100 protein-coding genes and 2 rRNA genes (2 of these 102 running past the window's edge) are annotated in these 114,030 nt (G+C 72.0%); 48 read left to right on the top strand and 54 right to left on the bottom strand.

Annotation, left to right across the window (positions count from 1 at the left end; all coding sequences use genetic code 11):
• Nucleotides 1–475: the 3' portion of an MHYT domain-containing protein gene (locus ACQPXG_RS20595; protein ID WP_433469315.1), read on the top strand. Its footprint begins 347 nt before the window's first position; 475 of the gene's 822 nt are visible here — the last part of the coding sequence; its start codon lies off the left edge, out of view; the stop codon is at nt 473–475.
• Between the two features lie 127 nt (nt 476–602).
• Here the strand turns inward: ACQPXG_RS20595 and ACQPXG_RS20590 are convergent, their stop codons facing one another.
• The 4 genes from ACQPXG_RS20590 to ACQPXG_RS20575 form a co-directional block, all read right to left on the bottom strand.
• Nucleotides 603–1,730: a glycoside hydrolase family 5 protein gene (locus ACQPXG_RS20590; RefSeq protein WP_433469314.1), complete on the bottom strand. Its 1,128-nt coding sequence runs from the start codon at nt 1,728–1,730 to the stop codon at nt 603–605.
• Between the two features lie 225 nt (nt 1,731–1,955).
• On the bottom strand, nt 1,956–2,366 hold the full coding sequence (locus ACQPXG_RS20585; protein ID WP_433469313.1) for a VOC family protein: 411 nt from the start codon (nt 2,364–2,366) through the stop codon (nt 1,956–1,958).
• A 5-nt stretch (nt 2,367–2,371) separates the two neighbouring features.
• Nucleotides 2,372–2,836 carry a helix-turn-helix transcriptional regulator gene (locus ACQPXG_RS20580; protein ID WP_433469312.1) on the bottom strand — a complete coding sequence of 155 codons (465 nt, stop codon included), beginning with the start codon at nt 2,834–2,836 and terminating at the stop codon, nt 2,372–2,374.
• Nucleotides 2,837–2,911: 75 nt separating this feature from the next.
• Entirely contained in the window at nt 2,912–3,538 is a 627-nt protein-coding gene (locus ACQPXG_RS20575) for a glyoxalase (RefSeq protein ID WP_433469311.1), read from the bottom strand.
• Between the two features lie 332 nt (nt 3,539–3,870).
• On the opposite strand from ACQPXG_RS20575, the gene ACQPXG_RS20570 reads away from it, so the two are divergent.
• On the top strand, nt 3,871–4,482 hold the full coding sequence (locus ACQPXG_RS20570; protein WP_433469310.1) for a 3'-5' exoribonuclease domain-containing protein: 612 nt from the start codon (nt 3,871–3,873) through the stop codon (nt 4,480–4,482).
• A 713-nt stretch (nt 4,483–5,195) separates the two neighbouring features.
• Nucleotides 5,196–5,624, top strand: a complete 429-nt coding sequence (locus tag ACQPXG_RS20565; RefSeq protein WP_433469309.1) for a hypothetical protein — start codon at nt 5,196–5,198, stop codon at nt 5,622–5,624.
• A 144-nt stretch (nt 5,625–5,768) separates the two neighbouring features.
• On the opposite strand, the gene ACQPXG_RS20560 is transcribed toward ACQPXG_RS20565, so the two are convergent.
• Entirely contained in the window at nt 5,769–6,917 is a 1,149-nt protein-coding gene (locus tag ACQPXG_RS20560; protein WP_433469308.1) for a substrate-binding domain-containing protein, read from the bottom strand.
• Between the two features lie 376 nt (nt 6,918–7,293).
• Here ACQPXG_RS20560 and ACQPXG_RS20555 point away from each other — a divergent pair, with 376 nt between their 5' ends.
• Genes ACQPXG_RS20555 through ACQPXG_RS20540 form a run of 4 tightly spaced genes read left to right on the top strand, consistent with a single transcriptional unit; the run spans nt 7,294 to nt 11,271 of the window.
• Nucleotides 7,294–9,753: an ATP-binding protein gene (locus ACQPXG_RS20555; protein WP_433469307.1), complete on the top strand. Its 2,460-nt coding sequence runs from the start codon at nt 7,294–7,296 to the stop codon at nt 9,751–9,753.
• Between the two features lie 4 nt (nt 9,754–9,757).
• Entirely contained in the window at nt 9,758–10,210 is a 453-nt protein-coding gene (locus ACQPXG_RS20550) for a roadblock/LC7 domain-containing protein (RefSeq protein WP_433469306.1), read from the top strand.
• Between the two features lie 46 nt (nt 10,211–10,256).
• Nucleotides 10,257–10,682 (top strand): DUF742 domain-containing protein, encoded by a 426-nt coding sequence (locus ACQPXG_RS20545; RefSeq protein ID WP_433469305.1) that lies wholly within the window; start codon nt 10,257–10,259, stop codon nt 10,680–10,682.
• Nucleotides 10,657–11,271 (top strand): GTP-binding protein, encoded by a 615-nt coding sequence (locus tag ACQPXG_RS20540; protein WP_433469304.1) that lies wholly within the window; start codon nt 10,657–10,659, stop codon nt 11,269–11,271. The genes ACQPXG_RS20545 and ACQPXG_RS20540 overlap by 26 nt, the downstream gene beginning before the upstream one ends.
• A 25-nt stretch (nt 11,272–11,296) precedes the next feature.
• Here the strand turns inward: ACQPXG_RS20540 and ACQPXG_RS20535 are convergent, their stop codons facing one another.
• Together ACQPXG_RS20535 and panD are read right to left on the bottom strand one after the other, a co-directional pair.
• Entirely contained in the window at nt 11,297–12,871 is a 1,575-nt protein-coding gene (locus ACQPXG_RS20535) for a (2,3-dihydroxybenzoyl)adenylate synthase (protein WP_433469303.1), read from the bottom strand.
• Between the two features lie 8 nt (nt 12,872–12,879).
• Nucleotides 12,880–13,281: an aspartate 1-decarboxylase gene (gene panD, locus ACQPXG_RS20530; RefSeq protein ID WP_433470017.1), complete on the bottom strand. Its 402-nt coding sequence runs from the start codon at nt 13,279–13,281 to the stop codon at nt 12,880–12,882.
• Between the two features lie 78 nt (nt 13,282–13,359).
• On the opposite strand from panD, the gene entS reads away from it, so the two are divergent.
• On the top strand, nt 13,360–14,607 hold the full coding sequence (gene entS / locus ACQPXG_RS20525; RefSeq protein WP_433469302.1) for an enterobactin transporter EntS: 1,248 nt from the start codon (nt 13,360–13,362) through the stop codon (nt 14,605–14,607).
• Nucleotides 14,608–14,611: 4 nt separating this feature from the next.
• Here the strand turns inward: entS and ACQPXG_RS20520 are convergent, their stop codons facing one another.
• From ACQPXG_RS20520 to ACQPXG_RS20510, 3 genes are read right to left on the bottom strand one after another with little or no spacing between them, the layout of a single operon-like run.
• Nucleotides 14,612–17,986, bottom strand: a complete 3,375-nt coding sequence (locus ACQPXG_RS20520; protein ID WP_433469301.1) for an amino acid adenylation domain-containing protein — start codon at nt 17,984–17,986, stop codon at nt 14,612–14,614.
• Nucleotides 17,987–18,038: 52 nt separating this feature from the next.
• On the bottom strand, nt 18,039–19,055 hold the full coding sequence (locus ACQPXG_RS20515; protein ID WP_433469300.1) for a FecCD family ABC transporter permease: 1,017 nt from the start codon (nt 19,053–19,055) through the stop codon (nt 18,039–18,041).
• Nucleotides 19,052–20,011: a FecCD family ABC transporter permease gene (locus ACQPXG_RS20510; protein WP_433469299.1), complete on the bottom strand. Its 960-nt coding sequence runs from the start codon at nt 20,009–20,011 to the stop codon at nt 19,052–19,054. Before ACQPXG_RS20510 ends, ACQPXG_RS20515 begins: the two co-directional genes overlap by 4 nt.
• Nucleotides 20,012–20,225: 214 nt before the next feature.
• Here ACQPXG_RS20510 and ACQPXG_RS20505 point away from each other — a divergent pair, with 214 nt between their 5' ends.
• The 3 genes from ACQPXG_RS20505 to ACQPXG_RS20495 are packed head-to-tail and all read left to right on the top strand — an operon-like array spanning nt 20,226 to nt 23,438.
• The gene (locus ACQPXG_RS20505) at nt 20,226–20,903 is read left to right on the top strand and encodes a TetR/AcrR family transcriptional regulator (RefSeq protein WP_433469298.1); all 678 of its coding nucleotides are present in this window, start codon (nt 20,226–20,228) and stop codon (nt 20,901–20,903) included.
• Nucleotides 20,896–21,798, top strand: a complete 903-nt coding sequence (locus tag ACQPXG_RS20500; RefSeq protein WP_433469297.1) for an ABC transporter ATP-binding protein — start codon at nt 20,896–20,898, stop codon at nt 21,796–21,798. The genes ACQPXG_RS20505 and ACQPXG_RS20500 overlap by 8 nt, the downstream gene beginning before the upstream one ends.
• Nucleotides 21,795–23,438: an ABC transporter permease gene (locus ACQPXG_RS20495; RefSeq protein ID WP_433469296.1), complete on the top strand. Its 1,644-nt coding sequence runs from the start codon at nt 21,795–21,797 to the stop codon at nt 23,436–23,438. Before ACQPXG_RS20500 ends, ACQPXG_RS20495 begins: the two co-directional genes overlap by 4 nt.
• A 5-nt stretch (nt 23,439–23,443) precedes the next feature.
• On the opposite strand, the gene ACQPXG_RS20490 is transcribed toward ACQPXG_RS20495, so the two are convergent.
• The 9 genes from ACQPXG_RS20490 to ACQPXG_RS20450 form a co-directional block, all read right to left on the bottom strand.
• On the bottom strand, nt 23,444–23,590 hold the full coding sequence (locus tag ACQPXG_RS20490; RefSeq protein WP_433469295.1) for a hypothetical protein: 147 nt from the start codon (nt 23,588–23,590) through the stop codon (nt 23,444–23,446).
• A gap of 74 nt (nt 23,591–23,664) precedes the next feature.
• Nucleotides 23,665–24,684, bottom strand: a complete 1,020-nt coding sequence (locus tag ACQPXG_RS20485; protein ID WP_433469294.1) for a Rieske 2Fe-2S domain-containing protein — start codon at nt 24,682–24,684, stop codon at nt 23,665–23,667.
• 110 nt (nt 24,685–24,794) lie between these two features.
• The gene (locus tag ACQPXG_RS20480) at nt 24,795–25,589 is read right to left on the bottom strand and encodes an IclR family transcriptional regulator (RefSeq protein ID WP_433469293.1); all 795 of its coding nucleotides are present in this window, start codon (nt 25,587–25,589) and stop codon (nt 24,795–24,797) included.
• On the bottom strand, nt 25,586–27,088 hold the full coding sequence (locus ACQPXG_RS20475; RefSeq protein WP_433469292.1) for an acyl-CoA synthetase: 1,503 nt from the start codon (nt 27,086–27,088) through the stop codon (nt 25,586–25,588). The genes ACQPXG_RS20480 and ACQPXG_RS20475 overlap by 4 nt, the downstream gene beginning before the upstream one ends.
• A gap of 83 nt (nt 27,089–27,171) precedes the next feature.
• A complete protein-coding gene (locus tag ACQPXG_RS20470; protein WP_433469291.1) occupies nt 27,172–28,215 on the bottom strand; it encodes a branched-chain amino acid ABC transporter permease in 1,044 nt (347 codons plus the stop codon).
• Entirely contained in the window at nt 28,212–29,075 is an 864-nt protein-coding gene (locus ACQPXG_RS20465; RefSeq protein WP_433469290.1) for a branched-chain amino acid ABC transporter permease, read from the bottom strand. Before ACQPXG_RS20465 ends, ACQPXG_RS20470 begins: the two co-directional genes overlap by 4 nt.
• Nucleotides 29,072–29,860, bottom strand: a complete 789-nt coding sequence (locus tag ACQPXG_RS20460; RefSeq protein ID WP_433469289.1) for an ABC transporter ATP-binding protein — start codon at nt 29,858–29,860, stop codon at nt 29,072–29,074. The genes ACQPXG_RS20465 and ACQPXG_RS20460 overlap by 4 nt, the downstream gene beginning before the upstream one ends.
• The gene (locus ACQPXG_RS20455) at nt 29,857–30,636 is read right to left on the bottom strand and encodes an ABC transporter ATP-binding protein (RefSeq protein WP_433469288.1); all 780 of its coding nucleotides are present in this window, start codon (nt 30,634–30,636) and stop codon (nt 29,857–29,859) included. Before ACQPXG_RS20455 ends, ACQPXG_RS20460 begins: the two co-directional genes overlap by 4 nt.
• Nucleotides 30,633–31,826 (bottom strand): ABC transporter substrate-binding protein, encoded by a 1,194-nt coding sequence (locus ACQPXG_RS20450; protein WP_433469287.1) that lies wholly within the window; start codon nt 31,824–31,826, stop codon nt 30,633–30,635. The genes ACQPXG_RS20455 and ACQPXG_RS20450 overlap by 4 nt, the downstream gene beginning before the upstream one ends.
• 138 nt (nt 31,827–31,964) lie before the next feature.
• On the opposite strand from ACQPXG_RS20450, the gene ACQPXG_RS20445 reads away from it, so the two are divergent.
• From ACQPXG_RS20445 to ACQPXG_RS20430, 4 genes are all read left to right on the top strand, one after another.
• Nucleotides 31,965–32,816: a PaaX family transcriptional regulator gene (locus tag ACQPXG_RS20445; protein ID WP_433469286.1), complete on the top strand. Its 852-nt coding sequence runs from the start codon at nt 31,965–31,967 to the stop codon at nt 32,814–32,816.
• 123 nt (nt 32,817–32,939) lie between these two features.
• Complete coding sequence (locus ACQPXG_RS20440; protein ID WP_433469285.1) at nt 32,940–33,335, top strand: STAS domain-containing protein; 396 nt, start codon at nt 32,940–32,942, stop codon at nt 33,333–33,335.
• A 98-nt stretch (nt 33,336–33,433) separates the two neighbouring features.
• A complete protein-coding gene (locus ACQPXG_RS20435) occupies nt 33,434–34,063 on the top strand; it encodes a TetR/AcrR family transcriptional regulator (protein WP_433469284.1) in 630 nt (209 codons plus the stop codon).
• 235 nt (nt 34,064–34,298) lie between these two features.
• The gene (locus ACQPXG_RS20430; protein WP_433469283.1) at nt 34,299–36,542 is read left to right on the top strand and encodes an NACHT domain-containing protein; all 2,244 of its coding nucleotides are present in this window, start codon (nt 34,299–34,301) and stop codon (nt 36,540–36,542) included.
• Here ACQPXG_RS20430 and ACQPXG_RS20425 read toward each other — a convergent pair.
• From ACQPXG_RS20425 to ACQPXG_RS20410, 4 genes are all read right to left on the bottom strand, one after another.
• Nucleotides 36,472–37,275: an inositol monophosphatase family protein gene (locus tag ACQPXG_RS20425; RefSeq protein ID WP_433469282.1), complete on the bottom strand. Its 804-nt coding sequence runs from the start codon at nt 37,273–37,275 to the stop codon at nt 36,472–36,474. The genes ACQPXG_RS20430 and ACQPXG_RS20425 overlap by 71 nt on opposite strands.
• 68 nt (nt 37,276–37,343) lie before the next feature.
• Complete coding sequence (locus tag ACQPXG_RS20420) at nt 37,344–39,113, bottom strand: sensor histidine kinase (RefSeq protein ID WP_433469281.1); 1,770 nt, start codon at nt 39,111–39,113, stop codon at nt 37,344–37,346.
• Nucleotides 39,114–39,404: 291 nt separating this feature from the next.
• Nucleotides 39,405–40,079, bottom strand: a complete 675-nt coding sequence (locus ACQPXG_RS20415; RefSeq protein ID WP_433469280.1) for a response regulator transcription factor — start codon at nt 40,077–40,079, stop codon at nt 39,405–39,407.
• A complete protein-coding gene (locus ACQPXG_RS20410; RefSeq protein ID WP_433469279.1) occupies nt 40,070–41,881 on the bottom strand; it encodes a sensor histidine kinase in 1,812 nt (603 codons plus the stop codon). The genes ACQPXG_RS20415 and ACQPXG_RS20410 overlap by 10 nt, the downstream gene beginning before the upstream one ends.
• Before the next feature lie 328 nt (nt 41,882–42,209).
• Here ACQPXG_RS20410 and ACQPXG_RS20405 point away from each other — a divergent pair, with 328 nt between their 5' ends.
• Nucleotides 42,210–43,046: a hypothetical protein gene (locus tag ACQPXG_RS20405; RefSeq protein ID WP_433469278.1), complete on the top strand. Its 837-nt coding sequence runs from the start codon at nt 42,210–42,212 to the stop codon at nt 43,044–43,046.
• A 13-nt stretch (nt 43,047–43,059) separates the two neighbouring features.
• On the opposite strand, the gene ACQPXG_RS20400 is transcribed toward ACQPXG_RS20405, so the two are convergent.
• The 4 genes from ACQPXG_RS20400 to ACQPXG_RS20385 all read right to left on the bottom strand — a co-directional run bounded on the left by ACQPXG_RS20400 (nt 43,060) and on the right by ACQPXG_RS20385 (nt 49,283).
• Entirely contained in the window at nt 43,060–43,866 is an 807-nt protein-coding gene (locus ACQPXG_RS20400) for an SAM-dependent methyltransferase (RefSeq protein ID WP_433469277.1), read from the bottom strand.
• Between the two features lie 80 nt (nt 43,867–43,946).
• The gene (gene dinB / locus ACQPXG_RS20395; RefSeq protein WP_433469276.1) at nt 43,947–45,122 is read right to left on the bottom strand and encodes a DNA polymerase IV; all 1,176 of its coding nucleotides are present in this window, start codon (nt 45,120–45,122) and stop codon (nt 43,947–43,949) included.
• Nucleotides 45,123–45,206: 84 nt separating this feature from the next.
• Nucleotides 45,207–48,131, bottom strand: coding sequence for a glycoside hydrolase family 48 protein (locus ACQPXG_RS20390; RefSeq protein WP_433469275.1), 2,925 nt, complete (start codon nt 48,129–48,131; stop codon nt 45,207–45,209).
• A gap of 114 nt (nt 48,132–48,245) precedes the next feature.
• Nucleotides 48,246–49,283 (bottom strand): LacI family DNA-binding transcriptional regulator, encoded by a 1,038-nt coding sequence (locus tag ACQPXG_RS20385; protein WP_433469274.1) that lies wholly within the window; start codon nt 49,281–49,283, stop codon nt 48,246–48,248.
• Between the two features lie 363 nt (nt 49,284–49,646).
• Here ACQPXG_RS20385 and ACQPXG_RS20380 point away from each other — a divergent pair, with 363 nt between their 5' ends.
• Nucleotides 49,647–50,798 (top strand): RNA-guided endonuclease InsQ/TnpB family protein, encoded by a 1,152-nt coding sequence (locus tag ACQPXG_RS20380; RefSeq protein ID WP_433470016.1) that lies wholly within the window; start codon nt 49,647–49,649, stop codon nt 50,796–50,798.
• 278 nt (nt 50,799–51,076) lie between these two features.
• Complete coding sequence (locus tag ACQPXG_RS20375; protein ID WP_433469273.1) at nt 51,077–52,792, top strand: glycoside hydrolase family 6 protein; 1,716 nt, start codon at nt 51,077–51,079, stop codon at nt 52,790–52,792.
• Nucleotides 52,793–52,924: 132 nt separating this feature from the next.
• On the opposite strand, the gene ACQPXG_RS20370 is transcribed toward ACQPXG_RS20375, so the two are convergent.
• Together ACQPXG_RS20370 and ACQPXG_RS20365 are read right to left on the bottom strand one after the other, a co-directional pair.
• Complete coding sequence (locus tag ACQPXG_RS20370; RefSeq protein WP_433469272.1) at nt 52,925–53,980, bottom strand: lytic polysaccharide monooxygenase auxiliary activity family 9 protein; 1,056 nt, start codon at nt 53,978–53,980, stop codon at nt 52,925–52,927.
• Between the two features lie 85 nt (nt 53,981–54,065).
• On the bottom strand, nt 54,066–55,046 hold the full coding sequence (locus tag ACQPXG_RS20365; protein WP_433469271.1) for a LysR family transcriptional regulator: 981 nt from the start codon (nt 55,044–55,046) through the stop codon (nt 54,066–54,068).
• A 94-nt stretch (nt 55,047–55,140) separates the two neighbouring features.
• Here ACQPXG_RS20365 and ACQPXG_RS20360 point away from each other — a divergent pair, with 94 nt between their 5' ends.
• From ACQPXG_RS20360 to ACQPXG_RS20350, 3 genes are read left to right on the top strand one after another with little or no spacing between them, the layout of a single operon-like run.
• Entirely contained in the window at nt 55,141–56,484 is a 1,344-nt protein-coding gene (locus tag ACQPXG_RS20360; protein ID WP_433469270.1) for a CitMHS family transporter, read from the top strand.
• Nucleotides 56,485–56,504: 20 nt separating this feature from the next.
• The gene (locus ACQPXG_RS20355) at nt 56,505–57,842 is read left to right on the top strand and encodes an acyclic terpene utilization AtuA family protein (protein ID WP_433469269.1); all 1,338 of its coding nucleotides are present in this window, start codon (nt 56,505–56,507) and stop codon (nt 57,840–57,842) included.
• Nucleotides 57,823–58,155, top strand: coding sequence for an AtuA-related protein (locus ACQPXG_RS20350; RefSeq protein WP_433469268.1), 333 nt, complete (start codon nt 57,823–57,825; stop codon nt 58,153–58,155). The genes ACQPXG_RS20355 and ACQPXG_RS20350 overlap by 20 nt, the downstream gene beginning before the upstream one ends.
• Here ACQPXG_RS20350 and ACQPXG_RS20345 read toward each other — a convergent pair.
• The 3 genes from ACQPXG_RS20345 to ACQPXG_RS20335 are packed head-to-tail and all read right to left on the bottom strand — an operon-like array spanning nt 58,130 to nt 61,247.
• Complete coding sequence (locus ACQPXG_RS20345) at nt 58,130–58,960, bottom strand: carbohydrate ABC transporter permease (RefSeq protein ID WP_433469267.1); 831 nt, start codon at nt 58,958–58,960, stop codon at nt 58,130–58,132. The two genes, ACQPXG_RS20350 and ACQPXG_RS20345, sit on opposite strands and share 26 nt — an antisense overlap.
• Nucleotides 58,957–59,949 (bottom strand): carbohydrate ABC transporter permease, encoded by a 993-nt coding sequence (locus tag ACQPXG_RS20340; RefSeq protein ID WP_433469266.1) that lies wholly within the window; start codon nt 59,947–59,949, stop codon nt 58,957–58,959. Before ACQPXG_RS20340 ends, ACQPXG_RS20345 begins: the two co-directional genes overlap by 4 nt.
• Nucleotides 59,946–61,247 (bottom strand): extracellular solute-binding protein, encoded by a 1,302-nt coding sequence (locus tag ACQPXG_RS20335; RefSeq protein ID WP_433469265.1) that lies wholly within the window; start codon nt 61,245–61,247, stop codon nt 59,946–59,948. The genes ACQPXG_RS20340 and ACQPXG_RS20335 overlap by 4 nt, the downstream gene beginning before the upstream one ends.
• A gap of 269 nt (nt 61,248–61,516) precedes the next feature.
• Between ACQPXG_RS20335 and ACQPXG_RS20330 the strand changes: the two genes are divergently transcribed.
• The 3 genes from ACQPXG_RS20330 to ACQPXG_RS20320 are packed head-to-tail and all read left to right on the top strand — an operon-like array spanning nt 61,517 to nt 66,440.
• Nucleotides 61,517–62,551, top strand: coding sequence for a LacI family DNA-binding transcriptional regulator (locus ACQPXG_RS20330; protein WP_433470015.1), 1,035 nt, complete (start codon nt 61,517–61,519; stop codon nt 62,549–62,551).
• Nucleotides 62,548–64,920 (top strand): beta-glucosidase family protein, encoded by a 2,373-nt coding sequence (locus tag ACQPXG_RS20325; RefSeq protein WP_433469264.1) that lies wholly within the window; start codon nt 62,548–62,550, stop codon nt 64,918–64,920. Before ACQPXG_RS20330 ends, ACQPXG_RS20325 begins: the two co-directional genes overlap by 4 nt.
• Complete coding sequence (locus ACQPXG_RS20320) at nt 64,917–66,440, top strand: glycoside hydrolase family 43 protein (RefSeq protein WP_433469263.1); 1,524 nt, start codon at nt 64,917–64,919, stop codon at nt 66,438–66,440. Before ACQPXG_RS20325 ends, ACQPXG_RS20320 begins: the two co-directional genes overlap by 4 nt.
• Here the strand turns inward: ACQPXG_RS20320 and ACQPXG_RS20315 are convergent.
• The gene (locus ACQPXG_RS20315) at nt 66,437–67,642 is read right to left on the bottom strand and encodes an ROK family protein (RefSeq protein ID WP_433469262.1); all 1,206 of its coding nucleotides are present in this window, start codon (nt 67,640–67,642) and stop codon (nt 66,437–66,439) included. The genes ACQPXG_RS20320 and ACQPXG_RS20315 overlap by 4 nt on opposite strands.
• A gap of 90 nt (nt 67,643–67,732) precedes the next feature.
• Between ACQPXG_RS20315 and xylB the strand changes: the two genes are divergently transcribed.
• Nucleotides 67,733–69,115, top strand: coding sequence for a xylulokinase (gene xylB / locus ACQPXG_RS20310; protein ID WP_433469261.1), 1,383 nt, complete (start codon nt 67,733–67,735; stop codon nt 69,113–69,115).
• 11 nt (nt 69,116–69,126) lie between these two features.
• On the top strand, nt 69,127–70,290 hold the full coding sequence (xylA, locus tag ACQPXG_RS20305) for a xylose isomerase (protein WP_433469260.1): 1,164 nt from the start codon (nt 69,127–69,129) through the stop codon (nt 70,288–70,290).
• A gap of 180 nt (nt 70,291–70,470) precedes the next feature.
• Here xylA and ACQPXG_RS20300 read toward each other — a convergent pair whose 3' ends face one another.
• The 4 genes from ACQPXG_RS20300 to ACQPXG_RS20285 form a co-directional block, all read right to left on the bottom strand.
• On the bottom strand, nt 70,471–71,694 hold the full coding sequence (locus ACQPXG_RS20300; RefSeq protein WP_433469259.1) for an ABC transporter permease: 1,224 nt from the start codon (nt 71,692–71,694) through the stop codon (nt 70,471–70,473).
• A 73-nt stretch (nt 71,695–71,767) separates the two neighbouring features.
• Nucleotides 71,768–72,397 carry an ABC transporter ATP-binding protein gene (locus tag ACQPXG_RS20295; RefSeq protein ID WP_433470014.1) on the bottom strand — a complete coding sequence of 210 codons (630 nt, stop codon included), beginning with the start codon at nt 72,395–72,397 and terminating at the stop codon, nt 71,768–71,770.
• A 110-nt stretch (nt 72,398–72,507) separates the two neighbouring features.
• The gene (locus ACQPXG_RS20290; RefSeq protein ID WP_433469258.1) at nt 72,508–73,536 is read right to left on the bottom strand and encodes an efflux RND transporter periplasmic adaptor subunit; all 1,029 of its coding nucleotides are present in this window, start codon (nt 73,534–73,536) and stop codon (nt 72,508–72,510) included.
• A 14-nt stretch (nt 73,537–73,550) separates the two neighbouring features.
• The gene (locus tag ACQPXG_RS20285) at nt 73,551–74,099 is read right to left on the bottom strand and encodes a hypothetical protein (RefSeq protein ID WP_433469257.1); all 549 of its coding nucleotides are present in this window, start codon (nt 74,097–74,099) and stop codon (nt 73,551–73,553) included.
• 176 nt (nt 74,100–74,275) lie between these two features.
• On the opposite strand from ACQPXG_RS20285, the gene ACQPXG_RS20280 reads away from it, so the two are divergent.
• Genes ACQPXG_RS20280 through ACQPXG_RS20270 form a run of 3 tightly spaced genes read left to right on the top strand, consistent with a single transcriptional unit; the run spans nt 74,276 to nt 76,763 of the window.
• On the top strand, nt 74,276–74,932 hold the full coding sequence (locus ACQPXG_RS20280; protein ID WP_433469256.1) for a response regulator transcription factor: 657 nt from the start codon (nt 74,276–74,278) through the stop codon (nt 74,930–74,932).
• Nucleotides 74,929–76,257 (top strand): sensor histidine kinase, encoded by a 1,329-nt coding sequence (locus tag ACQPXG_RS20275; protein ID WP_433469255.1) that lies wholly within the window; start codon nt 74,929–74,931, stop codon nt 76,255–76,257. The genes ACQPXG_RS20280 and ACQPXG_RS20275 overlap by 4 nt, the downstream gene beginning before the upstream one ends.
• Complete coding sequence (locus tag ACQPXG_RS20270; RefSeq protein WP_433469254.1) at nt 76,254–76,763, top strand: mycothiol transferase; 510 nt, start codon at nt 76,254–76,256, stop codon at nt 76,761–76,763. Before ACQPXG_RS20275 ends, ACQPXG_RS20270 begins: the two co-directional genes overlap by 4 nt.
• On the opposite strand, the gene ACQPXG_RS20265 is transcribed toward ACQPXG_RS20270, so the two are convergent.
• The 5 genes from ACQPXG_RS20265 to ACQPXG_RS20245 form a co-directional block, all read right to left on the bottom strand.
• Complete coding sequence (locus tag ACQPXG_RS20265) at nt 76,733–78,067, bottom strand: glycosyltransferase family 4 protein (RefSeq protein ID WP_433469253.1); 1,335 nt, start codon at nt 78,065–78,067, stop codon at nt 76,733–76,735. The two genes, ACQPXG_RS20270 and ACQPXG_RS20265, sit on opposite strands and share 31 nt — an antisense overlap.
• A gap of 60 nt (nt 78,068–78,127) precedes the next feature.
• Nucleotides 78,128–79,321, bottom strand: coding sequence for an Ig-like domain-containing protein (locus ACQPXG_RS20260; RefSeq protein WP_433469252.1), 1,194 nt, complete (start codon nt 79,319–79,321; stop codon nt 78,128–78,130).
• 194 nt (nt 79,322–79,515) lie between these two features.
• The gene (locus ACQPXG_RS20255) at nt 79,516–80,667 is read right to left on the bottom strand and encodes an Ig-like domain-containing protein (RefSeq protein ID WP_433469251.1); all 1,152 of its coding nucleotides are present in this window, start codon (nt 80,665–80,667) and stop codon (nt 79,516–79,518) included.
• Nucleotides 80,668–80,860: 193 nt separating this feature from the next.
• The gene (locus ACQPXG_RS20250) at nt 80,861–81,646 is read right to left on the bottom strand and encodes a VC0807 family protein (RefSeq protein ID WP_433469250.1); all 786 of its coding nucleotides are present in this window, start codon (nt 81,644–81,646) and stop codon (nt 80,861–80,863) included.
• 239 nt (nt 81,647–81,885) lie between these two features.
• Nucleotides 81,886–82,812: a LysR family transcriptional regulator gene (locus ACQPXG_RS20245; protein WP_433469249.1), complete on the bottom strand. Its 927-nt coding sequence runs from the start codon at nt 82,810–82,812 to the stop codon at nt 81,886–81,888.
• A 145-nt stretch (nt 82,813–82,957) separates the two neighbouring features.
• On the opposite strand from ACQPXG_RS20245, the gene ACQPXG_RS20240 reads away from it, so the two are divergent.
• From ACQPXG_RS20240 to ACQPXG_RS20205, 8 genes are all read left to right on the top strand, one after another.
• Nucleotides 82,958–84,295 carry a pyridoxal phosphate-dependent aminotransferase gene (locus ACQPXG_RS20240; RefSeq protein WP_433469248.1) on the top strand — a complete coding sequence of 446 codons (1,338 nt, stop codon included), beginning with the start codon at nt 82,958–82,960 and terminating at the stop codon, nt 84,293–84,295.
• A gap of 282 nt (nt 84,296–84,577) precedes the next feature.
• Nucleotides 84,578–85,150, top strand: a complete 573-nt coding sequence (locus ACQPXG_RS20235) for a hypothetical protein (protein WP_433469247.1) — start codon at nt 84,578–84,580, stop codon at nt 85,148–85,150.
• Nucleotides 85,151–85,307: 157 nt separating this feature from the next.
• Nucleotides 85,308–85,865 carry a CGNR zinc finger domain-containing protein gene (locus tag ACQPXG_RS20230; protein ID WP_433469246.1) on the top strand — a complete coding sequence of 186 codons (558 nt, stop codon included), beginning with the start codon at nt 85,308–85,310 and terminating at the stop codon, nt 85,863–85,865.
• Nucleotides 85,866–86,045: 180 nt separating this feature from the next.
• Nucleotides 86,046–87,080 carry a GDP-mannose 4,6-dehydratase gene (locus ACQPXG_RS20225; RefSeq protein ID WP_433470013.1) on the top strand — a complete coding sequence of 345 codons (1,035 nt, stop codon included), beginning with the start codon at nt 86,046–86,048 and terminating at the stop codon, nt 87,078–87,080.
• A gap of 32 nt (nt 87,081–87,112) precedes the next feature.
• Nucleotides 87,113–87,376, top strand: coding sequence for a ubiquitin carboxyl-terminal hydrolase 14 (locus ACQPXG_RS20220; protein WP_433469245.1), 264 nt, complete (start codon nt 87,113–87,115; stop codon nt 87,374–87,376).
• Complete coding sequence (locus ACQPXG_RS20215) at nt 87,376–88,944, top strand: MFS transporter (protein ID WP_433469244.1); 1,569 nt, start codon at nt 87,376–87,378, stop codon at nt 88,942–88,944. The genes ACQPXG_RS20220 and ACQPXG_RS20215 overlap by 1 nt, the downstream gene beginning before the upstream one ends.
• Nucleotides 88,945–89,026: 82 nt before the next feature.
• Entirely contained in the window at nt 89,027–89,905 is an 879-nt protein-coding gene (locus ACQPXG_RS20210; protein WP_433469243.1) for a LysR family transcriptional regulator, read from the top strand.
• Nucleotides 89,906–90,041: 136 nt separating this feature from the next.
• Nucleotides 90,042–91,637 carry a Na+/H+ antiporter gene (locus tag ACQPXG_RS20205; RefSeq protein ID WP_433469242.1) on the top strand — a complete coding sequence of 532 codons (1,596 nt, stop codon included), beginning with the start codon at nt 90,042–90,044 and terminating at the stop codon, nt 91,635–91,637.
• 57 nt (nt 91,638–91,694) lie between these two features.
• On the opposite strand, the gene ACQPXG_RS20200 is transcribed toward ACQPXG_RS20205, so the two are convergent.
• Both ACQPXG_RS20200 and ACQPXG_RS20195 read right to left on the bottom strand, forming a co-directional pair.
• The gene (locus ACQPXG_RS20200) at nt 91,695–92,609 is read right to left on the bottom strand and encodes an Lrp/AsnC family transcriptional regulator (RefSeq protein WP_433469241.1); all 915 of its coding nucleotides are present in this window, start codon (nt 92,607–92,609) and stop codon (nt 91,695–91,697) included.
• A 75-nt stretch (nt 92,610–92,684) separates the two neighbouring features.
• A complete protein-coding gene (locus ACQPXG_RS20195) occupies nt 92,685–92,867 on the bottom strand; it encodes a hypothetical protein (protein WP_433469240.1) in 183 nt (60 codons plus the stop codon).
• Between the two features lie 463 nt (nt 92,868–93,330).
• Between ACQPXG_RS20195 and ACQPXG_RS20190 the strand changes: the two genes are divergently transcribed.
• The 6 genes from ACQPXG_RS20190 to ACQPXG_RS20165 all read left to right on the top strand — a co-directional run bounded on the left by ACQPXG_RS20190 (nt 93,331) and on the right by ACQPXG_RS20165 (nt 99,242).
• A complete protein-coding gene (locus ACQPXG_RS20190) occupies nt 93,331–94,767 on the top strand; it encodes a GuaB1 family IMP dehydrogenase-related protein (RefSeq protein ID WP_433469239.1) in 1,437 nt (478 codons plus the stop codon).
• Nucleotides 94,768–94,905: 138 nt separating this feature from the next.
• The gene (locus ACQPXG_RS20185; protein WP_433469238.1) at nt 94,906–95,535 is read left to right on the top strand and encodes a hypothetical protein; all 630 of its coding nucleotides are present in this window, start codon (nt 94,906–94,908) and stop codon (nt 95,533–95,535) included.
• Nucleotides 95,536–95,575: 40 nt separating this feature from the next.
• Entirely contained in the window at nt 95,576–97,045 is a 1,470-nt protein-coding gene (locus ACQPXG_RS20180) for an LCP family protein (protein ID WP_433469237.1), read from the top strand.
• Nucleotides 97,046–97,109: 64 nt separating this feature from the next.
• Nucleotides 97,110–97,547: a hypothetical protein gene (locus tag ACQPXG_RS20175; RefSeq protein ID WP_433469236.1), complete on the top strand. Its 438-nt coding sequence runs from the start codon at nt 97,110–97,112 to the stop codon at nt 97,545–97,547.
• Nucleotides 97,548–97,614: 67 nt separating this feature from the next.
• The gene (locus ACQPXG_RS20170; RefSeq protein ID WP_433469235.1) at nt 97,615–98,679 is read left to right on the top strand and encodes an enolase C-terminal domain-like protein; all 1,065 of its coding nucleotides are present in this window, start codon (nt 97,615–97,617) and stop codon (nt 98,677–98,679) included.
• Nucleotides 98,676–99,242, top strand: a complete 567-nt coding sequence (locus ACQPXG_RS20165) for an AAA family ATPase (protein WP_433469234.1) — start codon at nt 98,676–98,678, stop codon at nt 99,240–99,242. Before ACQPXG_RS20170 ends, ACQPXG_RS20165 begins: the two co-directional genes overlap by 4 nt.
• A 75-nt stretch (nt 99,243–99,317) precedes the next feature.
• On the opposite strand, the gene ACQPXG_RS20160 is transcribed toward ACQPXG_RS20165, so the two are convergent.
• The 6 genes from ACQPXG_RS20160 to ACQPXG_RS20135 all read right to left on the bottom strand — a co-directional run bounded on the left by ACQPXG_RS20160 (nt 99,318) and on the right by ACQPXG_RS20135 (nt 107,310).
• Entirely contained in the window at nt 99,318–99,512 is a 195-nt protein-coding gene (locus tag ACQPXG_RS20160) for a hypothetical protein (RefSeq protein ID WP_433469233.1), read from the bottom strand.
• Between the two features lie 124 nt (nt 99,513–99,636).
• Nucleotides 99,637–100,791: an RDD family protein gene (locus ACQPXG_RS20155; RefSeq protein ID WP_433469232.1), complete on the bottom strand. Its 1,155-nt coding sequence runs from the start codon at nt 100,789–100,791 to the stop codon at nt 99,637–99,639.
• A gap of 91 nt (nt 100,792–100,882) precedes the next feature.
• On the bottom strand, nt 100,883–102,037 hold the full coding sequence (locus tag ACQPXG_RS20150) for an acyl-CoA dehydrogenase family protein (RefSeq protein WP_433469231.1): 1,155 nt from the start codon (nt 102,035–102,037) through the stop codon (nt 100,883–100,885).
• The gene (locus ACQPXG_RS20145; RefSeq protein ID WP_433469230.1) at nt 102,034–103,995 is read right to left on the bottom strand and encodes a biotin carboxylase N-terminal domain-containing protein; all 1,962 of its coding nucleotides are present in this window, start codon (nt 103,993–103,995) and stop codon (nt 102,034–102,036) included. The genes ACQPXG_RS20150 and ACQPXG_RS20145 overlap by 4 nt, the downstream gene beginning before the upstream one ends.
• A gap of 7 nt (nt 103,996–104,002) precedes the next feature.
• Entirely contained in the window at nt 104,003–105,637 is a 1,635-nt protein-coding gene (locus ACQPXG_RS20140) for an acyl-CoA carboxylase subunit beta (RefSeq protein WP_433469229.1), read from the bottom strand.
• The gene (locus ACQPXG_RS20135) at nt 105,592–107,310 is read right to left on the bottom strand and encodes an acyclic terpene utilization AtuA family protein (protein WP_433469228.1); all 1,719 of its coding nucleotides are present in this window, start codon (nt 107,308–107,310) and stop codon (nt 105,592–105,594) included. Before ACQPXG_RS20135 ends, ACQPXG_RS20140 begins: the two co-directional genes overlap by 46 nt.
• A 101-nt stretch (nt 107,311–107,411) precedes the next feature.
• Between ACQPXG_RS20135 and ACQPXG_RS20130 the strand changes: the two genes are divergently transcribed.
• The gene (locus ACQPXG_RS20130) at nt 107,412–108,020 is read left to right on the top strand and encodes a TetR/AcrR family transcriptional regulator (protein WP_433469227.1); all 609 of its coding nucleotides are present in this window, start codon (nt 107,412–107,414) and stop codon (nt 108,018–108,020) included.
• A gap of 1 nt (nt 108,021) precedes the next feature.
• Here ACQPXG_RS20130 and ACQPXG_RS20125 read toward each other — a convergent pair whose 3' ends face one another.
• Entirely contained in the window at nt 108,022–108,411 is a 390-nt protein-coding gene (locus ACQPXG_RS20125; RefSeq protein WP_433470012.1) for a methyltransferase domain-containing protein, read from the bottom strand.
• Between the two features lie 4 nt (nt 108,412–108,415).
• On the bottom strand, nt 108,416–108,694 hold the full coding sequence (locus ACQPXG_RS20120; RefSeq protein WP_433469226.1) for a hypothetical protein: 279 nt from the start codon (nt 108,692–108,694) through the stop codon (nt 108,416–108,418).
• A 191-nt stretch (nt 108,695–108,885) separates the two neighbouring features.
• Between ACQPXG_RS20120 and ACQPXG_RS20115 the strand changes: the two genes are divergently transcribed.
• From ACQPXG_RS20115 to ACQPXG_RS20100, 4 genes are all read left to right on the top strand, one after another.
• Entirely contained in the window at nt 108,886–109,428 is a 543-nt protein-coding gene (locus tag ACQPXG_RS20115) for a DUF1707 SHOCT-like domain-containing protein (RefSeq protein ID WP_433469225.1), read from the top strand.
• Nucleotides 109,429–109,829: 401 nt separating this feature from the next.
• The gene (locus ACQPXG_RS20110) at nt 109,830–111,380 is read left to right on the top strand and encodes a phytoene desaturase family protein (RefSeq protein ID WP_433469224.1); all 1,551 of its coding nucleotides are present in this window, start codon (nt 109,830–109,832) and stop codon (nt 111,378–111,380) included.
• Nucleotides 111,377–112,156, top strand: a complete 780-nt coding sequence (locus tag ACQPXG_RS20105) for a fatty acid desaturase family protein (RefSeq protein WP_433469223.1) — start codon at nt 111,377–111,379, stop codon at nt 112,154–112,156. The genes ACQPXG_RS20110 and ACQPXG_RS20105 overlap by 4 nt, the downstream gene beginning before the upstream one ends.
• Before the next feature lie 5 nt (nt 112,157–112,161).
• Nucleotides 112,162–112,776 carry a TetR/AcrR family transcriptional regulator gene (locus tag ACQPXG_RS20100; protein WP_433469222.1) on the top strand — a complete coding sequence of 205 codons (615 nt, stop codon included), beginning with the start codon at nt 112,162–112,164 and terminating at the stop codon, nt 112,774–112,776.
• A gap of 42 nt (nt 112,777–112,818) precedes the next feature.
• On the opposite strand, the gene rrf is transcribed toward ACQPXG_RS20100, so the two are convergent.
• Nucleotides 112,819–112,935 (bottom strand): 5S ribosomal RNA (gene rrf, locus ACQPXG_RS20095).
• A 150-nt stretch (nt 112,936–113,085) separates the two neighbouring features.
• Nucleotides 113,086–114,030, bottom strand: a 23S ribosomal RNA gene (locus tag ACQPXG_RS20090) (it continues 2,170 nt past the right edge of the window).

Below are 114,030 nucleotides of genomic sequence, written 5' to 3'. Positions count from 1 at the left end.
CGTCGCCGCCATGCACTACACCGGCATGGCGGCGATGGAGGTCCAAGGATCGATTCACTACGACATGCGCATCGTCGCACTGTCCGTGGTCATCGCCGTCGTGGCCGCCACCGCCGCTCTGTGGGTGACCCGCGATGTCCGAAGCAAACTGGCGATGGCCGGCGCGATCCCGATCATGGCATTGGCCGTCAGCGGTATGCACTACACCGGCATGGCGGCCGCCGGCTTCACGATGGACCACAGCGCACCGACCCCGGCCGGCGCGGGCGTACTCTCCCTGACCTGGCCGCTGATCATCTGGATCGGCGGATGCCCCGTCATCACCCTGATGCTCATCGCCCTGGTGCCGACCGGGAAGGAAGCCCTCGAAGACAGGTACCACCAGGAGATCTTCGACCGGCTCTCACGCCAACGCCAAGCCGTCCAGCGCCCCCACCCTCGCCCAGGCCCCCCACACGGCATCGACCGCAATTGATCTTCGACACCCCGAACGGGTCTCGCGCGGACCGGGCATCCGGGCTCGACCTCCGCGCATAACGGCCCGGCCTCCACCCCGCGATGGGGTGGAGGCCGGTTCTTCTATCGGTGCCGTCCGTCCAGGGTCAGAGGAGGAGGTTCACCCAGGCGTTCCAGGCGTCGTTCTCATCGACCATGCTGAAAGTGCCGTCGTCGTAGTACTCCCACCAGGCGTAGCCGAGCCCCTTGGACTTGTAGAGGGCCACCTTGTCCCTGATGTAACCGTCGTGGCCGGCCGCGCCGGAACCGATGCCGAACTCACCGATCCAAAGCGGCATGCCGGCCTTGCTCGCCGTGTCCAACTGGACCTGGAGGTGGGCGGCGAGGTTGGCCTTGTCCGCCGTGTCGTAGCCGGTCGTGCCGTCCGACGGGTTGGGGCTGATGGCCACATCGTCGTCGCCGTAGCCGACACCGTCGTTGCCCGCGTAGTAGTCGTGCACCGACCAGATCAGGTTGCTGCGATCGGCCGGGGCGAGGGCTGCGAGATCCGCGTCCGGTACCCGTGCGTCGCCGTAGGTCGGTTCGACCATGATGGGCGTGGCGGAGTCCTTGGTACGGATCGCATTGATGATCTTGGTGTAGTCGGCCAGGACGCCTCTGTGGTCCACGGGCCAGCGGTACGGCTCGTTGACCGGGTCGTAGGCGGCGACCGTGTCGGCGAACTCGGTGCTGGCGCCGTAGCGGGTGGCGAGCTGCTGCAGGTAACCGAGCCCGTTGGCGGCCACCGCGCCCATGCCGTCCGTGGTCCGCGCCCATTCGGGCACGCGGGACTGCCCCTCGGGCTGCCCGTACAGGTGGACGCCGTCGAATACGACGTACAAGCCGGCGGCCTTGGCGCGGCGCAGCGCGGTGGTCAGCGTGGTGAACGCGTTCTCGTTCCACACGCCCTTGCTCGGCTCGAAGTCGTCCCAGAACAACACGAACCGCACGGAGGTGAACCCCTTGGCACTGATCGCCGTGTACGTCCCCTCGCCCCAGGTGTCGGTGCCGTCCGGGTCCCAGACGGGCTGCAGGTTGGGCCCCTTCAGCTGCTCGGGCCCTTGGCTGCCGACGAACGCCTGCTGGGGCGTGGCACGCAGCTTGCCGGCGGGCGCGGCTGCCGGGGTGGCCGAACGTTCGGCGGGAGCCTGGCGGGACACGGCGTATGCCGTCCCGGCCCCCAGGGTCCCGATCGTGAGGGTCGTCGCGGCGAGAAGGCGAACCAGGCGGCGCATGGAAGCATCCCTTCGATGATCTTCTAGAGAAAGATCATCGAGCCGGGCTCCCGTGCGCAGGTTCACCCGAAGATCGTTACCCGACCGTTGCCGCCGAGGGCCCCTGCCTCATCGCGATCTAGGACTGGCCGCGGGGCGGCGTCCCTGCAGGAGGCACCTTCAAGCCCCTCGTGCGCTCCGGCGGCTCGACGCGGCTTTGGAACTTCATCATCTGCTCCTGCGGGCTCAGCCCACTTCCTGGATGCGGACCAGGTTCCCCGCGGGGTCACGGAATGCGCAGTCGCGGATGCCGTACGGCTGGTCGGTCGGCTCCTGGACGACCTCGGCTCCGCCGGCCACCACCTTCTCGAATGTGCCGTTGAGATCGGTGGTGGCCAGCAGGATCCAGCCGTAGGTCCCCTTGGCCATCATCTCGGTGATGACACGGCGCTCCTCGTCGGTGATCCCCGGGTCGGCGAACGGCGGCGCCAGAAGGATGCACGTGCTGGGCTGGCCGGATGGGCCGACAGTGATCCAGCGCATCTTGCCCTGCCCGACGTCACTGCGGACCTCGAAGCCGAGGACGTCGCGGTAGAAGGCCAGGGACTCCTCCGGGTCGTCGTGCGGAAGGGCGCTGGTGTGAATGGTGATGTCCATGCTGGTCAGGCTAGCTGCGGCTCCGCGACCCGCGCTTCTCGATTCCTGACCGGTCTGGTCACCTGTTTGGCCACGCACGCCGGCGTCTCCGCCGCCTGCTGAGCCGTGCAGGCCCGATAGGCACTCGGCGACATGCCGACCAGCTCGGTGAAACGCGTGCTGAACGTGCCCAGGGACGAGCACCCGACTGCGAAACAGACATCGGTGACGCTGAGGTCGCCACGGCGAAGCAGCGCCATCGCCCGCTCGATGCGCCGCGTCATCAGATACGCGTACGGGGATTCGCCGTAGGCGAGCCGGAACTGGCGGCTGAGGTGCCCGGCCGACATGTTCGCACCGCGGGCGAGCGCCTCGACGTCCAACGGCTGCGCGTACTCCCGGTCCATCCGGTCCCGGACGCGCCGCAGCCGCGTCAGGTCGCTCCGGCGCTGTGCCTCGGCGCGTGCACGGCCCCACGAGGGGTGACACATGCGAGAACTCCTCTCATCGATGTTCGGCTGAGGCAGGCGCGCGCTCGGCCCGATCGGGGTGCCGAGCTGCACGGCTCAGAGCGAGGCGGTCGCCGCCGCGGTCTCCCACGCGAACCCGTCCGGGTCGGTGAAGGGCCCGGCATCGCTGCCGATCACAAGCCGGTGCGATCCGGTGCCGTCGGGAGAGACTCCGGCGTCCTTGGCCAGGGCCCGGCGCCCGTAGAGCGCCATCTTGACCGGACCGTCCGCGGAGTCGAACTCCACGTACTTGCGGCCGAAGCTCTTCGCCACCGTCAGGCCGTTGTCGACGTAGAACCGCTTGCTCTCGGCCACGTCCGCGACTCCCAGCAGGAGCACCATCTCGTCGATCTGCCGGGTGGCCGGGCCGGTGTCCTTCTTCGCCGACGTCGCGACCTTCCAGATCGTCCCGTCCGGCGCTTGGACGACCCCGCCGTAGCCCCAGAAGGACTTCGCGACCGGCTTCAGCGGCGACGCACCGGCATCGAGGGCGGCCTCGATGAGACCCTTGACGGTAGAGGGCTGGGACACCGTGAGCGACATCGTGAACCCGCGGAAGCCCGTCGTCGGTGCATCCGCGGCCCGCAGCCGCACCTGAGCGCCCAGGCCGAAAGCAGTGGCGTAGAACTGGCCGGCGGCCGTGGGGTCGGCCACCTCAAGGGTGACGAATTCGATGGAAGTCATGCCGATGAGGCTAGGAGCGCCCACACGACCAGCGCTTCTCGATTCCTGACCAGTCTGGCCAGCCGATCTGCCACACGACGGCGTCTTCCCGTGCCTGCCGACCCGATGAGCAAGGACGATGGCCCGGACCTGCCCGACCTTGGCGCACGCGTGCTCGACCGGCCTGCCCGTCTGAGCTAACCCGCGGTTTCGGGCCAACGACGAGAGGTAACGCCGAACAAGCGGTATCGAGAGCACCTCGAACATGTGGAAGGCTGTCATCGACTCGACGGGGCGACCGGCCCGCAGACGAGGTCGGCGGACTACCGAAGATGTCAGCGCAGGGAGCAACGGTGCCCAGACGTGAGGTCTACCTCTCAGCCGATATCGAGGCCGATGGGCCGATCCCCGGCCCGTACTCGATGCTCAGCTTTGGAATGGCCGTATGCGGCATCTTCGACGGGGCCGTGTTCACGCCGGCAGACCCGGCCGAGCGGACGTTCTACGCCGAACTGAAACCGATCAGCGATGACCACGTCCCCGAGGCGTTGGCAGTCAGCGGTCTTGACCGCGAAAAGCTCGCCGCCGACGGCCGCGACCCCGCTGAAGCAATGAACGCGGTGAGCCTGTGGGTCGACGAGATCGCCAAGTCCGATGGCGCGGCACCGGTTTTGGTGGCCTATCCCCTGGGCTTCGACTGGATGTGGCTGTACTGGTATTGGATGCGGTTCACCGACTCCGGCTCGCCGTTCGGGCACTCCCGCCACCTGGACCTCAAGACCCTGTACGCGACCAAGGCGAACGTTCAGGTCGTCCGCTCGACCAAGCGGCAAATGCCGGCCGAACTGCTGCCCGACCGCCCGCACACCCACAACGCGCTGGACGACGCGATCGAACAGGCAGAGCTCTTCCAAAACCTGGTCCACTGGACCGGCCGCCCTTCCACCCAGGGGGCGACCGAGTAACGCCGCTAAGCCACGGCTGATACGAGGTCTGCGGCCGCAGATGATCAGCTGACGCCACCCTCCGGGCCGGGCCCTGGGATGCCTTGCGAATTCCTCGGAAGCCAGCGCCTTCACAGGCCGGACGTCACGCACCGTCGGCGCCGCGTCGCAGACGATCGGCCATCCATGACCTCGCCCGCTGACTCGCATGAACAGGTCGCGGACGTTCGGACACCGAACGTGCAAATCCGGAACGTTCACGCTTACATGGACGGCGGCACCTCCGGAGGCGGGTCCCCGCACACCCACCGGATGCCTGTCCGGTATTTAACACAAAGGGCGATAAGTCCGCAGTGGGTTGGTTCCGGGCAACAGGATTCCGTTCCCCGGACGGAAAGGACCGAAGGCGTGGGCATCGAGCATCCCGGCGGGCCCGACAACGGCCCCGAGGCCGGCGACAAGCCCACCACGCAGGACAACAACCCGCCGCCCGACAAAATGTGGCCGCGTTCAGTGCGGCCACCTACCCATTTTTCGGTCATGGATCGCCATCTACTGCTCGCGCACGAAGGCCAGTCTCCGGGGCAATCGCCCACGAAGCAACGGCGATGGGCTAGCTGGATTCCTTCGGCGAGGCGAGGGGGTACTCGCCAACGACTCTTCGCGGGCATTTCAATCAGGCGTGGCAACCGTCCGCGGCCACAGCCCACGACGAAGGCCAAAGAGAGGATTTCGTGAAGGTCAGCGGCGATCAGGTGGCGGCAGTTCGGGCGATGCTCGCTCGGGACACGGAGGCGCATCAGCGGATCAGTGAGCGACTCGATCTGGCCAGCGAGCTAGCTCACGGTTTATTGATCACGGCTGCATTCTTTTTGGCCGCCGAGCGTAGGTTCACGGGTCGTGCCGCCTCAGATATCACGACCTTCGTGGCCGATCTGAGAACTCGGCCGGGACTCTCCGAAATAGTTAATGCCCGAATCGCTGAGCGGCTCCTGCTGGCCACCTTCACCGACGAAGAGATCAACGACATCAGCGGGGAAGGCCAGGCTGATCATTTCGGGGTCCTGCTTGTGGGGCTGACCGTCGATTTCTCGGACGCTGAACTGGACGGGCTCCTCAACGGTGCTCGCGAGTTGGCTGATGAGTGGCTGAGCGCCGATTGAACGCCGTAACCACGTCGGCGTCGAATGGTCGGGCGTCCTTCTTCTTTCGGCCATCGTGCGCGCGTCAGCGGGTCCTTGCTCGAATGCCGGGTCAGTGTGCGTTCGAGGTGCTGTCGCGGTTGCCTGGTGGGCGTTTGCGGGTGGTTATCTGCCCCAGATTTTGCGGTAGGTGGCGCGGTAGCCTTCGGCGTCCCAGGACAGGGCGCCGCCGCTGTTGGCGGCGGTCGTGATGTGGACGGGGGCGACGTAGCCGCTGGCGGGCTTGCCCGTGAAGGCGCGGTTGAACTCGTCGATGATCTGCCAGCCCTGTTCGGACAGCGGCTCGGGCACGGTGGCGGCCTGGAATCGCCTGCCGTTGATGCGCTGGAAGGCCGACGGGTCGCCGTCGCCGGCGCCGATGTTGAAGGGGGCGCCGGCACCCTGCTTGCCCGCGGCGCGCAGGGCTGGGGCGGCGTCACCGAAGTAGAGGTCGTTGATGGCCGCGGAGTAGGTCCACTTGTCGCCGAAGTGGGAGAGAAGCGAGGAGACCGCCTGGATGGTGCGGCTGTTGGAGTCGGAGATGGGGATGCGCTCGTAGCTCAGCAGCTTCACATCGGAGCAGGTGGCGAGCCCCGTTTTGATCAGGTCGGACTTCCTTTTCGCGAAGGGGATCGAGGCGTCGGTGAACAGAACGACGCCCGCACGGCCGTTGGATCGGGCGATGATCCAGTCGGCGCTGATCTTCGCGACGTCCTCGACCCTGGTGGTGATGTTGCTGAAGAGCTTCGGGTCCTTGCTGGGGCCGGGGCCGGGGACGGCGTGCCAGCCGATCAGCGGGATGCCGGCGGCGTTGGCCCGCCTGACCTGCGGGGCAGTGGACCGGGGGTCGAAGCCGCCGAGGACGATGCCGTCCGGTTTGAGGGCGATGGCCTTGGTGAAGGCGTCCTGGATGCCGGCGGGGGTGCCGCGGCCGTCGATGGTGCGGAGGTCCCAGCCGACCACCTTCGCGGCTTCCTGGGCGCCCTGGGCGACACCGGCGACGCCGGGGTTTGTCATGGTCTGGGCGATGTAGACGAGGGTCTTGCCGCGGACGGCTTTGGGCCCGGTGGTGGGACCGGTCCAAGGAGCGTTGACGTCTTCGGCCTTCTCAAGGGCCTGCTTCGCCTTGGCGAGGACCGTGGGGCAACCCGGTTCGGAGGATCCCGTGGCGGGCGACGCGGTCGTGTCCGGACCGTTCTCGCAGCCGGCGACGGCGGTGACGGCCACGGCCAGGAGTGCGGCGGACGTCAGCGCCGCCCTACGGGCAGGGTGCATTTCGGGCTCCTCGGGGGGTGAGGCCGCCGCGGCCTGGTGGGGGTTGAGCGACGCCGACGATCCAAGCGATGGCTCCGACAGATCGTCAAGGCGGTGGAGCATTCCAACCGCCGAAAACCGTGGCCGGTTGACAATCCACGAAGGATTCGTAATCAACTCTTGATGGGGCAGAACACCTGAACAGTTACATGAGGGACGGCGCAAACGGTAATCTGCGCAGCCTGCAACCTCGGTCCGGACACGTGGCGCACGATCCCGTTCGCCCGCATTCGGGTACGGGCTGCGACAGGGTCACCTTCCGCGCTCCGGTCGTCATCGGCGGTCCAGCAACAACGACGCCCGGTCGCCGCTCAAGAGCACAGCGAAGGAGGCCCGGGTGTCGGCGAGCACAGTGGAGCCGCGACTCGCGCTCCCCCCGTCCGGGCAGGAACACCCGACGCCGCGCCGGAGGGCGAGCGCGGTCCTCGACCGATGGCCGTTCCGGAGGAAGCTCAACGTCCTGGTGATCGTGCCCATCGTGATCGTCGGCGTCCTGCTCGGCGTCGGCGTCTACGGGCAGGCGCAGCGGGCCCGGGACGCCGGCCGGATCGCGGAGCTGGTCCGCGACAGCGAGCAGGTCGCGGGACTGATCAACGACATCCAGGCGGAACACTGGCAGGCGCTCCTGCTGTCCGTGCAGTACGAGTCGACCCGTCCCGGAGCCGACCTGCCCTCGACCGCCTCCTACCGCCGGGCGCAGCAGGACACCGACGCCCAGGTCGCCAGGGTGCGTTCCGCGTTCGGGTCGAGCCTGCCGGACGAGGAGGCGCAGGCGCTCAAGTACATCGACGGCCTCGCCATCCTGCGCGAGAAGCTCGCACGCGAGTACGTCCCCGCGGCCAACATCGACCCCGCGTACGCCTCCGCGGTCGACTACCTGATCGACGGGATCGGGCTCGGCCGCTTCTCGGGCACCTCGTCGTCCTCGGCCGTCGAGCTGCTCGACGCGGTCCTGCGCGCCGACGCCGCGCACGCGGCCTTCGAGAGCAGCGTGTTCTCCGCCCAGACCCGGGACGCCAACGCCATCACCGAGTTCACCCGCGCGGTCGGCGCCCACAGGCTCTACGACGACCAGTCGGCCCGGTTCGGGCGGATCGCCGCTCCGGACCAGGTCCTGCGCCTGGACGGCATCAGGCGCAGTGCCGAGCAGAACGGCATCGCGTCCCAGTTCGCGGAGCTCCAGATCGATCCGAGTTCCCTGCAGGGCCAGACGCCGCAGCAGCTGCGCAAGGTGATCGCCACCGGAACGCGGCAGGCCGAGGCCCGGCTGGGCATCACGCGGTCGCTGATCGCGCAGATCGCCGCGCAGGCCGACAGCGTCTCCGAGAACGCCCTGCGGAAGGCGTCGGCCCTGCTCGGCCTCGCCCTGCTCGGCTTCGCGGCTTGGCTGACCTTCTGCGTCCTGGTCCGGCGCTCGGTCGTGCGTCCCCTCGCGACCCTGACGGACACGGCCCAGCAGGTGGTCGACGTGGCGGGCGAGGAGCTCGCCCGGATCTCCGACGACGAGTCCGCCGACAGCGCCCCGCTGCGGCCGCGGGAGATCCCCGTCCCGGTCCGCGACGAGATCGGCAGGCTGGCCGAGGCGTTCAATCAGGTGCAGGTCACCGCCGCCCGGCTGCTGGAGCGGCAGGTGCTGAGCCGCCGCAACGTGGCCGAGATGTTCGGCAACGTCGGGCGCAGGGTCAGCAACCTGACCTCGCGTCAGCTCATGCTGATCGACGCCGTCGAACGCGAGGAGACCGACCCCGACGTCCTCGAACGGCTCTACCGCATCGACCACATCGCCGTGCGCCTCCAGCGCAACGCCGACAGCCTGATGCTGCTCGCCGGGATCCGCGAGGACGGAGTCGAGGCCCGGCCGACCACCATGGCCAACGTCATCCGGGCGGCCCTCGGCCAGATCGAGGGATACCAGCGGGTGTCCCTGCGGTCCGAGACGGAGGCGACCATCGCGCCCGACATCATCGGCGACATGACGCTGATGATCGCCGAGCTGCTGGACAACGCGGTGACGTTCTCCCCGTCCCACGCACCCGTCGAGGTGGTCGTCCGGCCCGGCATCGAGGTCACCGCGGACGGCGGCGCTCTGGTCGAGGTCATCGACCACGGCCTCGGCATGAGCACGGAACGCCTCGCCGAGGAGAACGCCCGGCTGGTCCGCCGGGAGCGGCTCGACCTCGTTCCGACCAAGGTGCTCGGCCTCTTCGTGGTCGGCACCCTCGCCCGGCGCTGGGGCATCCGGGTCACGCTGAGCCGGACTCCGGGCGGCGGAGTCACCGGCACCGTCTGGATCCCCTCCGCGCTGCTGCTGACGATGAACCCCGCGGACCCGGCACCGCGCCCGGCCGTGAAGCCGGCCGGGACAGTGCCCGTGCTCCCCGCGAGTCCCGAGCGGAAGGCCGTCACACCCGCGCCCATGTCCGCGCCGCCCCCTGCCCCCGTCACAGCCGAACGGCCGGGCCCACGGCTGGAGGACGGTCTCCCCCGGCGTATCAGGACCCATCCGGGCGCCGCGCAGACCACCGCCCCGGGCGAACCGTCCGGAGAAGAGTCCCCTCGACCCCTGCGCCGGCGGGTACGAGGCGCGACCCTCGCCGTCACCGGCCCGCCGGCCGACGGGGGGATCGCCGCCGTGCGGCAGCCCGCCGACGCCGACGCGGTCCGTTCGGAACTCGAAGAGTTCGAGGCGGCCGTGCACCAGGCGGAGCGGGACAGCGCCCTCGCTCAACCGGAGCCGGCACCATCGCAACACCAGGAACCCAGGGAGGAGTCGGGCAGTGACCATGTCGACAGGTGAAGGCATGCCCGAGCGGGCGGAACCCGCCGACCTGCGAGCCGCCGCGACCGACTTCACCTGGCTGCTCAACCAGTTCGCCACCGAGACCGCCGGAGTCGTCGACGCCATCGCGGTGTCCTCCGACGGCCTGCTGATCGCGGTCTCCCAGCTGCGCGCCCAGGCCGATTCCGAGCGGCTCGCCGCGATCGTGTCCGGCATCACCAGCCTGGCCGCGGGCGCCTCCGGCAACTACGGCCTGGGCGGCCTCAACAAGGTCATCATCGACCTGGAGGGCGGCCATCTGCTGGCCTCGGCCATCGGCAACGGCGCCGTGCTCGGCGTGGTGGCCTCGAAGGAGGCGAAGCTGGGCAACATCGCCTACGAGATGACCCTCTTCGCCAACCGCGCCGGGGCCGCGCTCACCCCCCAGCTGGTGCTGGAGCTGAAGAACGGCGCCGGCGCGGCGCCGGCCGGCTGACCCGCCCCGCGGCCAGGGTCACGGATTCGGGCACGGAGGAGGGATCATGACGGCCGTCGGCGGACCGGAACCACCACCACACGAAGCGGCAGAGGACGGCCGGGTCTCGCCGGAGCCGGCCGGCCGTGCCCCCGCGATCAGGCCGTTCCTGCTGACCACCGGGCGCGTGTCGGGAGGCGGCGCCGCGCCGTCGATTCCGCTGGAGACCCAGGTCGTGTCCACCACGACCGGGCTCTCCGTCCTCGGCTCGCTCACCTTCGAGCACCACGACATCATCGACGCCTGCCGGTGGCCGCAGTCGGTGGCGGAACTCGCCGCCCGGCTGCGCCTGCACCTCAACGTGGTCCGCGTCCTGGCGGAGGACCTGTGCGCGGCCGGGTACCTGGAAATCCACGTGCCGAACGCCAGGGCAACCCATGACGTCTCCGTACTGCGAAGGATCATCGATGGTCTCCGTGCCGTCCCCGACTGACAGGGAACACTCCAGCGCGGCGGCCGAACGGCCGCCGCTCCCGGTCAAGCTGGTCATCGCCGGCGGCTTCGGGGTCGGCAAGACCACGGCCGTGGGCTCGATCTCCGAGATACGGCCGCTCACCACGGAGGCCTCGATCACCGAGGTCGCGGCGGGCGTGGACGATCTGAGCCACACCCCGGGCAAAACCACCACCACGGTCGCCATGGACTTCGGCTGCATCACGATCGACCCGACGCTGAAGCTGTACCTGTTCGGCACGCCGGGCCAGGAGCGGTTCGGGTTCATGTGGAACGACCTGGTCGAGGGCGCCCTCGGCGGCCTGGTGATCGTGGACACCCGCCGCCTGGACGACTGCTACGCGGCGGTGGACTACTTCGAGCACAAGGACATCCCGTTCGTGGTCGCGATCAACGCGTTCGACGGCAAGGTCCAGCACAGCCTGGACGAGGTGCGGTGGGCGCTGGACATCACCGAGCACGTGCCGCTGATCGTCTTCGACGCGCGGCGGACGGGCTCGGTCCGCGACGCCCTGCTGGCCGTCCTCGAACTGGCCCTCTCCCGCGCCGAGACGACCCCGGCGACCTGACTCCCGCACCGGCCTGCCGTGGACGTCAGCGAAGGCGGGCGGCCAGGGTCTTCTTGCTGATCTTGCCTACGGGGGTGCGGGGGAAGGTGTCGGCCGTTTCCAGGCGGTCGGGGTACTTGTAGGCGGCGACGCCGCGGGTGCGGAGGAAGTCCTTGATCTCGCGGAGGCCGGGCGTCTTCTCGCCCGCTCTGGTGATCAGGAAGGCGCAGGTCCGTTCGCCCATGACGGGGTCGGGGAGGCCGACCACTGCGGCGTCGTGGACGGCCGGGTGGGCCAGCAGGTGGTTTTCGAGCTCCTCGGCGGAGATCTTGTCGCCGCCCCGGTTGATCTGGTCCTTCTCGCGGCCTTCGACCACCAGGTGACCGGACGGGAGCTGCCGGACCAGGTCGCCGGTGCGGTAGTAGCCGTCCGGGGTGAAGGACCGGGTGTTGTGGTCGGGAGCGCGATAGTAGCCGCGGAGGGTGTACGGGCCGCGGGTCAGGAGTTCTCCCACTTCGCCCGGGGCGACCTTCTTGCCGTCCTCGTCGACGACGCGGATCTCGTCGGCCGGGGAAAGGGGGCGTCCTTGCGTCCGCTCCACGAGGTCCCGGGGGTCGTCCAGGCGGGTGTAGTTGAGGAGGCCCTCCGCCATGCCGAAGACCTGCTGGACGGCGCAGCCGAGGACGCCCGGCACCTCGGCGGCGCGTTCGGCGGCGAACTTGGCGCCGCCCACCTGGAGGAGCCGGAGGGACGAGATGTCCTCGTCCGACCAGGTGACGGCGTCCAGCCAGAGGAGCGCGATCGGGGGGACGACCGCGCAGACCGTCACGCGTTCGCGTTCCATGAGGGGGAACGCCTCGTCCGGTGAGCCTGAAGGCGACAGGACCGCCGTGCCGCCGGTGGCGAAGACGCCGAGGATGCCGGGGCAGGCGAGCGCGAAGTTGTGGGCGGCCGGGAGGACGACCAGGTAGACCGTGCCGCGGTCGAAGCCGCAGACCTCGGCGCTGGCCTCCAGGTTGTAGACGTAGTCGCGATGCGTCCGGGGGATCAGCTTCGGCAGCCCCGTGGTGCCTCCGGAGAGGAGGAAGACGCCCACGTCGGACGGATCGGGGCCGGGCACGTCAATCGGGTCGGCGTCCACGGAGGCGAGGGCGGTGAACTCCGCGGCTTCGCCGTCCACGATCACGTGGCCGACGGGAAGAGTGCGGGCCATCGCGCGGTAGTCGAAGTCGCCGTCGCGGTCGGCACAGATGTAGGCGCGGGCTTCGGACAGCTCGCACAGGTACCGGATCTCGCTCTCGCGGTGCGCGGGCAGCGCCAGTACCGGCGCGGCGCCGATCCGGACGAGGGCGAGGAAGGCCACCACGAATCCTGTGGTGTTCGGGAGCTGGACGACGACCCGGTCGCCGCGGCGGAGGCCGAGGCGGAAGAAGCCGGCGGCCATGCGGGTGGCACGGTCGTTCAGGTCGGCGTAGGTGAGACGGTCGTCGCCGGCGACCAGGGCGAGGTGCTCCGGGTCGCCTCGCAGGACGTCGCCCAGGAGCCGGTCGCTCCAGTAGCCCTCGGACTCGTAGCGCGCTTCGAGGTCGGCGGGCCAGGGGGTGAAGCCCTCCATGCTCATCCGCCGGGTCACCGCCCGGCGAGCTGGGCCGGGGCGCCGGGAACCGGCTCGGACGGGTCGGAGCCGAGCGCGACGATGCGGTTCGCGGTGTCCACGTGGACGACGTGGGGCTCGTGCCGCGACGGGTCGTCCACGGACGCGTACGTGATGATGATCACCAGGTCGCCGGGCTGGACCTGGCGGGCCGCCGCGCCGTTGATGCCGATGACGCCGCTGCCCGCCTCGCCGGTGATCGCGTAGGTGACGAGCCGGGACCCGTTCGTGATGTCGACGACGTGGACCTGTTCGCCCTCCACGATGTCGGCCGCCGCCATGAGGTCGGCGTCGATCGTCAGCGAGCCCACATAGTGCAGGTCCGCCTGGGTGACGGTCGCACGGTGGATCTTTCCGTTCATCAGCGTCCGCTGCACCGGTTCGCCCTCTTCTCTCAAGACCAACTAAGGCTAGGCTTACCTTAGCTACTCCCCCGGCAGAGGAGAACCCCGACGATGCTCCGGCGTCTGGTCATGGACATCGGCCCGCTGCGCGACAGCAGGCCGTTCCGCAACGTCTTCATCGCCCGCACCGTCTCCGTCGTCGGCATCGGGATGCTCGCCGTCGCCCTTCCGGTGCAGGTCTACGAGATGACCGGGTCGACCGTGCACGTGGGCGGGGTCTCCGCCGCGGAGGGATTCGCGCTGCTCGCCGGGTTCCTCTGGGGCGGTGTGCTGGCCGATCGGCACGACCGGCGGCGGCTCATGCTGCGGGCGCGGACGGCCGCCGGGGCCGGTTTCGCCCTCCTGGCGCTGAACACCTTCCTGGCCACACCCTCACTCGCCGTCCTGTACGCGCTCGCGGCATGGGACGGTCTCATGACCGGCATCAGCATCACCGCCCTGCTGGCCGCCACGCCGTCGCTGGTCGCGCCGGACAAGCTCGTCGCGGCGGGAGCGCTCAACGCGCTGACCGTGCGGCTCGGGTCCATGGCCTCCCCCGCGCTCGGCGGCGTCGTCGTGTCCGCCTTCGGGGTCGGCTGGAACTACGCGGCCGCGGCGGCGGGAACCCTCGGCACGATCGGGCTGCTGACCGGCCTGCCGCCCCTCAAGCCCGCCTCAGGGGACGAAGCGCACCCGAACCCGCTGAAGGCCATCGGGGACGGATTCCGCTTCGTCGCCTCGCATCGCGTCGTCGGCTCACTGATGCTCCTCGGCCTGCTGTTCATGGTCGCGGGCGGCATCCCCGTGCTGATGCCGGCGTTCACGAGCCGGAGCCTGGACGGCGGCGCCACCACGGTCGGGCTGCTCTTCGCGGCGCCGGCGTGCGGCGCGGTGCTCGCGTCCGTGACCAGCGGCTGGGCCGGATCGTCCCGCGCACCGGGCCTGGCGCTGCTCACCGCGTCCGTGACCGGTTTCGCCGCCCTCGCCTGCCTGGGCCTCGCCCGCCATCCCGCGCTCGCCGTGGCCATCCTGTTCGTGTACGGGTTCGTGCAGTCGATCGAGGAGATCATGCGGTACGGGCTGATCCAGTCCCACACGCCCGACTCACATCTCGGCCGCGTCAACGCGCTCTGGGCGGCCCAGGAGACCGGCGGCGGGGCCGTCGGCTCGCTGGGCGCCGGAGCCCTCGGCCGTTTCCTCGCACCCGGTGCCGCCATCGTCGTGTACGGGACGGTCAGCGCCGTCCTCGCGCTCGCCCTGGCACTCACCCTCACCGGGCTCCGGACCGCGACGCTGCGCCCGGAACCGGAGCCCGGCTGATCGGCTACCCGAGACGGGCGGTGAGCTCGTCCTCGGTCATGGCCTCGACCTCCAGCCAGATGCCGGCGACGGCCGCCAGGCGTCCCGGCGTCTCCTCCAGCTCGGTGAAGCGGCGGCCGATCCGCGCGACGGTCCGCTCGGCGAACAGCACCCGGACCGGCAGCGCGGTCGTGTCGAGGGCCTCGCGCAGCCGCGCGATCACGGTCGTGGCGAGGACGGAGTCGCCGCCGAGGGCGAAGAAGTCGGCGTCCGCGCCGACGCGTTCCCTCCCCAGCACCTCGGCGACGATCCGGGCCAGCACCTTCTCCAGTGGCGTCTCCGGTTCGACGTAGGCCGTGGCCGCCTCACCGGCCTCGGCGGCGGCCAGTCCGGTCAGCGCCTTGCGGTCGACCTTGCCGTTCGCGGTGAGCGGCAGCTCGTCCACCCGGACGAGCAGTTCCGGGACCATGTGCGGCGGCACGAGGTCCCGGACGCGGGCGAGCACCGCGTCCCGGTCCAGGCGGGCGGACGCCACGACGGCGGCGGCCAGCCGTCCGTTCGCGAGGAGGGCGACCGCCCGGTCCACACCGGGATGATCCTGGAGTGCGGCCTCGACTTCGCCCAGCTCGATCCGGAACCCGCGCACCTTCACCTGGTGGTCGCGGCGTCCGAGGAACTCCAGCATCCCGTCCGGGCGGTAACGGGCGAGGTCGCCCGTCCGATACCAGCGGACGCCCTCGTGCAGGACGAACCGGTCGGCGGTGCGGTCGGGGTCCCCGGCGTAGCCGTCCGCGACGCCTGCGCCGCCGATCCACAGTTCGCCCGTCACCCAGTCGGGACGGTCGCGGCCCAGCTCGTCCACGACCCGGCACGCGACGCCGCGCAGCGGCACCCCGTACGGGACGGCGTGCCAGTCGGACGGCACCTCGCCGGCGACCTCCTGCACCGTGGAATGGATCGCGGTCTCCGTGGTCCCGCCCAGCGCCACGAACCGGGAGCCTGGCGCACGCTCCTGCAGAAGCGCGGGCAGGTGGGTGCCCACCCAGTCGCCGCCGAGCAGCACCAGCCGCAGGCTTTCCGCCCGGCCGGCGTGAAGCAGCATCTCCAGCACCGACGGGACGCAGTTCAGGACGGTCACCGACCAGCGCCGCACCAGCTCGTTCCACCGCGCGGCGTCGCGGCGCTCGTCCTCACTCGGCAGAACGACAGTGCCTCCGGCGTGCCAGGCCGCGAACAGATCGAACACCGACAGGTCGAAGTCCAGCGCCGACACCCCGAAGGTGACGTCGTCTTCCCCGATCCGGAATCGTTCGACCAGGTCGCCGATGGTGTTCATCGCCGCGCGGTGCGACACCTCGACACCCTTGGGCTCACCTGTCGACCCGGACGTGAACAGCACGTACGCCACCTGGCCGGGACGAACCGCGACCGGTTCCGCCAGCGGCTCCCCCGCACCGGGCGGGCCGGCCAGGGACGCCGCGACGCCGGCGCTCGCGCGGATCCTCTCCCGCCGGGCCTCCGGCTGCTCCACTCCGATCGGGACGTAGGCGGCGCCCGCCGCCAGCACCCCCAGGACCGCGACGGCCTGATCCGGGCCTTTGGGAAGCTCGACCGAGACGCGGTCGCCAGGCCGCACGCCCTCGGCCACCAGTCCGGACGCGATCCGCAGGGCACGGTCGGCCAGTTCCCCGTACGTCAGGGTGCCGTCGTCGCCCCAGTGCAGGGCCGGGGCGTCCGGACGCCGCCGGGCATGGTCGAAGAAGCCCTCGGTCAGGGTGCGCGGCGGCGGGGCCGCGCTGGCGTTCAGCCGGTGCCGGACGCCCAGCTGCGACGGCGTCGCGCCGATGCCGAGCGGCACGCCCCAGTCGGTGCCGGGCGCACCGAGACGGGTGATCGCGGACGTGTAGGCGCCGAACATCGCCTCCGCGACGCCGTCCGGGAACGCGGGGCGGCGCACGTCCCAGTTCAGCAGCAGCCCGCCGGACACCTCGGTCACCTGCGCGTCGAGCAGGACCTGCGGCCCCTGCGAGATGATCCACTCCGGTTCGCCGAACGACTCGCGGACGCGGTCGCCGAACAGCTCGCCCAGGTTCAGCGCGCTCGTGTAGACGATCGGCGCCAGCACCTGCTCGCCCCGCAGCCTCGACAGGTCGCGCAGCACCTCCAGCCCGGAGTAGTCGCTGTGCGCGCCGGCCGTGTGCAGGTTCGCCTGCAGAGCGCGGGCGCGGTCGACGAACGAAAGCCCCTCCGTCAGATCGGCCTCAAGCATGATCGACCCGGTGAAGTCGCCGACCACCGAGTCCACATCCGGGTGGACGGGTTCGCGGTGGAACAGCGGCAGGTTCAGCAGGAAGCGCGGCGTCGCCGACCAGGCCCCGATGACCTCGGCGAACACCGCCGCCAGGGCCATGGCCGGGGTCACGCCCTCGGCGTGGGCGCGGGCGACGAAGCGGTCCTTGTCGCCCGGCGACAGCCAGTGGTGCTGGCGCTCGACACGGTTCCCCGGCTCCGGCACGACCGGCAGCTCGGGCGGGCCCGGGAGGTCGGCCAGCCGGCCGGCCCACCAGCGCCGGTCCTGATCCCGGGCCGCGGCACGCGGGTCGTCGGCCAGGTAGCGGGCGTATCCGTAGCGGATCGGCGCGAGGGTCTCGCCCTCGTACAGGGCGGCCAGGTCGGCCAGCATCACCCGGTAGCTCATCGCGTCGGCGGCGACCATGTCGACGTCGAGGTGAAGGCGGGTCCTCCCGGCGGGCAGCAGGCTGAGCCGGGCGTCGAAGACGCGGCCGTCCTCGATCGGGAGCCGCTGCTCCGACATCTCGTCCCGGATCCTCTCCAGCTCGCCGTCCGCATCGTCCGACGATCGCAGGTAGTGGACGGTCACGGCGGGCCCGGGACGTTCCGGCAGGATCCGCTGCGTCCCGTCGTCCGACACGGCGGCGCGGAGCATCGGGTGGCGCCGCACCAGCGCGCGCACGGCGTCCTCGAAGCGGGCCGGATCGATCGCACGGCCGTCCAGCTCGACATAGAGGTGCGCGGCGACCGAGCCGAGCGACTGTCCGGAGTCCCGGCCGATCCAGTAGGCATGCTGCATCAGCGCCAGCGGGAACGGGTCGTCCGGTTCGGTGGCGTCCAGGTCGGTGCCGTCCGGTTCGGCTTCGGGTGCGGGCCCCGCCGAGACTTCGACCTGGCCCTTCTCGGCGAGCAGCTCCCACCACTGCGCGAGGGTGGGGCGTTCGGCCAGCTCCGCGAAGCGGATCTCGATGCCGCGGCGGCGGAGCCCGCCGGTCAGCTGCATGAGCCGGATGGAGTCCATCCCGAGCTCGATGAGGTTGTCGTCCGCCTCCGCACGCTCACCCAGCACCTCGGCCAGCGCGGTGTGGAGCTCATCCCAGGTCAGCACGGAACTCCTCTCAAATTAGGTAAGGCTAACCTAATTAAGTCGCTCCGGATCGTCAACGCCGTCCCGTCGTGGACAGCAGCCAGGCCAGGTACACACCGCCCAGGACACCGGTGACGACACCGACCGGTACCGCGACCGGGAGGTGCAGCGAGAGCAGGTCGCCGCCGGCCAGCAGCGCGGCGCCGGTCAGCGCGGCGGGCAGCAGCTGCGCGCCCGGACGCCGGGTCAGCCGCCGCGCGAGCTGCGGGGCGGCCAGCGCGACGAACGGAACGGGCCCTGCCGCCGCGGTCGCCGCCGCGACGAGCCCGACCCCCGCGAGCGTCAGCAGCGCCCGGGTCCGCTGGACGGGCACGCCGAGCGCCCGTGCGGTGTCGTCCCCCAGCTCCCCCATCCCGAGCGGACGGGCCAGGATCAGCGCTGCCGGAACGAGCACGGCCAGGGCGAGGGCGAGGGGCACGGCCTGGTCCCAGTCCCGCCCGTTCAGGCTGCCGGTCAGCCAGAACGCGGCCTCGTACGCCTCGCGCAGCTCCGCGCGGGTGATCAGATAGGAGTTGAGCGCCTCCAGCATCGCCGCGGCCGCGACGCCGATCAGCACGAGCCGGACGCCGTGCACACCGCCGCCCCGCCGGTAGGCGACCAGGTAGACGGCCAGCGCGGTCAGCACCGCGCCCGCCACCGAGCTGACCGTGATGGCGACCGCACCGCCTCCGAACACGAGGATCTGCAGCAGCGCGCCGGTCGCCGAGCCGGTGGTGAAGCCGATCAGGTCGGGGCTGCCGAGCGGGTTGCGGGAGATGCTCTGGAAGATCGCGCCGCTGAGCCCGAGCGCGAGGCCCGCGAGCAGCCCGGTGACCGCGCGCGGCAGCCGGAGCGTCGTGACGATGAACTCGGTGGCCCGGTCGCCCTGGCCGATGAGGACGCGCACCACGTCCGGCGGCGAGATGGGGAACTCCCCCGAGCCGACGACGAGCACGGCGGCGCCGGCCGCGACCGCCGCCAGCACCCCGCACACCGCCGCCGCCCGCGGTTCCCATCGCAGCGACACCCCGGCCGCACGGATGACTCTCACAGCTCGCGCGTCCTCCCCCGCCGGACCATCACCGCGAACAGCGGCGCCCCGAGGAAAGCGGTGACGATGCCGGTCTCCAGTTCGCCGGGCGCGATGACGCGCCCGAGGATGTCCGCGCCGAGCAGCAGCACCGGCGCGAGCAGCAGCGAGCAGGGCAGGACGATCCGCTGGTCCGGGCCCACCACCGCCCGGACGATGAAGGGCACGGCCAGCCCGAGGAACGTGATCGGCCCGGCCGCGGCCGTCGCGGACCCGCACAGCAGGACCACCGCGAGCGCGCCGAGCGCCCGCGTCCGCCCGGGATTCGAGCCGAGGGCCCGGCCGGCGTCGTCGCCCAGGCCGAGCGCGTTCAGCGGACGGGCGAGCAGCAGCGCCAGTACCGTTCCCGCCGCGACGAAAGGCAGGACGCGGAGGAAGACCGCCATGTCCCGCCCGCCGAGCGAGCCGACCTGCCAGAACCGGAAGCCGCTGAAGTTGTGCGGAGTGAACAGCATGACGCCGGCCGTCATCGCGCTGAAGGCGGCGTTGACCGCGGCCCCCGCGAGCACCAGCCGCGCCGGGGAGGCGCCGCCGCGCCCGCGCGCACCGATCAGGTAGACGAGCGCTGCCGCCCCCGCCGCGCCGGCGAACGCCGCCCAGACGTAGACCAGCACCTCGTCCACCCGGAACGCGCCGATGACGAGGACGACCGCGAGCGCCGCGCCGCCGTTCACGCCGAGCAGCCCCGGCTCGGCGAGCGGGTTGCGGGTGAGGGCCTGCATCACGGCCCCGGCCAGCCCGAGCGCCATTCCGGCGGCGACGCCGAGGAGGGTGCGCGGCAGCCGCAGCTCATGGACGATCAGGTCGTCGCGCGACCCGCCGTCCGGGGAGAACACACCGGGCAGCACGGCCCTGAACGGGACGTGCTCGGCGCCGATGGCGAGGCTCGCCACGACCGTCAGCAGGAGCAGGGCCACGAGAAGGACCGGCCACCGGACGCGGGCGCCGCGCGATCGCCCTGGCCGCTCCGAAACCTTCGGCGGGCGCCTTCGCGCGGGGGACAGCACCAGATAAGGCTAGCCTAAGCTAACTCCCCCCTCAAGGCCACCTCACCCGCCCATGCGCGCCAACAATACAGACGTATGGTATACATACATATTGGAAGTTGAACGCCTGTATTGGAGTGAGCCGATGACGGCAGCCGGCCGGGGCAAAGGCCCGGCACAAGAGGATCTGACGGCACGCGCCCGGATCCGGGACGCGGCGATGGAGCAGTTCGCCGAGCACGGCATGAGGGGCGCGACGTTCCGCGCGATCGCCGAGGCCGCCGGGGTCTCGGTGGGGCTCGTCCAGCACCACTTCGGCTCGAAGGAGTCGCTGCGCGAGGCGTGCGACGCCTACGCGCTCGACAGGATCCGCGAGCTCAGCTCCGCGAGCGCCGCCGGCGGCATGCACGACCCGGGGTTCCTGGCGGCGACGGTGCGGGCCGACCTGCCGCTGCGCCGCTATCTGGCCCGGGCGCTCGTCGACGGATCCATGGCCGCGGCGCGGATGTTCGACGACCTGGTGGTCACCACCGAGCAGTACTTCACGGACCTGCCGCCCGGCTTCAATCCGCCCACCACCCGCGACCCGCACGCCTACGCGGCCGCGCTGGTCGCGATGACCGTGGGGATGGAGGTGCTGCACGAGCACCTGTCCCGCGTGCTGGACGCCGACACCTTCACCCCCGAGGGCTCGCTGCGGCTGCGTCGCGCGGTCCTGGAGGTCTTCGGTGACCGGCTGCTGAGCGAGGAGGTCGTCGCGGACGTGCACGCGGCGATGGACGAATACGAGAAGACCCTTTCCAAGGGAGATGAGAATGACTGATGTGGTCCAGGCCGACGGCCTGGTCAAGACGTTCGGCCGGACGCGCGCGCTCGACGGCCTCGACCTGCGGGTCGCGCCGGGCGAGGTGCACGGGTTCCTCGGCCCGAACGGCGCCGGGAAGTCCACGACGATCCGCGTCCTGCTGGGGCTGATGCGCGCCGACTCCGGCACCGCGAGCCTGCTCGGCGGGGACCCCTGGCGGGACGCCACCGCCCTGCACCGCCGCATCGCCTACGTGCCGGGCGACGTCACCCTGTGGCCGAACCTGTCCGGCGGCGAGGTCATCGACCTGCTCGGGCGCCTGCGCGGCGGGCTCGACCAGGACCGCCGGGCCGAGCTGCTGGACCGTTTCGAACTCGACCCGAAGAAGAAGGGCCGCGCCTACTCCAAGGGGAACCGGCAGAAGGTCGCCCTCGTCGCGGCGTTCGCGTCCGACGCGGAACTGCTCATCCTGGACGAGCCCACGTCCGGTCTCGACCCGCTCATGGAAGAGATCTTCCAGGAGTGCGTGCAGGAGGAGAAGCGCGGCGGGCGCACCGTGCTGCTGTCGAGCCACATCCTCAGCGAGGTCGAGGCGCTCTGCGACCGCGTCACCATCATCCGCAAGGGCCGGACGGTCGAGACCGGCACGCTCGCGGATCTGCGCCACCTGACCCGCACGTCCATCAATGCCGAGCTCGCCGCGCCGCCGGACGGCGTCCCGCTGCCGGGGGCGCACGACGTCCGCATCGACGGCAACACCATCACGTTCGAGGTCGAGACCACCGAACTGGACGCCGCGCTCAGGCAGCTCACCCAGATCGGCATCCGGACTCTGACGAGCCGTCCGCCCACGCTCGAAGAGCTGTTCCTGCGCCACTACGAGGACGACCTCGCCAAGGAGCCGGTGTCATGACCACCACGACCGTGAACGCCCCCGCGCTCGCGTCGGGGCGGGACGGCGGGCTGACCGGCACCGGCATGCTGCTGAAGATCTGGCTGCGCCGCGACCGCGTCATGATGCCCGCCTGGATCTACGGGCTGACCGCGCTGGTCTCCAGCACCGTCTACAGCTTCAAGCACGAGTACGACACGGCGTCCGCCCTGCAGAGCTTCGCCCGCGGGATCAACGACAACCCGTCCATGCGGGCGCTGTACGGGCCCGTCCTGAACTACCAGAGCGTCGGCGGGGTCAGCGCGTGGCGCCTCGGCGCGACCGGCACCGCGATGGTCGCCGTCATGTGCGTCCTTCTCGTCGTCCGGCACACGCGCGCCGAGGAGGAGACCGGCCGGCTGGAACTCGTGGGGGCCGCGTCCGTCGGGCGCCGCGCGCCGCTGACCGCCGCGCTGCTGACCGCCGTGACGGCCGCCGGCACGCTGGGGGCCGTCGCCGCGCTCGTCATGATCGTCTTCGGCCTTCCGGTGGCCGGATCGATCGCGTTCGGCCTCTCCTGGTTCAGCGCGGGGCTGGTGTTCGCGGGCGTCGCCGCGCTCACGGCCCAGCTCGCGGAGAGCTCCCGCCTCGCCAACGGCCTGGCCCTGGGCATCCTCGCGGCGGCGTTCATGCTGCGCGCCGTGGCCGACGCCGGCTCGTCGGCGCACTGGCTGTCCTGGCTGTCGCCGATCGGCTGGGCCCAGCGCGTCCGGCCCTGCGCGGACGAGCAGTGGGCGGTCCTCCTGCTCCCCTTCGCCGCCTTCGTGCTGCTGGCCGCCGCCGCCTACGCGCTGACGGAACGCCGTGACCTCGGCGCCGGGATCCTGGCCCCGTCCCTCGGCCCCGTCAACGCACCGCCGTCCCTGCGCGGTCCGCTCGCCCTCTCATGGCGGCTCCAGCGCGGCACGCTCATCGCCTGGTCGGCGGGGTTCCTGCTGTACGGGATGGCTCTCGGCGGCGTCGTGGACGGAGTCGACGACCTGGTGAACGGCAGCGACGCCGTCCTGGACGACATCCGCAAGATGGGCGGCGGCCAGCAGGACATCGCGGACGCCTTCCTCGCCACCGCCATGGGCCTCATGGCCCTCTTCACCGCCACCTACGCGGTGCAGAGCGTCCTGCGGCTGCGGGCCGAGGAGAGCAGCGGGCGCCTCGAACCCGTCCTCGCGACCGCCGTGGGCCGCACCCGCTGGGCCGTCGCCAACCTGGCCGTCACCGTCGCGGGCACGGTGGTCCTGCTGACCCTGACCGGCCTCGGCGTCGGCCTCGTGCACGGGGCCCGCTCCCATGACCTGACCGGCCAGCTCCCGCGCGAGCTCGGCGCCGCACTCGTCCAGCTCCCCTCGGTCTGGGTGATCGCAGCCGTCACCGTGCTGCTGTTCGGCGCGCTCCCCCGCGCGGCGTCCGCCGGCTGGGGGGTCCTGGCCGTCTGCCTGCTCCTCGGCCAGGTCGGGCCCCTGCTGAAGCTCCCGCAGGCCGTCATGGACGTCTCCCCGTTCACCCACACGCCGAAGCTCCCCGGCGGTGACGCCGACCCGCTCCCGCTCGTCGCGCTCACCGCGGTGGCGGCCGCCGTGACGGCGGCCGGCCTGATCGCCTTCCGCCGCCGCGACGTCACCTGATCCCGTCAGCCGGCCGGGTGGTCGGGGTGGGCGAGGAGCCAGGCCCAGATCTCGATCGGGTCCTCCGCGGTGTGCTGGGCACCGCAGTGGCAGATGCCGGTGAGACGGTCCGAGCCGGGCGACCACTCCACGCGCAGGCGGCCCGAGCTCATCGGGCCCTGCCTTTCTGGGGGGCGACCCCCAGACCCCCGGGCCCGGCGGCCCGACGATCCTCGCTTCGCTGCGGTCATCGGGCCGCCTGCCGCCGCAGGATGCGGCGGGCGGCCAGGCCTCCGGTGTCGATGTTGATGGAGAGCTCCTGGTACCCCTCCGGCTCGGACGCGATGACCTTCTCCAGGACGTTCAGCGCCTTGACGTCCTGGAGGACGACCGTGCGGTTGTTGCCGGCCATGAACGCCGAGACCTTCTCGTCGTCCAGGGCGAAGTCGCGGGCGACGAGCCAGAAGTCGTGCGTGCTGGTCTCGGTCTCGGGGGTGATGGCGTAGCCGACCTCGACGTGGAACGCCTTCGAGTCGTCGCCGTCCGGGCCGGGCTCCACGCCGGTGGGCGCGATGCGGCTGTGCAGGAGGTAGAGGCACGGCGGATGGTACTCGATGTCCTGCCAGCGGTCGATGCGGCCCTCGATGCCGGTGGACTCGGAGTAGAAGGGCGGGCATTCCACGTCCTTCATGCGCCGGCTCACGAAGACGATGCCGGCCTCCTCGTCGACCTCCGTGTTGATCGGGGTCTGCGCCACCTCGGGCGTCCCGATGTAGCCGGCGTGCAGGTACGTCTCGTGGGACAGGTCGAGGAGGTTGTCGACGAGCAGCTCGTACCGGGCGGCGAGCGGCTCCATCCCGCGGACGGTCGTGTACTCCGGCGAGTCGAACCACGTCGCGCGCGGGATCGCGGACGCGTCGCCCTCGCCGTCCCCGATCCACACCCAGACGAACGAGTCCTGCTCGACGACCTGGAAGGCCGGGACGCGGGCGGTGCGGGGAACGCGGGTCTGGCCCGGCACCGCGACGCACACGCCGTCGGGCGCGTAGGTGAAGCCGTGGTAGCCGCAGACGATCCGGTCGCCGTCGCGGCTGCTCTCGGAGAGGGGGAAGCGGCGGTGCACGCAGCGGTCCGTGAGCGCGACGGGCTCGCCCGCCCGCGTTCGGTACATGACGAGGGGCTCCCCGCAAATGGTGCGGGCGAGCAGATCGTCGCCGACCTCCTGGCTGTAGGCGGCCACGTACCACTGGTTGCGTGCGAAGACCATGACGGCGCTCCTCCTGGTCGACGATGAGCGGGGACGACGGGGTCACGACGACCCTCCCGGCGGGACGGTGAGCCAGGCCACACCGCTTCCGTCCAACGGAAGAACGCCCGTCAGCGTCCGTGCATCGCGGTCTCCGGGGAACGCAGGGCGCGCGGCGCGCCGAGGGCCCGGGAGATGCCGCGGGCGCTGGCGCGGACGACCGGGACGAGCGCCCGCGCCTCCCAGCCGTCGGCGGGGACGACGATGGCGACGGCGGCGACGACGGTGTCGTCCGGCCCGTACACGGGGGCGCCGACCGACAGGGCGAACGTCTCCACCTGCCCGTCGCTGATCGCCACCCCGGTGCGGCGCACCTCGGCGAGGACACGGCGCAGTTCGGCGCCGGAGGAGATCGTCTTGCCGGTGAAGCGGCGCAGCGGCCCGGCGATGGCGCGCTCCTGCACGGCGGTGTCGGCGTGCGCGAGCATCGCGAGGCCGACGCCGGTCGCGTGGGCGGGCCAGCGGCCGCCCACGCGGGAGAACACGTGGACGGCGTCGCGGGCGGAGATCCGCTCGATGTAGACGACCTCCAGCCCGTCCAGGACGGCGAGGTGGACGTTCTCGTGCGTCGCCTCGTACAGGTCCTCCAGGAACGGCATCGCCGCCTCGCGCAGCGCGGGCCCGCGGGGCGCGAGCGCGGCGACCTCCCAGAGCCGCAGGCCGACCCGGTAGAGCCCGTCGGCGTCGCGTTCGAGCGCGCCCCAGCAGGTCAGCTCGCCGACCAGCCGGTGCGCGGTGGACAGCGGCAGGCCCGCGCGGCGGCTGATCTGCGTGATGTTCAGCGCGGTGCGCTCGGCGGAGAACGCCTCCAGGATGTCCAGGACGCGGCTGGTGACCGTCGGGCGTCCCGCGTCGCGCGTCGTCATGGACCGCCGTACTCCTCCCGCAGCCGCGCCTTGAGGATCTTACCGGCGGCGTTACGGGGGATCTCCTCCGCCAGCACGGCCGACTTGGGGATCTTGTAGCGGGCGAGCCGGCCGGACAGGCCGGCGAGCACCTTGTCCGGGCTCACGTCCGCGCCCGGACGCGGGACGACGACGGCGCGGCCGACCTCGCCCCAGGCGTCGTCCCGGACGCCGATGACCGCGCACTCCAGGACGTCGGGATCGTCGAGGATCGCGTTCTCGACCTCGGCCGGGTACACGTTCTCACCCCCGGAGATGATGACGTCCTTGATGCGGTCGACGATGAAGGCGTAGCCGTCCTCGTCGAGGCGGGCCGCGTCGCCGCTGCGGAACCAGCCCTCGCTGAACACGGCCGCGGTCTCGTCGGGCCGCCCCCAGTAACCGCGCATGACATGCGGCCCCTCGACGACGACCTCGCCGGTCTCGCCGGGCGGGACGTCCGTCAGGTCGGGGCCGACGACGCGGACGTCGCTGAAGAAGTGCGGCACCCCGGCCGAACCCGCCTTGGACACCGCGTGCTCCGCGTCGAGGAAGAGCGTGCCGGGCGCGGCCTCGGTCATCCCGTATCCCTGCAGGAACGTCAGCCCCCGCTTCTGGTAGGTCTCGATGAGCGACGGGGGCACCGGGGCGCCGCCGCAGGTCAGGATGCGGAGGGAGGACAGGTCGGCGTCCGCCCAGCCGGGTTCCCGCGCGACCCGCTGGAACATCGTCGGCACGCCGAACATGAACGTGATCCGCCGCTCCTCGATCAGCCGCAGCGTGGCCGCCGGGTCGAACGCGGCGACCAGCACGCACGTCCCGCCCTTGAGCAGCACCGGCAGCGTGAGCATGTTGAGCCCCGCGGTGTGGAACAGCGGCGCCGACACGAGCGCCACCTCCCCCGCGACCAGGTCGTGGTCGATCAGCACGTTGATCGCGTTCCAGGTGATGTTGCCGTGCGTGAGGACCGCGCCCTTGGGCCGCCCGGTCGTCCCGGACGTGTACATGATCATGCAGGGCTCGTCGAGTGTCACCGGGAGGTCGAGCGGGTCGTCGTCCGCCCCGGCGAGCAGCTCTTCGTAGTCGCCGTCGAGGGCGATGTGCGCGCGGACGGGGGTACCGCCGCGGATCCCGTCCACCAGCCCGGCGTGCGAGGGCCCGTGGACGAGCACCGACGTGCCCGAGTCGTCCAGCTGGTAGGCGATCTCCGGGCCGGCGAGCCGCGTGTTGAGCGGGACGAAGATCCCGCCGAGCATGCCGGTCGCGAACAGCGTCTCCAGGAAGGACGGATGGTTCGGGCCGAGGTAGGCGACCCGGTCACCGTGCCGGACGCCGAGACCGCGAAGCGCGTGGGCGAGGCGCGCTACGCGGGCCGGCAGGTCCGCGTAGGTGAGCATCCGCCCCTCGTGGACCAGGGCGGCCGCCTGCGGGGTCTTGCGGGCGCGGCGCACCGGCCACGATCCGAGTCCTTCGTTGCGCATTCGGGCTGTCCTCTCCTCGGACGGTCAGTTCAGCAATACCGCCGGGCGGGTGCACTCGTCATCCCTTGTCATCCCCATCCCTGTCATCCCTTCGCCCGGTCCGGGGAGGAGCGTCTCTCCCACCAGGCGGCGGCGGACGGCACGAGCCCCCTCGGCAGGAACAGCACGACCAGGACGAGGAGCAGCCCGTAGACGGCGTACGACAGGACGGTCGGCGCGGACGCCGGCATCCCCTCCCGCGTGCCGATGTCGTTGAGCATCTGGAGGAGAAGGGTGATCGCGGTGGCCCCGGCGAGCGCGCCCCAGATCGTCCCGGCTCCCCCGACGACGACCATCACGACGTACTCGAACGAGAGCAGGACGGGGAACGAGCCCGGCGCGACGTACCCGATGTAGAAGGCGTAGACGCCGCCCGCCAGCCCGGCGAACCCTGCCGACAGGCTGAACACCGCCTGCTTGTAGAGGGCGACCGGCACACCGGAGGACGCGGCGGCGACCTCGCTGGTGGCGAGCGCCCGCAGCCCGCGTCCTGGACGGGACGTCACGATGTGGCGGGTGATCAGCACGACCAGCCCGAGGGCGCCGAGGGCCAGGTAGGCGTAGGAGACCTCGCTCGCGAACTCGTACCCGGCGACCCGCAGGCGCGGGACGCCCTGCAGCCCGATGTCGCCGCCCGTCCACTCCTGCCGTCCGACGAGGCTCAGCAGGATGAGCTGGATGGCGAGGGTGCCGAACGCGAGCTGGTGGCCGCGCAGCCGCAGCAGCGGGACGCCGACGAGCGCGGCGCACGCCGCCGCTACGACCGGGGCGAGCAGCAGCCCGAGCCAGGTCGGCAGGTCGTGCGTCGCGGTCAGTGCCGCCGTGTAGCCGCCGATCATGGTGAAGGACGCCTGGCCGAGCGAGACCTGCCCGGCGTATCCCATCAGCATGGAAAGGCCGACGGCCACGATCGCCGCCAGCAGGAGGAGCACGTATACCGACACCTGGGTCTCGGGCAGCAGCAGCGGGACGAGCAGCGCCACGACGGCGACGGCCGCGGCGGCCACCGTCCCGAAGGCGGGCCGGCGCCGGGACGCCGGTCCGGCGGCCCCGGTCACCGGCCGGTTCTTGCGGACGGACACGCTCATCGGGCGGCCTCCTCCTGCAGCGCGGTCCTCCGCGAGGCCCGCACCATCATGATCGCCAGCATCAGCGCCAGCGCGACGACGGTCTGGTAGGACGCCTCGCCGTAGCCCGCGACCATCGCCTCGGCGACACCGAGCGTCAGCGCGCCGGCGAGGGCGACGGCCGGGCGGTTCAGGCCGCCGAGCACGGCCGCCGCGAACCCGTTGGTGATGAGCAGGACGTCGCTGTTGTAGGAGATGGGCTGCAGCGGGGTGAGGAGCACCCCGGCGAGGCCGCCGAGCATCCCGCCGAGCGCGAACGCGACCAGGCCCATCCTCAGCGGGTCGATGCCCATGGCCCGCGCCGCGTAGGGGTTGGACGCGCACGCGCTGAGCGCCTTGCCCGCGTAGGTGCGTCCGAAGAACACCGCGAGCAGCGCGAACACGGCCGCGGTGACGGCGATGACGAGGAACGACTGCTTCTGCACGTGCGCGCCGAACAGTGTCACGGCGCCGCCGAGCCCCGCGAACGAGCGCGGGTTGTCGCCCCAGATCATGATCTCCGCCGCGTACGCCAGGAAGCCGAGCCCGAGTGTGACGATGAGCGCCGACTGCGGGGACGTGCCGCGCCGCCCGGTCGCGACGATCCCGGTCGCGAGGCCGGCCGCGCCCGCCACGATCACGGCGGCGGCCTCCGCCGCGCCGTGCGGCAGCCCGGCCGACAGCATCGAGCCCGCCGTCATCCCGCCGACGACGGCGAACATGCCCTGCGCGAAGTTCACCACGCGGGTCACCCGGTGGATCGTGACGAGGCCGCTGGCCAGCAGCGCGAAGCCGCAGCCCGCGGCGATCCCCGAGATGAGGTACTGCAGGAAGGCGCTCATGTCCCCGCCTCCGTGTCGGTGCGTCCGCCCAGGTAGGCGTCCGCCACGTCGGGGCCCGCCGCGAGCTCGGCGGCGGTGCCCTCGGCCCGGATGCGGCCCGCCTCCAGCACGTAGCCGCGCCCGCACAGGTCGAGCGCCAGCCGGGCGTTCTGCTCGATCAGCAGGACGGCGAGGCCGCGCTCGGCGTTCAGGGCCCGCAGGTGTTCGGCGAGGTCGGCGGTGACGAGCGGCGCGAGGCCGAGCGACAACTCGTCCACGACGACGACGTCGGGCTCGGCCATCAGCGCGCGGCCGAACGCGACCATCTGCTGCTGCCCGCCCGACAACGACCCGGCCCGCCGCCTTCGCAGGTCGGCGAGCTGCGGCAGCACCTCGTACACGCGCCCGGTGTCGCGCGCCCCCTTCGCGCGGCGGCGGCGCCAGGCGCCGAGGGCGAGGTTGTCCTCGACGGTCAGGTCGTCGAACATCTGGCGCCCCTCGGGAACGAGCGACACCCTTCCGCGCACGTCCACCCGTCCCGCCGCCGGGCGCAGCACGCCGGCGATCGCGTTGACGAGCGAGGTCTTGCCCGCCCCGTTCGGGCCGATGAGCGCCACCAGCTCCCCGGCCCGGACGGTCAGCCCGACATGGTCGAGCGCGGTCGCCGTCCCGTACCGGACGACGAGCCCGTCCACCTCGATCAGGGAGGTCATGCCGTCCGCCTGTGGGGGGCGACCCCCCACACCCCCCGGCAAGGGCTGCCGCATGCCCTCACTCCGCTCGCTGCGCTCGCTGCGTTCCGTCATGCGGCCTCCTCCCCGAGATACGCGGCGATGACGGCGGGGTCTTCGCGGATCTCGTCCGGGGTGCCCTCGGCGATGAGGCGGCCGAGGTCCAGGACGCTGACCCGGTCGGCGAGGCGGGCGACGAACGCCACGTCGTGCTCGACGAGCATGATCGTCAGACCTTCGGCGCGCAGGCCCTCGACCAGTTGCGCGAGGGCCTCCCGCTCGCCGGTGCGCAGCCCGGACGCCGGCTCGTCCAGCAGCAGGAGCCGGGGGCGCGCGCACAGAGCCCGCGCCACCTGCAGCGACCGCTGCTGGCCGAGCGGCAGGACGTCCGCCGAGCGGTGCGCCCAGTCGCGCAGGCCGACCCGGTCGAGCGCGGCCAGCGCGTCCGCCCTGATCCCGGCCTCCTCGCGGCGGTGGGACGGGAGCCGCAGCGTCGCGGCCAGGAAGCCGTGCCGGGTGCGGGCGTGCGCGCCGACCATGACGTTCTCCAGCGCGGTCATCCCGTGGAAGAGCCGGGCGCCCTGGAAGACGATCGCGATGCCGAGCCGGGCCCGCGCGTGCGGCGGCAGCCGGTCGATCCGCCGCGGCCCGTCGCCCATCCCGTACCGCAGCGTCCCGTGGTCCGGCACGAGGTGGCCGCTGATCAGGTTGAACAGGGTGGACTTGCCCGCGCCGTTCGGGCCGATCACGGCGCGGGTCTCGCCCTCGGTCACCGTCATGGCGACGTCGCGGACGGCGTACACGCCGCCGAACGCGCGCCCGACGGAGCCGATCTCCAGCAGCGTCGTCATCCGGCGGCCTTCGCGGTCTCTGCGAGCTGCTTGACCGACCAGTCGGTGGGGACGAGCTTGCCGTCCTTGACCTGGTTCATGGAGATGTCGCTGGGCCGGAGGCCGGAGTGGTCGGCCTTCGAGTAGGTGTACTTGCCGCAGGGGGTGACGAGGGTGAGGCCCTCCAGCGCGTCCCGGATCTTCTCCCGGTCGGTGCCGCCCTTCTCGATCGCGGCGGCGAGCAGCTTGACGCCCGAGTAGCCGTCCATGGCGAACTGCGGCGGCTGGTATCCGTACTTCTGCTCGAACGGCCCGGACATCTCCTGGACGGCCTGCTTGAGCTTCCCGTCCGGCAGGTAGTCGCCGACGACGCCTATGGCGGACTGCACGTACACGCCTTCGGCGGCCTTCCCGACCGGGTCGAGCCACAGCTTGCTGGCCTGCGAGGCGGTCATGTAGAGCGGCAGCTTCAGCCCGGACGACGGGTACTGCTTGGCGAGCGTCACGCCGGGGGCGCCGCTCGCCCAGGCGACGAGCGCCTGCGCGCCGGAGTCGCGGACGTGCGTGAACAGCGGGCTGAAGTCCGACGCCGTCGTCTCGTAGGTCTCCGCCTTGACGATCTGCACCCCGTACTGGCCGGCGTACTTCTGCATGCCCCCGTAGCCGGCCTTGGCGTAGGCGCTCTTGGTGTCGTAGGCGACGGCGATCTTGGTGATGTCGTGCGCCTTGAAGTAGCCGAGCATCGCCTGCGCATAGGTGGACGAGACCGCCGGGACGACGAAGGTGTACTTGCGGATCGGGTCGACCTGCTCGTCGGCCGGGGCCAGCGAGATGTAGGGGATCCGCTCTCGTTCGGCGAGCGGCTCGACCGCAAGACCGACGTTGGAGAACGTCGACCCGATGATCGCGGTGACCTTCTCCGACTTGAGCTTGTTGAAGTGCAGCACCCCCTGGTCAGGGGCGGTCTTGTCGTCGAGGGTGATGAGCTTGATCTTGCGGCCGCCGATGCCGCCGGCGGTGTTGATCTGGTCGACGGCCAGCTCCACGGTCTTCTTCGCCTCGCCGCCGAGCGGCGCGTAGTTGCCGGTCAGCGACTCGATGAAGCCGATCTTGAGGGCGGAGCCGCCCGATCCGCCGGAGTCGCCGCACGCGGCGGTGAGCCCGGTGGTGGCCAGCACCGAGGCGGCCAGAAGGGGGACGAGTGTGCGCACTGGGGACCTCCCGGGGTGGGCGTGCCCCGAAGTTAGGCGTATTCTTCACGGCAGTCAATGATCTGCCCAACATCATCGGGACGGCGGTCCGGGCGCACCGCGCCGTCGTTACGCTGGCGGGATGACGGGAGCCGAACGGTGAGTGCACGGATCGAGGCCGGGCCGATGCCCGCGGGCGGGCAGTCCCCGAGGCTGCGGCCGCAGTCGCTGATGCTGACCTACCTCGGCAACTACGTGCTCGGACGCGGCATCGCCGTCTTCTCCGGCAGCTTCATCGACACCTTCGCCGGGCTCGGCGTCGGCGAGCACGCCGTCCGCTCGACCCTGACGCGCATGGTCGGCAGGGGCCTGCTGGAACGGCACCGCGAGGGCCGGCGCATGCACTTCGGCCTCACCCCGCGCTCCGAGGAGATCCTGCACGACGGTGAGGAGCGCGTCTGGCGGCGCGGCGTCCTCAACACCGACTGGGACGGCAACTGGACCGTGCTGGCGTTCTCCATGCCCGAGTCGTGGCAGCGGGTCCGGCACGACCTGCGGGCCCGCCTCACCTGGGCCGGGTTCGGGTCGCTCGGCAACGGCACATGGATCGCGCCGTCCCGGGTGGACGTCCGGCCGATCGTGTCCGGCCTCGGCCTGAACGGGCACCTGAAGGTGTTCGCCGGCCCGGCCGAGGAGCCGACCGACGTCCCGCACATGCTCCGCGAGGCGTTCGACCTCGACGGCCTCGCGGGCGGCTACCGGGCGTTCCTCGACCGCTGGGACCGCGCCGACCCGCTCCCCCACGCACCCGACGACCTCGCCCGCTACCTGTGGATGACCACCGAGTGGCTGCAGCTGGTCCGGGCCGACCCGCGGCTGCCCGTCGAGCACCTGCCGGAGGGCTGGCCGGCGGTCCGCGGGCAGCACGTTCTGCTGGAGTTGCGCGACCGGTACGAGGCGACCGCGCGGTCGCTGGCGGACGCGGCCATCGAGTACGTCCAGGTGAGCTGACCGCCACCCGCCCTTCCGGAGGTGCGGTGGTCCTCCCCCACTGCGGACCCGCCCAGCGCCAGGGCGCATGACCTCCTCTTTCCCGGGTACGCCGGGTGCCTGCGACAACGGGAGGTGATCGGCATGTCCCTCGGAGCCGGCGAACCATCGGACGCGGCTCCGCCCGATCCGCTGCGGGTCCGCAGCGGACTCCGCGGGCCCTGCCTGCTCGTGGAGGCGGAGGGGGAGTTCACGATCCTCACGGCCGACATGCTGCGCGAGCGCGTCCTCGCCGACATGCGGGATCTCACCGGGCCGCCGCTCGTCGTCCTGGACGTCGGCGAGGTGAGCTTCTGCGACTCCTCGGGACTGAACGCCCTGGTCGTCCTCTGGAAGGCCGCGCACCGGCGCGGCGGCGAGTTCGTCCTCGCCCGCCCCCGGCGCCGGTTCCACGCGATCATCGAGCGCAGCGGCCTGGACCGGCACCTCATCGCCCACCCGACCGCCGACCAGGCCATCGACGCGCTGACCCCGCGCTGACCCGCGCGTGCCCACGCCCGGACGGCCCCCGGTCCGCCACGGCCGCGCGACCGGCGGGCGGCGGCCCGGAGAGCGCGGCGGCTAGAGTCGGCCGCACGATGACGAGCGACGACGAACTCCTGCGGAACCTGCTCACCGGAGCCCCGGAGAGCGAGCCGCAGACCGACCGGATCCTGGACGCCGCCCTGCGCTCCTTCGAGACCTACGGGCCGCGCCGTACCACCATGGACGACGTCGCGCGCGAGTCCGGCCTCGGCCGCGCCACGATCTACCGGCGGTTCCCCACCAAGGGCGACCTCGTCACGGGCGTGCTGCTGCGGGAGGCGCGGCGGTTCTTCGCCGAGCTGGACGAGGCGGTCCAGGCGTTCCCCACCCTGGAGGAACGCCTCGTGGAAGGGTTCGCGGTCACCCTGCGGATCAGCCGCGAGCAGCGGCTGATGACCCGCCTCATGGTCGTCGAGCCCGAACTGTTCCTCCCGCACTCCACGGTCAAGGCCGGGCCGCTGCTCGCCGCCGCGCGCGGCTACCTCGCCCGCCGGCTGCGCACCGCGCAGCGGCTCGGCGCGGCCCCCGCGGACGTCGACCCGGAGCTGGTCGCCGAGATCCTCGTCCGCCTCACCCACTCGCTCGTCCTCACCCCGGACGGCCACATCCCGCTCGACGACGCGGGCGCCCGCGACTTCGCCCGCCGCTACCTCGTCCCGATCATCCGCGGCACCCCCTCCTGACCGCGCCGGAGCTCCGGAAAACCGGAATCCGGTACGACGCCGGCCAGGTCGGCGTGCACAAATCCTCAGTTTGCGGATGTGTGCCGGGAACGGAAGTGTGCTCAACTATGAACCGGCGCCGGAAACGGCATCGAAGGTCGGCCGGGCGATCGCCTCGCCCTTGCGGGCAGGGGGTCAGCACTTCATGAGTCGTCCGGTCAGGCGCTCTTCGCGGCAGGGGTCCGGAATACCGCAGGTGAAAGCCGCCCGGGAACTGCTGGACTGGATCGAGCGACTCGGCACCCTGGCCGCCGTCCCCGCCGTCGCCGTCCTCCTTTTCGCGTTTCTCGCGTCCCACTGGCTCGCGGCCGCCGGCGCCGCCCTTCTCCTCGCCGCCGTCGGCGTCCGGTTCCTGACGTTCCGCCGCCGGTTCGGAATCCTGGAGCGCCGCAGGCTCAGCGCCTACCACCGCGCCGAGGTCGAGGCACTCGCCGCGCGCCTTCCGGTCGACGGAGGCGCGCCACTCGATACGCACGAGGAACGGCTGCGCACCGGTTTCGGATTCGTGGACCCGTCCTTTTCCGGATCGGGGGCGCTGCGGGACGGCCGGCCGATCGTCGACGTCGTCACCGACATTCTCCGAAGCGGGGACAAGGCGATGCTGATGGGCGAGCCCGGATCGGGCAAATCCCTCATCGCCGCCCTCGTCTTCGCCCGGCTGGCCGACGAGTTCGCCGCGTCCCCGCGCAAGGCGCGCTGCCCTCTCTTCCTGCACCTCAACGCGATGAAACCGCAGGCGGACCCGCCGGACACCGGGCTGACCCGGGCCGAGGAACAGGCGCTCTGGCTCAAGGACCAGCTCGCCGCCGAGGTCACCCTTCCCGAGGCGGGCAAACTCGCCAGGCTGCTGGACGACGGCCGGATCGTCCTGGTGTGCGACGGCCTCGACGAGGCTCCGGTGATGCGCTCCCCGCACCTGCTCACCAGCATCGTCCCGGAGAGCCTCTTCGGCCTCTTCCGGGTCCCGTCCATGCTGACGTCGCGGACGGCGTTCTACAGCATCTACGTCGACGCGACCGAGCTCATGTCCGGGTTCACGAGCGCCGGGCGGCTGCTGCCCCTGCGGTTCGAGGAGCAGGGCGCGGCCTTCCTCCGGTGGTACGCCACCGCCCGGGGCCATCCGGAGCTGGCCGGCGAGCTGATCCGGATCATCGGCGGGAACCCGTCCCTGCGGGAGGCCGTCGCCAGGCCGCTCATCCTGCGGATGACGGCCGAGGTGCTCCTCGACCTGGTCCTGCAGGACCACGATGCCGAGAGCTTCCTGTCCGCCGGCCACGGCGGAGAGACCTCGGCCGTCTACAGCCGGTACGTCGACAAGTGGCTGCAGCGGGAGCAGGCCAAGGAACCCTCGAAGCTCACCTGGTGGCAGAAGGGCGAGCTGATCGAGTGCGTGGCCTGGGAGATCTTCTCCAAGTCGCTGGCCTCGGGACGCGGGTGGGGGCACTTCGAGCTGAAGGACCTGCTGGTCGAGGCGGACGAGCTGCGCCGGATCGCCGGGCGCTGGCTCGAATCCAGCATCCTCGTGGACGCGACCGTCGACGAGATCTGCCGCGAGCTCGTGCACCGGTCGTTCCTGATCATCTCCAACGACCGGCGGCGCTACCGTTTCGTCCACAAGTCGTTCTTCGAGTTCTGCGTGGCGCGCCACGTCGTCCGGTGCCTCGACGAACGCCGCGCGGAGCACCGCGCCGGCCGGACGGAGCTGCTGCTGCATCCGCTTCCTGACGAGGTCATCGACTTCGTCCGGGAGCTGCTGCTCGCCGTCTCGTCCTCGCCCGACGAACGCGCCGCCACCGAGGCGACGTTCCTCGCGATCCTCAACCGGGTCGACATCGACGCGGGCACCGGTTACCTGATGGCGGCCCAGCAGGCGGCCAACCTCCTGCCGATCGTCGCGGGCTCACGGACGATGGAGCTGCTGCGGTCGGGCGAGCTGTTCCCCGAACACCCCTTCCTGCAGCGCGCGGTCGCCGTGGCCGACGCCCTCCACCACGACCGGCACGAACTCCTCGACGAGTTCGTCAAGCGGATGGAGACCGACCACGAGGCCGAGTCGTTCCACATGGGCTACAACCGCATCTACTACGGCGACCAGGCGTTCGGCGACGGGCTGTGGATGGACGACAACCACCCCGAATGCGGGCGCTTCTTCCGGGCCACCGTCCGGCATGTGAAGACCCCGGCGTACCGGCGCATCCGGGTCATGGACCTCTACACGGTGCGCGCCCTCCTGGGCAATCCCGACCGGCGCCGTTACCTGATCGGCCGGGAGGAGCGGGCCCTGCGGGAGCTCGAGTCGCTGACCGCCGACCCCGATCCGGAGCTCGGTCCGGAGTACGACCGGCAGCGGGTGCTGCTCCGCGAGGAGCTCAGGGCGTCGCTGCCGGAGACAGAGCGCCGACCAGAGGAAGCGTCACCGCCGGAGATCCCACAAAGCTGAGGTCGGGGAGGTCGGCGAGCCGCCGCACGAGTTCGCCGTCCGCTCCGCGGATCTCGGCCCCGGCCTCCCGGAGCAGCAGCAGCGAGCCCAGCAGCTCGGTGCCCGTGCACTGGTAGACGGTGAGCGCGTCGAGCCCGCCGCGCAGGTAGAGGAAGACGTCGATCGTCGGCGCCCACGTCGAGAAGAGCCGCCGGCTCCGTGCGTGCAGCAGCGAGGTGAGGGCATCGAGCCGCTCGTCCCCCTGGGTGTGGTAGCCGACCCAGAGCGCGGTGGCGGGCAATGCGGCCGGGAGCGGGCTCGTCCGTTCGAACGGGCGGCCGTTGACCGTCACGCCCCGGCCGGCCACGGCGCAGGCGACGTCGCCGGTGTGCGCCTCCCCGATGGCCGCCACGATCGGCTCGCCCCGATGGCACAGGGTCACGGCCGCGCCGTAGACGGGCAGGCCGTAGGCGTAGTTGTTGGTTCCGTCCAGCGGATCGACGAGCCACACGTGATCGGACCCGGCGAAAAGGGTGCCCGACTCCTCGGCCTCGATCGTGTGGGTGGGGAAGCGCTCGTGGAGGGTGGCGACGATGAGCCGCTCCGCCTCCCGGTCGACCTGCGTCACGACGTCGCCGCGCGGCCCCTTCACCTCGACGTCCAGCGTCCGGCCGAAGTGCCCGCGGGCCACCTCGAGCGCCGCCGCCACGGCCTGCCCGGCCACGTCCGCATGGAGATCGGCATCGTCGTGCATCTGCCCAGCCTAAACCTGCCCGGGTCGCCCGCGCGTCGACCGCCGCCGCCACACCCCGGCCGCCCTGCTCAGGCGCCTCCACCGGCGGGAAGTGTGATCCGGACCCGGGTGCCTTCGCCGGGCGGGCTCTCGATGGCGACGTGGCCGCGGAGGGCGCGCACCCGGTCGGTGAGGCCGACCAGGCCGCCGCGCGGGACCGGGCCGGCGCCGCCGACACCGTCGTCGCGGACCTCGGCGACGATCCCGTCCGGGCCGGAACGGACGGTCAGCTCGATCGACCCCGCCTGCGCATGCTTGACGGCGTTGGTGAGGGCCTCGCAGAGCGCGAAGTAGAGGGTCGACTCGATCTCGGGCGGGAAGCGGGCGGCGGGCAGGTCGAGCCGGACGGGCACTCCGGCGCGGGCGGCGACCAGTTCCATCGCCGGGGCGAGGCCCGCGTCCGCGAGGATCGCCGGGTGCACGCCGCGGGCCAGGTCGTCCAGTTCGGCGACCGCCTCGGCCAGCTCGCGGCGGCAGGTCCGGGCCTGCTCCCGGGCGCGCAGGTCGGCCGCCGCGTCCTCCAGGAGCGCGAGCATCTCCTCCAGCGCGCGGAGCCGCTGCTGGGCGCTGCGCTTCAGGTCGGCGGCCAGCCGTTCGCGCTCCGCCGCCTGCACCCGGACCAGGCGCTCCTGCGCGTCGCGGGCCCGTTCCAGGGCGGCCTGCGCGGCGGCCTGCAGCCGGACGGTCTCCAGCGCGCGGCCGCCGGCGATCAGCGCCGCCTCGACGAGCGGCTCGTGGTCGCGGAGCGCGACGGCGACGTCGACGGTGGCGAGGGGCTCACCGCCGGACGTCCGGACCTCGTGCCGCCACCGCCCCGGCTCGCCGCCGGGCGCGCCTGGCGTCCGGCGGCCGGCCACGTCGACGTAGCCGCCGTCGGCCCACAGCCACAGGTCGAGGGTGCCGTCGCGCAGCACGGCCCGCAGCGCGTCGCGGACCTTCGCCACGGAGACGGGGTCGGTGAGCAGCCGCTGCATCCGCTCGGCGACGGTCAGCTCGGCGAACCGGGCGCGCAGCGCGGTGCCGAGGAACACCAGCGGCAGGACCGTGGCGAAGACGCCCTGGGCGAGGTAGACGTCCAGCACGTCGTCCAGGTCGACGGCGGTGCCGAACAGCGTGCCCTGCACGGCGAGGGCGCCGGTGACGCCGACCGTGACGGTGAGCGCGACGGGGATCATGAGCGCGCGGTCCAGCCTGCCTGTCCGCGGCAGCCGCGCCACCAGGATGACGACCAGGGCGCCGGCCAGCGCCGCCATCGCGGCCGCCAGCCCCCGCTGGACGCCTTCGAACAGCTCGCGGTCCGGACGCACCGCCGGCCAGGCCACCGTGTCGGCGAATCCGTTCCAGCGGGGCCGGGAGAAGGCGCACAGCAGCACCTGCCCGCCGACCATGATCATGACCGCGGCGGCGGTCCACAGCCGGGCGACGGCGCCCTCCAGGCGTGCGCCCGGATACAGCAGCACCCCGACGCCGATCGCGAGGAAGAACACCGACTGGGCGAACACCGACACCAGCGGTGCCGCGCCGGTGTTCCAGGCCGCCGACCACGTGACCGCCCAGGCCCCGGCGGCGACGACGAACGCCGCACCGGTCCGCCGGCCGAGCCGGCCGGCCGCGAACAGGCCACCCGCGACGGCGAACCCGCCGCAGCACGCGAGGGTGACCACGGCCTCGGCGGGATGCCCTCGCCAGTGCGGCCAGCCGCACGCGAGCGCCGCCGCGGCGGCCGCCGTGCCCGCGGCCAGGGCGCGGCGGACCCGCGCACCGAGCCACAGTGGCGGCCACGAGGGGACGGGCCTCACCGCGATCCTTTCCGTCTCGTACCGGGAAATCACCGTCCGGCAGTGGGGTTTTCCCGGATGCGCCCAGGATGCGGCACCGGGAGCATGGGAGCGTGCCGGAGACGGCCTTGTGAACGAGCCCGAGGGCCCTTGGCGCGTCCCGGTGGCGTGCGGGGGCCACCACCGGGTCACCCAACGCGACCCGGCTCGCACGGTCAGTTTTCACCACCGTGCGCCGGGAACGCGAGAGGCCGTTATCCGATTGATGCGCCGGACCCGTGGTCCGCGATGGGCGGGCGTGTCCGCATCCGGTCAGCGGGTCTCGGCGGCGCGCAGCCACGTCAGGACGGCGAGCACGCGCTTGTTGCTGTCCTGCGGACCCGGCGGGCCGCCCGTCGAAGTGATCTTGAGCTTGGTGAAGATGGCCCGCACGTGGTCCTCGACGGTGCGGGCGGACAGGTGCAGCCGCTTGCCGATCCCCGCGTTGGAGTGGCCCTCGGCCATCAGCGCCAGCACCTCGCGCTCGCGCCCGGACAGCAGGGCGAGCTCGTGCTCGCGGTGCCGGGCCTCAACGAGCCGGGTCACCACCTCCGGGTCGATGACCACCTCGCCGCTCATGACCCGCTCCAGCGCCGACCGCAGGTTCTCCACGTCCGTGACGTGGTCCTTCAGCAGGTAGCCGACGCCGCGCGGCTGGTCGCGGAACAGCTCCATCGCCTGCGGGGTCTCGTTGAAGGCGGACAGCACGAGGACGCCGAGGCCGGGGTGGCGGTCGAGGAGCCGGCGCGCCGCGACGACGCCCTCGTTGGTGAACGTCGGGGGCATGTGCAGGTCGACGATGGCCACGTCGGGCGGGTCGTCGGCGACGCGGGCCAGCAGTTCCTCCCCGGAGCCGGCGGACACCACGACGTCGATCCCGACCGTGGTGAGCAGGGTGACCAGCGCCTGCCGGAAGATCCCGCTGTCCTCCGCCACGGCTACTCGCATGGCAGATCCATCCTTATCCTCGTGCCCGCGCCGGGCTCGCCGCCGATGTCGACCTGGCCGCGCAGCGCCCTGATCCGGCCGGACAGCCCGGCCGGTTCCGCTGCCGGGTCGGTGGAGCCGCGGGCGTCCAGGCCGACCTCAGCGACCAGCCGTCCGTCCTCCTCGCCGACCCGCACGGACACCTGGGTCGCACGCGCGCGGTCGACAGCGTACGACAGCGTCTCGCAAAGCGCCGAGTAAAGCGTGGACTCGATCTCACGGGAGTACCGCCGCGGGGTGACGTCGAGCTTGACGCGGATGCCGAGCCGCTCGGCGACCACCTCCAGCGCCGGGCCCAGCCCGTCCTGGACGAGCAGCGCCGGCTGGACCTCGCGGGCGAGCGCGCGCAGTTCGGCGAGCGCCCCCATCAGCTCGGCGCGGCAGGTCCGGGCGTGCTCCTTCACCGCCGGGTCGTCGGTGACGGCCTCCAGCGTCCCGAGCATGGCGCCGAGTGCCAGCAGCCGCTGCTGCGCGCCGTCGTGCAGGTCGCGGGCGAGCCGTTCGCGCTCGGCCGTCTCGGCCCGGACGAGGCGCCGGTACGCGGACCTGACCTGTTCGAGGCCCGCCTGGACGCTCGCCTGCAGCCGCGCCGTCTCCAGCGCCCGGCCGCCCGCGACGAGCGCGGCCTCCACGAGGGAGCCGTGGTCGCGGAGGGCTTCGCCGAGCTCCACGACGGCGAGCGGATCCCCGGCGGCGCTGCGCACCCGGTGCCGCCAGCGTCCTCCCTCACCGCCGTCTCCCTCACCGCCGTCACCCTCATCGTCGCCCGCCAGGTCGAGCGGGACGGGCCGGCCGGCGATGTCGACATAGGTCTGCTCCATCGGCGCCCAGAACCAGAGCTCCAGCGTCGGGTCGTGCAGGACGTCCCGCAAAGCGTCGCGGATCCGTTCGACCGACACCGGAGCGGTGAGCCGGAGCATCCGGCCGGCGACCGTCAGCTCGGCGAGGCGGACCCGCAGCCCGGACGCCAGCAGGGTGAGCGGGACCAGCACGACCACCGCGCCCTGCACCACGTAGACGCGGAGCAGGTCGTCCAGCGGGATCGAGTCCTCCATGATCGGCTTCTGGGTGATCGCGGCCAGGATGCCGACGAACCCGACCGCGACGGTCACCGGGAAGGTGAGCAGCCGCCGCATCCTGCCCATCCGCGGCAGCCGGAGCAGCAGCACGACGGCGAACGCCAAGGCCAGGAAGACGTACAGGACACCGGACACCTCCAGGACGATCCGGAAGGCCTCCCGGTCGGGGAACGGCGCGGGCCACCACACCGACTCGCCCTGGAAAGCTGCCCATTCCGGCTTGGACGTGACCCACAGCGCGGTCGGGCAGCCCCAAAGGATCACGCACGCCAGACCCGTCCAGATCCGGTCGGCCAGGTACTCCAGCCGCCCGCCGGGGTAAAGCAGGACGCCCACGGCGAGGGCGAGGTAGAAGTCGGCCTGGGCGTACGGCGACATGATCGGCCCGATGGTCGCGTCCCAGCTCGCCGCCCAGTTGACCGCCCAGAAGAACGACGCCGCCACGAACAGCAGCCCCGTCCGGCGGGTCCGCCCGCCGGTCGCCAGCAGCACGCCCACCACGGCGATCGCCGCGCAGCTCACCAGTGTGACCGCGGCGGCGGCCGGATGGTCCCGCCAGTACGGCCAGCCCGCGAGGAGCGCCAGCCCCGCCGCCGCCAGGCCGGCGACGAGGGCGCGCCTCGTCTCCGCCCCGAACCACGGCGGCGACCTGCGCCTCCGTGGTGCGGAAATCACCACGACCATCCTTTCCATGCTGGGACCTCGGCCCTCGTCCTGCCACCGGAAACCCACGGTGCCCGGGTCCGTGCTTTCCCGGAGCGCGGCAGCGCCGCGCCGCTCCCGGCCGGCGGCCGCACCGGAAGTCTCCCCGACCCCGCCGCGCGCTCACAGGGCCGTTATCCGATCGATGCGGGCGCCCTTCCGGCCTGTCGCCGGCGGAAAAGAATTGACAATCACCGGGAAAACCCGGTGATTCGTCCGGGGAGAGCCTGGGTTGCCGGTGCGGGCGGGTAATGCCAGGATCGTTTTCCGCCGGGCAATGGGGTGACCGGTCGAAAGGGGCACGGGGGAAATGAACCACGAGACGGCCGTGCGGGCCGGGGGGCCGCTCCGCACCGGGCCGGACACCGCCGGCGACGCCGCGGGCGGGGCGCGGGCGGGGGCCCGGCGGCCCGTGCTCGTCGACGCGTCCGCCCCGGCGCTCCCGATCGTGGACCGGGCCCGGGTCCGCCCGCGCTACCGGGCGATCCTGGCGGTGGACATCGAGGGCTCGACCACCCGCACCGATCCGGTGAAGGCCGAACTGCGGCGCACCCTCTACCGGCTGCTGGAGGAGGCGTTCCTGCGGGCCGGAATCGAGGAGCGCTACCGCGAGGCGTACGTCGACCGCGGCGACGGGGCGCTCGTTCTCGTGCACCCTTTCGACGAGGTCCCGAAAACGCTGCTGCTGCACCCGGTCGTGCCGATCCTGTCCGCACTGCTGGCCGAATACAATTCGAGAATGACCGAGGCGGTGGACCGCGACCGGCGAATTCGCATTCGCGTCGTCGTGCACGCCGGCGAGGTGCACAACGACGGCCGCGGCAATTTCGGTGAGGCGCTCGACGTCGCCTTCCGGCTGCTGGACTCGGCGGAGGCGAGGAGCGCGCTGCGGCGCGCCGGGGCACCGCTCGTCCTGGTCGTGTCCGAGGACATCTACCACTCGATCGTGCGGCACGGCTACGAGGGGATCCGGGCCGACTCCTACGCGCCGCTCGTCCGGCTGGAGGTCACCGGCCGCAGCCATCAGGGCTGGGTGCACGACGCCGCCGCGGCGGCCTCGCGGAGCCGGTTCGGTGGCCGGAGCCGGTTCGGTGCCCGAGGGCGGTTCGGTGTGCGTGGCCGCTACCGGCGGCTCGTTCCGTCCTGAGCGCCGGTCTCGCTCAGGGGCGGTGGCCGACGCCCGCCAGGGTGAAGGTTCGCTCCGGGTGGGCTACTCGCGAGGCGGACAGGTCGGGCCGCCACAGCGAGGTGTAGGTCAGGCCCGGTTCCAGGAGGTCGAAGGAACCGACGATCTCCTCGATCTCGGCGCGGCTGCGGCCCCAGAAGTGACCGGCGGTCGGCTTGAACACCTTGCCGACATCGCTTCCGGACTCGGGCTCGGGGTCCTGGGTGATGTGCGTGAACACGAGGTGGCTGCCCGGCGCCAGAGCCGCGTGCAGGCGGCGGACGGCGGCGGCCGCCTCGGCGGTGTCGTCGAGGAAGTGCAGGACGCGGTCGAGCACCACCGCGACCGGCTGCTCGAAGTCGATCAGAGCCCGCACCTGCGGGTCGCCGGTGACCGCTTCGGGACTCTTCGGGTCGCACTGGACGACGGCGGCGCGCGCCGTCCTGGCGAGCAGGGCCCGGGCGTGCGCCAGGACGACGGGGTCGCCGTCCGCGAACACGACCGTGGAGGCGGGCGCGACCTCGACGACGACCTCGTGGACGTTGCCGCGCGCGGGCAGCTTGCAGCCGATGTCGATGAACTGGCGGACGCCCTCCCGGGCGAGATGACGGACCGCGCGCCCGACGAACGCCTGGTTCTCCCGCGCCGCGATCCGCGCCTCGGGGATGACCGCGAGCAGTTGCTCGGCCACCTCCCGGTCGGCCGCGTAGTTGTCCTTGCCACCGAGCAGGTAGTCGTAGATCCGGGCCGTGTTCGGCGTCACCAGATCGACCTCGGCGGGAGACCACCTCTCATCGTCCATCGCGACTCCACTCGCTCCCCGGATGATGATCGTCTCATGGAGCGCGGAGTGCTCGCACCCGGACCGACCGTGAGCGCCGGTCAGTCCGGGAGCATCGGGACCGAGACGCCCTGGTCACGGCCCAGCAGGACGGCGCGGGTGATGGCGGACGAGCCGAACCGGCCGCGGACGTCGTCGACCGCCGTGTCCACGGCCATGGCCTGGTCGAACGGGAGCGCCAGCTGGACGGCCCGGTCGTCGTGCAGATTGCCGAGCGACACGCCGATGAGGGTCAGGCCCCGGCTCTCGATCAGCGGCGTCGCGGCGGTGAGCAGGCCCCGCGCGGCGGCCAGGATCGCCGGGGTCTCGGCGGTCGCCTGGGCAAGCGTGTGCGAGCGCGTGGCGCGGGCGTAGTCGCCGAAGCGCAGCCGGAGCGTGATCGTCCGGCACACGCGCCGGGCCTTGCGCAGCCGGCCGCCGAGCCGGTCGACGAGGCCGACCAGCATCGCGTCGAGTTCCGCGGGCGAGCGCCGGCGGCGGCCGAGCGCCCGCTGCGCGCCCATCGACCGCCGGCGTACTCCCGTCCGCACGGGACGGGGGTCGCGGTTGAGCGCCAGAGCGTGCAGGTGGCGCCCCGCGCCCGGGCCGAGCATCGACACCAGCGTGGACTCGGGCATGTCCGCCACGTCCCCGACCGTGGTGACGCCGAACCCGGCGAGCTTGGCGGCGGTGGCCGGGCCGACGCCCCAGAGCCGCCGCACCGGGAGCGGGCGCAGGAAGTCCAGCTCTCCGTCCGGCGGCACCACGAGGAGCCCGTCCGGTTTGGCGACGCCGCTGGCGACCTTGGCGAGGAACTTGGTGCGCGCCACCCCGACCGTGATCGGCAGCCCGACCTCCTCGGCGATCTCCCGCCGCAGCCGCGCGGCGACCTCCGCGGGCTCCCGCCGCAGCCCGTCCACGTCCAGGAAGGCCTCGTCGATCGACAGCCCCTCCACCAAGGGCGTCGTCGCCCGGAACACGGCGAACACCGCCTTGCTCGCCGCGCTGTAGGCGCTCATGCGCGGCGGCACGACGATCGCCCGCGGGCACAGCCGCCGCGCCTGGCCGCCGCTCATCGCCGTCCGCACACCGTGGGCCTTGGCCTCGTAGCTGGCGGCCAGCACCACGCCGCCGCCCACGATCACCGGCCGCCCGCGCAGCGCCGGATCGTCCCGCTGCTCGACCGACGCGTAGAACGCGTCCAGGTCGGCATGCAGGATCGAGGCACCACCGGACACGAACATATGTTCGCATACCCGAGCGGCCCGTGGCAGGGGTGCCCCCACGGGCCGCCGCAGGTCAGGCTGCAAACTCCTTCCAGGTCACTCGTTGAAGAGGCGGCCGTAGTCGGCCATGGCCAGGGCTACGTCGGCCTGGGCCCAGAAGCGGTGGTAGGTGAACACCGGTGCGGTCGAGCTGGTGCCGTTGGCGTAGGCCGCCACGCGGGCGTAGTCGGGGTCGCTCTTGTAGAAGGATCGGATGGACAGGAAGGTCGAACTGGAGTTGATCAGGTCGCCGTTCGGCATCTTGCCGCTCCAGCCGGACGGGACGTAGACCGGGTCCGTGACGCGCCTGTAGTCGGTCTTGGTCTCCTGGACGGAGACGCCCTTCGCGTCGGTGTGCTTCCAGATGGCGTCGAGCAGGTCCTTGGCGGTCTGCTTGGCGGCGGGGTCACCGGACTTGGCGGCGTAGTACGTCAGAGTCCTGGCGTACGCGGCGGCCACGCCGACGTCGTCGGTGTAGTCCTGCACCGAGACGTGCAGGCCGGTGTTCGCGGACGGCATGCCGGAGGACGAGGACCAGTTCGCGTCCGGCTGCCCTGTCCACTTCAGCGTGGAGGGGATCTTGATGCTGCCGGTGGACGGGTCGGCCGTCGTCTGCGACAGCGCCCACGAGACCCACTTGTCGAGGATCGCCTTGGCGGACGCGTCACCGGTGACCTGGTAGTACTCGGCCACGCGTTCCATCGACCACGCCTGGAAGCCGAACCACTGGTTGCTCGGCGGGTCGTGGTAGACGGGCTGCCAGTCGTAGGCCATGCCGAAGAACTCGGTCAGGCCGGCCGGCGGGGTGCTGTAGCTGCCCTCCCAGCTGTTGGTGACGCCGCCTGCGATCGCGCCCTCGGCGGACTGCAGCCACTTGTAAAGCTGCAGCTGCCGGGTGAGGCTCTTCCCCCAGTCGGCCTTGGCCGTCGCGCCCTTCGGCGCCAGCGCCGCGTCGTTCACCAGCGCGTACGCGGTCAGCGGGTTCTGGTAGCCGAAGTGCGAGGCCCCGTCGCCGATGCGCCATGCCCAGCCGGCGCTCGTGTCCGTCGCGCCGCCCCATGCGTAGTACCAGGACAGCAGGTAGTGCTCGCTGTCCTTGCCCGTCCCGGCCGGACAGGACGAGGCCGGGCGGCAGTCGCCGATCTTCTTGAAGTACTTGTCGAAGAAGGAGTAGCGCAGATAGTCGCCCATCTTGCCAGCCTTCGCCACGGTGGCCGAGACGTCGCCGGACTTGCCCTGGCCCTTGGCCCAGGCGTTCGCCCAGTACGCGGCCTGGATGGCGCGCGCGTCGGCGTCCGGGGCGTCGGTGAACTTCCACTGCCGGGCGTACGACGAGTCCTTGATGAACAGGTCGAGGTACCCGTTGGTGCCGCCGAAGGCGAACTTGTCGCACGTCGGCTGCGGGACAGTCTCGAACACCGACTCCTGCGAGCCGCGCTGGTAGGTGTTGATGTAGGACGGGCCGTCGGCGCCCGGGCCCTCCTCACAGCCGCCGCCCGGCGTGTTCCCGTAGCCGTAGACGTTGTCGACGTCCTGCAGCCAGTGCATGCCGTAGATGTCGTCGGTGCCGTAGGCGGACTTCAGCTCGCTCGCGATCGGGTCCTGCCCGACGGGGATGCCGCCGTCGATCTGCGACGGGTAGTCGCTCACCTCGGGGTGCTCGGCGGCGTAGGTGGCGGGCTTGGACGCGTTGTAGAACGAGTTCGTCGGCTGGTCCGCGTGCGTCGGGATCATGTACTTCTCCATCAGCGCCCAGGAGGCGTTGAAGGGTGCCCAGTTCTGCGTGACCTTGCCGTACATGGCCTCCAGCCAGATGAGGTAGCTGTACGCCTCGGACGTCGTCTCGTGCCCGTGGTCGGGCGCCTCGACCATGAACGTCTCCACCGAGTGGTACGGGATGCCCTCGGGGCTGAAGTAGCCGTTCGCCGGGTCCTTGATCTTGTTGTACTGGTCGAGGAACCGCTGGGTGTAGGTGTCGCCGGAGGTCGCCACCTCGGTCGCGGTGACCTTCGCCGCCGCGTAGCCGGACGCGGACGAGGTGAATGTCGCCTGGCCCGTGCCCGAGGCGTCCGCGGTGATCGTGACGTTCTGGGCGGTGGACCAGTTCTGCGGCGTGAAGGTGAGCGTCCCGCCCGCGGTCACGGACAGGCCGTTGTTGCCCGCGGTCCGGGTCGTCGTCACGGTCACGTTCGCGGACGGGGCCTCCGACAGTTTCACCGCGTACGTCGCCTTGGCGCCCTGGGCGACCGTCAGCGTGGCGGGGCTCGCGACGACGCTCGCCTCGGCGGTCACCGTGATGCCGACCGGCGCGGACTCGGCCGTCGCACCGGTGCTGTCGGTCACCTTGGCGTAGATCGAGTGGTCGCCCGCCTTCGAGGGCGTCCAGGTCAGCCCGTAGGGAGCGCTCGTGTCGGCATCGCCGAGCAGGCCGTCCTGGTCATAGAACTCGACCTTGGACACCGATGCCCCGGACCCGGCGGTCGCGGTCGCCGCAAGCGGCACCGCGGCGCCCACCGAGTAGGTCGCGCCGGCGGCCGGGCTGGTCAGCGCCACCGTCGGTGCGGACGAACTCTGGTTGCAGGGGGTGCCGTTGAGGCTGAACGCGGAGGGGTCGGTGTTGGTCCCGCTATAGGTGAACTGCGCGCCGACGTTCACCGACGCGCCGGAGGTCAGGGTCCTGTTCCAGCTTTCGTTCTCGACGGTGACGGCCTGGCCCGACTGCGACCACTTGGCCGACCAGCCGCTGGTCAGCTTCTGGTTCCCCGAGTAGGAGTACGTCAGCTTCCAGCCGTCCAGCGTGTCGCCCTGGTTGCTGATGTCGATGCTCGCGGTGAAGCCGCCGCCCCAGTCGTTCTTCTTGTAGACGACCTTGCAGGACGCCGCCGCGGCATGCGCCGGGGCCATGACGCCCAGGCCGCCGCAGAGCAGGGTCAGCGTCGCGCCCACCGCCGTGAACGCGCGCCATCGTTGACGTCTTCTCACTGTGTTCCTTCCTCTTGCGCCCGATGTCCGGGCATGGCGGGCTCCACCACCGGCGGAGCCCGGCGGCGGTGGTCGCGTGGGGTGCGGGACGGGGCCCGCGTCAGCCCGGGGCCGTCAGCCGGACTCCCGGATGATCAACTTGGTGCGCAGCACGACGCCGCGGTCGGTGTTCGGCCTGCCGCCGGTACAGGCGCGCAACTCGCGGGCGAGCCGGGCGCCGAGGTCCTCGGCCGGTTGCCGGACGGTCGTCAGCCGGGGCCGCACCTGCCGCGCGACCGGGGCGTCGTCGAACCCGACGACCGCGACGTCGTCGGGCACCCTGCGGCCCGCCCGGCGCAGCGCACTGAGGGCGCCGACCGCCATCTGGTCGGACGCGGCGAGCACGGCGTCGACGTCCGGACGCCGTTCCAGCAGCCGACGCATCGCCCGCTCGCCGGAGAGCCGGCCGAAGTCGCCCTGGCAGACGAGCCCGTTGACGCCCATCCCGGCCTCCCGCGCCGCGAGCCGGTAGCCGGCCAGCCGGTCGACGGCCGCGCCCATGTCGGCGGGCCCGGCGATGGTGCCGATGCGGCGGCGGCCGGAGGCGAGCAGGTGCCGGACGGCGGCGTGCGCGCCGCCCCGGTTGTCGACGTCGACGTACGGGAGCGCCACCTCGTCGAGGGGCCGCCCGGCGAGCACCACGGGCGCGCCGGCCGCGGCCTGCACGAGCGGGGCGACCTGGTCGCGGCGGGCCCCGACGAGCAGGACGCCCTCGGCGCGGCCACCGCGCAGGTAGCCGGTGGTCGCCCGCCACTCGTCCGCCCGGCCGGCCAGGAGCACGACGAGCGGCGCGCGGCCGTCCAGTTCCCGCCGGACGCCCCACAGCAGGCGGGCGAAGAAGGGGTCGCCGAGGACGCGGCAGCCGTCCTCGCACACGACGGCGGCGATCGTGCCGGATGACTCCCGGTCAGGGGAGGCGGCCCGGCGCCGGACGTAGCCGAGCCGCTCGACGGCCGCCTCGACCTGGAGGCGCGCCGACCTGCTGACCCGGGCCGAGCCGTTGAGCACGCGGGACGCGGTGGCCGGCGACACGCCGGCGAGCTGCGCGACGTGGGCGAGGGTCGGGGGGCGGCCGGGGAGGACGGGGTCCTCCGGGGGGTGGGTGATGGTCACGCTTTCGGCACTCCCTTCGGGGGTTCCCGGCCTTTCGCGGGGGTGGGCCGGGTCGGGAGTAGTGGGAGCGCTCCCAAGAATCCGTTCGGAGGCCGATCGTGTCAAGGCCACCGCCGGAATGAAACTTCGTGAAAGGAATGGAACAGGACTTCCATGCCACATCGGGGGCGTTCTACCTTCACCGCAATCCAGGAGTGGGAGCGCTCCCAATCGAACACCCGACGTGGAAGCAGAGATCCCATGAGATCGCTTTCCCCCCGAACCGCCGCGGTGGCCGCGCTCACCGGCGCGTTCTCCGCGCCCTGGCATGAGGATCCGAAACTCACCGTCACGATATGGACACATGATGTTACGGTGCGGGTTGTGAAGCTGGTGGTACAAGTCAGGCTGCTCCCCGACGCCGCCACCGAGGCGGCGTTGCGGGAGACGCTGAAGCGGTGCAACCAGGCCGCCTGCCACGCCTCCCGCCGCGCCTTCACTACCGGCGTGACAGGCAAGACCGCACTGCAACGCCTCGTCTATGACGAGGTGAAGGCGATGGGCCTGTCGGCCCAACCGGCGATCCACTGCATCCGCAAAGCCGCCGGAGCCTACGCCGCCCTGAACGAGAACCTGAAGGCAGGTAATTACGGCCCGGCCGGCTCTCGGCGCCGTGCCAGCGTGGAGAGCACACCGGTCCGGTTCCGCAAGGACGCCGCCCAACCGTTCGACGACCGGTCACTTTCCTGGCAGATCCAGGACCGCACCGTCAGCATTTGGACCGTGCACGGCAGACTCAAAGGCATCGCCTTCGCATGTTCGGCCGAGCAGGCGGTGCTGCTGGCCGCCCACCGGCGCGGCGAATCGGACCTAGTGTGGCGCGGCGGCTGCTTCTACCTGTACGCCACCTGCGACGTCCCACACGCCCCCGTCTACGTCCCGGACGGGTTCACAGGGGTGGACCTCGGCATCGTCAACGTCGCCACCACCTGCGACGGCACCGTCCACTCCGGCAGGCACATCAACCAGGTACGGCACCGCAACCGCCGCCTCCGCACCAAACTTCAGGCCAAGGGCACCAAGTCCGCCAAACGGCTGCTGCGCCACCTGTCCGGGCGTGAAGCCCGTTTCGCGACCGACACCAACCACCGCATCTCCAAGAGCATCGTGACCGAGGCTCAACGCACCACGCACGGCATCGCCCTGGAGGACCTGGGTGGTATCCGGGCGCGGGTCCGGCTACGCAAGCCCCAGCGGGTCACCCTGCACTCCTGGAGTTTCGCCCAACTCGGCGCCTTCATCGCCTACAAGGCGAAGCGCGCCGGCGTTCCGGTGGTGCATGTGGACCCGCGCCACACCTCGCAGGAGTGCTCGACGTGCGGCCACATCGACCGGAAGAACCGGCCCGACCAGGCCACCTTTGAATGCACGTTGTGCGGCTTCGCTGAGCACGCCGACGTCAACGCAGCCCGCAATATCGCCGCACGCGGCGCCGCGGGCTGGGCAGTGAGTCACGCTGCCGACGACGCGGCCTGATCCATCACATCCAGTGGCGGCAAAGAGCTGCAAGCTCGACCCCCTTCGGGGCCGAGAAGCTGACCTACTGCAAGGACGCGTCCTGCTGGTCACTCCTACGTCGGCACGCTGATGGCCTGGCTGGACGTGGAACACCTGGGACTGCTCCACCGGCCCCTCGCTGATCAGCTCCTACGACGGGACGCCGACCGCCTACGGCGCCAGGCTCCGCGACCACCTGCGGTCCGCCCCCTGAACCTGCCGGAAGAAGTCCACCCCAACCAGATGGAGGAATCCGGATGAAACACCCCCCTGCGCGCAGGAGCCGCGGCGCCCGCCGCGGTGTCGCGGCTGCCTCCGCGGCCGTCCTGCTCGCCTCAGGCACGGTCGCGCTGGCCCAGGCCCAGGCCAGCGCGGCCGCCGGCTGCAAGGTCGACTACACCACCAACGACTGGGGCACCGGCTTCACCGCCACCGTGAAGGTCACCAACCTCGGCGACGCGATCGGCAACGGCTGGACCCTGGAGTGGGACTTCGCCGGAAACCAGCAGGTGACCTCGGGATGGAACGGAACGTTCACGCAGTCCGGCAAGCACGTCACCGTGAAGAACCCGACCTGGGCCACGACGCTGGGCACCAACGCGTCGGTCAGCCCCGGCTTCCAGGGCTCCTACTCCGGCACGAACCAGGCGCCGTCCCAGTTCAAGCTGAACGGAACCGTCTGCGACGGGTCGACCGGCCCGACCGACCCCACCGATCCCCCGCCGTCCGGTAACCGCGCCGACAACCCTTACGCCGGGGCGAAGGTGTACGTGAACCCCGAATGGTCCGCCAAGGCCGCGGCCGAGGCTGGCGGCAGCGCGGTCGCGAACCAGCCGACCGGCGTGTGGCTGGACCGGATCGCGGCCATCCAGGGCGTGAACGGCGGGATGAGCCTGCGCGACCACCTCGACGAGGCCCTCGACCAGGGCGCCGGGCTGATCCAGCTCGTCGTCTACGACCTGCCGGGCCGCGACTGCGCGGCGCTCGCGTCCAACGGCGAGCTCGGCGCGACCGAGCTCGACAAGTACAAGACGCAGTTCATCGACCCGATCGCGCAGATCCTCGGCGACGCCAAGTACGCCGGTCTGCGGATCGTCACCGTCGTGGAGATCGACTCGCTGCCGAACCTGATCACCAACACCGGCAGCCGGCCGACCGCCACCCCGAACTGCGACACGATGAAGGCGAACGGCAACTACGAGAAGGGCATCGCCTACGCGCTGCAGAAGCTCGGCGCGCTGTCCAACGTCTACAACTATCTCGACATCGGCCACCACGGCTGGCTCGGCTGGGACGACAACTTCGCCCCGTCCGCGCAGCTGCTCGCCGACGTCGCGCAGGCGTCCGGCTCGAAGGGCAACGTCGCCGGCTTCATCACCAACACCGCCAACTACGGGGCGACGCAGGAGCCCTACTTCACCATCAACGACAGCGTGAACGGCACGTCCGTCCGGCAGTCCAAGTGGGTCGACTGGAACCGGTACGTCGACGAGCTGTCCTACGCGCAGGCGTTCCGCCAGCAGCTGGTCAGCGACGGCTTCGACCCGGGCATCGGAATGCTCGTCGACACGAGCCGCAACGGCTGGGGCGGCGCGAACCGTCCCACCGGTCCCGGCCCGAAGACGAGCGTGGACGCCTACGTGGACGGAAGCCGGACCGACCGGCGCATCCATCTCGGCAACTGGTGCAACCAGTCGGGCGCGGGCCTCGGCGAACGACCGAAGGCGGCGCCGGCGTCCGGTGTCGACGCCTACGTGTGGATGAAGCCTCCCGGCGAGTCGGACGGGGCCAGCAAGGAGATCCCGAACGACGAGGGCAAGGGCTTCGACCGGATGTGCGACCCGACGTACGGCGGCAACCCGCGTAACAACAACAACATGAGCGGGGCGCTGCCGGACGCGCCGCTGTCCGGGCACTGGTTCTCCGCGCAGTTCCAGGAGCTGCTCAAGAACGCCAACCCGCCCGTCCGGTAACCGGCCGCAAGCAAGAGCAGGCCCCGTGACACTCGCCGGTCACGGGGCCCTACCTTTCTGGGGGCGACCCCCAGACCCCCGGGCCCGGAGGCCCGACGATCCTCGCTTCGCTGCGGTCGCCGGGCCTCTCCGTCAGGAGGTCATGCAGTGCGGTTCGAGCGCGGTCGCCGAACCGGGCGCCTTGACCGTGAACCCGAACGTCGCCGAGGCGCCGACGGCCAGCGCGCCGTTGTAGTTCGCGTTCTTGACGGTCACGTCCGGGCCGGACTGCGTGTAGCCGCCGTTCCAGAGGCTGTCGACCGTCTCGCCGTTGGCGAAGGTGAAGTGCGCCATCCATCCGTTGAGCGGGAGCGTGCCGGAGTTGGTGACGGTGATCTCGCCCTGGTAGCCGCCGGACCAGCTGTTGGTGGAGCGGTACGCGGCGGTGCACACCATCCCCGGGTTACCGGGCGGATCGGTCGGAGAGCCGTCCCCCTCGCCGACCCCGGTCACCTCGCCGTTGCCGCCGTCGAAGACAACGTCGGAGCAGCCGTAGAACGTCTCGTTGCTGTCGGAGCGCTGCCACACCGTGTAGATGATGTGGCGGCCGCTCTTGCCGGACGGCAGCGTGGCGTTCCAGTGGTAGTAGGCGTCCTCGTTGCCCGGCGATCCGACGCTCGGCGGGTCGGTCACGCTGTAGAACGGCTGGTCCTCCAGGTCGTCCCAGCTGAGCGGTCGGGTCGGGCTCCAGGTGTCCTTGGTGATGTAGGTGCGGAACGTTCCCGGGTGGGCCGCCCACTTGTTGTACCGGAACTCGATGCCGGCCCCCGACGTCAGGTGCGTGACCGGCCAGTCGTCGCGGGCCAGGTCGTAGCCGCTGAAGTCGTAGACGACCGCGCCGCCGCTGCACAGCTTTCCGTCGGGGATGAAGCCGCGGGTGCGGCCGGCGCCGTCCGAGCGCAGCACGGCGAACCAGTTGTAGAGCGAGGTCGTCCCGCTCTGCGCGACCGCCGCCGCGCAGGCGGGATTGTGCGGGATGATCTGGCCGGTGGAGGACAGCCCGTCCTTCCAGCACAGGTAGGTGCGGCTGCCGGGCACCATCATCGCGCCGTGCGCGGACGCCGGCGCGGCGGTCAGCAGGGCGCCGGCCAGCATCGCGGGGCCGAGCACCGCCCCTGCGGCCAGTACCCGTCGTCTTCGCTTTCCCATGTTCCTCCCGTCACGGGCCGAGGAGTGTCGTGTGAGCGGACGCTAACTCCACTCCGTCACGCCCGTGAACGGTCCTTTCAGCCTTTCACCGGCCGTCCGCCGCAGAGGTCCATTCGGCGCCCTCGGGCAGGTCGAGACCGAGCCGCGGGCTCGCCTCCAGAAGCTCCAGGAAATGCCGGACGGCCGGCGCCTGCGGCCGCCGCGGGTCGAACACGACGCCGATCGGCCGGGTGAGGGAGGGTCGCTCCAGGGGGCGCCGTTCCAGCCGGGCGAACTCGATGAGCGGGAGCACCAGCCCGGGCACCGCCGACACCCCCAGCCCGGCCGCTGCGAGCCCGGCGACGGCGGCGATGTTGCGGGCCTCGGTGACCGGACCGGGCCGCACGCCCGCCTCCCGCAGCCCCCGGTCGGCGAAGATCCGGACGCTGCTGGCCCGGTCGAACGCGATGAACTCGCGTCCGCCGAGGTCGGCCCAGGGGACGGGCTCGCCGGCCCGGCGGCGGCCGAGCGGGTCGCCGGGCGGGAAGGCGCAGAAGAAGTGGTCGGCGGCGATCTGCCGGAATCCGAGCGGGCCGGGCGGCTCGGTGAGGACGGTGACGGCGAGGTCGGCCTGCCCGCCGATGACGCGTTCCAGCACCTGGCCGAGCAGCGCGTCCTCGATCTGGACGCGCACGTCGGGACGCTCACGCCGGTACCGGGAGACGACGGGCGGCAGCAGCGTCGCCGCCAGGGACGGCAGCGTGGCGATCCGGACCAGCCCGCGGGTCCCGGCGAGGAACCCGGTGAAGTGGTTGACGCCCCGGTCGAACTCGCCGACGATCCGCTCGGCGACGGCGGCGAACTCGTGCCCGGCGGGGGTGAGCAGCACCTGGCGGGTCGTACGCTCGAACAGCGTGACTCCCACCCGCCGCTCGACCTCGGCGACCGTCCGGCTGAGGGACGACTGGGCGAGGCGCATCCGCTCCCCCGCCGCCGTGAAGCTTCCCTCGCGGGCCACCGCGAGGACGATCCGCAACTGCTGGATGGTCAGATCCATGTCCTCGCCCGATTCGCTCGCCCAATTCATGCATTCACCACATCAATGCATGTCCAATTGATGTTGGACCTACAAGAGTGCCGTGGCTCACACTCATGGGCAACTCCGGACAAGGGAGGTCCCCATGGTGGCCACGCTGGGTTTCGTGACCATCGGGCTGTTTCTGGCCCTGACCGTCACGCGGCGCCTGTCGGTGCTGCTCGGCCTGGTGCTGGTGCCGGTCGCGACGGCGCTGGTCGGCGGGTTCGGCGGCGAGCTCGGCGAGATGATCGCGGACGGCGTGGCCAAGGTCGCCCCGGTCGCCATCATGATCACCTTCGCGGTGCTGTACTTCAGCCTGATGATCGACACCGGGCTGTTCGACCCGGTGATCCGCCGGGTGCTGCGCTGGGCGAAGGGCGACCCGATGCGGATCACCGTCGGCACCGCGGTGCTGACGCTGTGCGTCGCGCTGGACGGCGACGGCGCGTCCACCTTCCTGATCACGGTGTCCGCGCTGCTGCCGATCTACAAGCGGATCGGGATGCGGCCGCTCGTGCTGTCCGGCGTGGTGTGCCTGGGCGCCGGGGTGATGAACCTCGTACCGTGGGGCGGCCCGACCGCCCGCGCCATGGCGGCACTGAAGCTCGACAGCTCCGAGCTGTTCGTGCCGCTGCTGCCCGCGATGGCCGCCGGCATCGCCTGGGTGCTGTTCGCCGCCTGCATGATCGGGCGCCGTGAGCGGGCCCGGCTGCGGGACGAGGGGCGCGGCGAGGTCGCCCTGGAGCCCGGGACCGAGGCCGGGCGGGAGACCGGGGTGCCCGGCGGCGGCCCGGGAACGCCCGCCGCCGCGGAGCTCCGCACGCCCGCCGGGTGGCGGCTCTGGTTCAACCTCGCGCTGACGATCGCGCTGATCGTCGCGCTGGTCGCCGAGCTCATGCCGCTGGAGGTGCTGTTCGCGCTGGCGTTCGCGGTCGCGGTGCTGGTCAACCGGCCCGCCTGGACCCAGCAGCGCGAGCTGCTGGACCGGCACGGCCCGAACGTCGTGCTGGTCACCACGATGATCTTCGCGGCCGGGGTCTTCACCGGCATCCTCGGCGGCACCGGAATGATCAAGGAGATGGCGGAGGCGCTGGTGTCGGTCGTCCCGGACGGGGCGGGAGGCCTGCTACCGATCGGCACCGCGGTGACGAGCATGCCGCTCAGCCTCGTCTTCACCCCGGACGCCTACTACTTCGGCGTCATGCCGGTCATCGCCGAGACCACGTCGAGCCTCGGCGGGGACCCCGCGGAGATCGGCCGGGCCGCCCTGCTCGGCCAGATGACGACCGGGTTCCCGCTGAGCCCGCTGACCGCGTCGACGTTCATCCTCGTCGGGATGACGAAGGTCGAGCTGGGCTCGCACCAGCGGTTCATCTTCGGCTGGGCGTTCGGGACGACGATCGTCATGACCGCGGCCGCCCTGCTCACCGGGGCGATCACGGCGTGACCACGGGATCGGGGGACGACATGGCACGACCGGACCGCAGCGTGCGGATCGGTGGCGGCGCGGGGTTCGGCGGCGACCGGATCGGACCGGCCGTGGACCTCGCCGAGCGCGGGAACCTGGACGCGCTCGTCCTGGAATGCCTGGCCGAGCGGACGATCGCGCTCGGCCACCGCCGCCGCCTCGCCGACCCCGGCCAGGGCTACGACCCGCGCCTGCGGGCCCGCCTGACGGCGCTGCTGCCGCCGGCGGTGCGGGGAGGCGTGCCGATCCTGTCCAACATGGGCGCCGCCAACCCGCGCGCCGCGGGTGAGGCCGCCCGCGCCGTCGCGGCCGGACTCGGGCTGGACACCCTGAAGATCGCCGTCGTGACCGGCGACGACGTGCTCGACCGGATCGACCTGGACGCGCCCGCGCTGGAGGACGGCCGCCCGATCGGCGAGCACGGCCCGGTCATCTCCGCCAACGCCTACCTCGGCGCCGACGCGCTGCTCCCGGCGCTCGACGCGGGCGCCGGCCTGGTGCTCACCGGCCGCGTCGCGGACCCGTCGCTGTTCCTCGCGCCGATCGCGCACGGGCTCGGCTGGGAGACCCGCGACTGGCCCCGCGTCGCGGCGGGGACGCTCGCCGGCCACCTGCTGGAGTGCGCCGGGCAGATCACCGGCGGGTACTTCGCCGACCCCGGTGTCAAGGACGTCCCCCGCCTGGCCGACCTCGGCTTCCCGTTCGCCGACGTCCGCGCCGACGGGTCCGCCGTGATCGGCAAGCTGCCGGGCACCGGCGGCCTCGTCTCGCGCGCGACCGTCCGGGAGCAGCTGCTGTACGAGATCACCGACCCGGCCGCGTACCGCACCCCGGACGTCCTGCTGGACGTGCGCGGCGTCACCGTCGAGGAGGCGGGTCCCGACCGCGTCCTCGTGCGGGGCGCGGCCGGGCGGCCGCGTCCGGGCACGCTGAAGGTCAGCGTCGGCTACCACGCGGGCCACCGCGCCGAGGCGGAGATCTCCTACGCGGGGCCGAACGCCAGGGCCCGCGCCGAGCTGGCCGGCCGGATCGTCGCGGAACGGCTCGCCCCGGCGGGCCTCACGCCGCGCCTGGACGTGATCGGACCGGCCGGCCCGCCGGACGACCCCGGCGGCGAGTGCCGGCTGCGGGTCGCCGCGCTCGCCCGCGACCCCGGGCACGCCGAGGACGTGTGCCACGAGGTCGAGGCGCTCTACACCAACGGCCCGGCGGGCGGGGGCGGCGTCCGCACGCGGGTCGACGACGTCGTCGGCATCGTGTCGACGCTGCTGCCCCGTGAGGCCGTCGTCCCCGCCACCGAGATCCTGGAGGCACCCGTTGCTCGTCCCACTGCATGAGATCGCGCACGCGAGGGCCGGCGACAAGGGCGACACCTCGACGCTGTCGGTGTTCCCGTACCGCGACGAGCACTACCCCGACCTCGTCCGGGAGCTGACGGTCGAGGCGGTGCGGCGGCACCTCGGTGCCCGTGTGCGCGGCGAGGTCCTCCGGTACGAGCTGCCGAACCTGTGCGCGCTGCAGTTCGTCTGCCGGCAGTCGCTGGACGGCGGCGTCACGACGTCGCTGGCACTGGACGCGCACGGCAAGGGGCTCGGCTCGCGCCTGCTCTCCCTGGAGATCGAGCTCAGCCCTTCGTCGCGCCCGCGGTGAGCCCGCCGATCAGCTGGCGTTCGGCCACCGCGTAGAAGGCGATCGCGGGGACCATCGCCAGCACGATGTAGGCGATGACGAGCGCGTAGTCGGTCGCGTACTGCCCCTGGAACTGCTGGATGCCGACGGGGATCGTCTGCCATTTCGGGTCGGCCAGCACCAGCAGCGGCAGGAAGAAGTTGTTCCAGCTCGTCACGATGGCGAGGACCGACACGGTGCCGAGGGCGGGCCGCGCCATGGGCAGCAGGATGCGCCAGAAGAACCCGAACCGGGTGCAGCCGTCCATGATGGCGGCCTCCTCCAGCTCCGCGGGGATCGTCCGGAAGAAGGACCGCAGGATGATGATCGTGATGGGCAGCGCGAACGCGGCCTGCGGCAGGACGATGCCGAGCGGGTTGTCCAGCAGCCCGGACGAGCGCAGCAGGACGAACAGCGGCAGCACCGCCACCGCGGGCGGGAACATCAGCCCCGCCGCGAACAGTGTGAAGAAGAACTCGCGGCCCCGGAACGCGTAGCGGGCGAAGGCGAACGCCGCCAGCGCCGACACCGCGACGGTGATCAGCGCGGTGGCGGCGGCGATCATGACGCTGTTGCCGATCTGCCGCCAGAATTCGCCGGACGACAGGATGCCGGTGTAGTTCGACACCTTCCAGGGGTGCGGCAGCCCGATCGGGTTCGTGGTGAGGTCGCCGGTGGTCTTGAACCCGGAGATGACCGCGTACAGAAGCGGGACGACGATGAAGGAGCCGAGCACCCACACGAGTGCGTGCCGGGACAGGCTCCGCGCGACCGCGGGACGGCTCATCGGCGGCCTCCCGCCGAGGTGACCGCGCCCTGCAGGTCACGGCGGAGCGCGTAGCGCTGGTACAGCAGGGAGAAGACCATGCTGATCAGGAACATGGCCACGCTGATCGCGCCGGCGTAGCCCATCTGGTACCGCTTGAAGCCGAACTGGAACATGGTGACGGCCATCGTCTCCGTGGAATTCGTCGGCCCGCCGGTCGTGGTGACCCACACGAGGTCGAACAGCTGGATCGAGCCGATGACGGACAGGAACACGCTGATCCGCAGGGTCGGGCCGAGCAGAGGCAGCGTGACGGCGCGGAACCGCCGCCACGGCCCGGCCCCGTCGATCGAGGCCGCCTCCAGGACCTCCGCCGGGATGCCCTGCAGCCCGGCCAGGTAGATCATCATGTGGAAGCCGAAGTACTTCCAGGTCATGACGGCGAACAGGGTGGGCAGCGCGGTGCCGGGGTCGGAGAACCACTTCCCGGCGAGGCCGCCGAGCAGGGGCAGGTCTTCCACGAGCTTGTCGGCGAGCCCGGTGCCCGGCAGGAAGATGATGCCGAACAGGACGCCCGCGATCACCTCGGACAGGATGTAGGGCGCGAAGAAGACCGCCCGGTACACGGCCCGGCCGCGCATCCGCTGGTTCAGCAGGACGGCGGTGCCGAGCGCGATCGGCAGCTGGACGAGGATCGACAGCACGACCAGGACGAGGCCGCGCCACAGGTCGCCACGGAAGACGGGGTCGTCGGAAAGCTTCCGGTAGTTGTCCAGGCCGACGAAGTCCTCGGGCCGGCCGAAGCCGCCCCACTTGAAGAAGCTCGTGTAGAACGCGACGAAGATCGGGATCAGGACGAAGAAGAAGAACAGCAGCAGTGCCGGCAGCAGGAACCAGCTGGCCGACATCCAGCCGCGCAGCCGTTTCCCCGCCGGCGCCGAACGGCCCCGCCTGCGCGGGGCGCGTACGGCGGGCCGCGGCCGGTCGTCGGTCGTGGCGGACAACGTCATTGGCTCTTGGCCACCTTGGTGACCTGCTGCGCGACCTCCTCGGCGGTCTTCTTGCCGCCGATGAGCGCCGCGACGCTGTCGTTGACCTGCTGCCCGACGGCGGGCGGGAACGCCTGGTCCAGGTACAGCTGGAACCCGGTGGAGTTGTCCAGCGCCTCGGCGACCATTTTGCGGTTCGGGTCGCTCAACGATTTCTCGGCGCCCTTGACGACCGGCATGAACGCGCCCGAGGAGACGAGCTTGCTCTCGTTCTCGTTGTTCATCAGGAAGGTCAGGAAGTCCATGGCCTCCTTGGGCGCGTCCTTGCCGAGCGAGTGCCCGTTGCCGCCGCCGAACACGTCGGTGACGGTGCCCTGGCCGCCGTCGACGGTCGGGAACGGGAACCAGCCGAGGTCGTCGCCGATGCCCTTGCCGGAGGCGTCCTTCTCCACCGCGGGCGCCCACTGGCCCATCAGCTCCATGCCGGCCTTCCCGGCCCCCATCGTGGCGGCCTCACCGCCGGGCGTGTCGTACCCGGCGTTCTGGAAGCCGGCCTGGAAGGGCTGCAGGTCGACCAGCTCCTTGAGGTGCCGGCCCGCCTGGACGAACGCCGGGCCGCCGAAGTCGTTGCTCTTGGCGGCCTGCTCCATCGCGGCCATGCCGCCGACGCGCATCGCGAGGTAGGCCCAGTAGTAGTGGCCGGGCCACTTGTCCTTGCCGCCGAGCGCGATGGGGGTCACGCCCGCAGACTTGAGCTTGCGGACGGCGTCCAGGAACTCGGCCCAGGTCTTCGGGGTGTCCTTGATGCCGGCCTTCGTGAAGTGCCGCTTGTTGTACCAGAAGCCCACCATGCCCATGTCGTACGGGATGGCGTAGGTCTTCCCGTCGAACTGGTACGCCTTCTGCGACACCGGCGTGATGGTGCTCAGGAGGCCGCCCCCGCCGGAGGTGAGGTCCTTGACCAGCCCGGCGTCGATCTGCTGCTTCAGCACGCCGCCGCCCCAGGTCACGTAGATGTCCGGCAGCTTGCCGGAGGCGACGAGCGCCGTCATCTTCGACTTGTAGGCCTCGTTCTCCAGGTTGGTGAGCTTGATCTTGACGTTCGGGTGCGCGGCCTCGTAGGCCTTGGCGACCTGCGGGTAGATCGACTTGGACGGTTCGGTGGTCGCGATGTCCATCCACTCGATGGTCACCTTGCCGTTCCCCGACCCGGAGTCGCCGTCGCCGCAGGCGGCGAGCATGGGCGCGGCCGTGACGAGGACGGCGCCGGCGGAGACCGCGGTGAGGAAGGAACGGCGCGACAGGTGTGGGGTGCCCATGGTGGCCTCCTGGATCGGGGGGTGGGCGGGGCCTGGGGCGGCGGGACGGGCGGCCGGCCGCTCGAAAGATTTCGAAACTCTTCGATGTTCCGTTGCCGTGGAACTCTAAGAAAGGGGCCCTCCACGGTCAAGGGTCCAGTGGGTATTAGCCATCAAACCCCGGGACGAAAGTCGGAACCCGGGGCTAGGAGAGAGCGAAACATTGCGATACTGTTCGCAATCGTTTCCTCGGGGAGGAGTGAAGCGTGCCCGTGCGCACCACCGACGAGATGCCGGATCCGCCGTCCCGGCCGACGCTGGCACTGATCGCGTCCGAGGCGGGGGTCTCCCCCGCCACGGTGTCCAAGGTCCTGAACGGACGCACCGACGTGGCCGCCGCGACGCGCGAGCGCGTGGAGGCGCTGCTGCGCACCCACAACTACCCCGGCCCGGGCGGGACGCGCCGCGCCCGCAGGTCCGGCCTGATCGACCTGGTCCTGGCCGGCCTCGACAGCCCGTGGGCGGTCGAGATCCTGCGCGGCGTCGAGGCCGAGTGCGCCGAGCACGGCACCGGCGTCGTCGTCTCGCTGGTCCGCGAGGACGACGCCCGGCCGCCGAGCTGGCAGAACCTGCCCGCGCTGCACCACAGCGACGGGGTCATCCTGGTGACGTCCCGGATGACGCGGCGCCAGCGCGAGCAGCTGGAGCGGGCCGGCGTCGGGCTCGTCCTGGTGGACCCGGTGAACCTGCCGGACGCCGAGATCGCCAGCGTCGGCGCCACCAACTGGGCGGGCGGCCTCGCCGCGACCGAGCACCTGATCGGGCTCGGCCACCGCCGCATCGGGATGATCGGCGGCCCCGCCGACATGCTCTGCACCCAGGCCCGGGTGGACGGCTACCGGACCGCGCTGGAGCGCGCCGGGATCGAGGTCGACAAGAACCTCGTCCGGTACGGCGACTTCCACCACCAGGGCGGTTTCGCCCGCACCCGCGAGCTTCTGGAACTGCCCGGGCCGCCCACCGCGATCTTCGCGGGCAGCGACGAGCAGGCCATGGGCGCCTACCAGGCGGCCCGGCTCGCCGGGCTGCGCATCCCCGACGACCTTAGCGTCGTCGGCTTCGACGATCTGCCCACCTGCGAGTGGCTGTCGCCACCGCTGACGACCGTCCGGCAGCCGCTGGAGGAGATGGGCCGCGTCGCGGCCCGCACCCTGCTCCAACTGCTGGACGGACGGCCGCCGCTGACCCCCCGCGTGGAGCTGGCCACCGATCTGCGCGTCCGGGCCTCCACCGCACCGCCGCCCCCCTCGGAGGATGACAAGTGAGCGAAGCGATCCGGGGGGTGCGGGGGGTCGTCCCCGCACCCGGAACGGAGACCGGAGCCGTCCCGGCCGCGAGCGCGACCCGCGAGCCCTGGCGGGACCGCGGGCTGCCGGCCGCCGAGCGGGTCGCCGACCTGCTGGCCCGGATGACGCCGGAGGAGAAGGCGGGCCAGCTCGCCGGCTTCTGGGCGATGCCCGCCGAGCCGGGCGAGCCCGTGGCGCCGATGGAGGACGACTCGCACGAGGACGCCCCGTCCCTGGAGGACGTCCTGGAGCGCGGTCTCGGCCAGCTCACCCGGGTGTTCGGCACCGTCCCGGTCACGCCGGCCGAGGGCGCCGCCCGGCTCCGCGACCTGCAGGGCCGCGTCGCCGCCGGTAACCGGTTCGGCGTCCCGGCGATCGCGCACGAGGAGTGCCTCAACGGCTTCATGACCTGGGGCGCCACCGTGTTCCCCAGCCCGCCCGCGTGGGGCGCCACCTTCGACCCCGGGCTCGTGGCCGAGATGGCCACGGCCATCGGGGCGAGCATGCGGGCGGCCGGCGTCCACCAGGGCCTCGCGCCGGTGCTGGACGTGGTCCGCGACGCGCGCTGGGGCCGGACGGAGGAGTGCATCGGCGAGGACCCCTATCTCGTCGGGGTCCTCGGCACCGCCTATGTGAGCGCCATGGAACGGTCCGGCATCGTCACGACGCTCAAGCACTTCGCGGGGTACTCCGCGTCCCGCGCCGGCCGGAACATGGCCCCGACGCCCATCGGGCCGCGCGAGTTCGCCGACGTCGTCCTGGAGCCGTTCGTGATGGCGCTGCGCGACGGAGGCGCCCGCTCGGTCATGCACTCCTACACCGACGTGGACGGGATGCCCGCCGCGGCCGACGAGCGCCTGCTGACCGGCCTGCTGCGCGAGGAGCTGGGCTTCACCGGCGTCGTCGTCTCCGACTACTTCGGCGTCTCCTTCCTGGAGACCCGGCACCGGGTGGCCGGGTCGCGGGGCGAGGCCGCCGCGCTCGCGCTGCGCGCCGGCCTCGACGTGGAGCTGCCGACGGTCCGCTGCTACGGCACTCCGCTGATCGAGCAGATCCTGCGCGGGGCCGTCCCGGAGGAGCTGCTCGACCGCGCCGCCGGCCGCGTCCTGACCCTGAAGGCCGAACTCGGCCTGCTGGACGAGGCGCCCGCCGGCGGGGACGGGGCCGCCCTCGACTTCGATCCTCCCGAGCACCGGGCGCTGGCCCGCCGGCTGGCCGAGGAGTCGGTCGTCCTGCTGGCGAACGACGGCGTGCTGCCGCTGCGCTCCGGCTCCGGCGTCGCGCTGGCCGGGCCGCTCGCGGACGACCCCTCCGGGATGATGGGCTGCTACACCTTCCCGAGCCACGTCGGCCGCCAGCACCCGGAGCTGCCGCTCGGCGTGGAGATCCCGACGCTGGCGGACGCGCTGCGCGCCGAGCTGCCCGGCGTCCGGGTGGCCGGCTCGGACGACGTGTTCGTCGCCGACGACGCCGACATCGAGGCGGCGGTCGCGGCGGCGCGGGACGCCGAGGTGTGCGTGCTCGCGCTCGGCGACCGGGCCGGGCTGTTCGGCCGCGGCACGTCCGGCGAGGGCTGCGACGCCGAGACGCTCGCGCTGCCCGGACGGCAGGCCGAACTCGCCGCGGCCGTCCTGGACACGGGAACGCCCACGGTCATCGTGATGCTGACCGGGCGTCCCTACGCGATCGAGACCATCGCCGACCGCGCCGCCGCCGTCGTGCAGGCGTTCTTCCCCGGTGAGGAGGGCGGCCGGGCCGTCGCGGGGATCCTCGCGGGGCGGGCCGAACCGTCCGGGCGGATGCCGATCAGCGTGCCGCGCCGCGCGTCCGGGCCGCCCGTCACCTACCTGCGGTCGCTGATGGACGGCGGGCACGACTGGAGCATGGTCGACCCCGTCCCGCTCTACCCGTTCGGGTACGGCCTGACCTGGACGTCCTTCGAGTACTCGGACCTGAAGGCCGGCGAGCGGGCGGCCACCGACGGGACGGTCACGGTCAGCGCCGTCGTTCGTAACACCGGGGAACGCGCCGGAACGGAGGTGGCGCAGCTGTACCTGTCCGACCCGGTCGCGTCGGTGGTGCGCCCGGCGCGCTGGCTCGCCGGCTGGGCGAGGATCCGGCTGGAGCCGGGCGAGGCGGCACGGGTCGAGTTCCAGGTGCACGCCGACCGGACCTCGTTCACGGGTCCCGACCTGCGGCGCATCGTCGAACCGGGCGTGGTCGAGGTCGCGGTCGGCCGGTCGAGCGCCGATCTGCCGCTGCGCGGCTCGTTCACGCTGGACGGCCCCGTCCGCGAGCTCGGCCCGGACCGCGTCCTGACCGTCCCGGTCGAGGTCACGCCGCTATGACCGCGTTCGGCAACCCGGTGCTGCCGGGATTCCACCCCGACCCGTCGATCTGCCGCGCGGGCGACGACTTCTACCTGGTGACCTCGACCTTCGAATGGTTTCCCGGCCTGCCGGTGTTCCACAGCCGCGATCTGGTGCACTGGAGGCAGATCGGGCACGCGCTGGACCGGCCGGAGCAACTCCCCCTGGACGGGGTCCCCGCCTCCGGCGGCCTGTACGCGCCGACGCTGCGCCACCACGACGACACCTTCTACCTGGTCTGCACGCTCGTGGACGGCACCGAGTGGTCGGGCCACTTCGTGATGACCGCGCCCGATCCCGCCGGGCCGTGGTCGGACGCCCGCCGGCTCGCCGGCGACGGGATCGACCCGTCCCTGTTCTTCGACGACGACGGGCGCGCGTGGTGCACCGGCACCCGGCCGACCGGGCGGTACGAGGGGCACACCGAGATCTGGCTGCGCGAGTTCGACCCGTCCGCCCTGGCCCTGACCGGTACCGAGCACGTGATCTGGGACGGGGCGGTCAAGGGCGCGATCTGGTCCGAGGGCTCCCATCTCTACAAGATCGATGGCCGGTACCACCTGCTCACCGCCGAGGGCGGCACGGCGATGGACCACGCCGTGATGGTCGCGCGCGCCGACACCGTCACCGGACCGTACGAGGGGAATCCGCGCAACCCGGTGCTGACCCACCGGAACCTCGGAACCGGGCACCCGGTCGTCGGGACCGGGCACGCCGATCTCGTGGAGACCCCGGACGGGGAATGGTGGATGGTCCTGCTCGGCATGCGACCGCACCACGGCGACCGGTGCAACCTCGGCCGGGAGACGTTCCTGACCCCGGTCACCTGGGAGGACGGCTGGCCGGTCGCCGGGGGGCGGGTCGAGCCGAGCCACCCGGTCCCGTCGCTGCCACCGCATCCGTGGCCGGCGGTACCGAGGTGCGACCAGTTCGACGGGCCTGAACTCGATCCCGTGTGGAACATGCTGCGGACTCCCCGCGAACGCTGGTGGAGTCTGGCCGATCGTCCGGGGCATCTGCGGCTGCGCGTCCGTCCGGAGAGCCTCGCGGACGTCGCCAACCCTTCGTTCGTCGGGCGGCGGCAGCAGCACCCGGCCTTCGCCGCCTTCACCGCGCTGGACTTCACCCCCGTCTATGAGGAGTGGGCGGGGCTCGCCCTCGTCCAGAACAGCGACTTCCACGTGCTGCTGGTGTCGACGAGCCAAGGGTTGCGCCTCGTCAAGCGGGAACAGGGCGTCGAGACGGTGCTGGCCAAGGGGCCGGCCGTCCCAGGCCCTGTCCGGCTGGGTTTCGAGGCCCACGGACGCTGGTACCAGGCGTCGTACTGCACCGTGCCAGGGGATTGGACGCCGCTCGGCGAGCCGGTGGACGGCGACATCCTGAGCAGCCAGGTCGCGGGCGGTTTCACCGGCGCCTACATCGGCCTCTACGCGACCTCCAACGGCCGGGCGAGCGGCAACCACGCCGACTTCGCCTGGTTCGAGTACGTCCCGCTCTAGAGGAGGAGCGCGGGGTCGGCGATCACGCGCTCCACGACGAGGCCGGCGGCGCCGAGGACCGCGGCGCCCTCCGCCAGCCCGGAGATCTCGACCGGCGGGGCGCCCCGCCGCAGCGCTCCGGAACCGTCCGCGAGGACGGACTCCAGCGGCGGCCGGACCCAGGCGGCCAGTGGCGAGAAAACTCCGCCGAGCACGATGGTGTCGGGGTCGATCAGGTTGACGGCCGAGGCGAGCGCGCCGCCGAGCGCGCGCCCCGCCCGCGTCACCGCCTCCAGGGCCGCCGGGTCGCCCGTGTTCAGCCGGTCGACGAGCCGGCTCACCGACCCCTCGGGGCCGGCGGCCGGGCGCGTCACCGGGAGGCCGGCCGCGCGGAGCATCGCCTCCTGGCCGGCGATCTGCTCCAGGCAGCCGCGCCCTCCGCAGGAGCACGGGGGGCCGGACGGCTCGGCGACGAGATGCCCGAGTTCACCGGCGAAGCCGTGCGCGCCGCGGAACACGCGCCCGTCCACGACGATGCCGGCGCCGATCCCGATCTCGCCGGAGACGTGCACGAAGTCGCCGAACCGGGCGCCGGCGCCGAACCACAGTTCGCCGAGGGCGGCCAGGTTGGCCTCGTTGTCGTACTCGGTGGGCAGCGCCGTCGCGAGATCGGGCGTGCCGGTGACGGGGACGTCCGTCCAGCCGAGGTTCGGGGCGTGCCGCACCACCCCGGTGTCGCGGTCGAGCAGGCCGGGCAGGGCGACCGCGGCGCCGGCGACGGTCAGCCCCTGCCCGGCGGCGGCCGCGACCGCGTCGGCCGCCAGCGCGGAGACGGCGGCGAGCACCGCGCCGGGCTCCCGGTCACGGTTGTCGGAACTGATCACATGCCGGTAGCGGACCTGCTTGGCGAGGTCCAGGACGCAGGCGGCGAGGTAGTCGACGTTGACCTCCAGCCCGAGCCCGGCGGCGCCGTCACCGTGCAGGGACACGCCGACGCCGGGACGCCCGCGCTCCCCCTCATGGACGGGCGCCCCGTCCCGGACCAGTCCCGCGCCCTCCAGCAAGGCCACGAGGTTGGACACGGTGGTCTTGGTGAAACCGGTGAGGTCGGCCAGGCGCGCCCGGGTGACCGGCTGGTGACGGGCCACGTGCTCCAGGACGACGGCGAGGTTCCGCTCACGCATCGTCGCGTGCCGGACGGGGGCGTTCGCGGACTTCGTCATGGATCAACCCTAAATGAATCGGGTGTATAGGCAGGGTGGAGACCCTCTGCTAGGTTAATTAGTCCAAGCTCTTTACGAAAGGCGGGACGGATGTCCGAGCGCCTGGTCGCGGGCGTCGACTCCTCGACCCAGTCGACGAAGGTCGTGCTGTGCCGCGCGGACGACGGCGCCGTGGTGGCGGAGGCGTCCGCACCGCATCCGGACGGCACCGAGTGCCACCCCGGCCACTGGCAGGACGCGCTGTCCCAGGTCCAGGAGCTGCTCGAACGGGCCGACGCGGTCGCGGTCGCCGCCCAGCAGCACGGCATGGTCGCGCTGGACGGCGCGGGCGAGGTCGTCCGCCCCGCCCTGCTGTGGAACGACACCCGCTCGGCGCCGCAGGCCCGCGCACTCGTCGAGGAGTGCGGCGGCGCGAAGGCGTGGGCGGAGCGGACCGGCAGCGTGCCGCTCGCGTCGTTCACCGTGACCAAACTGCGCTGGATGGCCGAACACGAGCCGGAGAACGCGCGGCGCACCGAGCGGGTCATGCTCCCCCACGACTGGCTGACACTGCGGCTGGGCGCGCGCGAACCGGTCACGGACCGCGGTGACGCCTCCGGCACCGGCTACTGGTCCCCCGCGTCCGGCGCCTACCTGCCGGACCTGCTGCGCGCCGCGCTCGGCCACGACGCCGAGACGCCGCGCGTCGCCGCCCCCGGCGAACGCGCCGGCGAGACGGCCTGGGGCGCCGCGCTCGGGCCCGGCACCGGCGACAACATGGGCGCCGCGCTCGGCCTCGGGCTGCGGCCCGGCGACGTCGTCGTGTCGATCGGCACCTCCGGGACGGCGTTCGCGGTCGCGGACGGGCCCGCCGCCGACCCGTCCGGCCTGGTCGCGGGCTTCGCCGACGCGACCGGCCGGTTCCTGCCCCTCGTGTGCACGCTGAACGCCGCGCGGGTCCTGTCGGCCGCCGCCGCGATGACCGGCGCCGCCCTGGACGAGCTGTCCGCCCTCGCCCTGGCCGCCGAGCCCGGTGCCGGAGGCCTGACGCTGCTGCCCTACCTCGACGGCGAACGCACCCCCGACCGCCCGGACGCGACCGGCGTGCTCGCGGGGCTGACCACGGCCAACGCGACGCGGGAGAACGTGGCCCGGGCCGCCGTGGAGGCGCTGCTGTGCTCGCTCACCGACGCCGTCGACCATCTCACCGCACAGGGCGTCCGGCCGCGCCGCACCCTGCTGATCGGCGGCGGCGCCCGGTCCGCGGCCGTCCGCGCGCTCGCCCCGGCGATCTTCGGGACGCCGGTGACCGTCCCCGAACCCGCCGAGTACGTCGCCCTCGGCGCCGCCCGCCAGGCCGCCTGGGCACTCGCCGGGACGCCGGAACCCCCCGAATGGCCCGCACGGCCCTCGACCGAGCACACCAGCGAGCACACCGGGACGGAGGTCCGCGAGCGCTACGCGGCGCTGCGCGACTCCGCCCCGGAGATCTGAGGAGGATTCCCTTGAGCGACTACACACCGGTGCCGGAAGACCGCTTCTCGTTCGGCATCTGGACGGTCGGCTGGCAGGGCGTCGACGTGTTCGGCCCCGGCACCCGCCCGCCGATGCCCGCCGACCGCGCCGTGCGCAAGCTGGCCGAGATCGGCGCCTACGGCGTGAACTTCCACGACAACGACGTGTTCGACTTCGACGCCACGCCCGCCGAACGGCAGGAGAGGATCGACGCGTTCCGCAAGGCGCTCGACGAGACGGGCCTGGTCGTCACCACCGCCACCACCAACCTGTTCGGCCACCCGATCTTCAAGGACGGCGCGTTCACGGCCAACGACCGCGACGTCCGCCGGTTCGCGCTCCGAAAGGTCATGGACAACCTGGACCTCGCGGCCGAGCTCGGCGCCCGCACCTACGTGTGCTGGGGCGGACGGGAGGGCGCCGAGTCGGGCGCCGCCAAGGACGTCCGGGCGGCGCTGGACCGCTACAAGGAGGCGTTCGACGTCCTCGGCGCGTACGTCGCCGACCAGGGCTACGACCTGCGCTTCGCGATCGAGCCGAAGCCGAACGAGCCCCGCGGCGACATCCTGCTGCCCACCATCGGCCACGCCCTCGCGTTCATCCAGACCCTGGAACGCCCCGGCAACGTCGGCCTGAACCCCGAGGTCGGGCACGAGGAGATGGCCGGCCTCAACTACGCGCACGGCCTCGCCCAGGCCCTGTGGCAGGGCAAGCTGTTCCACATCGACCTGAACGGGCAGCACGGCCCCCGCTACGACCAGGACCTCCGCTTCGGAGCCGGCAACACGCGCGGCGCCTTCTGGGTCGTCGACCTGATCGAGAACAGCGACTACAGCGGCCCGATCCACTTCGACTTCAAGCCGCCGCGCACCGAGGACGACGAGGGCGTGTGGGAGTCGGCGGCGGCCTGCATGCGCAACTGGCTGATCCTGCGCGAGAAGGTCCGCGCGTTCCGCGCCGACCCCGACGTCCAGGAGGCCCTGCGCCAGGCCAAGCTGGACGAACTCGCCCAGCCCACCCTGGCCGACGGCGAGGACTGGCGCTCCGTCCGCGACGCCACCGCCGACGCCGAGACCCTCGGCGCCCGCCGCACCGCCTTCGAACACCTCGACCAGCTCGCCCTGGAACACCTCTACGGTGTTGCCCAGGGGTAGCGCCCCCTTGGAACCCCCCGTCGCGAGCCGGTCGATCCTCACGCCACGGTGCGGGTGTGTTGTGACCGTGCGGGTTGGTGGCGTGGCCCTGCGGTCGCCCGGCTCGGCGGGCCGGGCGACCTCCGCTCGCTACGCTCCCTCAGGCCTCACGGCCCGTGGCCGTGGCCGGACTTTCGGCCCCTATGGCGCCGCGAGGGCCTCGGTGGGGGCGAGGCGGGCGGCGCGGAGGGCCGGGTAGAGGCCGGCGACGCCGCCGATGAGCAGTGTGGCGAGGACGCCGCCGGCCATCGCCCACACCGGGACGACGGTGGGCCAGCCCTGCGATACGGCGAAGACTGCGGTGACCACGATGCCGATCGCCACGCCGCCGACGCCGCCGAGCGCGGCGAGCAACTGCGACTCGGTGAGGAACTGCAGCCGGATCTGACCGCGGGTCGCGCCGAGCGAGCGGCGCAGGCCGATCTCGGCGCGGCGTTCCAGGACGGAGATCACCATCGTGTTGGCGACGCCGACGCCGCCGACCAGCAGCGCGACGCCGCCGAGGCCGAGGAGCAGGCCGGTGAACGCCTTGTCGGTGGCGTTCTGGGCGGCCAGCGCGTCCGAGGGGCGGCTGACCTCGACCTCGTTCGGCGCCTGCGGGTTCGCGGTGGCCGCGAGCAGGTCCCGCACCTTCTCCACCGCGTCCTTGCGGGCCCGGGTGTAGACGGTGGTCGGATGGCCGTCGAAACCGAGGTGGGCCGCGGCGGCGTCCCAGCCGACGAGCGCGGCCGAGTCAAGCTCCGGCGCCAGCTGGGTCGGTTCCAGGATGCCGACGACCGTGAACCACTGCGAGCCGAGCCACACCTGGACGTTCGGCGTCGACACCCCGAGCCGCTCGGCCGTCTCCGAGCCGAGCACCACCGCCGGGTACTTCGCCGTGCCCGCGTTCAGCCACGTCCCGGTGGCCATCGTGAGGCCGACGGTCTTCGGCAGGTCGAGACGGGCCGCGAAGACGCTGATCCCGCCGCTCTCGCCCTCCGGGATGTGGTCGTTGCGGTAGACGTTGGTGTCGCTCAGCTTCGCCGTCGCGGACGCCGAGTCCACCTCCGGCATCCGGCTCACCATGCCGACGGACTCCTCCGGCAGCTTCGACTCCTCCCCGAAGAAGTCCCGGCCGGGCCCCACCGTGAGCAGGTTGGTGCCGAGCCGGTCGAGCGTCGCCTGCAGCTGGGCCCGGCTGGACGTCGAGATGCCGACCACGCCGATCATCGCGGCGATGCCGATCGCGATGCCGAGGGCGGACAGGAACACCCGCATCGGGCGGGACCGCAGACCGGCGGCGCCGACCCGCAGCACGTCGCGCGGGCCGAGCCGCGCCGGCCCGTCCCCGGGCGGGGTCGTCGCGTTCACCGTTCCGCCGCTCATCGGGCCCTACCTTTCTGGGGGCGACCCCCAGACCCCCGGGCCCGGCGGCCCGAAGATCCTCGCTTCGTTGCGGTCATCGGGCCGCCTCCAATCGTGCGTCGTCGTGCACGATCCGGCCGTCGCGCATCCGCACCTGCCGGGGCAGCAGCGCGGCGATGTCCCGGTCGTGCGTGATCAGCACGACCGTCGTGCCGCCACCGGACAGCTCGCGCAGCAGGTCCAGCACGCCCGCACCCGACGCCGAGTCCAGCGCGCCGGTCGGCTCGTCCGCCAGCAGCAGCGCGGGCTCCCCGACGACCGCGCGGGCGATCGCCACGCGCTGCTTCTCCCCGCCGGACAGCTGGTGCGGCCGGTGGCCGAGCCGGTGCCCGAGCCCGACGCGCTCCAGGGCGCGGCGCGCCTTGCGGCGCCGCTGGGCGAGCGGCACGCCCCCGTACAGAAGCCCGTCCGCGACGTTGTCGAGCGCGCTGACCCCGGCGGCGAGGTGGAACTGCTGGAACACGAAGCCGATCCGGCGGGCGCGCAGCGCCGACAGGCGCCGGTCCGAGAGCCGCGACACGTCCGTGCCCTCGACCAGCACGGTGCCGGCGCTCGGCCGGTCGAGCGTGCCGATCAGGTGCAGCATCGTCGACTTCCCGGAGCCGGACGGCCCCACGATCGCGACCAGCTCGCGCGCCTCGACGGTCAGCGACACCCCGTCCAGCGCGGTGACCCCTCCCGGATAGGTCTTGGTCGCCTCGCGAAGCTCGACGACCGCGCTCCCGGCCCGCTGCGGTGGGACGACCTCCCACTCCCCTTCCTGCGCTTCGCCGCTCACGAGGGCACCCCGACCTTCATGCCCTCGGACAGCCCCGACCCGGAGATCTCGACCTGGCCGTCGGTGAACACGCCGGTCTCCACCGGCACCGTGCGGACCCGCCCGCCCTCCACGACCTGGACGGCGTAGCCGCCGTCGCCCTGGGCGAGCAGCGCGCCGATCGGCACGGCGAGGACATCGGCGTGCTTGTTCGCGGTGACGTGCACCTCGACGGGCGCCTTGTCGTAGGAGCCGAGCTTCTGCTGGCTCGCCACCGCGATCTCGACCTCGACGGTCGTCGGCTGGTCCTGCTGCCCCTCCTTGGCGACCTTCCCGACCGAAGTGATCCGTCCCTTGACCGTGTCGCCGGACGGCAGCTCGATCTCCACCTCACCGCCCTTCTTCGCGAGCCGCTGGTACTCGACGTCCAGGTCGACGCTCACCACGCGGGTCGTGCCGGTGTAGGTGAGGACGGCGCCGCCGATGCGGTCGCCGACGGTCGCCTTGCGTTCGGCCACGCGGATCCGGCCGGGCGCGACGACCGCCGAGCCCGGCTGGATCCGGCCGGTCTCCGCCAGGCCGAGGTCGTCCTGCCAGCGCTTCACGGCCGCGGTGGTGGAGGCGCTGAACGTCTTGTCGACGGTGAACCCCGTGTAGCCGAGGGCCCGCAGGTTCCGTTCGAGCTGCAGGACGTCGGCGCCCTCCGTCCCTTCGGAGAGCGCCCGGTACAGCGGCAGCCTCCCGTACAGCAGCGGCACCGGCTTGTTGTCGACCCGGTACACCGACCTGCCCCTGGGGATCACCGAGCCCGGCCCCGCCAGCCAGGTGAGGGTGCCGTTCCCGGCTCCGGCGATGGTGTGCGTGTTGCCGTAACCGAGCGTCCCGTCCACGTCCTGGGTCTCGACGAGCGTCGTCCGCTCGATCGCCGCCGTCGCGGGCGGCAGGGAGCTGTGCGCGGCGGCCGGGTCGCCGCCTCCGCCGAGCCCGGCCGTCGCGAGACCCGCGCCGCCGGCCACGATCACACCCGCCGCGCCGAAGACGATCACGCGCGTCCTGGCCACTAGTCGCCGCCGCCGACGGTCGTCGAGGGGCCCTTGCCGCCGTCAGGCGAGTACTTCGAGCACGCCTTCTGCGCGTTCTTGAACCGCTGGCTCCCCGGGTCGATGCCGGTGCCCTTGCCGGCCTGGATCTTGATGCCGCCGTCGGGGTCGGGGTCGGGGAACTCGCTGATGCCGTTGTCGCGCATGCACTTGGACATGGCGCGCATCTTCGCCAGCTCCTCCGGCTTCGGCTTGGGCGGCTTGCCGCCGTTCGGCATCAGGTGCGCGCACTTCTTCTGCGCCGCCTGGATCTTGCCGTCCGTCTTGCCGGGGCCGCCCTTGCCGGGCCCGGCGGACGCATGGATCTCGACCCGGCCGTCCCCGCTCGGGTCCTTCATGTCCACCCCGTTGTCGCGCATGCACTGGGCGAACTTCCGCATCTTCTCCTGGTCGCTGGCCTTCTTGGCGGTACTGCTCGCCCCCGCGCCCTTGCCCTCGGCCCCGCAGCCCTGCAGGCCGAGGGCCAGGACCGGAACCAGCGCCAGCGCCGCGAGCGTCTGTCGTCGCATCGATCGGTCTCCTTGTCGTCCCGCCGGACGGTGCGCCGGCGGCGACCGCAAGTTCAGCCCCGGGCCGGTAACCCCGGCGTAACCGGATCGCGTTATGCCCGCGTTACGCCGCCTCCCCGAAGCTTGGGCAGGACGCGCCGGGCGGCGCGTCCCGGAGACGGCAGAGGACGGAAGACGTGCGGGTACTGATCGCCGAGGACGAGCGGATGCTCGCCGATTCGATCGCCGAGGGGCTCCGGGCCGAGGCCCTCGCCGTGGACGTGGTCTACGACGGGGACGCCGCGCTCGAACGGCTCGGCGTGAACGACTACGACGTGCTCGTCCTGGACCGGGACCTGCCCGTCGTGCACGGCGACGACGTGTGCCGCGCGCTCGTGGAGTCCGGGGCGCTCGTCCGGGTGCTGATGCTGACCGCCGCGGTCACCGTCCCGGCCCGGGTCGACGGGCTGCGCCTCGGCGCGGACGACTACCTGACCAAGCCGTTCGCGTTCGAGGAGCTGGTGGCGCGGATCCTCGCGCTCGGCCGCCGGGCCCGCCCGGCGGCGCCGCCGACGCTGGAGCGCGCCGGGATCCGGCTCGACCCGTCCCGCCAGGAGGTGTTCCGCGACGGCCGGTACGTGCACCTGGCCCGCAAGGAGTTCGGGCTGCTCGCCGAGCTGCTGCGCGCGGACGGGACGATCGTGTCCGCCGAGCGGCTGCTGGAGAAGGTGTGGGACGAGCACACCGACCCGTTCACCAACACCGTCCGGGTCACGCTGATGAAGCTGCGCCGCAAGCTCGGCGATCCCCCGGTCATCGAGACCGTCCCGGGAGTGGGGTACCGGATTCCATGACGACGCACACCACGACGACGCACACCGGCACCACGTGGTTCAACGACCGGCTGCGGCCGACGATCAGAATGCGGCTGACGCTGCTCTACACCGGCCTGTTCGTGTGCGCGGGCATCGTCCTGCTCGGCCTGACGTACCTGCTCGTGCAGAACAACCTGCAGAGGCAGGGCGAACCCGGGAAGGCGGACCAGGTCTTCCAGGCCAACGGGGCCGGCGGGAAGACAGCGGGGCCCGGCGGGCAGGTCGTCGCGCCACCGCCCGGCGAGGCTCCGCAGGTCACCCTCCAGAAGGTCCAGGGTGTGCTGATCAAGGGACGCGAGGACTACCAGCGGGAGACGCTCAACGCGCTGCTCACCCAGGGCGGCATCGCGCTCGGCCTGGTGGGCGCGGCCGGGCTCGGCTTCGGCTGGCTGCTCGCCGACCGGGCGCTGCGGCCCGTCCACGCGATCACCGACACCGCGCGGCGGGTGGCGCGCAGCCACGACCTCACCGAGCGGATCGCCTACGAGGGGCCGCGCGACGACGTCAAAGAGCTGGCCGACACGTTCGACACCATGCTCGGCCGGCTGGCCGGCGCCTTCGACGGGCAGCGCCGGTTCGTCGCGAACGCCTCGCACGAGCTGCGGACCCCTCTCGCGATCAACCGGACGCTCATCGACGTGGCGGTGCGCCGCCCGGACGCCACCGACGACGTCAAGCGGCTCGGTGAGTCGCTGCTGGTCGTCAACGGGCGGCACGAACGGCTCATCGACGGGCTGCTCACCCTCGCCGACACCGGGAACGTCGTGGCCGACGCCGCTCCGCTCGACCTGGCGGACGTCGCCGGGCACGTCCTCCAGCAGGCCGCCCCGGAGGCCAGGGCCCGCGGCGTCGGCACCGACCGGCTGCTGGGCCCGGCGCCCACCTCGGGCGACCCGGTGCTCGTGGAGCGGCTCGTGCAGAACCTCGTCGAGAACGCGATCCGGCACAACCACGACGGCGGAGACCTGCACGTCGCCACCCGGGGCCGCGACGGGTGGGCCGAGGTCGTCGTCACCAACACCGGGCCCGTCGTTCCCGCCTACGAGGTCGAGACGATCTTCGAGCCGTTCCGGCGGCTCGGCAACGACCGGGTGCGCTCCGACCGCGGCTCCGGGCTCGGCCTGTCGATCGTCCGCGCCACGGCGACCGCCCACGGCGGCGGAGTGACCGCGGAGCCGCGCCCGGACGGCGGCCTCGCCGTGACCGTGCGGCTGCCCAGCCGGGTGGACGGCCCGCGGCAGGAGGTCCCCCCGGGGGCGCCTGCCGGAAACGCGGGGCGGATCACGGTAGCGTCGGATCAATGACCAGTGCGCAACTGCTCACCGACGCCTTCGACAGGATCCAGCAGGTTGTCCACGGGGCGGCCGGGGGGCTGCCCGCGCGGCGGCTCGCCGAGCAGCCCGCCGAGAGGGCCAACTCGATCGCGTGGCTCGTCTGGCATCTCACCCGCATCCAGGACGACCACATCGCCGACGCCGCCGGCACCGCCCAGGTCTGGACCGAGGACGGATGGGCCGACCGGTTCGATCTGCCGCTGGATCCGTCCGACACCGGGTACGGCCACAACGCCGCCCAGGTCGCCGCCGTCCAGGTGGAGTCGGCCGATCTGCTGACCGGGTACCACGACGCCGTGCACGACCGGACCGTCCGGTACGTGGCCTCGCTGACCGACGACGACCTGTCCCGGGTCGTCGACCGGGCGTGGGATCCGCCGGTCACGCTGGCCGTCCGGCTGATCAGCGTGGTCTCCGACGATCTGCAGCACGCGGGCCAGGCCGCCTACGTCCGCGGCCTGCTCAAGGGCGCCTGACGGCCGGGCGGCCCGTCCCGGCTGCGGGCGGGCGCGCCGAGGCCGGCGATGAGGCGCGACCACCGGGGGCCGATGCGGTCCAGGTGATGGGCGCGCACGGACCGCAGGGCCGCGTCGCCGAGCCGGTCCCGCAATCCGGGGTCCGCGATCAGCTCGCGGAGCGCCTCGGTCAGGGCGTCCACGTCTCCGGCGGGGACGAGCAGCCCGTCGTGGCCGGATCTGATCAGCTCTGCCGGTCCGGTCGGGCAGTCGAACGACACGACCGGCAGCCCCATGCCCATGGCCTCGATGACGACCATCGGCATGCCCTCGCGGCGCGACGACAGCACGTGGATCGACGCGCGCGCCATCTCCGCGTGCAGGTCTCGGGTGCGGGGGCACAGCTCGACCCGGCCGGTGAGCCCGAGGTCGCCGATGAGCGCGCGGAGCCGGTCCCGGCGCGGCCCGCCGCCGAAGATGCGCAGGGTCCAGTCGGGGTGCTCGGCCGCGATCGGCGCGTAGGCGCGGATGAGCAGGTCGAAGCCCTTGGCGTGGACGAGCCGGCCTGCCGCCAGCACGACCTTGTGCTCGCGCCGGGACGGCCGGCCCGGCAGCGACGGCGCGGCGTTCGGGATCCGGACGACCCGTGCGGCGGAGCCGGCGAGGGCGGCCTCGTAGCCTGCGCGGGCCTCGCCGGTGAGCGTCGCGACGACGGTGAGCCGGCGGTAGGCGCGGACGATCTGCCGCCGGAGGGCGGGCCGGTAGGACCCGAGGTTCATGTGGTCCTGCCCGATCGTGGCGACACCGCCCGGCGCGAGCTCTGCGGCCAGCAGGATCAGCGACGGCCTGGTCGCGACGAGCACGTCGGGCGGCCTGCCGCGCAGCAGGGCGCGGCGCAGGAGGCAGAGGTCGGTCCAGAGGCTCATGTGGCGGAAGGACGCCTCGTCCGCGGGTGTCAGCAGGCTCGGCAGCCTGGCCAGGGCGCGGGCCGCCCGCCCCTTGGCGGCGAAGCGGTCGTCGGCGTAGGTGACCGTGACGCCGTCCGGGATCGCGAAGAACGGTTTCGTGCTCCGCCTCAGGACGCTGACGATCTCGACGTCATGGTCGCGGACCAGGTGGCCGCAGAGGTTCAGGACCGTGCGGATCGTCCCGCCCGTCCCGTGCGCGTTCTGCAGCAGGACCCGGACGCGGAGCCGCTCACCGGGCGGCGGGACGCGCCGCAGCCGCAGCGGGCGCAGTGCCCAGAGCGCCGAACGGCGCAGGACACGGTGTGCCCTGCGCCGGACGCGGCGCCGCATTCGCAGCGGACGCGCTGACTCGTTCACCGGCTCCCCGATCGCAGACGGCCGTCTCCGGCTCGTTCCCCGGGCGGGGCCCGGCGATCGTCACCCGGTGGTCACGGTTCGGTCGAGCGCACTGCCCTTGACCCACCGGTTCCACGACATCTGGTAGTAGCTCGTGCCGTTGAACGGCTCCAGCTTGCGCTTGGTACCCGTGATGATCACGGGGTCGCCGATGTAGGAGAACTTGTAGAACCACTGGGCGTCCTTGGGCGGCGAGTTGACGCACCCGTGGCTGACGTTCTGGTGGCCCTGCGCCCACACGGTGGCGGCCATCGAGTGGATGTACTCGCCGCTGTTGGAGATCCGCACCGCGAACGGGATGACCTCCTTGTAGCCGCCGTTCGCCTTGTCCTTCGGGTCGACGCCCATCCACTCCGACGTCATGATCGCCGGGTTCTCCTTGCCCATGGTCAGGTGGATGCCGCTGGTGGTGAGGTAGGTGTCGACGCCGTTGACGACGCGGCCGCCGCGGCCCGCGCTGATCGGCCAGCTGCGGACCTTCTTGCCGTTCTTCTCGACGACGGCCCGCTTCTTCTTGGTGCTGATGGTGATGATGTGCGAGTCGCCGATGCGGAACCTGCGGCTGAAGTCCGACACGCCGTAGGTCTTCTTGCCCGACTTCACGCCGGCCAGCTTCGCCGTGAACGTCACGTTCTGGTTGGGCTCCCACCAGGTGCCGTTCTTCGTGCGGAAGATCGCCGTGGTGTCGTTCGACCAGTACCAGGCGCCGGTGGCCGGCTTGGCCGACTTGACCTCCAGGGCGCTCTCGACGGCCTTCTTGTCGCCGACCGGGCGGTTGAAGGTCACCTGGATCGGCATGCCGACGCCGACCTTCTCGTTCTTGCCCGGGGTGATGTCCACGATACTCAGCGCGTTCGCCGCCTTCTGCGTGGCGAAGGTGGCGTTGACCGTGGTCGACTTGCCCTTGGGGCTCTTGGCGACCGCCGTGACCTGGTATTTGGCGCCGGGACGCAGCGTCCGCGACTTCCAGCTGGTCTTGTCGGCGGTCATCGCGCCGTCCACCGGCTTGCCCTTGAGGGTGACCGTGACCTGTTCCAGGGTGCCGCCCGCCGCGGTGACGACGACGCCGTTCTCGGGCGCGGCCTTGGTGTTGCCGTTGCCCGGGTTGATCGTCACCTGCGGGACGGTCGCGTCGCCCTTCTCCCCGACGGTCACGCCGGAGTCCTTCTCTCCCCCGCTACAGGCGGTCGTGAGCAGCAGCACGACTCCCGCCATCCCTGCGCCCGCACGAACCCCTGCGGAAACCCTCCGCTGCACCACAACCTCCAGAACCCCGCCGTCTACCACAGCGACATTAGCGACAAAAGTCGACGATCATGCCATGACCCGGGGGTTTGGGGGGCGTCCGAGATCAAAGCGTTGCAAGAGGGCGGTGTGACGATCACTCTCCGTGTCATCGCGCCCGTGACTCAGCGGAGGGCGCTGCCCTCCCGCCACTTGTCGAACGGCAGCTGGAAGACGGACCAGCCGTTGTCCCATTCGACCTCGCGGTCGCTTCCCGTCAGCTTGATCACGTCGCCGCGCTGCATGATGTCGTAGAACCACTTGGCGTTGGCCGGGCTGACGTTCAGGCAGCCGTGGCTGACGTTCGCCGAGCCCTGCGAGCCGAGCGACCAGGGCGCCGAGTGCACGTACTCGCCGCTGTTGGAGAAGCGGACGGCGTAGTTCACGACCGTCTTGTAGTAGCCGGCGTCGCCCTCCTTGCGGCCCGGCGACGTCATCGTGACCGGGTTGCCCTTCTCCATCAGGAGATGGACGCCGCTGGTGGTGGTGAACTCCCGGGTCTGGCCGTTGCCGGCGCTGAACGGGATCGTGCGCAGCTTCTTGCCGTCGCGGGTCACCGTCATGTGGTGATCGCCGATGTCGCCGGTGGTGATCTGCGAGGCGCCGATGGTGAGGTTCGCTCGCGCGTCCTTGGCCCCGTAGACGCCGCCGCCCGCGTTCACTCCGGCCAGGTCCGCCTGGAAGCGGACCGTCTGGTGCGGCTGCCAGTACGTCTTCGTCCGGTAGATGACCTGGTCGGAGCCGACCCAGCGCCACGCGCCCTCCACCGGCTTGTCCGGGGTGACGTGCAGCGTCCGCTCCACGGCCGCCTTGTCGGTGACCGGGCGGTTGAACCGGACGAAGATCGGCATGCCGACGCCGACCTTCTCCCCCGTGAGGTTCGGGGTGACGTCCACGATCGACAGCGTCTCGGACGGCTTCAGCGTGGTGAACGAACTGGTCGCCGTGCGGGTCTTGCCGCCGCCGCTTGCCTGCGCGGTGACCGTGTAGGACGTCCCGGGCGTCAGGGTGCGGCTGGAGCGCCACGTCTTGTGGCCCTCGCCGTACTTGCCGGTGATGGTGGCGCCCGCGCCCTGGACCGTGACGTTCTGCAGCTTCCCGCCGTCGGCCTTGACCTCGATCGTCCCGTCCGGCTTGACCTGGGCGGTCCCGGTGGCCGGCGTGATCGTCACGGTCGTGTCCGACTCGCCCGAGGCGAGCCTGCCCGCGCCCCCGATCGAGCAACCGGTCACGAGCAGCGCCAGCGTGCCCGTGCCGCCGGCCACCACAAGCCCCACCCGACCCTTAGTTGCCACAAAGACCCCCAAGCCCATGAATTCACCTAGTGTCCGGTGAAATTGATTCAAGGATGGAGACGCCCCGAACGGGGCGCGGGTTCGGACGGAACCGAAGATTTGCCGTTCGAGCCGGCGACAGGGCGCCGCTCGGGCAGCCGTCGATGAGCCTCTCAGGCGGCCGACGGAGGGCCGGTCAGGCGGCGGAGCCGGTGGAGGACTGCGGGGCGGGCTCGCGGTTCACGTGGCGCACGACGCGCTTGAAACCCCAGACCGACAGGGCGATGCCGATCCCGCCCAGGCCCGCCACGATGCCGGTGCGGATCCACAGGTACATGCTGATCGACTCGTTGAACAGCATCCAGAGGCTGATGCCCACGTTCGCGAGCAGCACCGCCGACCACAGCAGCGAGATGCGCAGGAAGAACTGGTGGACCCTGGCGTGCTTGTAGAACGCCTCCGGAATCGGCGCCATGTCCTTGGCGAGCTTCATCGCCAGCGGCCGTCCGAGCGGCACCGAGGCGAGGAAGGCCATGCTGACGGCGAGCGTGCCGAGGGTCGGCTGCAGGAAGTAGATGACCGCGCTGTGCGTCGCGGCGGCGAGCCCGGCCCGTACGGTCACACCGACCGCGGCCAACATCAGCATCCCCGACACCGGGTGCCCGCGCATGTACCGGTAGATGATCCCGCCGTACACCCAGGCGACGGCGGCGATGAGCGCGCCGTTCAGGCCGAGGATCATGAGGGCGCCGTAGAAGACCGCGACGGGGGCGATGACCCCCTCCACGAAACGCGGCAGGGCGTGCATGAGCAGCGCCGTCACCCGCGGCAGTTCGAAGACGTGGTGGCCTCCCGCGTGTCCCTTGCCGTCCTGTGGCCTGGGCGCCCGGACCAGTCCGGGCGGTTCCGCGGTCGTGCTCGCCGGTCGTTCCATCGAGCGCTGCGCTCCCCAATCGGTCTGCATGGACTCGGATCTGCTCAAGATTTGCACCACCGTACGTGATGATCCGCACGTTGCCGTCCGTTTTCGAACGATCCGTGACGCGCGGGTTGTTCCCTCCTTAGTTCGGCCGCGGGGGCGGCAAGGTGCGGATCAAGGCCGGATCCGGCCAGAGTCGAACCTTTCGGTCCCGGCCCTCCTCCGCCGGACTTCAGGAGCTTCCCGGCTCGGCCCTGACCTGGGCGTTTCACCCGGATACCCGAGCCCGGACGGGACATGCGTCAGGCTTCGGGAGTCGTGGGCTGGACGTCGCGGGCGGCGGCGTAGATGGCGCGCAGCGTCACCGCCACCGACGGCCGGCGCACGCTCGCGGTCCGGGTGACGGCGTAGACCTCCCGGGCCAGCGTGCACTCGGGGATGCGCCGCACGGCCACGCCCTGGTCGCCGGCGGCGAGCGCCAGCGCGGGGACCGCGGTGATGCCGATGCCCCGCGCCACCAGGCTCAGGATCGTGTGCAGCCCCTCGAACTCCCAGGGGACGGGCCGGGCCCCTCCGACGGTGTCCAGGAGCCGCTCGACGGCCTGCCGGGACGGCTCCCCGGGCGGCGCCGCCATCCACGGCTCCTCCCGGAGCTGCTGCAGGTCGACGGGCCGGTCCGGATGCGACATGGAATGGGTGTCCGGGACGACCAGGACGAGCGGATCGCGGCGCAGATGGAAGAACTCCAGTGCCGCGGGCGACTGGTCGGGGACCTTGCCCGTCCAGTCGTCGATGAGCGCGATGTCGACCTCGCCGTTCTGCACCTGGCGGATGCCGGCCCCCGGCACGGACTGCCGCAGGACGAAGGTGAGCCCGGGGTGGTCGCCGAGGCTCTTCGCCAGCGCGGGCGCGAAGGCGACGGCCGCGGTCGGGAACGCGGTGACCACCACCCGCCCCATGGGGGTGTCGGCCTGGGCGGACAACTCGGCCTCGGCCGTCTCCACGAGTCCGAGGATCTCCTCGGCGCGTTCGGCGAGGCGGCGCCCGGCGTCGGTCAGCTCGGCGCTGCGGGCGGTCCGGTCCAGCAGCGGGATGCGCGCCTCCCGTTCGAGCGCGGCCAGTTGCTGGGAGACCGCGGACGGTGTGTAACCGAGGGCGGCGGCGGTCGCCGCGATGCTTCCGCGGCGGGCGAATTCGGCGAGCAGCCGGAGGCGGCGCAGCTCTAGCATCAGCCCAGCTTACGGTCACCATCGATGAGACTCGCTTGTGATGATGCTGAAAGCGGGCAAGCATTAGGCGAACCCGGCCGGGTCGCACACACGGGGATTCCACGGTCACCCACCGTCTATCTCGCCATGCCCTTTTGGAGTATTCATGCCTGCCCAGAATGTGCCCGCATCCGTCCGGCCGCTGTCGTTCGAACCGCGCCCGGTCCCCCTGTCGGCGACGCTCGCGGTCAACGAGGCCATAGCCCGCAAGCGCAGGCGGGGGGAGCGCGTCCTTCCCCTTGGTTTCGGGGAGGCCGGGATACCCATACATCCGGCGCTCACCCGGGAGCTCTCCGCGGCCGCGGGGCGGGGCGGTTACGGGCCGGTGGCCGGGTCCGCCGCGCTGCGCGCCGCGGCGGCCGGGTACTGGGCGCGGCGGGGGCTGGAGACCGATCCGTCCATGGTGGTCGCCGGTCCCGGCAGCAAGCCGCTGCTGTTCGCGTTGCTGACCGCGCTGGGGGGTGACGTCGTCGTCGCGGCCCCGAGCTGGGTGAGCTACGCGGCGCAGGCGTCGCTGGCGGGCGTGGAGCCGATCCGGGTCGCCACCCCACCGGGCGAGGGCGGCGTTCCAAGCCCGGCGCTGCTGGCCGACGTCGTCGTGCGGGCCCGCGCCCGGGGCCGCGACGTCCGCGCCGTGGTGGTGACGCTGCCCGACAACCCGACGGGGACGATCGCGTCCGAGGACACCGTCCGGCGGCTGTGCGCGGTGGCGCGCGAGCAGGACCTGGTCGTCATCTCGGACGAGATCTACCGGGACCTGGTGCACACGCCCGGGAGAACGGTGCCGGCCCCCGCGCGGTACGCGCCCGAGAGGACCGTCGTGACCACCGCGCTGAGCAAGAGCCTGGCGGCCGGGGGCTGGCGGCTCGGCGTGGCGCGGCTGCCGGACGGGCCGTTCGGCCGTGCGCTGCGCGACAGCGTGCTCGGGGTGGCGAGCGAGATCTGGTCCAGTGCCCCGGCCCCGATGCAGCACGCCGCCGCGTACGCGTTCGCCGAGCCGCCCGAGCTCGTCGAGCACATCGACCGCAGCAGAAGGCTGCACGCCGCGGTCACCGGCGCGGTCGCCGACCGGTTCGCCGCCGCGGGCGCGCGGGTCACGCGGCCGGAAGCGGCCTTCTACGTCTACCCGGACTTCGGCCCGATGCGGGACGTGCTGGAGGTCGCCCACGGCGTCCGCACGGCCGCCGACCTCACGCACCTGCTTTTGGAACGTTACGGAGTCGGCGTGCTGCCGGGCAGCTCCTTCGGGGACGCCCCGGCGGCCCTTCGCATGCGGGTGGCGCCGAGCCTTCTCTATGGGGAGACCGACGAGCATCGCCTGGCGGCCCTGGCGGCTCCGGCACCGGCATCGCTGCCGTGGATCGCCGACGCTCTGGACCGGCTCGGCGAGGTGCTCGGCGACCTTTCCGCCACCGTCACGATGGGTGAGCCCGCGATCGCTTAAGGCGACCGCGGAACCGCGGGCCGTCCGGTCGCCGGACGGCCCGCGGTCCGCTGTGTGAAGCGCCGGACGCACACCGTCACAGGCGCCCGGACCGGCCGCTTCAGGGATCGCCGTCCGGCCCGACCGGCGCGTATAAGCGTGGTGTAAGGTCCAACGACGCACGGGGCGAACGTCACCGAACGACCCGCGGCAGGCCAAGGGACGTCCTGTCCGCCCTGCCCGTGGTAAACCCAGGATGAGCGCGAGTCACGCAGGTGATGGAAGAAGGCGAGGGGGCCCGCCATGAGGCATGCACGGGACGGGGCTGCCGCGGCGATGAACGCCGCCTCCAGGATTCTGGTCGCGCGAGGCAAGAACGAGCCCCAGGAGATGGAGAACCCCGACGTCGCATGGGGGCAGCGGGCCCGTGACGGGGTGTGGGTGCCGACCAGGGACGGCCAGCGGATCCACCTCGGCATCGACGTCGCGGCCGCCGACACGGTCGCGCAGGTCCTGCGTCCCAGCCTCCGGGTGTTCGTCGGCGTGGACGTCGACACCGACATCGTCGCCCAGACCACGGCCGGCGGGGTGCGGCTGCTCACGGTGATCCACGGTCCCGACGCCCCCACGGAGTTCCGGTTCTCCGTCTCCCTCGCCGACGGCCTGACACTGGAGTCGATGCCGTCCGGCGGCTACGACGTCGTCCACCTGCGGTACGGCGCCACCGTCGGGCGGCTGTACAACCCGTGGGCGAGCGACGCGATGTTCCGGCAGGTGAAGGCGGACTACGCGCTGGAGGGCTCGGCGGTCACGATGCGCGTCCAGCACACCGACGCGTACTACCCGGTGGTCGCCGACCCGCACTACGAGCGCTGACCGGCCGGATCAGGCCTCCGGCGTGCCAGCGTGTCCTGGCGGGGTGGGCATGGACGTGCGCGATCGGCGTCATATGGTGGGGGCGACGGGCCGCGTTCCGGCCCCGGCACCGCCGCCGGACACCCGACCGCCCCGGTCCCCCGAGACTGGAGTCCCTGTGATCTTCACCCATGACACCGAGCACGCGCTCACCGTCGTCGTCGACCTGATCAACACGGGCGCGGCGGCGTCCGGCGCGGAGGAGCTCGGCGGCCTGCCCGGCCTGCGCGCGTTCGTGGACCGCAACGCCTTCAGCGACGTGGGCGAGCTCTCGGCGGCCGACCTCGCCCGGGTACTGGACCTGCGCGACCGGTTCCACGCGGTGTTCCGCTCCGGGGACGTCCCGTCCGCCGTCCGGCGGATCAACGAGATCGTCGGTGAGGTCCGCACCACGCCGCATCTGACCGATCACGACGACTACGACTGGCACGTGCACTTCTTCGCGCCCGGCGCGCCTCTCGGCGAGCACCTGGCCGCCGACTGCGGCATGGCGCTGGCGTACGTGGTGGCCGCCGGCGAGCTGGACCGGCTGCGCACCTGCGAGGCGCCGGACTGCTCCCGCGTGCTGGTGGACCTGTCGCGCAACCGATGCCGCCGCTACTGCGACAGCCGGACATGCGGCAACCGCATGCACGTCGCCGCCTACCGCGCCCGCCAGCGCGAAGCCGCCCACTGATCCCGGGCCGCCGCGAAGCGCGCCGCTCGGCCCCGGCGAGCGAACCAGAAGGGAATTCGGTTCAAAGGGCGCCCTCTCTCGTCATCGCCGTGGCCTGGTCGGTAATCTCATATTTCACGCTCGTTGCGGGTTAGGCCCGTGGTGGGCCCCGTCGGACCTATTTCAGCCATGGAGGATCCGCTGTCCAGGCGAGCACTCATCACCGGCATCACCGGACAGGACGGCTCGTATCTGGCCGAGCATCTGCTTGCGCTGGGGTACGAGGTCTGGGGCCTGGTGCGGGGGCAGGCGAACCCCCATGTGTCGCGGTTGCGCAAGCACATCGGCGACGTGCAGATCACCACCGGGGACCTGCTGGACCAGGGCAGCCTGATCTCGGCGGTGGAGCGGGTCCAGCCCGACGAGGTCTACAACCTGGGCGCGATCTCCTACGTGCCGATGTCGTGGCAGCAGGCCGAGCTGACCGCCGAGGTCACCGGGATGGGCGTGCTGCGGGTGCTGGAGGCGATCCGGGTGGTGTCGGGCATCAGCCCGTCCCGGACGCCGGGCCGCGAGCAGATCCGGTTCTACCAGGCGTCGTCCTCGGAGATGTTCGGGATGGTCCGGGAGACGCCGCAGAACGAGAAGACGCCGTTCCACCCGCGCAGCCCGTACGGGGTGGCGAAGAGCTACGGGCACTACATCACGCAGAACTACCGCGAGTCCTACGGGATGTTCGCGGTGAGCGGGATCCTGTTCAACCACGAGTCGCCGCGCAGGGGCGCCGAGTTCGTGACGAGGAAGGTGTCGCTGGGGGCCGCGCGGATCAAGCTGGGCCTGGCCACCGAGCTGCGGCTCGGCAACCTCGACGCCCGGCGCGACTGGGGCTTCGCGGGCGACTACGCCCGCGCGATGCGGATGATGCTGGCGCAGGACGCCCCCGAGGACTACGTCATCGGAACGGGCCAGACCCAGTCGGTGCGGGAGCTGGTGGAGTTCGCGTTCCGTACCGCCGGCCTGAACTGGCAGGACCACGTCGTCCTGGACGAGAAGTACACGCGCCCGGCCGAGGTCGACCTGCTGTGCGCGGACCCGAAGAAGGCCCGCGAGCAGCTCGGCTGGGAGCCCGAGGTGACGTTCGAGGACCTGGTCACGATGATGGTCGAGTCGGACCTGCGGCTGCTGTCGGAGTCCGCGCGTCCCGAGGACGAGCCCTTCAGCCCCGACCACTGGTGATCCTCCCACCGGCGCCGTGGCACGATGCAAGCATGGCCACTTGTGAGCACGTGCAGACCGTCCCCGTGGAGGACCCTTCCCCGAACACCCCGCAGGGGTGCCAGGAGTGCCTGGAAGAGGGCACCCGGTGGGTTCATCTGCGCCTTTGTCTCGGCTGCGGGCACGTGGGCTGCTGCGACTCCTCCCCGATGCGGCACGCGAGCGCGCATTTCCAGAAGGAGGGGCACCCGATCGTCCGGTCGTTCGAGCCGGGCGAGGACTGGCGCTGGTGTTTCGTCGATGAACTGATCGTCTGATGCCCGACGTCCGCCTGCGCAGCGGCCCCGGACGCTGGATCCTGCTGGCGACGGTGCTCGGGTCGAGCGTGGCGATGCTCGACGCCACGGTCGTGAACGTGGCGCTCCCGAAGCTGGCCCGCGACCTGAACGCCGACATGGCCGACCTCCAGTGGACGGTGAACGCCTACACGCTGACCCTCGCCGGATTCATCCTGCTCGGCGGCTCGCTCGGGGACCGGTTCGGGCGGCGCCGGATCTTCCTCGTCGGCGTGGTGTGGTTCGCGGTCGCGTCGGTGCTGTGCGGCGCCGCGCCGAACACCGAGATGCTGATCGTGTCGCGGGCGCTGCAGGGCGTTGGCGGGGCGCTGCTCACCCCGGGATCACTGGCGATCATCCAGGCGTCCTTCGCGCCCGACGACCGGCCCCGCGCGGTCGGCGCCTGGTCGGGCCTCGGCGGCGTCGCGGGCGCGATCGGCCCGTTCGCGGGCGGCTGGCTGGTGGAGGCGGCCGGGTGGCGGTGGGTGTTCCTGCTGAACGTGCCGCTCGCCGCGGTGGTCGTGCTGGTGGCGGTCCGGCATGTCCCGGAGAGCGTCGACCCGCAGGCCCACGGGCGCTTCGACGTGCTCGGCGCGGCGCTGGCGGCGCTGGCGCTGGCGGGGACGACGTACGCGCTCACCGAGGCGCCGGGCGGCGGCGCCCCGCCGATCATCGTCGCCACGGCCGCCGGGGGCGTCGCCGCGGCCGTCGCGTTCGTGGTCGTCGAGCGGGCACGCGGCAGAAGCCGGCACCTGCCGGGCAAGCGGCCCGGACGGGAGACTCCGCAGCCGATGCTGCCGCTGGACGTGTTCGCCTCCCGGCAGTTCTCCGCCGTCAACGTCGTCACCTTCATCATGTACGGCGCGATGGGCGTGCTGTTCTTCCTGTTCGTCCTGAACCTGCAGGTCGTCAGCGGATTCTCGCCGATCGCGGCGGGGACGGCGCTGCTCCCGGTCACCGTGCTGATGCTGCTGCTGTCGGCGCGGGCGGGCGCGCTCGCGCAGAAGATCGGACCGCGGCTGCCGATGACCGTGGGCCTGCTGGTCGCGGCCGCCGGGATGCTGCTCGTCGGCCGGATCGACGAAGGCTCCTCCTACGTCCGGGACGTGCTGCCGGCCGTGGTGGTGTTCGGGCTGGGGCTGGCGGCCGTGGTCGCACCGCTCACCGCGACCGTCCTCGCCACCGCCGACGAGCGCCACGCGGGCGTCGCCAGCGGCGTCAACAACGCGGTCGCGCGGGCCGCGGGGCTGCTCGCGGTGGCGGCGATCCCGCCGCTGACCGGGCTCACGGGCGACGCCTTCGACGATCCGGACGCCTTCTCGCACGGGTTCCGGCTCGCGATGGTGACGTGCGCGGTCCTCCTGGTGGCCGGGGCCGTGCTGAGCTTCGTCACCGTCTCCGGCGACGCGCTGCGGACGCCGGCCGGCGAGGCGGTCGAGCCGGAATGCAGGAGGCACTGCGGTGTCGGCGCACCGCAACTGCAGCCCGAGCGGGAGACCGTCCCGTCCGCCGAGCCCGCCGGTGGCGCGGCGCCCGGGACCAAGGCCTGATCATCGGCCGGGCGGGCCGATTGCCGGGTCCGGATCCGGCTATGTCCAGGACCGCAGCGGTTCGTTGGCATACGGTCGGTGCATGAATCTGCGGCAGCTGCGCTATGTCGTGGCGACCGCCGACCACGGCACGATGACGTCGGCGGCCCAGGCTCTCTACGTGGCTCAGCCCGCGCTGTCGCGGGCCGTCCGCGAGCTGGAGCGCGAACTCGGCGTGGAGCTGTTCGCCCGGTCGGGCCGGGGTGTCGTCCTCACCCCCGTCGGGGAGCAGGTCGTCCGGCAGGCCCGGATCGCGCTGGACGCCGTCGACGCGATCGAGGGCCTCTCGGTCACCCGGGCCAACGGCCGCGGCGCGGAGCTGCGCATCGCCGTCACCGCGTCCCTGGAACCGGAGCTGACCGGGCGGCTGATCCCCCGCTTCGCCCGCGACCAGCCCGCCGTCCGGGTCCGGGTCGTGCGCTGTGCCGACCGCGACCAGGTCGCGGGCGCGCTGCGCACGGGCCGCGCCGACCTCGCGCTGACCGACCTGCCCGTCCCTGGCGACATGACCGCGCACCCGTTCGAGCAGCGGGAGGTGGTGCTGATCTCGCCGCCGACGCTGAAGGTCCGCGAGCCGGTGCAGCCCGCGGCGCTGGACGGGATGCGGCTCGTCCTGCCGGCCCGGGGCAGCGCGCGCCGCGCCGAGATCGACACGATGCTGCGGCGGATCGGCGCGACGCCGGTCGCCGCGGTGGAGTCCGACGAGCGCGGCGCGTGGCTCGGCTGGGTCCGCGCCGGCATGGGCTCCCTGCTGTGGTACCGCAACCAGATCGACGACACGGAGGGCGTGACGATCCGCTCGTTCATGCCGCCGCTCACCCGCATGATCGGGCTCGTCCACGCGCACCGCCGGCTGCCTCCCGCCGCACGGGACTTCCTCACCTTCGCCAAAGAGACGCCCCGCGAGACCCACCCCCGCTGACCCGACGACTGAGCGCCGGCGAAGGAGCGGGTCAGCGGCCTTTGCCGGGGGGGCGCCCCCAGATGGGTGCTGACGACCCCCGCCGATCGTGCCCGCGGCGGCGTCGGGTTTCCGCGGTCATGCCATCATCTGGCAGGTGGAGACGACGCACGCACTCTGGCTGCTGGCCGTTCCGGTCGGCGCGCTGATGGTGGCCGCGGCGGCGCGGCGCATCGGGCTGTCGGCCCCGCTGGTCCTCGTGATCGCGGGGCTGGCCTTCTCGTTCGTTCCGGGCGTCCCGGAGTTCGAGCTCGACCCCGAGTTCGTGCTCTTCGTGTTCCTGCCGCCGCTGCTGTTCTCCGCGGCCTGGAAGAGCTCGTTCACCAACCTGCGCCAGAACGTCTGGTCGATCGGGCTGCTGTCGATCGGGCTGGTGCTGTTCACCACGTTCGCCGTGGGATACGCGGCGTACCTGCTCGTCCCCGGGCTGCCGCTGTCGGCGGCCTGCGTGCTCGGCGCGATCGTGGCGCCGCCCGACGCGGTCGCGGCGGTGAGCGTCGCGCAGCGCCTCGGCCTGCCGCGCCGGACGGTGACGGTCCTGGTCGGGGAGAGCCTGTTCAACGACGCGACGGCGCTGACCGCGTTCCGGGTCGCGCTGATAGCGGCGACGGGGGCGGGGTTCACGCTCATGGAGGGCGTGTGGCGGTTCCTGTTCGCCGCCGCCGTCGGGGCCGCCGTCGGGCTGCTGCTCGGGCCGCCGCTGCACTGGCTGCGGACCAGGCTGAACGACCCGCTGGTGGAGAACGGCGTCGCGCTCGTCGCGCCGTTCGCCGCCTACCTGATCGCGGAGAGCGTGCACGCCTCGGGGGTCATCGCGGTGGTGGTCAGCGGCCTGTACCTCGGCAACCGGGACACCGAGTCCGGGGCGGTGACCCGGCTGATCGGCCACTCGTTCTGGAAGGTCATGGTGTTCGTGCTGGAGTCGGTGGTCTTCCTGCTGATCGGCCTCCAGCTGCCGCCGGTCGTCAACGAGCTGTCGGGACGCAGCTGGCAGCAGCTGACCTGGTGGGCGGTCGCCGTCTTCGCCGTCACGGTCGCCGCGCGGTTCGTGTGGGTGTTCCCCGCCTCGCAGCTCCCGCGGCTGCTGTCCCGGCGGGAGCGGTCGCTCGGGAACGTCGGCTGGCGCGGCATGGTCGTCGTGTCGTGGGCGGGGATGCGGGGGGTGGTGTCGCTCGCCGCCGCGTTCGCGGTCCCGTTCGTCACCACGGGCGACAAGCCGTTCCCGGGACGGGACCTGATCCTGTTCCTGACCTTCACGACCGTCCTCGCGACGCTGCTGGTGCAGGGGCTGACGTTCCCGGCGCTGATCCGTGCGCTCGGCATCGGCGGCGGCCGCGAGCGCTACACCGACACCGTGGCCGAGGCCGGCGCCCAGCACGCCGCCGCGCAGGCGGCCCTCGACCGCCTGGAGGAGCTGTACGCCGAGGAGCGGCTGGACGAGTCGGTGGTGGAGCGGCTCCGGCAGCTCGCCGAGCACCGGCAGCTGCGGGCCTGGGAGCGGCTCGGCGGCGGGACCGGCCCGGAGGGCGAGGAGGTGCCGACCGCGACGTACCGGCGGCTGCGGCGGGAGATGCTGCTGGCCGAGCGCCAGGTGTTCGTGCGGATGCGGGACGAGCGCCGCATCGACGACGAGGTCCTGACCCGGGTCATGTACGAGCTCGACCTGGAGGAGGTCGCCCTCACCCGCGACTGATCGGGAGGGGGCGGTGCCCCGGCCACGGAGCATGCCGTGGCCGGGGCGACGGCTCGGTCAGGACGACCCGTTGAGGGGCTGCTCGGGGAGCTCGACGGTGTAGGACTCCTTCACCACGTCCAGGTGGTGCCAGGACTCCCGCACCGTTGCCCCGGGCACCGACCGGATGGCGTCGAGCACGGCCACCAGCTCGGCGCGGGAGGCCGCCTCGGCCTGCCCGACGATGTCGTAGCGGCCGAACCCGGTCGCCAGGTACCGGACGCCGTCCTGGGCCGCGACGGCCTCGGCGACCTTCCGCAGCCCGCCGGTCACCAGCAGCCCGAACCCGCCGAGCTCGGCGGCGCCGAGGGCCAGCGGGTCGGCCAGGCCGGTGACCTGGATGACGCCGGTGCGCATGAGCCTGACCACCCGGGCGCGGGTCGCGGCCTGCGAGAGGCCGATGATGTGCGCGAGCCTGGTGTAGGGGGCGCGCCCGTCGTGCTGCAGTTCGTGCAGCAGCCGCCAGTCGATGTCGTCGAGGGTGACCTCGCCGAGCTCGCGCACCACAGCGTGCGTGTCGCGCACGGTGGACACCGACCGGAAGACCTCCGCCGCACGGACCCCGGGGACGGACCGGACGTGGTCCACCTCGGCCGCGAGCGCGGCGTCGTCGCGGGTGCGCACCTGCGCGACCAGGTCGTGCGGGCCGGCGGTCAGCGCGGCGAAGCTGACGGCGGGGCGCTCGGCGATGGCCGCGGCCACCTCCCTGGCCGAGCCGTCCACGGTGACCGACACGTGCCCGATCGCCTCCGCGCCGACGACGGCGGCGTGCACGATGCCGACGACGCGGACGACCCGCGTTTCGAGAAGGTGCTGCACCCGTGCCCGCACCGCCGTGCGGGAAAGCCCGACACGGTCGGCGAGCGCCTGGAACGTCGCCCTGCCATCCCGCTGGAGCTCGCGGACGAGCACGGCGTCGACCGCATCCAGCACGGCTCTCCTCCTCGACATGTAATGAATCGTTTTGCCAGCGTCTGCAAGATCATTCCATTTCAAGACGGTATGACGTCAAATATTGATCTTGCTCGTGTTCGCCATGCCCGGCGGCCGTCGAAGCGTCGGCGGCCGGTTCCGGACGGCGACGTTTCCGATGCCGCGTAAACCGGCGCGAAAGCGCAACGCTGCCGGGCTCGCGCCGCGCACCCGGCGCTGCGCGCCGCCGGGGCGGCGGGCGCGCACGGTGGCGATCACCACTCCGGCGACCGCGGCGCGGCCGGGACGCCCCGCGGCGCGAACGGGCACGGCCGACCGGGCCCGGATGCGTGACCTGCATGCGCCTCTCCCGGTGTTCTGCTGTCCCGCCCCCTACGGCGGACCCGCCGTCCGCGTGAGGCACATGTAAGAAAAGTGCATCCAGGGCGCAGTTACGTCAAGAGGTAACTTTACAGAGAGCCAAGCCCCACGTTGCACCGTTTTCCACCAGGTCTGGGGATTCCCTTCGGTTATGCCTGGAAGAAGGCGTACAGAGCGTCGTGGATCACATCGCCGACCCGCCGGGACACACTGTCATCACCGCTGGTCACGGCTCCTCGAACGGCTTTCGTGAGTGCGCGGGGGCGGCGGCCGCCGCGGCTTGGCCGGAGCATCGCCGGGTATGTCGGACAATGTACGGTGGCCCAGCCACTCAGATCCGCGATTGGTGTGTAGTACAGCCGTGCGCCTGCTCAACGGTGAGCGTTCCGCTCACGACCTCACCTACAACGACGTCTTCATGCTCCCCCGCCGCTCCTCGGTCGGGTCGCGCCTGGAGGTCGACCTGGCCACAAGCGACGGCAGCGGAACCACCGTTCCGGTCGTGGTGGCCAACATGACGGCGGTGTCCGGCCGCCGGATGGCCGAGACCGTCGCCCGCCGCGGCGGGGTCGCGGTGCTCCCGCAGGACATCCCGGTCGACGTCGTCGCCGAGGTCATCGGCTGGGTCAAGGGACGCGACCTGGTGGTGGACACCCCGATCCGGCTGGGCCCGTCCAGCACGGCCGGGGACGCGCTCGCGCTGCTGCCGAAGCGCGCGCACAACGCGGTGATCGTCGTCGAGGACGACCGTCCGGTCGGCGTGGTCACCGAGGCCGACTGCCAGGGCGTCGACCGGTTCGCCCAGCTCCGCGACATCATGTCCCGCGACCTGGTCACGCTGCCGGCCGGCGTCGATCCGCACGAGGCGTTCGACCGGCTGCACGAGCGCGGCCACCGGCTCGCCCCCGTCGTGGACGCCGAGGGCCGCCTCGCCGGCGTCCTCACCCGCACCGGCGCGCTGCGCGCGACCCTGTACAAGCCCGCCGTGGACGCCGCGGACCGGCTGCGCATCGCGGCCGCGGTCGGGGTGAACGGCGACGTCGCGGGCAAGGCCAAGGCGCTGCTGGAGGCGGGCGCCGACCTGATCGTCGTCGACACCGCGCACGGCCACCAGGACAAGATGATCAGCGCGCTCGCCGCCGTCCGCGGACTGGACCCGGGCGTCCCGGTCGTCGCCGGGAACGTGGTGACGGCCGAGGGCACCCGCGAGCTGATCGAGGCCGGCGCCGACATCGTCAAGGTCGGGGTCGGCCCCGGCGCGATGTGCACGACCCGCATGATGACGGGGGTCGGCCGCCCGCAGTTCTCCGCCGTCCTGGAGTGCGCCGCCGAGGCGCGCCGCCTCGGCCGGCACGTGTGGGCGGACGGCGGCGTCCGGCACCCGCGCGACGTGGCCCTCGCCCTCGCGGCGGGCGCCGCGAACGTGATGGTCGGCTCCTGGTTCGCCGGCACCTACGAATCGCCGGGCGACCTGCAGCGCGCCGCCGACGGGCGGCTGTACAAGGAGAGCTTCGGGATGGCCTCGGCGCGGGCCGTGCGGCTGCGCGCCGCCGAGGACTCCCCGTTCGACCGGGCCCGCAAGGCCCTGTTCGAGGAGGGCATCTCCACGTCCCGGATGTTCCTGGACCCGCAGCGTCCCGGCGTCGAGGACCTGATCGACTCGATCGTGGCGGGGCTGCGCAGCTCGTGCACCTACGCGGGCGCCCGCACCCTGGAGGAGTTCCACGAGCGGGCCACGATCGGGATCCAGAGCCCGTCCGGTTACGCCGAGGGAAAGCCGCTGTCCACCAGCTGGTAAAACCCGTGCCGCCCCGGCGGCCCGGCGGCACCGCGATTCGCGACACGCCGCCTCCATCACCCCGCTGTGGACGCGCTGACCTGCACTCTCTTATCTCAGGGCGGAGAAGGGGGTCTCCGTCCCCGAGGGGGGCGCAGCATGTTCGACGTCGGGCCGGCCGGAGCCGGGACGAGGCCGCTCGCGGAGGATCCGCCGCCCCCGGCCCGCGGCGCCGAGCGGGACCGCCGGGCGCGGGATTCGGCGCTGCGCGAGCTTGCCGAGGCGCTGCTCATCGCCGCGGTGTCGCCGGCGCTGCCGGGCATCGCGCACCTGCGGGCCGGACGCGTCCGGCTCGGCGCGGCGCTGCTCGCCGTCCAGGCGCTGGTGCTGACGGCCGCCGCCCTCGCCGCCGGGCAGGACCGCTCGCTGCTGCATCCCTCGGTGCGGCCCGCCTGGCCGGTGGCGCTGACGGCCGGCTGCGTCCTGGTCGCGGCGCTGTGGGCGGCGCTGATAGTCCACTCCTACGCCGTGCTCGTCCCGGACGGGCTGCCGCCGTTGTGGCGGCTCGCGGGCGGCACCACGGTGTCCGTTCTGTGCCTACTGGTGATCGTCCCGCCGCTGACCGCGGCCCACGCGCTCGCGCCCTGCGCCCTGCGGGAGTCGGCATCGGGCTCCCCAAACCGCGGCGAATTCAATATCCTGGACAACTCTTGCACCAGAGGCCACATCCGCTCGCATGGGGTCGACTCTTACGCAACCTTTGCCCGGTTCCGCGCGTCCATTATGTGAGCCAGGGCTTAATTCACCGTGGGTGGGAATCGGAGCGTACATGGGTCGGTCGGCGAGGCGGCGTGCCCGGGACAGGGACGAGGACGGCAACTCCGGCGGGGCCGGGGGGTTGCCCCGTGCTCTGGCGCTGACGCTCGCGTCCGCCCTGGTCTGGGGCATCGCCCATTTCGTCACCGGCCGCCGCATCGCCGGCGGGCTGCTGCTGGCGCTGTATCTGGCGATCGGCGCCGTCCTGGCGGCCGCCGGAACGCTCTACCGCTCCGACCTGATGCACCTGGCCGTCCAGCCGGCCGCGCTGCAGCGGATCTCCGGCGGCCTCGTCGCGCTCGGCGTGCTGTGGATCCTGGTCGTGATCCGCTCCTACCTGGTGCTGCGCCCGGCCCGGCTCGCCGCCGGCGCCCGGACGCTGGGCGCCGCCTCCGTCGCGGTGATGTGCTTCGCCGTCGCGGTGCCGGTGGCGTGGTCGGCGCACAGCACCTACGTGTACCGGGACGCGCTGACCAGCATCTTCCGCAGCGGCAACGAGAACGGCAAGCACGTCGACACCGACGACCCCTTCAACGGTGAGTCCCGCGTCAACATCCTGCTCCTCGGCGGCGACGCCGCCGCCGACCGCTCCGGTGTCCGCACCGACAGCATGACCGTGGCCAGCGTCGACACCAAGACCGGCGACACGGTGCTGCTGAGCCTGCCGCGCAACCTGGAGCACTTCCAGATGCCGCCCGGCCCGGCGCACGACCGGTTCCCCTACGGTTTCACCGGCGACGGGCCGCAGAACCCGGGCCTGCTGAACGAGGTCTACGAGTACGCCGAGAGCCACCCCGACGTGGTGCCCGGCGTCGCCAAGAACCACCGCGGGCCCGAACTGCTGAAGGCCACCATCGCCGGCATCCTCGGCGTGCGCGTCGACTACTACATCCTCGTCGACATGTTCGGCTTCGCCGACATCGTCGACGCCATGGGCGGCGTCAAGCTCAAGATCACCGAGCCGATCCCGTACGGGCTGCAGGGCGGCGTGCTGCAGCCCGGCTACCGGACGCTGAAGGGCAAGGAGGCCCTCTGGTACGGACGGTCCCGCACCGGCAGCAGCGACTACGTCCGGATGGGCCGGCAGAAGTGCCTGATGCGGGCGATCGCCGAGCAGGCCGACCCGCAGACCGTCCTCACGAGCTTCGACAAGCTCGCCGCGGCGGCCAAGCGGACGCTCTCGACCGACATCCCGCAGGAGCTCCTGCCCGCGCTGATGAAGCTGTCGAACAAGGTCAAGAACGGCGCGCAGATCCGCAGCCTGCAGTTCGTCCCGCCGCTGATCTACTCCGGGAACCCGGACTTCGACAAGATCCGCTCGCTGACGTCCGACGCCGTCAACAGCGACCCCCGGCAGGTCAGCGCCAAGCCGAGCGACACGCCCACCGCCTCGCCGACCGATTCACCGGACGGCTCCCCGAGCGACACTGAGACGCCCAAGCCCGACACCAAACCGGTGTCGCTGGAGAACAGCTGCCCGTAGGACGAGCCGCGAGCGCCGCTACTACGGGGTTCCAAGCCGCAGGCGGCGGGAGGACACTGGGCGCGTGAAACCGGTGCATCGGGTCCGGCAGGTCGCCAACGCGGTCAACCTGTCCACGGGCCTCGGGCTGCTGCTCGCCTCGACCGCGACGCGTGGCCCGGGCCGCGTGCGCAGGGGCCCGGAGGGGCTGCTCGTGGCCGGCGGCTACCGGCTGCCGTTCCCGATCGCGTCCGCGTTCACGGTCGGCAACGTGATCCTGGTGCGCGGTGACGCGTCCGGCCTGGCCGACGGATCCCGGCTGCTGCGCCATGAGGGACGGCATTCGACCCAGTACGCGTGGTGCCTCGGCATCGTCATGATCCCCCTCTACGGCGCGGGCGCGGGCGCGTCGATGCTGCTGTGCGGGGACTGGGCGTCCTACAACCCCTTCGAGCGGCTCGCCGGCCTGGCGGACGGCGGCTACGAGCGGCGCCCGCTGCGCCCGTTCCTGCGGCGGTCCTGAACGGCGGGTGTCCCTCCTGGTCCGGGGAAGGGGGATCATTGAGGGAGACGATGACTGAGAAAGGCTGGTGCGGGTGCCTCGGATCCACGGCTGCGACGCCTACCGCGTGACGATGCCGCGCGGACGGCGGCCGGAGAGCGTCCTCGTCCGGCTCAGCGGCGGCGACGCCGTCGGCTGGGGCGAGATGGCCGTCCCGGCGGGTGCCGCCGACTCGGGCGCGGCCTGGGCGGACATCGAGGAACGCATGGGGCCGGCCCTGATCGGGCTCGACTGGGAACGTCCCGAGGACGTGTCCGCCGCCGCCGACCTCGGCGCCAGCGAGGCCGCGGCGGCCGTCGACACCGCCTGCTGGGACCTGTGGTGCCGGACCCGCGGCCTGCCGCTCGCCCACGCGCTCGGCGGGACCCGCACGTCCATCGTCACGGGTGCGCGGATCTCCCCCGAACCGGCGCTGGACACGATCACGGGCCGCGTCAACCAGGCCGTTGGAGCGGGCCACACCCGCGTCACCCTGGACGTCCGTCCCGGCTGGGACGTCGAGCCCGTCCGCGCGATCCGGCAGGCGTATCCGGCGCTGGCGCTCGTCGCCGACGCGGGCCACGCCTACGGCGAGTCGCCCGCCCACCTCGCCGCGCTGGAAGCCCTCGACGCCTACGGCCTGGCGGCGATCGAGCGTCCGTTCCCCGCCGGGGACCTGGCCGCGCACGCCCGGCTCCAGCTGCGGGTGAGCACCGCCGTGGCGCCGGCGGTCGGCGACCTGGAGACCCTCGACGCGGCATTGATGCTCGACGCGGGCCGGGCCCTCCACCTGCGGCTCGACCGGCTCGGCGGGCTGACCGCGGCCCGCAGCGCCCACGACCTGGCCTACGCCGCCGGGTGGGACGTGTGGTGCAGCGGGTGCGGCGCGTTCGGCATCGGGCAGGCCGCCGCGGTCGCGCTCGCCGCGCTGCCCGGGTGCACGCTGCCGAGCGACGTGTCCGACCCGGCGGGCGGCCCGGTGTTCGTGACGCCACCGGTCCGCTCGTCCGGCGGTGTCGTCGGCGTCCCGCTCACCCAGCCGGGTCTCGGCCACGAGATCGACGAGGCGCGCATCGAGAGGCTGGCGACCCGCCGCATGCGCCTGTCCACGTGACATCCGCCCCGGCCTGGGTGGTGGCGGGGCCGCCCGGCTCCGGCAAGACGACGGTCGCGGAGCTGCTCCTGGCCCGGCTGCGTCCCGTCCCGGCGCTGCTGGACAAGGACACGATGTACGGGCCGTTCGTGGCGGCGACGCTCGCGGCGTCCTCCCGTGATCCGGGCGAGCGTGAGGGCCCCTGGTACGACGAGCACGTCAAGCCGCACGAGTACGCGGGGATGACCGCCGCGGCGCGTGAGATCCGGTCCCACGGCTGCCCGGTGCTGCTCAGCGGCCCCTTCACCGGACACATCCGGGACGAGGACCGCTGGACGGAGTGGGTCGCGGCCCTCGGCGGCCCTCCCGTGCACCTCGTCTGGATCAGGACGGACGCCGTGACCCTCCGTCGCCGCCTGGAGGAACGGGCCTCGCCCCGCGACACCGCCAAGCTGGCGGCCTTCGGGGAGTTCACCGCCCGGATGCGTCCTGAGACGCCGCCTCCCGTCCCCCACACGGCCGTGGACAACCGCCTCACCGCGCCGGTACCGCTCGAAGCCCAGCTGAACGACCTGCTCGGATGAGCGTCTGGCGGAGGTCCCGCGGACCTCCGCCAGCGTGCCCGGGTCGCCCGTCAGCGGGCGGCGCCCGTCATCGGATCAGATGTTGATGTTGATATTGGTGTTCTCGTTGTGGTTGTCGCAGCAGTCGCATTTGCAGTGGTCGTGGCCGCCCTTGGCGGAGGCGTGGACCGCCGGCGAGGTGGTGGCCGCCGACGCCGTGGCGGCCACGCCGGTGAACCCGGCCAGGGTCGTGGCGGCCGTCAGGACCAGAACCGAGAGAGACCTGCTCATGATCATTCCTTTCGTGTTCCCGGTGCTTGCTCTGCGATCCTTCCCGAATGGCCACGCTATGTAACTAGATCATCACTATAAGTAAGAAAAGTCGGCAGGTCGTCCTCTTGGTCTTGTGTCGGCGTCAGGGGGCGGCGGGCGGTTCTCCCGGGTCGACGGGAGCCTGCCATGGGCCGGGCGGCCGGCCGTACTGCCCCGGCTGGGCAGGTGGCGAATACTGGCCAGGGGGCGCGTACTGGCCTGGCTGCGCGTAAGGGTACGGGTCGTAGTACGGCTCTGGCGGGGGGAGGGCGGACCGTTCGGGCGCCGGGGGCAGGGGTGGCGCCTGGCGCGCCGCCCGGCGGTCCCGGTAGGCGTTCTTGAGCCGTCCGCCGAAGCGCTTGCCCATGTCGCCGACCTGCTGCGCCCGGTCGCCCTGCATCGCCCCGTGCACCCTGGCGGCGGAGCGCCGGCCGAGATCCTGCACCTGCCGGGCGCGCTCCGACTGCAAGGCGCGCTGCGCGGCCTCGGCCTGGGTGAGCCGGACGGCGTTGTCGCGGACGACCTGGCCCGCGACCTGGCCCGCCGCCTGCGTGCCGTCCCAGGCGATGACGGCGCCCTGTCTCGCGGCCTCGGCGGCGCGCCGGTAGCCGTCCGCCCGGACCAGGGCGGTGCCCGCCACCAGGTCGGCGAAGGTGCGGCGGCGGGCGCCGACGAGCGCCGGGGCGCTGTTGGCCAGGAAGATCCCGACGGCCGCCAGCCACATCACGAGGGAGAGGAAGAACAGGCCGTGCAGCAGGAGGATGCAGGCGGCGCAGTACAGGCCGGTGCCGCCCGCCGTGGTCGCCAGGGAGCGGCGCAGCGCACGGGACTTGGCGGACCTGGCGTTCTCCACACGCAGATCCAGCACGGCTTTGCCGATGGTGCGGCCGGCGAGAGCCTGCCCGGCGAACTGATGCAGGAACTCGATCAGGATGAGCAGCAGCAGCGCCTGCTCGACGGCCTCGACGACCTTCCGCCACAGACCCATGCCGAAGTCCTCGGCGGCGTTCTGGACGTCGCCGCCGGACAGCAGGAGCCCGCCGGTCGCCGACAGCGCGTCGCCCCACAGGCCGTCCCCGAGCAGGCCGTTCAGCCGGCCCCACGTCATCATGCCGAGGAGGATCGCGGCGCCGGCGAGGAGGGCGGTGTCGATGCTCCAGGCCGCCAGGCGGCGGCCGCGCGGGGCCGCGGTCGGGGGCGGTGCGGGGGGCGGCCCGGGGTCGGGGGCGGGCAGGGGTACGGGCGGCGGACCGTGCACGGAAGTCCCTCGGGTCGCGATCTTCTCTTGATCAAAGCGCCGGACCGTCAGGAGTTTAGGGCGCGCGGTCCCCCGCCGCCACCGCGCGTCCTCAGTAGGACTTGGGCAACCCCAGGGAGTGCTGCGCGACGAAGTTGAGGATCATCTCGCGGCTGACCGGCGCGATACGCATGAGCCGGACCACCCCGGCGAGCATCCCGACGCCGTACTCGGTGGTGAGGCCGTTTCCGCCGTGGGTCTGGATGGCCTGGTCGACGCAGTGGATAGCGGCCTCGGCGGTGGCGTACTTGGCCATGTTCGCGGCCTCCCCGGCGCCGGAGTCGTCGCCCGCGTCGTACAGCCAGGCCGCCTTCTGCCCCATCAGCCGGGCCAGCTCCAACTCGATCTTGGCGGCGGCGAGCGGGTGCGCGAGGCCCTGGTGCGCGCCGATCGGCGTGCGGAACACCTGCCGGTCCCTGGCGTACGCGGTGGCCTTGCCGAGGGCGAGCCGGCCGATCCCGGCGCCCATCGCGGCGGCCATGATCCGCTCGGGGTTGAGACCGGCGAACAGCTGCAGCAGGCCGCCGTCCTCGTCGCCGACGAGCGCGTCGTAAGGCAGCCGGACGTCGTCGAGGTGGCAGACGAACTGCTTCTCCGGCGACACGATCTCCATGTCGATGGGGGTGTAGGTGAAGCCGGGGGTGCCGGTCGGGACGATGAACAGCGACGGGCGCAGGTTTCCCTTCTGGTCCTGCGTGCGGGAGACGAACAGGACGGCGTCCGACTCGTCCACGCCGGAGATGAACGTCTTCTGCCCGTTCAGCACCCAGCCGTCGCCGTCCCGGCGCGCCGTGGTGGTGATGCGGTGGGAGTTGGAACCGGCGTCGGGTTCGGTGATCGCGAACGCCATCTTGACCGAGCCGTCCGCGAAGCGCGGCAGCCAGTGCTTCTTCTGGTCGTCCGTGCCGGACCGGCTGATGATCGTCGCGCAGATCGCCGGGGACACGACCATGAGCAGCAGCGGGCAGCCCGCGGCGGCGAGCTCCTCGCACACGGCGGCGAGGTCGCCGATGCCGCCGCCTCCCCCGCCGTACTCCTCCGGCACGTTGACGCCGAGATACCCGAGCCGCCCGGCCGCGGCCCACAGCTCATCGGTCTTCCCCCCGGACCTGGCCTTCTCCACGTAGTAGGAGGACCCGTACTCGGCACCCAGTTCGGCGACGGCCACGCGCAGCGCGCGTCGCTCCTCGGTCTCCACGAAGCTCATTCCGGGTTCCCTTCGATGATCGCGAGGACGGCGCCGGACTCGACCTGCTGTCCCGCCGCGACGTTCAGTTCCGTGACCGTCCCGGCGGACGGCGCGGCGATCCGGTGCTCCATCTTCATCGCCTCCAGGACGACGAGGGTCTCCCCCTCGGCGACGACCGCGCCCGGTTCCGTCCCGACGCGGACGACCGTGCCGGGCATGGGGGCGAGAAGCGAGCCGGGGGCGATGTGGCTGCTCGGGTCGGCGAAACGCGGGACGACGGCGAGCGTGACGGGGCCGAGGCGGGAGTCGACGTGCACCGCGTCCCCGGCCGTCCTCACCGCGAAGGTCTCGCGGAGGCCGTCATGGTCGAGGACGACCTGGTCGGGGGTCGCGGCCACGAGCGAGGTGCCGGGGCACAGGTCGGAAGCCAGGCCGTCCCGGTGCAGGCGGTAGTCGACGTCAACGGGGCCGTGCGGGCCTTCGAACGTCCTGCGCTGGGGCTGGGACCTGACATTGCGCCAGCCGGACGGGAGGCCGCCGAGCACCGTCGCGGCCGACCGGTTCGCCGCCGCCTGGGCGAGCGCGGCGGCCAGCGCGGACACCCTGACCGCGGCCTCGTCCGCCAGCGGCGCCGCCAGGGCGCCGAGGCCGACGCGGTCCAGGTAGCCGGTGTCGGTGTCGCCGTCCAGGAAGACCGGTTCCTCCAGGATCCGGACGAGCAGGTCGCGGTTGGTGGTGAGACCGTGGATGCGGGCGCCGCGCAGCCCGGCCGCCAGCCTCCGGGCGGCCGCGGCCCGGGTCGGCGCCCACGCGATCACTTTGGCGAGCATCGGGTCGTAGTGGACGCCGACCTCGGCACCGCTCTCCACACCGCTGTCGAGCCGCAGCCCGTGCTTCGCGGGGACGGCGAACTCGGCGTCCACGCCCGGCACCTCGAAGGTGTGCAGGGTGCCGCCGGCGGGGCGCCAGTCATGCGCCGGATCCTCCGCGTACAGGCGGACCTCGATGGCGTGTCCGCGCGGCTCCGGCATGTCCTCGCCGAGGCGGGCGCCCTCGGCGACCTCGATCTGCAGCCGGACGAGATCCACCCCGTACACGCACTCGGTGACCGGGTGCTCGACCTGGAGGCGAGTGTTGACCTCCAGGAAGAAGAAGCGGCCGTCGCGGGCCAGCATGAACTCGACCGTGCCGGCGCCCACGTAGCCGATCGCCCGGGCCGCGCTCGCCGCCGCCTCGCACAGGCGCGCCCGCAGCCCGGGCGGGACGGCGGGCGACGGCGCCTCCTCGACGATCTTCTGGTGGCGCCGCTGGATCGAGCATTCGCGTTCGCCGAGCGTCCAGACCGTCCCGTGCGCGTCGGCGAGGACCTGCACCTCGATGTGGCGGGCGCCCTCGAGCAGCGGCTCGCAGAACACCGTCGGGTCACCGAACGCCGACTCCGCCTCGCGGCGCGCGGCGGCGACCGCGCCGTCCAGTTCGTCCGGCGCGCCGACGACGCGCATGCCGCGCCCGCCGCCGCCCGCGGACGCCTTCACCAGCAGCGGGAAGTCCGCCTCCGCCACCTGGGCAGGGTCGATCTCCGGCAGCACCGGGACGTCCGCGGCGGCCATCAGCTTCTTGGCCTCGATCTTGGAGCCCATCGCGGCGATCGCCGCGGGCGGCGGGCCGATCCAGGTCAGGCCCGCGTCGATGACGGCCCGCGCGAAGTCCGCGTTCTCCGACAGGAACCCGTAGCCGGGATGGACGGCGTCCGCCCCCGCGCTCTTCGCCACGGCGAGCAGCCGCGCGGACGACAGGTACGTCTCCGCCGGGGACGCACCGGGCAGCCGGCCCGCCACGTCCGCCTCCCGGACGTGCGGCGCCCCGGCATCGGGGTCGGAATGGACGGCGACCGTCCCGATGCCGAGGTCCCGGCAGGCCCGCAGGACGCGGCGGGCGATCTCGCCGCGGTTGGCCACCAGCACTCTGTTGATCATCAGTCGCTCACATCCGGAAGACGCCGAAGCCGTCGGCCCCGCGCACGGGCGCGTTGCAGACGGCGGACAGGCACAGGCCGAGCACGGTCCGGGTGTCGCGCGGGTCGATCACACCGTCGTCGTAGAGCCGTCCGGACAGGAAGAACGGCAGCGACTCGGCCTCGATCTGCGCCTCGACCATCTCCCGCATCGCGCGGTCCTGGTCCTCGTCGTAGGCCTGGCCGCGCGCTTCGGCCGCCTGCCGCGCGACGATCGACAGCACGCCCGCGAGTTGTTGCGGCCCCATCACCGCCGACTTGGCGCTCGGCCAAGCGAACAGGAACCGGGGGTCGTACGCGCGGCCGCACATGCCGTAGTTGCCCGCCCCGTACGACGCCCCCATCACGATCGTGATGTGCGGGACCCTGCTGTTGGCCACCGCGTTGATCATCAGGGCGCCGTGCTTGATGATGCCGGCCTGCTCGTACTCCTTGCCGACCATGTAGCCGGTCGTGTTGTGCAGGAACAGCAGCGGGGTGTCGCTCTGGTTGGCGAGCTGGATGAACTGCGCCGCCTTCTGCGCCTCGTCCCCGAACAGCACGCCCTGCGCGTTCGCGAGGACCCCGATCGGGTGGCCGTGGACGCGCGTCCAGCCGGTGACCAGGCTCGTCCCGTACAGCGGCTTGAACTCGTCGAACCGCGACCCGTCCGCGATCCGCGCGATGACCTCGCGCGGATCGAACGGGACCTTCAGGTCCTCGGGGACGATCCCGGCGAGTTCCTCCGCGTCGTACAGCGGCTCCTCCGCCGGGCCGGGCCGCGGTCCGAGCTTGCGGTGGTTGAGGTTCCGGACGATCTGGCGGCCCAGGCGGAGCGCGTCCGCCTCGTCGGCGGCCATGTAGTCGGCGAGCCCGGAGGTGCGCGCGTGCATCTCCGCGCCGCCGAGCTCCTCGTCGCCGGCCTCCTCACCGGTCGCCATCTTCACGAGCGGCGGACCGCCGAGGAACACCTTCGCCCGCTCCTTGACCATGACCACGTAGTCGCACATGCCCGGGATGTACGCACCGCCGGCCGTGGAGTTGCCGAACACCAGGGCGATCGTCGGGATGCCGGCCGCCGACAGCCGGGTCAGGTCCCGGAACATGCGCCCGCCCGGAATGAAGATCTCCTTCTGGGTCGGCAGGTCCGCGCCACCCGACTCGACCAGGTTGATCACGGGAAGCCGGTTCTCCAGCGCGATATCGGAGGCGCGGAAGCTCTTCTTCACCGTCCACGGGTTGCTGGATCCGCCCCGCACGGTCGGGTCGTTCGCCACGATCACGCATTCGACGCCCTCGACGACGCCGATGCCGGTGACGACGCTCGCGCCGACGGGGAAGTCGCTGCCCCACGCCGCGAGCGGGCTCAGCTCCAGGAACGGCGAGTCGGGGTCGAGGAGCAGCTCGATGCGCTCCCGGGCGAGCATCTTCCCGCGCTTGCGATGCCGGGCGACGTACTTCTCACCGCCGCCCTCCAGCGCCTTGGCGTGTTCGGCGTCCAGCGCGGCGAGCTTCTCCAGCATGGCCTGGCGGCGCTCCCGGTACTCCGGGCCATGCGTGTCCAGCGTGCTCTTCAGGGTCACAGGACGGCCTCCGGGATGTCGACGAGGCGGGATCGCAGCCATTCCCCGAGGGCCTTGCCCTGCGGGTCGAACCGGGTCGAGGCCGATACGCCCTCCTGCAGCAGCCCTTCGACGACGAAGTTCACGGCGCGGAGGTTGGGCAGTGCGTGCCGCCGGACGGTGTGCTCCCGGGTCTCCGGCAGCAGCTCCTGGAATCTTTCGATGGTGAGGAACGGCTCCAGCCAGCGCCACTGCGCGTCCGTCCGGGCCCACACGCCGATGTTCGCGTCCCCGCCCTTGTCCCCGCTCCGCGCTCCCGCGACCCGGCCGAGGGGTGCGTGGACGGTGGGACCTCCTGCCGCCTTCTCCCGCGGGACGGTGTCCTGCCGAGCGGGTTTCGGCTCCCCGCCTTCCGCGAGCGCGGGCGGGATGGGGATGCGCTTCCCCTCGTGGGTGACCGCCACGTGCTCGACCACGCCGTTCAGGACGAACGCGGGCGTGTAAACGCCGTACGGACCGCCCTTGCCCGGCGGTGACGTCATCGTGAAGCCCGGGTAGCCCGCGAGGGCCAGTTCCACTGCGGCGCCGCTGAAGGCGCGCCCCACCTTCTCCGGGCCCGGGTCGAGGACGGCACAGCGGAGCAGGGCCGTCGCCTCCCCCTGTGTGGCCGGGTCGGGCTTGGCTGCGCCGATGAGCGTCCACTCGACGCGGGCCGGCCGGGCATCGCCGAAGGCGGCCTCCAGCCGGGCCTTCGCGAAATCGGCCTTTGCCTCGATGTCCAGACCGGTGAGCACGAACGTCATCTCGTTGCGATGTCCGCCGAGGTGGTTCAGGCACACCTTGGTGGCCGGAGGCGGAGGGACGCCTCTCACGCCGCTGATCCGCACTCGGTCCGGGCCGTCCGGCGCGAGAGCGATCGTGTCGAACCGCGTCGTCACGTCCGGACCGGCATAGGACGGCCCGCCGATCTCGTACAGCAGCTGCGCCGTGACGGTCTCGGCGGTCACGGCGCCGCCCGTCTCGGCGTGCTTGGTGATCACGCTGGTGCCGTCGGAATGGATCTCGGCGATCGGAAAGCCGAGTGCCTTTACATTGTAGATCTCTTGAAAGAAGGCGTAGTTGCCGCCGGTGGCCTGCGCCCCGCACTCGAGCACATGCCCGGCGGCCGTCGCGCCGGCCAGCGCGTCCCAGTCGTCGCGCGCCCAGCCGAAGTGCGCCGCGGCCGGGCCCACCACCAGCGACGCGTCGGTGACGCGTCCGGTCACGACCACGTCGGCGCCGGCCCGCAGGCATTCGACGATCCCCCAGGCGCCGAGATAGGCGTTGGCGGTCAGCGGCCGCCCGTACCGCTCGTCCGCCAGGCCCAGTTCCTCCGCCCGTTCGAGCAGGTCGTCGCCCTCCACATGGGCGATCCGCACGTCGATCCCGAGCCGGGAGGCCAGTTCACGGAGCCGGTCCGCCAGCCCGCTCGGGTTGAGCCCGCCGGCATTGGTGACGATCTTGGTGCCGTGAGCCGCGGCCAGGCCGAGAGACTCCTCCATCTGCCGCAGGAAGGTCGCGGCGTACCCGGCGTCCGGGTCCTTCATCCTGCCGCGACCCAGGATCAGCATCGTCAGCTCGGCCAGGTAGTCGCCGGTGAGGACGTCCAGCGGCCCTCCTTCCAGCATCTCCCGCACCGCGGAGAAGCGGTCGCCGTAGAAGCCCGAGGCGTTACCGACCCGCAGCGGTTGGCTCATGCCTGAACCCTGCCAGCCCGCACAGAAAAAATCAATCGCGCATGATTGTTTCTTGGCGTGATCATTTGATTGACTGGAGGGCCACCGGACCCGAGGACTCCATGACCGCCCAGGCACTCCCCCGCGAACCGCAGCAGGACCGCAGCCGCGCGACCCGCCGGCGCCTCCTGGAGGCCGCCATCGACTGTCTCGCCTCCGTCGGCTGGGCGGGGACGACCGTCGCGGTGGTCGCGGAGCGCGCGGGCGTCTCCCGCGGCGCCGCCCAGCACCACTTCCGGACCCGCGAGGACCTGGTGACCGCGGCGGTCGAGTACGGGGCGGACGTGCGGAAGGCCCGGATGCGCGAACGGCTCGACGCGCTCGCCGACCACCGTCCGTCCACACTGGACGTCGTCACCCTGCTCGGCGAGATGTACACGAGCCCCCTCTTCCGCGCAGCCCTCCAGCTCTGGGTCGCCGCCAGTTCCGACGAGCAGCTCCGCGCGCGGGTCGTCCCCCTGGAGGCCCGGGTCGGACGCGAGGTGCACCGGCTCACGGTCGAGGCCCTGGGCGCGGACGAGTCGGTCCCGGGCGTCAGGGAGACGGTCCAGGCGACCCTCGACCTCGTCCGGGGTCTCGGCCTGGCCGATCTGCTCACCGACGACTCGGCCCGCCGCACCCGTCTGCTGCATCAGTGGGCAGCCACCCTGGAAACGGCCCTCGGCCGCTGACTCAGAGCGCCAGTTCGCGCAGCGGATCGCCACCGTCGATGAAGAGGCGTCCGCCCGGGGCCAGCGCCGCGGCGATACGCGCCATGGCCTTGCGCCCGGCGTCCGGGTGACGGCCGTCCAGCGCCCCGACCCGGACGGCGAAGACGAGATCGAAGGGCGCTTCACCGGCTTCGAGCCCGAAGTCCTCGATCGCCACCCGCCGGACGCTCATCCGTCCCGACGCGATCTCCTCGGCGGACGCGGCCTCCGCCTGCGCGATCGCCGTGGCGGACCGGTCGATCGCGAGGATGTGCCCGGTACCGAGCCGGGCCGCGACGGCTCGCGCGGCGGCGCCGGGCCCGCATCCGATCTCCAGGACCCGCATGTCCGGTGTGAGCGGCAACGCGTCCACGATCTCAGCGAGCCTGGGCGAGAGCGGGGGCACGCCAGGCCCTTTCCCGGCCCTGGAGGTAGAGGTCACGGAGCAGCGCGATCTCGGCCCCATGGTGGATGACCTCGCGATTGATGTGCAGGGCCAGCGCGCCGAGCGGGAAATCCTCGTACGGCGCCTCGGCCGGGCCGCTGGGACGGGCCAGGTCGTCGGGCGCGGGCTCCCAGAAGTACTCGTCATCGGTCAGGCCGTCCAGCCACGGCCTCAGCTGGTGGCGCCAATGCCAGTCGAGCTGCTCGGCCAACTGGTCGCTCTAGTCGATGCCCATCACAGCAGGATAGGCAGCGGCACACCCGACCCGACGGTCGTTTGCCGGCAGACTTGCCGGTCACCGGACGAAGACGGGGGCGGCCGGATCACCCCTCGGCCCGACGACCGGAACCTTCGGGCGATCATGGACATGGTGACCAACGGCAGGCGCACTAGAGTGCAACGGTGACCCCCTTGCCAGAAGACCCGTCGTCGCCGGTCAGTGAAGACGATCGCGAAACGGCCGTGCGGCGCCTGCAGGAGGCGTACGGCGAAGGGCACATCTCGCACGAGGAGATGGACGAGCTCCTCGACCGGGTGCTGACCGCCAAGACACGCGGCGAGCTCGGGACGGCTCTGGCCTCGCTTCCGCCGGAGAAACCGGGCGCCACGTCCACGATCGCCGTCCTCAGCGGCCGGATCCGCCGTCGCGGCGCGTGGCGGGTGCCGCGGACCCTCAAAGTCGAGTCCGCGTTCGGAAGGGTGCACCTCGACCTGTCCCGAGCGGTCATCGAGCATCCGGTGGTCGACATCGAGGTGCAGCTGGGCACCGGCAGGGCGAAGATCACGGTGCCGCGCGACGCGGTCGTCGACATCGAGGAGCTCCGCACCGTCTGGAAGGACTCGCTCTACAAGCCGCGGCGGCACTCCGGCCCCGGCGGGCCGAGGATCCGGATCACCGGGACCATGGGGTTCGGCCGGTTGAAGATCCGCCACGCACGGCGTTGAGGCCCGGCCCGCACCAGTCCACCCGTCCGGCACTGCCGCGTTCCCGCCCCGGCCGCCCGCAGCGCCGTGATCTGCAAGAGGTTCGCGGGTCGGCGTGACCGGGATTCCCCTCGGAGACCGGCGGTCGGTGCGGTATTGCCGAACGACCTGACTCCAGTCGGAACGGGCCCGGACCGAGCGGCGTACCTGCTGTTCGCCTGCCGGTTCGTCCGCGAAAGGCGGCGCAGCCGGACGGTCACCGCATCATTCCGGCACCGTCATCGGCACATGGGGCCGGTCTCTCGTCGAGGCCGCCGACCGGGGATTTGCGGCTTGGGCCGTTCACTTTGCGACCGGGCCGCCTCCGGCCATCCGCGATTTCCGGCATTGACGGCGCACCGGTCCGGACGGACTCTGAACTCATGTTCAGAACAGATGTTCAGGAAAGGCGCCCGCGGCGGGCGGCGGCACGGCTTCCGGCGTCGTGCGAGGTCGCCGTGCTGGGCGGAGGGCTCGCCGGGATGGCGACGGCGGCCCGGTTGCAGGCGGCGGGCGTGTCCACGGTCGTCGTCGAGGCGCACGGGCATGTCGGCGGCTGCGCCGGCTACTACCGGCGGCGCGGGTTCTCGTTCGACGTGGGAGCGACGACGATGGTCGACTTCGAGCCCGGCGGGGTCGGGGCCGAACTGCTCGCCGGCATCGGCATGGACCCGGTTCCGGGCGAGGCCCTCCCCGGCTACGTCGGCTGGCTGCCGGACCGCAAGGTGACCCTCTACCGCGACACCCTCGCCTGGCACCGCGAACGGCTGCGCGTCCTCGGCGACAGCGCCGCGCACCGCGCCTTCTGGACGCGGCTCGACCGGCTTGCGCAGGTGTTCTGGGACGCGAGCCGCGCCGGGGTCCGCCTCCCGATGCGGCGTCCCGCGGACATGCTCCACAACCTGCGCGCTCTCGGCCCGCGCGGGATCCCCCTCGCCCGCCACCTGAACACCACCCTCGGGGACGCCCTCGTCCGGCACGGCCTTCGCGACGACAAGCCGCTGACCGGGCTGCTGTCGATGCTGGTGGAGGACACCGTGCACAGCACCGTCGACCGGGCCCCGCTCATCAACGCGGCGCTCGGCGTCACCATCCGCGGCGCCGGGCTCACCCGCGCGGACGGCGGAATGCGCGGCTTCTGGCGCCGCTTCCTCGCGCACTACCGCGGGATGGGCGGCCGGCTCCTCGTCGGCTGCCGTGCCGACCGGGTCACCGGACGGGCCGGGGCGTTCGACGTCCACACGAGGCTCGGCGTCCTCCATGCGCGGCAGGTGGTGAGCGCACTGCCCGCCGCGACCACCGCCCGCGTCGTCCCCGACCTCGCGCGGCCGCTCCGCCCCTACCTGGAGCGGGACGCCGGGGACATGGGCGGTGCGATCGTCGTCTTCCTCGGCGTCCCGGAGGACGAGGTCGCCGGCCAGGAGTTCACCCACCACCAACTGCTCCAGGACTACGACCGGCCGCTCGGCGACGGCAACAACATGTTCGTGTCGGTGTCGGCGCCCGGTGACACCGACAGCGCACCGGCCGGCGAACGCGCCGTGATGATCTCCACGCACACCGGGCTGGCGGAATGGGAGGGGCTGCCGGACGCCGACTACGAGGTCCGCAAGCGGGCGATCGGGGAACGCCTCGTCAGCCTGGCGCGTCGCGTCCATCCGAACCTCGGTGAGCGGGCCCGGGTGTGGGAGGTCGGCACGCCCCGCTCGTACGAGCGTTTCGCGTTCCGGCCGGGCGGCGCGGTCGGCGGCCCTCACCAGTCACCACGGAACGCCAACCAGAACGCGGTCCCGCATTCGCTCGGTGTGCCGGGGCTGTGGCTCGTCGGTGACTCGACCTGGCCCGGGCTCGGCACCGTCGCGTGCGCGCTCGGCAGCAGGATCGTCGCGGACGAGGTTCTCAGGGCTGGTTACAGGACGGAGTCGTACCGATGATCCCCAAGCTCTCCGAACTGGGCTCCGACCTGCTCGTCACCACGCCGCGTCGGCGCATCCTCACCTTGTCGCTGCCATATGTCGGCATCGCGCTCTTCGTGGCCGCCTGGGGCGCCGGATGGTGGTGGCTGACTCCCCCGATCGCCTTCGGGATCTTCGTGGCGGTTGTCACGGCGACGCATGACGTCGTCCATCGTTCCGTCGGCCTCGGCCGGCGTGCGACGGAGTGGGCGCTGTTCCTCCTGGGCGCGGTCCTGCTGGAGAGCGGCCACGCGTACCGCGCCACGCACCTGCAGCACCACCGCACCTTCCCCAGCGATGAGGATCCGGAAGGGTACCCGGCCAACCTGTCCGCGGTGGGCGCGGTGCTCTACGGACCGGTCTTCCTCGCCCGCCTGTGGCTCTGGGCCTTCCGCCGCGCCGCCCCGGGGCAGCGCCTGTGGCTCCTGGCCGAGGCGGCCCTCCCCTTCGCGGCGGTCGGCGCTGGAATGCTCCTGTGGCGAGGGCTGCTCGTGTACGCCGCGCTCGTGATCGTGGGAAGCTGGGTCTATCCGCTGCTGACCGTCCATCTGCCGCACCGGCATTACGGGGACACGCCGTTCACGCAGACGCACACTCTGCGCGGACGAGTCGTCCCCGCGCTCTTCCTGGAGTTGACGTACCACTTGGAGCACCATCTCTACCCGCAGGTGCCGAGCCACCATCTGGCACGTCTCGCGCGACGCCTCGACCCGGTCCTCGCCGAGGCGGGCGTACGGCCGTGGAAGGTGATCTGACAGGCATGGCGCCACGTGCGGAAGCGAGGAAACGTCTCCTCGAAGCGGCCGTTCGGACGCTCGCCGCGGAGGGCTACGGCGGAACGACCGCCCGCTCGATCGCCAAGACGGGCGGCTTCGCACCGGGCGTCATCTACTACCACTTCGAAGATCTTGAGGACCTTCTCGTCGCCGCGTTGCGCCACACGAGCCAGGCCCGCAGGGAGCGCTACGAAGAGGTGCTGGGTTCCTGCGCGGACGCCACGGAACTGCTGGCCGATCTCCGCGAGTTGTACGCCGACGACATGCGGGATCAGGGGCACATCGATGCCGTCCAGGAGCTCTTCAGAGCCTCGTCGGCATCTCCTCGTCTCCGCAACGAGCTCCTCGCCCATGTCGAATCCTGGTCCGAGTTCGCCGCCACCACTATTCGCCGGCTCGTCGCGGGAACGACATTGGAAAGCCTGGTCCCGTCCCGCGACCTCGGGATGATCGCGGTCGCCATGTTCCTCGGTATCCAGACTCTCAGCCACCTGGACGGCGACCGATCCCGTATCGAGTCGCTCTTCAATACCGCGGAGCCTGCCGCGATCCTTTGGGATGCCTTCGCCGGACGCGGCGATTCCCTCGCCGAGAAATGAGAAAGGCCCCGCCGGTATCGGCGGGGCCTTTCTGCAATATGAGTCCGGCGGTGTCCTACTCTCCCACACAGTCTCCCATGCAGTACCATCGGCGCTGAAGGGCTTAACTTCCGGGTTCGGGATGGGACCGGGTGTTTCCCCCTCGCCAAAACCACCGAACGACCAACCCCCAACACCCCAGCGGGTGCGGGAAGAACTCGTCCGAGCAACCAAGGCTCGATATTATGTTGTGCGGGTTCCCGGTTGTTTCCTGGGAACCACACAGGGACGCGAACATCGTCTCGCAGCGAGATGCTTTGAACGTTCAGTGTGTTCAAGCCACTCGGCCTATTAGTACCGGTCGACTCCACACGTCACCGTGCTTCCATCTCCAGCCTATCAACCCGGTCGTCTACCGGGGGCCTTACACCCCACAAAGGGGGTGGGAGAACTCATCTCGAGGAAGGCTTCCCGCTTAGATGCTTTCAGCGGTTATCCCGACCGAACGTAGCCAACCAGCCGTGCCCCTGGCGGGACAACTGGCACACCAGAGGTTCGTCCGTCCCGGTCCTCTCGTACTAGGGACAGACCCTCTCAATTCTCCTACGCGCACAGCGGATAGGGACCGAACTGTCTCGCGACGTTCTAAACCCAGCTCGCGTGCCGCTTTAATGGGCGAACAGCCCAACCCTTGGGACCTACTCCAGCCCCAGGATGCGACGAGCCGACATCGAGGTGCCAAACCATCCCGTCGATATGGACTCTTGGGGAAGATCAGCCTGTTATCCCCGGGGTACCTTTTAGCCGTTGAGCGACACCACTTCCACACGTAGGTGCCGGATCACTAGGCCCTGCTTTCGCACCTGCTCGACACGTCCGTCTCACAGTCAAGCTCCCTTGTGCCCTTGCACTCGCCACCTGATTGCCAACCAGGCTGAGGGAACCTTTGGGCGCCTCCGTTACTCTTTGGGAGGCAACCGCCCCAGTTAAACTACCCACCAGGCACTGTCCCCCACCCGGATACACGGGTGCGGGTTAGACGCTCAAAACGACCAGAGTGGTATTTCACCAATGACTCCACCCAAACTGGCGTCTGGGCTTCACAGTCTCCCACCTATCCTACACAAGACGCTTCAGGCGCCAATGCCAAGCTGTAGTGAAGGTCCCGGGGTCTTTCCGTCCTGCTGCGCGAAACGAGCATCTTTACTCGTACTGCAATTTCGCCGGGCCTGTGGTTGAGACAGCGGGGAAGTCGTTACGCCATTCGTGCAGGTC

It is taken from the genome of Spirillospora sp. CA-128828, assembly GCF_050945415.1.
GTDB lineage: Bacteria > Actinomycetota > Actinomycetes > Streptosporangiales > Streptosporangiaceae > Spirillospora.
This window is presented reverse-complemented; position numbering and strand designations above follow the sequence as displayed.

Excerpts from the sequence above, each read along its gene's own strand:
- entS (WP_433469302.1), top strand. The coding sequence starts at position 13,360 with ATGCTCCGGCGTCTGGTCATGGACATCGGCCCGCTGCGCGACAGCAGG.
- ACQPXG_RS20320 (WP_433469263.1), top strand. The coding sequence starts at position 64,917 with ATGACCGCGTTCGGCAACCCGGTGCTGCCGGGATTCCACCCCGACCCG.
- ACQPXG_RS20355 (WP_433469269.1), top strand. The coding sequence starts at position 56,505 with ATGGCACGACCGGACCGCAGCGTGCGGATCGGTGGCGGCGCGGGGTTC.
- ACQPXG_RS20505 (WP_433469298.1), top strand. The coding sequence starts at position 20,226 with ATGACGGCAGCCGGCCGGGGCAAAGGCCCGGCACAAGAGGATCTGACG.
- ACQPXG_RS20545 (WP_433469305.1), top strand. The coding sequence starts at position 10,257 with ATGACGGCCGTCGGCGGACCGGAACCACCACCACACGAAGCGGCAGAG.
- ACQPXG_RS20585 (WP_433469313.1), bottom strand. The coding sequence starts at position 2,366 with ATGGACATCACCATTCACACCAGCGCCCTTCCGCACGACGACCCGGAG.
- ACQPXG_RS20340 (WP_433469266.1), bottom strand. The coding sequence starts at position 59,949 with ATGACGTTGTCCGCCACGACCGACGACCGGCCGCGGCCCGCCGTACGC.
- ACQPXG_RS20580 (WP_433469312.1), bottom strand. The coding sequence starts at position 2,836 with ATGTGTCACCCCTCGTGGGGCCGTGCACGCGCCGAGGCACAGCGCCGG.
- ACQPXG_RS20145 (WP_433469230.1), bottom strand. The coding sequence starts at position 103,995 with ATGATCAACAGAGTGCTGGTGGCCAACCGCGGCGAGATCGCCCGCCGC.
- ACQPXG_RS20465 (WP_433469290.1), bottom strand. The coding sequence starts at position 29,075 with ATGAGCGCCTTCCTGCAGTACCTCATCTCGGGGATCGCCGCGGGCTGC.
- ACQPXG_RS20405 (WP_433469278.1), top strand. The coding sequence starts at position 42,210 with ATGAACCACGAGACGGCCGTGCGGGCCGGGGGGCCGCTCCGCACCGGG.
- ACQPXG_RS20140 (WP_433469229.1), bottom strand. The coding sequence starts at position 105,637 with ATGGCTGCGATCCCGCCTCGTCGACATCCCGGAGGCCGTCCTGTGACC.
- ACQPXG_RS20425 (WP_433469282.1), bottom strand. The coding sequence starts at position 37,275 with ATGCACGACGATGCCGATCTCCATGCGGACGTGGCCGGGCAGGCCGTG.
- ACQPXG_RS20410 (WP_433469279.1), bottom strand. The coding sequence starts at position 41,881 with ATGGTCGTGGTGATTTCCGCACCACGGAGGCGCAGGTCGCCGCCGTGG.
- ACQPXG_RS20315 (WP_433469262.1), bottom strand. The coding sequence starts at position 67,642 with ATGACGAAGTCCGCGAACGCCCCCGTCCGGCACGCGACGATGCGTGAG.
- ACQPXG_RS20275 (WP_433469255.1), top strand. The coding sequence starts at position 74,929 with ATGACGACGCACACCACGACGACGCACACCGGCACCACGTGGTTCAAC.
- ACQPXG_RS20345 (WP_433469267.1), bottom strand. The coding sequence starts at position 58,960 with ATGAGCCGTCCCGCGGTCGCGCGGAGCCTGTCCCGGCACGCACTCGTG.
- ACQPXG_RS20375 (WP_433469273.1), top strand. The coding sequence starts at position 51,077 with ATGAAACACCCCCCTGCGCGCAGGAGCCGCGGCGCCCGCCGCGGTGTC.
- ACQPXG_RS20455 (WP_433469288.1), bottom strand. The coding sequence starts at position 30,636 with ATGACGACGCTGCTGGAGATCGGCTCCGTCGGGCGCGCGTTCGGCGGC.
- ACQPXG_RS20480 (WP_433469293.1), bottom strand. The coding sequence starts at position 25,589 with ATGACGACGCGCGACGCGGGACGCCCGACGGTCACCAGCCGCGTCCTG.
- ACQPXG_RS20415 (WP_433469280.1), bottom strand. The coding sequence starts at position 40,079 with ATGCGAGTAGCCGTGGCGGAGGACAGCGGGATCTTCCGGCAGGCGCTG.
- ACQPXG_RS20185 (WP_433469238.1), top strand. The coding sequence starts at position 94,906 with ATGTTCGACGTCGGGCCGGCCGGAGCCGGGACGAGGCCGCTCGCGGAG.
- ACQPXG_RS20210 (WP_433469243.1), top strand. The coding sequence starts at position 89,027 with ATGAATCTGCGGCAGCTGCGCTATGTCGTGGCGACCGCCGACCACGGC.
- ACQPXG_RS20370 (WP_433469272.1), bottom strand. The coding sequence starts at position 53,980 with ATGGGAAAGCGAAGACGACGGGTACTGGCCGCAGGGGCGGTGCTCGGC.
- ACQPXG_RS20330 (WP_433470015.1), top strand. The coding sequence starts at position 61,517 with ATGCCGGATCCGCCGTCCCGGCCGACGCTGGCACTGATCGCGTCCGAG.
- ACQPXG_RS20560 (WP_433469308.1), bottom strand. The coding sequence starts at position 6,917 with ATGCACCCTGCCCGTAGGGCGGCGCTGACGTCCGCCGCACTCCTGGCC.
- ACQPXG_RS20495 (WP_433469296.1), top strand. The coding sequence starts at position 21,795 with ATGACCACCACGACCGTGAACGCCCCCGCGCTCGCGTCGGGGCGGGAC.
- ACQPXG_RS20215 (WP_433469244.1), top strand. The coding sequence starts at position 87,376 with ATGCCCGACGTCCGCCTGCGCAGCGGCCCCGGACGCTGGATCCTGCTG.
- ACQPXG_RS20400 (WP_433469277.1), bottom strand. The coding sequence starts at position 43,866 with ATGGACGATGAGAGGTGGTCTCCCGCCGAGGTCGATCTGGTGACGCCG.
- ACQPXG_RS20365 (WP_433469271.1), bottom strand. The coding sequence starts at position 55,046 with ATGAATTGGGCGAGCGAATCGGGCGAGGACATGGATCTGACCATCCAG.
- ACQPXG_RS20135 (WP_433469228.1), bottom strand. The coding sequence starts at position 107,310 with ATGAGCCAACCGCTGCGGGTCGGTAACGCCTCGGGCTTCTACGGCGAC.
- ACQPXG_RS20180 (WP_433469237.1), top strand. The coding sequence starts at position 95,576 with ATGGGTCGGTCGGCGAGGCGGCGTGCCCGGGACAGGGACGAGGACGGC.
- ACQPXG_RS20475 (WP_433469292.1), bottom strand. The coding sequence starts at position 27,088 with ATGCGCAACGAAGGACTCGGATCGTGGCCGGTGCGCCGCGCCCGCAAG.
- ACQPXG_RS20535 (WP_433469303.1), bottom strand. The coding sequence starts at position 12,871 with ATGAGCATGGAGGGCTTCACCCCCTGGCCCGCCGACCTCGAAGCGCGC.
- ACQPXG_RS20335 (WP_433469265.1), bottom strand. The coding sequence starts at position 61,247 with ATGGGCACCCCACACCTGTCGCGCCGTTCCTTCCTCACCGCGGTCTCC.
- ACQPXG_RS20270 (WP_433469254.1), top strand. The coding sequence starts at position 76,254 with ATGACCAGTGCGCAACTGCTCACCGACGCCTTCGACAGGATCCAGCAG.
- ACQPXG_RS20240 (WP_433469248.1), top strand. The coding sequence starts at position 82,958 with ATGCCTGCCCAGAATGTGCCCGCATCCGTCCGGCCGCTGTCGTTCGAA.
- ACQPXG_RS20440 (WP_433469285.1), top strand. The coding sequence starts at position 32,940 with ATGTCCCTCGGAGCCGGCGAACCATCGGACGCGGCTCCGCCCGATCCG.
- ACQPXG_RS20220 (WP_433469245.1), top strand. The coding sequence starts at position 87,113 with ATGGCCACTTGTGAGCACGTGCAGACCGTCCCCGTGGAGGACCCTTCC.
- ACQPXG_RS20470 (WP_433469291.1), bottom strand. The coding sequence starts at position 28,215 with ATGAGCGTGTCCGTCCGCAAGAACCGGCCGGTGACCGGGGCCGCCGGA.
- ACQPXG_RS20245 (WP_433469249.1), bottom strand. The coding sequence starts at position 82,812 with ATGCTAGAGCTGCGCCGCCTCCGGCTGCTCGCCGAATTCGCCCGCCGC.
- ACQPXG_RS20285 (WP_433469257.1), bottom strand. The coding sequence starts at position 74,099 with ATGCGACGACAGACGCTCGCGGCGCTGGCGCTGGTTCCGGTCCTGGCC.
- ACQPXG_RS20490 (WP_433469295.1), bottom strand. The coding sequence starts at position 23,590 with ATGAGCTCGGGCCGCCTGCGCGTGGAGTGGTCGCCCGGCTCGGACCGT.
- ACQPXG_RS20435 (WP_433469284.1), top strand. The coding sequence starts at position 33,434 with ATGACGAGCGACGACGAACTCCTGCGGAACCTGCTCACCGGAGCCCCG.
- ACQPXG_RS20540 (WP_433469304.1), top strand. The coding sequence starts at position 10,657 with ATGGTCTCCGTGCCGTCCCCGACTGACAGGGAACACTCCAGCGCGGCG.
- ACQPXG_RS20260 (WP_433469252.1), bottom strand. The coding sequence starts at position 79,321 with ATGGCGGGAGTCGTGCTGCTGCTCACGACCGCCTGTAGCGGGGGAGAG.
- xylB (WP_433469261.1), top strand. The coding sequence starts at position 67,733 with ATGTCCGAGCGCCTGGTCGCGGGCGTCGACTCCTCGACCCAGTCGACG.
- ACQPXG_RS20160 (WP_433469233.1), bottom strand. The coding sequence starts at position 99,512 with ATGAGCAGGTCTCTCTCGGTTCTGGTCCTGACGGCCGCCACGACCCTG.
- ACQPXG_RS20550 (WP_433469306.1), top strand. The coding sequence starts at position 9,758 with ATGCCCGAGCGGGCGGAACCCGCCGACCTGCGAGCCGCCGCGACCGAC.
- ACQPXG_RS20590 (WP_433469314.1), bottom strand. The coding sequence starts at position 1,730 with ATGCGCCGCCTGGTTCGCCTTCTCGCCGCGACGACCCTCACGATCGGG.
- ACQPXG_RS20105 (WP_433469223.1), top strand. The coding sequence starts at position 111,377 with ATGATCCCCAAGCTCTCCGAACTGGGCTCCGACCTGCTCGTCACCACG.
- ACQPXG_RS20130 (WP_433469227.1), top strand. The coding sequence starts at position 107,412 with ATGACCGCCCAGGCACTCCCCCGCGAACCGCAGCAGGACCGCAGCCGC.
- ACQPXG_RS20300 (WP_433469259.1), bottom strand. The coding sequence starts at position 71,694 with ATGAGCGGCGGAACGGTGAACGCGACGACCCCGCCCGGGGACGGGCCG.
- ACQPXG_RS20235 (WP_433469247.1), top strand. The coding sequence starts at position 84,578 with ATGAGGCATGCACGGGACGGGGCTGCCGCGGCGATGAACGCCGCCTCC.
- ACQPXG_RS20485 (WP_433469294.1), bottom strand. The coding sequence starts at position 24,684 with ATGGTCTTCGCACGCAACCAGTGGTACGTGGCCGCCTACAGCCAGGAG.
- ACQPXG_RS20500 (WP_433469297.1), top strand. The coding sequence starts at position 20,896 with ATGACTGATGTGGTCCAGGCCGACGGCCTGGTCAAGACGTTCGGCCGG.
- ACQPXG_RS20360 (WP_433469270.1), top strand. The coding sequence starts at position 55,141 with ATGGTGGCCACGCTGGGTTTCGTGACCATCGGGCTGTTTCTGGCCCTG.
- ACQPXG_RS20150 (WP_433469231.1), bottom strand. The coding sequence starts at position 102,037 with ATGAGCTTCGTGGAGACCGAGGAGCGACGCGCGCTGCGCGTGGCCGTC.
- ACQPXG_RS20575 (WP_433469311.1), bottom strand. The coding sequence starts at position 3,538 with ATGACTTCCATCGAATTCGTCACCCTTGAGGTGGCCGACCCCACGGCC.
- ACQPXG_RS20460 (WP_433469289.1), bottom strand. The coding sequence starts at position 29,860 with ATGACGGAACGCAGCGAGCGCAGCGAGCGGAGTGAGGGCATGCGGCAG.
- ACQPXG_RS20110 (WP_433469224.1), top strand. The coding sequence starts at position 109,830 with ATGTTCAGAACAGATGTTCAGGAAAGGCGCCCGCGGCGGGCGGCGGCA.
- ACQPXG_RS20100 (WP_433469222.1), top strand. The coding sequence starts at position 112,162 with ATGGCGCCACGTGCGGAAGCGAGGAAACGTCTCCTCGAAGCGGCCGTT.